The organism is Rhodococcus sp. M8 (genome assembly GCF_015654185.1).
GTDB classification, from domain to species: Bacteria; Actinomycetota; Actinomycetes; order Mycobacteriales; family Mycobacteriaceae; genus Rhodococcus; species Rhodococcus aetherivorans.
In genome coordinates this window covers 1,666,048-1,781,390 of sequence record NZ_CP064065.1, presented here as the reverse complement: position 1 = coordinate 1,781,390, position 115,343 = coordinate 1,666,048, and the positions used below count along the sequence as shown (strand labels likewise).

Sequence of the window (115,343 nt, the reverse complement as noted above, 5' to 3'; positions counted from 1 at the left end):
AGCGATTTCCAGGTCAAGATCCGCGGGTTCCGGGTGGAACTGGGTGAGATCGACGCCGCCCTGACGGCCCGGCCGGACATCGAGTTCGCCGCGACCGTCGGGAAGGTGCTGCCGTCGGGGGAGACGGCACTGGTGTCGTACGTGCTGCCCGCGGCCGGAACCCGGGTGGACGCGCCGGCGGTGCTCGCCGGGTTGGCCGAGACGCTGCCCGGCCACATGGTGCCGGCCCTGGTGATGGTGCTCGACGCGGTGCCGCTGACACCGGTGGGCAAGCTCGATCGGGCGGCGCTGCCCGAACCGGTGTTCGCCGAGCGGGAATACCGGGCGCCGCGCACCCCGGTCGAGGAGACGGTCGCGTCGGTGTTCGCCGAGGTGCTCGGGCGCGAGCGCGTCGGCGTGGACGACTCCTTCCTCGAGCTGGGGGGAAATTCGCTCCTCGCGACCCGGTTGGTGGCGCGCCTGGGTGCGGCCCTGGAGACCCGGGTGCCGGTGCCGGTGGTGTTCGAGGCGCCGACCGTGGCGGCATTGGCGGCGCACCTGGAGTCGGGTGGCGCGGCGGCACACGCTGTTCCGCTGGTGGCGCGGGAGCGCCCGGACCGCGTACCGCTGTCGTTCGCGCAGCAGCGGATGTGGTTCCTCAATCGGTTCGATCCGGCCTCCGCGGCCGACAACATCCCGGTGGCGATCCGGCTGACGGGCCGGCTCGACGTCGACGCCCTGCGAAAGTCGGTGTCCGACATCGCGGTCCGGCACGAGATTCTGCGAACCAGGTATCCCGAAACGGACGGGCGCCCGTACCAGACGGTCGTTCCCGCCGCCGGATACACGCCCGACTGGGCGTCGGAATCGGTGCCCGGAACGGAGCTGGCCGACCGGATCGCCGACGTGGTGGCCACCGGATTCGACGTGACCGCCGAGGTGCCGTTCCGGGTGCGGCTGTTCCGGGTCGCGGACGACGAGCACGTGCTCGTGTTCGTGGCACACCACATCAGCGCCGACGGCTGGTCGATGGCGCCGCTGACGCGCGATCTGATGACCGCGTACGCCGCGCGGGCCGCCGGCCGGGAACCCGGATGGGAGCCGTTGCCGCTGCAGTACGCGGACTTCGCGCTGTGGCAGCGTGAGGTGCTCGGATCGGAGCGGGACGCGGACAGTCCCCTCTCGGCACAGGCGGAGTACTGGCGGCGGGTCCTCGCGGATCTCCCCGCGGAACTGCACCTCCCGACGGATCGGGCCCGCCCGCCGGTGCAGTCCTTCGCCGGCGGCCGGGTCGCGTTCGATATCGATGCCCCGACGCACCGGCGGGCGGGGGAACTGGCACAGCAGTGCGGGTCGACCCTGTTCATGGTCCTGCACACCGCGCTCGCGGTGTTCCTCGCCCGGATGTCGTCGTCGCACGACATCGCCGTGGGTACCGCGGTCGCCGGCCGCGGTGACGCCGCGCTGGACGAGATGGTCGGCATGTTCGTCAACACCTTGGTGCTGCGCACCCGGGTCGATCCCGGTTCCGGGTTCGCGGAGCATCTCGCGCGGGTCCGCGAGAGCGACCTGGAGGCGTTCACCCACGCGGAGATCCCCTTCGAGCGCGTCGTGGAACTGCTCGCTCCGGAGCGTTCGACCGCGCGGCACCCGCTGTTCCAGGTGGCCATCGCCTTCGAGAACCTGCCCCCCGCGGGTCTCGAGCTGCCGGACCTGAGCGTGGCGGCGGTGCCGTTCGATGCGGCCACCGCGAAGTTCGATCTGTCGTTGACGCTGCGTGAACACACGGACCCCGGCGGGGGACCGGCGGGAATGTCGGCGGACTTCGTCTTCGCCAGGGACCTGTTCGACGACGAGACGGTGGCCGGATTCGCGCGACGGTTCGTGCGGCTGCTGGCCGCCGCCGTGGCGGACCCGGCCGTGCCGGTCGGTGACCTGGCGCTCCTTGCCGACGACGAAGCCGCCCGGCTCACCCGTGCCCCGGACGACGCACCGAGCGGTGCCCGCACGCTCGCCGAGATCCTGACGGCGGCGGTCTCCCGGGACCCCGAGGCGCCGGCCGTCCGGTACCAGGACCGCACGATCAGCTACCGCGAACTCGACGAGTCGTCGTCCCGGCTCGCGCGGGAGCTGGCAGCACGCGGCGTCGGCCCCGAGGACGTGGTGGCGCTGGCGTTCCCGCGTTCCTACGAGATGGTGCTCGGCGTGTGGGCGGTCGCGAAGGCCGGCGCCGCGCACCTTCCGGTGGATCCGTCGTATCCGGCGGAGCGGGTCCGGTACATGCTCGCCGACTCCGGTGCGGCGGTGTGCCTGACCACCACCTCGTACGCCCCCGCGCTGCCCGCGTCCCCGCCCCGGCTGGAACTGGACGATCCCGAGGTCGTGCGGGCCGTCGCGACACGATCGGCCGCCCGGATGTCCGACGCCGAGCGGGTACGGCCGCTGTCGCTGCAGCACGCGGCGTACGTCATCTACACGTCGGGGTCGACCGGGCACCCCAAGGGTGTGGTGGTCACCCACGCGGGTCTCGACCCGCTGCTCGGTGCCGCGGTGACGCTGTACGGCGTGACGTCACGGTCGCGGTTCCTGCACGTGTGCTCGCCCAGCTTCGATCCGTCGGTGCTCGAGTGGATGGCCGCGTTCTCCCAGGGCGCGACCCTGGTCGTGGTGCCCTCGACGATCGTCGGCGGACCCGAACTCGCGGAACTGCTTCGGGCCGAACGGGTCAGCCACACCATCGTCACGCCGGCGGTGCTGGGGACGGTCGATCCGTCGGGACTCGACCGTCTCGAGGTCGTGTCCGTCGGCGGGGACGTGACATCGCCGCAACTGCTGGCGCGGTGGGCGCCGGGACGGAGCTACTTCAACGGCTACGGGCCGACGGAGACGACGATCATCTCGTCGTTCGCGCGGCTGCAGCCCGGGCGCCCGGTCACCGTCGGCCGGCCCGTACCGGGGGTGGCCGCCCTGGTGCTGGACTCCCGGCTGCGGCCGGTGCCGTCCGGCGTGGCCGGCGAGTTGTACCTGGCCGGGGCCGCTCTCGCGCGGGGCTACCACCGGCGCAGCGGGTTGTCGGCGGCACGGTTCGTGGCGAACCCGTTCGGAGCGCCGGGCACGCGGATGTACCGGACCGGCGACATGGTCCGATGGCGCAGCACCGGCGCGGTCGCCGAACTGGAGTACCTCGGGCGCAGCGACTTCCAGGTCAAGCTGCGTGGATTCCGGATCGAACTCGGCGAGATCGACGCCGCACTGGAACGGAACCCCTCCGTCGCGCAGGCCACCACGGTGCTGCACACCGATCCGCGCGGCGGGGACAGGCTCGTCGGCTACGTCGTCGGCGCGGCCGCCGCCGTGCCCGACCCGGCGCACCTGCGCCAGTTCCTCGCCGGGGAACTGCCGAACCACATGGTGCCCGGCCACATCGTCGTGCTCGACGCCCTGCCCCTCACTCCCGGTGGCAAGCTGGACAGGCGGGCACTGCCGGTGCCGCTGCCCGAGTCGGCCGAGTACTGCGCCCCCGCCACGTCCGACGAGCAGGCGGTCGCAGACGTGTACGGGGCGGTGCTCGGGGTCGAGCGGGTCGGCCGCGCCGACGACTTCTTCGCGCTCGGCGGCAACTCGCTGCTCGCGATGCAGGTCATCGCGCGGCTCGAGGCCGCCCTCGGCGTCCGGGTCCCGGTGCGGACGTTGTTCGAAGCGCCGACCGTGTCGGCCCTGGCGGCGCGGATGGGGGATCCGGTCGCGGTCCCGTCCCGGATGCCCCTGCGCCCCCGGCCGCGCCCCGAGCGGATTCCGCTGTCGCTCGCGCAGCGGCGGATGTGGTTCTTCAACCGGTTCGACCCGGACTCCGCCGCCTTCAACATCCCGCTCGTGCTGCGATTGACCGGGGCGCTGGATGTGCCGGCGCTGCAGGCCGCCCTGCGCGACCTGCTCGCCCGGCACGAGGCCCTGCGCACCGTCTTCCCCGACTCCGACTCCGGACCGTTCCAGGTGATCGTTCCGCTCGAGGACGTACCGCTCGATCTGGCGGCACAGGACGTGGCCGAGGACGACCTGCACCCGCGGATCGCCGCCCTCGTCTCCCGGGGGTTCGACGTCACCGGTGCGGTACCCGTCCGGGCGGCCCTGTTGCGGCTCACCGACCGGGACCACGTGCTGGTCGTCGTCGTTCACCACATCGCGAGCGACGGCGGATCCCGGGCCCCGATGGCCCGGGATCTGGCCACCGCGTACCTGTCCCGCAGAGCGGGCCGGGCACCGGAGTGGACTCCGCTGCCGGTGCAGTACGCCGACTACGCCCTGTGGCAACAGGACGTGCTGGGCTCCGAGGACGACCCCGAGTCGGTGCTCGCGCGCCAGTTGAACTACTGGACCACGGCGCTGGCGGACCTGCCGGACCTGGTGGAACTGCCCACCGACCGCCCGCGGCCCGCCGTGCAGACCGGGCGCGGCGCGAGCCTCGACTTCACCCTGGACGAGGCGTTGGCCGCCCGGCTCGATCGGCTCGCCCGGGCTCACGGCGTGACGTTCTTCATGCTCGCGCACGCCGCGCTCGCGGTCCTGCTGGCCCGCCTGTCCGGTACCGACGACATTCCCGTCGGGGCACAGGTCGCCGGCCGCGGCGAGGAGGCACTCGACGATCTCGTGGGGATGTTCGGCAACACCCTCGTGCTGCGCACCCGGATCCACCCGGACGCCACCTTCTCCGAGCTTCTCGCCGGCGTGCGGGAGGTCGACCTCGCCGCCTTCGGCAACCCCGACGTTCCGCTCGAACGGCTCGTGGAGATCCTCGATCCCGTCCGGTCCACCGCGCATTCGGCCCTGTTCCAGGTGCTGCTCGTGGTGCACAACTTCACCCGCTCCGAGATCGCATTGCCGGACCTGCACATCGCGCCGGTCGGGACGGCCACGGGCGGCGCCAAACTCGATCTCGAGATCCACCTGACCGAGATGCGCGACGAGCAGGGGCGGCGGGACGGGGTCGCGGGATCCGTCGTCTACGCGTGTGACCTGTTCGACGAGGACACCGTGCGGACGTTCGCCGCGCGACTCGCGTCGATCCTGGAGGCGGCGGCGGACGATCCGGGCGTTCCGGTCGGCGGCATCGACCTGCGCACCGCGGAGGAACGTGCCCGGCTCGACGAGCTGAACCGGACCGCCGCGCCGCTCGGTGACCGGTTGGTGCTGGACGCGTTCACCCGGCAGGCGCGGCGCACCCCCGACGCGACGGCGGTCGTCTTCGAGGACACCGCGCTGACCTACGCGCAGTTCGCCTCTCGGGTGGACCGGCTCGCCCGGCGCCTCGTCGCGTGCGGCGTCGGGCCCGATCGGCTGGTCGGCGTCCACATGAGCCGATCGGTCGAGATGATGGTCGGGATCTATGCGGTTCTCCGGGCCGGTGGCGGGTACGTGCCGCTCGACCCGGAACACCCCGCCGAGCGAACGGCATACGTCCTGGCCACCGCCGAGCCGGTGGTGGTGCTGACCACGACGCGCGATCGGGGCACGCTCCCCGATTCCGTCCCGGCCCTCGTGGTCGACGAATCGGACTTCGCCCCGACGCCGGTCACCGAGTTCGCCGACCACGAGCGCCTGGCGCCGCTGCATCGGGCGAACATCGCCTACGTGATCTACACCTCCGGGTCGACGGGCCGGCCCAAGGGCGTTGCCGTCACCCACGGCGCCGTCGTCAACCAGATGACGTGGATGCGCGAGCGCTACGAATTCGGCATGGGGGACACGGCGCTGCAGAAGACCCCCATCACGTTCGACGCGTCGGTGTGGGAGCTGTTCTTCCCGCTGCAGGTCGGTGCGCGGCTCGTGGTCGCGGCACCGGGAGGCCATCGCGACCCGGAGTACCTGGCCCGCCTGTCGCGGCAGTGGGCCGTCGGCATCCTCGAGTTCGTTCCGGCGATGCTCGCCGTGTTCCTCGCCGATCCCGCACTCGAACTGCCGGCGACGCTGAAGTACCTGTCCGTCGGTGGCGAGGCGCTGCCGGGAGAGCTCGCGGCCCGGTTCGCCGAACGCTCGGATGCGCTGCTGGACAACACGTACGGCCCGACCGAGGCGACCGTCACCGCGACCGTGCTGCGCTGTGCCGGACGTCGCACCGATGCCGGCACCGTGCCGATCGGCCGTCCGATCCGCAACACCACCACGCATGTTCTCGACGAGCGGCTGAACCCGGTGCCGATCGGGGTGCCGGGGGAGCTGTATCTCGGTGGGGTGCAACTTGCCCGCGGTTACCATGCCCGCCCGGATCTGACCGCGCAGCGGTTCGTCGCGCACCCCGGCGGGGCGCGGCTGTACCGCACCGGTGACCGGGTCCGGTGGTTGCCGGACGGTACGCTCGAGTTCCTGGGCCGCAACGACTTCCAGGTGAAGGTGCGCGGTCTGCGGATCGAGCTGGGGGAGATCGAGGCGGCACTGCTGGCGCAGCCGCAGGTGGCGCAGGCCGTCGTGACCGTCCACGACGGGCCCCACGGCGCGCAGATCGCCGCGTACGTCGTGTCCGCGGACGGCGCCGAGGCCGACGCGGACGCCGTTCGCGCGGCAGTGGGGCGCCTGCTGCCGCGGTACATGGTGCCCGACGTGGTGACCGTGCTCGGGGAACTCCCGCTCACCACATCCGGAAAGGTGGATCGCCGGGCCCTGCCGGAACCGGTCCCGGCCGTCCGTGAGTTCCGGGCGCCCACCACCGCGATCGAGAAGACCGTCGCCTCGGTGATCGGTGAAGTGCTCGGCGCGGAGCGGCTCGGTCTCGACGACGACTTCTTCGCGCTCGGCGGGAATTCGCTGATCGCCACGCGTGTGGTCGCCCGGATCGGGTCGGCGCTGCGCGCGTCGGTGCCCGTCCGCGTGATCTTCGAGGCGTCGACGATCGAGTCGCTGTCGGCAGCCGTGGAACGGCACGTCGGGTCCGGCGGCCTGCCCGCCCTGGCGGCCCGGCCGCGTCCGGAGCGGATCCCGCTGTCGCCGGCCCAACAGCGGATGTGGTTCCTCAGCCGGTTCGAGGCGACCGCGGCGGCCTACAACATCCCGATGGCCGTGCGGCTGACCGGACGGCTGGATCCGGCCGCGCTGCAGTCGGCGGTCGCCGACGTGGTCGCCCGGCACGAGGTCCTCCGGACCGTCTACCCCGAGGTCGACGGGGTCCCGGTCCAGCAGATTCTGCCCGCGGGCGCCGGTGTGCCGGCCCTGCGCCCGGCGGACGTCGACGAATCGGAGCTCCAGGCCGCCGTCCGGTCGGCGGCGGCGGTCGGATTCGATGTCACCCGGTCCGTTCCGGTTCTCGTGCGGCTGTTCCGGGTGTCCCCAGCCGAACACGTCCTGCTCGTCGTGGTGCACCATATCGCCGCCGACGGCTATTCCGTGGCGCCGCTCGTGCGGGATCTCGCCCTCGCGTACAGCGCGCGACGGGAGGGCCGCGAACCCGCATGGCGGCCGCTGCCGGTGCAGTATGCGGACTACACGCTGTGGCAGCGGGAGGTGCTGGGCAGCGAAGCCGATCCCGCCTCGCGCGTCTCCCGCCAGCTCGCCTACTGGGCCGACGAACTGGCCGGGCTGCCCGACCAGTTGCCCGTGCCCACGACCCGGCCGCGGCCTCCGGTGCAGTCCTACCGGGGAGACCGGGTTCCCGTCACGATCGACGCGGACCTTCACGGCAGGGTGGCCGCGCTCGCGGCGGCCACGAGGACCACTCCCTTCACGGTCGTGCACACGGCCTTCGCGGTGCTGCTGGCCCGGCTGTCCGGCACCGAGGACGTCGCGGTGGGCACCCCGGTGGCCGGTCGGGGTGAGGCGGCCCTCGACGACCTGATCGGGATGTTCGTGAACACCCTCGTGTTCCGCACGCGGGTCGATCCCGCCGTCTCCTTCGCGTCGCTGCTCGCGCAGGTCCGGGAGCAGGACATCCAGGCCCTGGCCCATGCGGACGTCCCGTTCGAACGACTCGTCGAGGCGCTGGCGCCGGCCCGGTCCATGGCGCGGCATCCGCTGTTCCAGGTGGGGTTGTCGTTCCAGAACCTCGGAGCGGTCGCCTTCGAACTCCCGGACCTGGTGGCGGCTCCGGTCGACGTCGCAGGGGAGATCGCCCAGTTCGACCTGCACCTGATCGTCGGCGACAGTTACGGCGCAGACGGGACGCCCGCGGGTATCGGCGGGCATCTGTCCTACGCCACCGATCTCTTCGACGTACGCGCGGCCGCGTCCATCGCGGACCGGTTCGTTCGGATCCTGGGCGAACTCGTCTCGGTTCCCGACCGGGCGGTCGGCGACGCCGATCTGCTCGGCGCCGACGAGCGGCGGGCGCTGCTCGAGGCGGCGAACGACACCCGGGTCGAGGTTGCGGGCGGCGGCTGCCTCCCCGAGCTGTTCCAGCACCAGGTGCACGAACGCCCGGGGGCGGTCGCGCTCGTCGGGGACGGCGTGCAGCTGACCTTCGGGGAACTCGGCGCTCGCGTCGCCCGGCTGGCCCGCGCGCTGGTGGCGGCCGGCGTCGGGCCGGAGACCCGGGTCGGTCTGATGATGCCCGGCTCCGTGGACCTCGTCGTCGCCATGTACGCGGTGTCCGCCGCCGGGGGCGCCTACGTTCCGCTCGACCCGTCGCTGCCGATCACCAGGCTGGCCCGCATGGTCGAGGCGGCGCGGCCGGCGACGGTCCTCGCGACGGCGGTGTCCACGCGCGTCGCGAGGGAGGTTGTGCCGGAGCCGATCCCGGTGATCGATACCTCGAGCGTGGACCTGTCGCGGTACTCGGCCGCCCCGGTGACCGACGCCGATCGCAGTGCGCCGCTGCGGCCCTCGAACCTCGCCTACATACTGTTCACGTCGGGATCGACCGGGGTGCCCAAGGGCGTGGCGGTGGCCCACGGCGCGGTGGTCAACCAGTTGCGCTGGATGCATGCGGAGTTCGGGTTCGGCCCGGACGAGGTGACGGTGCAGCGGACGGTGGCGACGTTCGACCTGTCGGTGTGGGAGTTCTGGGGCGCCACGACATGTGGCGGCCGGCTGGTGGTGGCGGATCCCGAGGCTCGCCGCGATCCGCTCCGCCTGCTCGCGCTCGTCGAGCGCGAGTTCGTGACGACGCTGTACCTGGTTCCGTCCCTGCTGAGCGCCCTGATCGCGGGTGCAGACCGAGAATTGCCGACCTCGGTGCGGCGGGTGCTCTCGATCGGGAGACGCTACCGGGTGCCGTGGCCGGGGCGTGGCGCCGGTCGAGCCGGGCGGAGCTCGTCAATCTGTACGGACCCACCGAGGCGGCCGTGTCGGTGACGGCGCACCGGGTCACGGGCGCGGACACCGACCAGGTGCCGATCGGGGTGCCCGGGTGGAACACCCGCGTGTACGTACTCGACCGGCGGCTGCGGCCCGTGCCGGTGGGAGTGACCGGTGAGCTCTACCTGGCGGGCCGGCAACTCGCGCGGGGCTACAGCGGCAGCCCCGGGGCGACCGCGGACCGGTTCGTTGCCGACCCCTTCGGGGCCGGGGGCCGTCTGTACCGCACCGGTGATCTGGCCCGGTGGACCCCTGCGGGCGTCCTCGAGCACGTGGGCCGCGGAGACTCCCAGGTCAAGCTGCGCGGTTTCCGGATCGAACTCGGAGACATCGAGGCGGCGCTGCTGCGTCTGCCCGCCGTGGCGGCCGCGGTCGCGACGGTGCACCACGACGCCGCGACCGGCGCTCGGATCGTCGCGTATGTCGTTGCCGCGCAGGGTGAGTCGGACCTCGACCTGGGGACCCTGCGGAGCGCGCTCGCGGACGAGCTGCCGAACTACATGCTGCCGGCCTCGATCATGCGCCTGGACCGGCTCCCCGTCGGAACGACGGGCAAGGTCGATCGCGGCGCGCTGCCCGCGCCGATGCCCGAGCGGGCGTCCTACCGGGCTGCGGCGACGCCCGTCGAGCGTGCGGTTGCGCAGGTGTTCGCGGACGTCCTCGCTGCGGACCGGGTCGGATCCGACGACGACTTCTTCGTCCTCGGCGGATCCTCGCTCGTGGCCGTGGGGGCGACGCGGGAACTCGCGCGCCGGCTCGGCCGTCCGGTGCCGCTCGAGTGGGTGTTCGCCCATCCGACGGTGGGGGACCTTGCGGCCCGGATCGAGCGGTCGGCGGGGGAGAGGCCGCCGGCGAGCGGGTCCGCCGACCCCTCCCTGGACGTGCTGCTGCCGCTGCGCGAGGGCGACGACGGACGCGATCCGGTGTTCTTCGTCCATCCGGTGATCGGCCTCGCCTGGAGCTTCGCCTCGCTCGCCGGCTACGTCGAGCCGGGCCGTGCGGTCTACGGACTGCAGTCCCCGGCGCTGTCCGGGGAGTCGGACCTACCGGATTCGATCGAGTCCTGGGCGGCGCGGTACGTCTCGGAGGTCCGGCGGGTCCATCCGGACGGTCCCTTCCACCTGGTCGGATGGTCCCTCGGCGGGGTGATCGCCCACGAGATGGCGGTCCAGCTCCAGCGAGCCGGACTCGAGGTCGGTTCACTCGTGCTGCTCGACGCCTATCTGCCCGATGCCGTGCGCGGCCCGGTGGATCCGGTCGCGGTGGCTGCGGCGGCCTTCGGTGCGAACCGCGCCGGCGGCGGGGAACCGGCGTACGCCCTCGGTGACATCGGGATGCTCGCCGACGAGATCGATCCCACCCTCGCCTCGTCCGTCCTCACGAGCATCGACTGCTCGTTCGAGGCGCTCGAGCGGCACGTGCCGGCCCGGTACGAGGGACGCATCCTCTTCGTCGGCGCCGCGCCGCAGACCGTGCCGGATCCCGAATCGGGCCGGGACTGGTCACCGTACGTCTCCGGCGGCGTGCACCGGCACGACCTGCCGACCTCGCATTGGGAGATGACCGGGCCGAGTGCGTGCGCTCGTCTCGGGCCGCTGCTGGCGCGCTGGACGTCCGGCGGCTCCTGCCCGGAATGCGACGGCGTGGATCGCTGACCCATGGGTGAGCGGCGGCCGTGTTCGAGCTCACATTCGACATCGAACGTCTGCTGTCCAACAGTTGGATGAAACGTGTGCATTGTCTAGCCTTGGCGGGGTTCGTGGTGCGGTCGGAACGGCCGAACGGCCGGAAGGCGGTGCCGAACGGCCCGGAGGCGGTGCCGAGGTCCTTCGCCTCGCGCCGCCGGAACCTGCAGGCGGCGAGGCGGATCCGGCGCGAGGGCCGGGATCTCCCCGCCGCCGGTCGGGTGCGGCGGTCCGGGCCGTTCGTCCCGTGCGGGGCGACGCTGTGTCGCGCGACGAACGTCGCGCCGGGGCCGCGCCGACGCTCTCGCCGGGCCGGCGACTCCTGTCCGGAATGCCGGTCTACCCGTCGGTAACTTAGTTACCGGACATACGTACAGGTGGCACGGTTTGTTTTCGTGTGGAATGGTGACGAAGTGCTCTAGCGCCGGGAATCGTCGGGGTTCCGGTGCGCGAGGCGCAGTGGAGCGGCGACCGCCGGGGGAGGGCGGGCGTCGCCGTAGTTCTTGACACCCCGGCGGTGAACGGAGCCGGGATGCGCACGCGCGCAACGGCTCCGGAATTCGGAGGGGAGAGCCGATGAAGGTGATCGACCGAACCGTCCGCGGAAATCTCCGCGGTTCGCGCCGCCGGACGCCCACGGCACTGCTGCCGCACCTGCTGTCGGCCGCCGTCGAACGCGATCCCGGCGCGCCGGCGCTCACGTCGGAGGGACGCACCCTCACCTACCGCGATGCCGACGCCGAGTCGTCCCGGCTCGCCCGCCTGCTCATCGCGCGGGGAATCGGCCCCGAGGACCGCGTCGCGGTGCTGCTCACCCGCTCGATCCGGTCCGTTCTCGCCGTCTGGGCGGTCGCCAAGACGGGCGCGGCGTTCGTCCCGGTGGACCCCCGCTACCCGGCCGATCGGGTCCGCTACATGCTGTCGGACTCGAACGCCCGCCTCGCCCTCACGGTGGCCGGGCACCGGCACGTCGTCCCCGAGGGGTTCGACACCGTCGTCCTGGACGGCGCCGAGATCCGGACGGAACTCGACGCCTGCCCGGCCGACCCGCTCGCCTTCGTCGACCGGGTGCGGCCGCTGCGCCCCGACCATCCCGCCTACGTCATCTACACCTCGGGCTCCACGGGGCAGCCGAAGGGCGTCGTGGTCACCCAGGCCGGGCTCGCCGCCTTCTGCGCCGAGCAGGTCGAGCGCTACCACCTCACCCCCGGCGCCCGCACCCTGCACTTCGCGTCCCCCAGCTTCGACGCGTCGGTGCTCGAGCTGCTGCTCGCCGTCGGCGCCGGGGCGACGATGGTCGTCGCCCCGCCCTCCGTGTACGGCGGCGACGAGCTGGCCGAACTGCTGCGCAGCGAGCGGGTCACGCACGCCTTCGTGACCCCGGCGGCCCTCGCCTCGGTGGAGCCCGCCGGCCTGGACGACCTCGGGGTGGTGGTGGTCGGCGGCGAGGCGTGCCCGCCGGACCTGGTGGCGCGCTGGGCGCCCGGCCGCCGGTTCCACAACGGGTACGGCCCCACGGAGACCACGATCATGACGAACATCTCCGGGCCGCTTCGGCCCGGCGAACCCGTCACGATCGGCCGGCCGATTCGCGGAGTCGCCGCCGAGGTCCTCGATTCCCGCCTTCGGCCCGTGCCGGCGGGCACGGCCGGCGAACTGTACCTGACCGGGCCCGGCCTCGCCCGCGGCTATCACGCTCGTCCCGGACTCACGGCCGCGCGCTTCGTCGCCGCGCCCGGTGGCGCCCGGAGGTACCGCACCGGTGACCTGGTGCGGTCCCCGCGCTCGGCCCGCGAGGGCATCTCGTATCTGGGCCGGAACGACTTCCAGGTCAAGGTCCGTGGCTTCCGCGTCGAGCTCGGTGAGATCGATGCGGCGTTCGCCGCGCACTCGACCGTGGACTTCGCCGCCACCGTCGGTCACCGGAGTGGGACGGGGGACACCCGTCTCGTCACCTACGTGCACGCCGCCCCCGGTTCCGCGATCGACGCCGCCGCGCTCACGGCCTTCGTCGCCGAACGGCTTCCGTCGCACATGATTCCGTCGTCGGTGATCGCGCTGGAGGCCATTCCGCTGACGCCGGTGGGCAAGCTCGATCGCGCGGCCCTGCCCGAGCCCGAGATCGCGTCGGCCCCGTACCGGGCGCCGGCCACCGTCGCGGAGGCGGCCGTCGCGGAGGCGTTCGCCGACGTGCTCGGGGTGCCGCGGGTCTCGGTCGACGACGACTTCTTCGACCTGGGCGGCAACTCGCTGCTCGCCACTCGCGTGATCGGCCGAATCAGGGCGGCGCTCGACGTCACCGTCTCCGCCGCCGACCTGTTCGACGCCACCACGGTCGCGTCGCTCGCGGCCCGGGTCGAGGCCGCGCCGGCGGCCGCCCGCGGCCTGCTGCCGCGGCGCCCGCGACCCGACCGGATCCCGCTCTCTCCCGCGCAGCAGCGCATGTGGTTCCTCAACCGCCTCGATCCGGACTCGGCGGTGTTCAACATCCCGCTCGCCGTGCGGCTGTCCGGCAGGCTCGACGTCGACGCGATGCGCGCGGCCGTGCGGGACGTCGTCGCGCGGCACGAGACGCTCCGGACGGTGTACCCCGAGGTCGACGGCGTCGGCGAGCAGCGCATCCTCGCCGTCGGCGACGTTCCGCTCGACCTCGGGCCGGAGGACGCGACCGACTCCGACGCCCCGGCCCGCCTCGCCGGCCTCGCGGGCAGGCGCTTCGACGTCACCGGCGAGGTTCCCGTCCGCGCCCGGCTCTTCCGGATCGCCGACGACGAGCACGTGCTCGCCGTGGTCCTCCACCACATCGCCGGCGACGGCTCGTCGCTGGGGCCGCTCGTCCGGGACCTCGTCACCGCCTACACCGCACGGTCGGCGGGACGGGAACCGTCGTGGGAGCCCCTGCCCGTCCAGTACGCCGACTACACGCTGTGGCAGCTCGACGCCCTCGGCGACGAGGACGATCCCCGGTCCGGGACGGCCCGGCAGCTGGCCTACTGGCGGCGTGCGCTCGCCGGCATCCCCGAGCACCTCGAGCTCGCCACCGACCGGCCGCGCCCCGCGGTCATCGGCCATGCGGGCGAACGGGTCTCGGCGCAGGTCGACGAGGCCACCCGCGACGCGATCGCGGCTCTCGCGCGCGAGCACGGCGTGACCCCGTTCATGGTGCTGCACGCGGTCCTCGCGGTGCTGCTCGCGCGGGTGTCGAACACCCACGACGTGGTTGTCGGCACCCCCGTCGCGGGACGCACGGCCCCCGAACTCGACGGCCTGATCGGCATGTTCGTCAACATGCTCGCCCTGCGGACGGACGTCGACGTCGCCGCGTCGTTCACGACGCTGCTCGAGCAGGTCCGCGACACCGATCTGCAGGCGTTCGCGCACGCCGACGTGCCCTTCGAACGCCTCGTCGAGGTGCTCGACCCGGTCCGGTCCACCGCGCGCCATCCCCTCTTCCAGGTCGGGTTCTCGTACCAGAACTTCGCCCACGACGCCCTCGAGCTGCCGGAACTGCGGATCGCCCCGGTCGAGAGCGATTCGTACGCAGCGCGTTTCGATCTCCACGTCACAGTGGTCGACCACGGTGCGGGCGGCGGCCCGGGCGGTTTCGACGTCGAGTTCGGTTACGCCACCGACCTGTTCGACGCGCCGACGATCCAGCGCATGCTCGACCGGTACCTGCGGATTCTGCGGGCGATCGTCGCCGAACCCGACACCGTCGTCGGCGACATCGATCTGCACGACGCCACGGAACTCGCCGGGATGATGCGGGCATGGGAGGCCGAACAGGCCGACCTCACCGCCGGCCGGACCCTCGTCGACCTGTTCGACGAGCAGGTCGCGGCCACCCCGGACGCACCCGCGCTGGTGTTCCGCGGCGGCACCCTCACCTACCGGGAGTTCGACGCGCGCGTCACCCGGCTCGCCCGCCACCTCGTGGCGCAGGGAGTGGGACCGGAATCCACGGTGGCCCTGTGCATCCGGCGTTCGGTCGACCTCGTGGTGGCGATGTACGCCGTCGCCAAGGCCGGCGGCGCCTACCTGCCGCTGGATCCCGACCACCCCGCGGCCCGCAACGAGTACATCCTCGGCGCCGCGGCCCCGCAGTGCGTGCTGTCGACCACCGCCGACCGGGTCGACGCGCTGGCCGGGCGGACGGTGCTCGACATCGACCGCCTCGACCTGAGCGACGTCGATCCCGCGCCGCTCGATGACGCGGACCGGCGGACACCGCTGCGCGCCGCGAACACCGCCTACGTCATCTACACCTCCGGATCGACCGGACGCCCGAAGGGCGTGGCCGTGCCGCACGAGGCGATCGTCAACCAGATCGCCTGGAAGCGGGCGCACTACGAGCTCGGCCCCGACGACGCGGTACTGCTCAAGACCGCCGCGACCTTCGACCTGTCGGTGTGGGAGTTCTGGTCCGCGCTCACCTGCGGGGCCCGCCTGGTGATCACCGCCCACGACGGGCACCGCGACCCGTCCTACCTCAACGACCTGATCCGCCGGGAGAAGGTCACGACCCTGCACGTGGTGCCGTCGATGCTCGAGGCGCTGCTCGAGGACTCGGCCGGCGAGCTGCCCGACACCCTGCGCCGCGTCCTCGCCATCGGCGAGGTGCTGCCCACCCCGACGGCGGAGCGCGCGCTCGGCGCCTCGAACGCGGACCTGGTGAACCTGTACGGCCCGACGGAGGCGGCCGTCTCGGTGACCGCGCACGCGGTCACCGCACTCGCGCACACGTCGGTGCCGATCGGCGACCCCATCCCCAACACCCAGACGTTCGTCCTCGACGAGCGGATGCACCCCGTGCCGCCGGGCGTGGCCGGCGAACTGTACCTGGCCGGGGTGCAGCTCGCCCGCGGGTACCTGGGCCGACCCGGCCTGACCGCCGAGCGGTTCGTCGCCAATCCGTTCGGCGTGCCCGGCTCACGCCTCTACCGCACCGGGGACGTGGTGCGCTGGCGCGTCGACGGTGACGACCCCGGCCGCGGCACCCTGGAATACCTCGAGCGCGCCGACTTCCAGGTCAAGGTGCACGGGTTCCGGATCGAACTCGGGGAGATCGAGGCCGCGCTGCGCGCCCTTCCGGCGATCCGCGACGCCGCGGTCACCGTCCACGGCGGGGACCGGCTGGTGGCCTTCCTGGTCCCGGCCGCCGGGCCGGTCGACGTCGCCCGGCTGCGCGCCGCGCTGGCCGAGACCCTGCCCTCCTACATGGTGCCCGCCGGCTTCGTCACCCTCGACGCGTTGCCGCTGAACCCGCACGGCAAGCTCGACCGCGCGGCACTCCCCGAGCCGGTGATTGCCCCGCGGAGCCATCGCCCGCCGCGCACTCCGCTCGAGACGGAGGTCGCCGCCGCATACCGGGAGGTCCTCGCGCCGGCCGGGGGAACCGATACCGGGGCGTTCCCGGTCGGCCTCGACGACGACTTCTTCGACCTCGGGGGGAACTCCCTCAGCGCCGTGCGGGTGATCGCCCGGCTGCGCGAGCGCACGAGCCTGCCGGTGTCGCTGCAGTGGCTGTTCCTCACGCCCACCGTCGAAGCCCTCGCCGCCCGGATCGAGGCATCCGCCGGCGATCCCGGTCCGGCCGATCACACCGCAGGGTTCGACGCGGTGCTGCCCCTGCGCCCGGGCGGTTCCGCCGAACCGGTGTTCTGCATCCACCCGGTGATCGGCCTGTCGTGGAGCTTCGCCGGCCTGGCCCGCCACCTCGACCCCGAGCGTCCCCTCTTCGGACTGCAGTCCCCGGCCCTGCGCGACGACGAACCGCTGCCCGAGAGCATCGACGCGTGGGCGGCCGACTATGCGGCCCGGATCCGGCATATCCAGCCGGCCGGTCCGTACCACCTGGTCGGCTGGTCGCTCGGCGGCATCCTCGCCCACGCCGTCGCGGTCCGTCTGCGCGCCGACGGCGACGAGGTCGCCACCCTCGCCCTGCTCGACGCGCATCCGCCCACCGCGCCGACCGGGACCGCCCCCTCCGCGGTCACCGTCGCCGACCTGCTCGGCGCGATCGGAACCGACGTCGGGTCCGACGTCGACCTGGCGGAGTTCACCCCCGCGCGGGCACTGGAGCTGGTCGCCGACCTGCCGGCCCCGTTCGACGCGCTGTCCCTGCCCCGGCTCGAACGCCTCTTCGAGGGCGTGCGCCTGTCCTACCGGCTGCTCGGCGAGCACCGGCCCGCCCGATACGACGGTGATCTGCTGTTCTTCGCCGCGGGGGAGGACGGAACCTCGGCCGCCCGCGCCGCGCAGCAGTGGCGGGCCCACGTCACCGGCACCCTGGCGGTCGAATCGGTCCAGGCCACCCACTGGAAGATGACGTCGCAGGAAGCCCTCGCCCGGATCGGTCCGGTGCTGGACCGCTGGATCGGGGGCGCCCGCTGACCCGTATCCTCCGTCGTCCTCCCGGCGACCGCGGCGGGTGATCCGCGGTCGACCGCCCGGTTTCGGCCGTAACGAAGCGCCCGACGCCCCGATGGTCTAATGGGGCTGGCGCGTGCCACCCTGCACTGTCGTGTGCAGAGGGCAGCGGCTGGGACGATGAGGGATACGCGAGGTGGATGATGCCTGGAGTGCACGCGCAGGACGACCGGCGACGGAGCACGCGGGGATGAGTGTCGACGGTTCGGGGGACCGACGACCGGACGAATCACGCAGCCGCCGGCCGGTCCGGCAGCGGCCCACACGCCGGCGCGGACCCCGCGTCGCCCTTCTGCCCCAGCTCCTGGCCGCCGCGGTCGAACGGGACCCCGGCGCACCCGCCGTGGTGTTCGAGGACCGCACCTTGAGCTACGGCGAGCTCGACTCGGCCTCCTCCCGGCTGGCGCGGCTGCTCATCCGGCGGGGGATCGGCCCGGAGGATGTGGTGGCGGTTGCCGTACCCCGCTCGATCGAGTCGGTGCTGTCGGTGTGGGCCGTCGCCAAGACCGGCGCCGCCTTCGTGCCCGTCGACCCGAACTATCCGGACGACCGCGTCCGGCACATGATCGACGACTCGGGCGCCCGGGCCGGCCTGACCCTCGCGGCCTCGGTGCCCGGCCTGCCCGGCTCCGTGCCCTGGATCGCCCTCGATTCCGCCGAGACCCGCACCACCCTCGCCGAGCAGTCCGCAGCGCCCGTCGCGCTCGACGACCGGGTCCGGACGCTGCGGGCGGAGCATCCCGCCTACGTGATCTACACCTCCGGTTCCACGGGCCGGCCCAAGGGCGTGGTCGTCACCCACACCGGCCTCGAGGGTTTCTGCGCCGAGCAGGTCGAGCGGTACACGCTGACCCCGGACTCGCGGACCCTGCACTTCGCTTCGCCCAGCTTCGACGCCTCCGTCCTCGAGCTGCTGCTCGCCGTCGGCGCGGGCGCCACCATGGTGATCGCCCCACCGTCGGTGTACGGCGGCGAGGACCTCGCCGAACTGCTGCGCAGCCGGCAGGTCACCCACGCCTTCGTCACGCCCGCCGCCCTGGCGTCCGTCGACCCGGCCGGGCTGGACACCCTCGGCGTGGTGATCGTGGGCGGTGAGGCGTGCCCACCCGACCTCGTCGCGCGATGGGCGCCCGGTCGCCGCTTCTTCAACGGGTACGGCCCCACCGAGACCACGATCATGACGAACATCTCGCACGCGCTGCAGCCCGGCGAGCAGGTCACCATCGGCCGGGCCGTCCGCGGGATGACCGCGCACGTGCTGGACGAGCGCCTCAACCCCGTCCCGGCCGGTGTCGTGGGTGAGCTGTATCTAGAAGGGCCCGGCCTCGCCCGCGGCTACCACCGTCGCGCCGCGCTGACGGCCGAGCGGTTCGTCGCCGGGCCCGGCGGCACCCGCCTGTACCGGACCGGTGACCTCGTCCGATCGGGCGAGACCGGCCTGATCTACGCGGGGCGCAACGACTTCCAGGTCAAGATCCGCGGATTCCGCATCGAACTCGGCGAGATCGACGCCGCGCTGGCCGCACACCCCGATGCCGACTTCGCCGTCACGGTGGGACGGCCGACCCCGTCGGGGGAGGCCCGGCTGGTGTCGTACGTTCACCCCGTGCCGGGGGCGGTCGTCGACCCCGACGCGCTGACCGAGTTCGTCGCCCGCCGGCTGCCCGCGCACATGGTGCCGACCGTGATCGTGCCCCTCGACCGGATCCCCCTGACGCCGGTCGGCAAGCTCGACCGGGCGGCCCTGCCCGAACCGGAGCTGCCCGCCCACGAGTACCGCGCGCCCCGCTCCGCCGCGGAACACGCGGTGGCCGAGGTGTTCACGGAGCTGCTCGGCACCGAGCGGGCCGGGCTCGACGACGACTTCTTCGAGCTCGGCGGCAACTCGCTCGTCGCCACCCGCGCGGCCGCCCGCCTCGGGGAGCGGCTCGCCACCCGGGTCCCCGCGCGGCTGCTGTTCGAGGCGTCCACCGTCGAGGGTCTCGCCGCACTCGTCGAACCCTCCGTCGGGGAAGGAGCGCAGCAACCGCTCGTCGCCGGGCCGCGCCCCGACCCGATCCCGCTGTCGCTGGCACAGCAGCGGATGTGGTTCCTCAACCGGTTCGATCCGGCGTCGGCCGCGAACAACATCCCCGTCGCACTGCGCGTCCGCGGGGGGCTCGACGTCGATGCCCTGCGCCGGGCCCTCGCCGACGTCGTGGTCCGGCACGAGGTGCTGCGCACCGTCTATCCCGATCGCGACGGCGTCGGGTCCCAGCTGGTCCTCCCGCCGGAGCAGGCGGCGCACTCCCTCGACCCGGTGCCGACGCCGCCCGACGAGATCCCCGGAGCGGTCGCCCGACTCGCGACGGCCGGCTTCGACGTGACCGCCGAGGTGCCGCTGCGGGTCGCACTGCTGCGGTCGGCCGACGACGAGCACGTCCTCGTCGTGGTCGTCCACCACATCGCCGCCGACGGCGCGTCCATCGCCCCCTTCGTGCGGGACCTGGTCACCGCGTACGTCGCCCGCACCGGCGGCGTGGCCCCCGCGTGGGAACCGCTCGCGGTGCAGTACGCCGACTACGCCCTCTGGCAGCGCGCGGTGCTCGGTGACGAGTCCGACCCCGCGTCGCCGGCCGCGCGGGAGATCGAGTTCTGGCGCGGCGCGCTCGCCGACCTCCCGGATCGGCTCGACCTGCCGACCGACCGGCCCCGCCCGGTGGAGGCGTCGGGCCGCGGCGCCACCGTCGACTTCGAGGTCGATGCCGCCCTGCACGAGGCGGTCGAGGCCACCGCCCAGGCGACCGGCACGTCCGCGTTCATGGTCGTCCACGCCGCGCTGGCGGTGCTGCTGTCGCGCCTGTCGGGCACCGCGGACGTCGCGATCGGCACGCCCGTCGCCGGCCGCGGCGAGCGTGCGCTCGACGACCTCGTCGGCATGTTCGTCAACACCCTCGTGCTGCGCACCCGCATCGAGCCGGCCGCCACGTTCGCCGCACTGCTCGGCCGGGTCAAGGACACCGACCTCGCCGCGTTCGACAACGCGGAGCTGCCGTTCGAGCGGCTCGTGGAGGTGCTCGATCCGGTGCGGTCGACCGGGCACCACCCGCTGTTCCAGGTAGCGCTGTTCTTCCAGAACCTCGACCGTGCCGAGGTGACCCTGCCGGACGTGGAGATCGAGCCCGTCGACCTCGGCGGGGCCATCGCCAAGTTCGATCTGCAGCTGACCGTCTCGCCGCGGGAGGACGCCGGGAAGCCGGCCGGAATGTCGGCGCAGTTCACCTACGCCACAGACCTTTTCGACGAGTCCACGGTGCGGGATTTCGCCGGCCGCCTGATGCGGATGCTCGCGGCGCTCACCGCCGACGCCGGCCGCGTGGTCGGCGACGTCGACCTCCTCGACACCGCCGAGCGCCGCGCCCTCGCCGTCGGCAACGACCGTGCGGTGCATCCGGTCCGAGCGACCGGGCTCCTCGCCGCGTACCGGGACGCCGTCGCCCGCCACCCGGATGCGGTGGCCGTCGTCTTCGGTGACGAGTCGCTGACCTACGCCGAGTTCGACGCGCGCGTCAACCGGCTCGCCCGGCACCTCATCGGTCTCGGGGTCGGACCCGAAACCCTGGTGGCCCTCGCGATCCGGCGATCGATCGAACTCCCGGTCGCGATCTACGCGGTCATCGCGGCCGGCGGCGCCTACGTCCCGCTCGACCCCGACCATCCGGCCGAGCGGATCGGGCACATCTTGGCCACGGCACAGCCGGTGTGCGTCCTGAGCACCCGCGCGGACGCGGCGGACCTGCCCGGCACGGTCGCCCCCGTCCTGGTCGACGACCTCGACCTGCAGTGCTACGCGCCCGACCCGATCCGGGACGGCGAGCCGGCCGGCCCGATCCGCCCGGACACCCCCGCCTACGTGATCTTCACGTCCGGTTCCACGGGACGCCCCAAGGGCGTGTGCGTCTCGCACGAGGCCATCGTCAACCAGCTCGAGTGGATGGCCCACGAGTACGAGATCACCGGCGGCGACGTCTATCTGCAGAAGACCGCCACCACCTTCGACGTGTCGCTGTGGGGCTGGTTCCTGCCCCTGCGCGCCGGCGCCACCCTCGTCGTCGCCACCCACGACGGTCACCGTGACCCCGTGTACGTCGCCGAGACGATTGCCCGGCACGGCGTGACGCTGACCGACTTCGTGCCCTCGATGCTCACCGTGTTCGCCGCCCATGCGCCGGCCGGCACCTGCTCGACGCTGCGGCACGTGTTCGTGATCGGCGAAGCCCTGCCGCCCGAGACCGTCGACGCGTTCCGCCGGGTCTCGGACGCCGCGGTGCACAACCTGTACGGCCCGACCGAGGCGGCAGTCTCGGTGACCTACTGGCCCGCCGGTGACGAGCGGCAGAGCGTGCCCATCGGCGTGCCCGAGTGGAACGTGCGCGTGTACGTTCTCGACGGCCGGCTGCACCCCGTCCCGGTCGGCGTGCCCGGCGAGTTGTACCTTGCCGGAGGGCAACTCGCACGTGGTTACGTGGGCCGCCCGGACCTCACCGCGGATCGCTTCGTCGCCGACCCCGCCGGCGCCCCCGGCGCTCGCATGTACCGCACCGGTGACCTCGTCCGGTGGCGCCGCACCGCCGGCGGCGAGCCCGTCCTCGACTACATCGGCCGCACCGACTTCCAGGTGAAGTTCCGCGGTCAGCGGATCGAGCTGGGGGAGATCGAGACGGCTCTGCTCGCGCAGCCCACGGTCGGTCAGGCCGTGGCGCTCGTCGTGCCCACGGCCACCGGTGAGCAGCTCGTCGGATACGTCGTCCCCGCCCCGGGCGCGGCGGTCGAGAGCGCGCAGCTGCTCGGCGCCGTCAAGGAGATCCTGCCCGCGTACATGGTGCCGTCGGCGCTCGTCGCGCTCGACGCCTTCCCCCTCAACGCGAGCGGCAAGCTGGACCGCAAGGCGTTGCCGGAGCCGGTGTTCGAAACCCGCGGGTTCCGCGGGCCGCGCACGCCTGTCGAGGAGATCGTCGCGGGCATCTTCGCCGACGTGCTCGGCCTCACCCGCGTCGGTCTCGACGACGACTTCTTCACCCTCGGCGGGAACTCGCTCGTCGCGACCCAGGTCGCGGCGCGGCTCGGTGCTGCGCTCGACACCAAGGTGGCCGTCCGCGTGCTGTTCGAGACCCCCGAGGTGGAGGCTCTCGCGGCCCGCCTCGAATCCGAGGTCGGCCGGACCGGGCGCGTCGCCCTGCGCCCCCGGCCGCGACCGGAGGTCGTCCCGCTGTCCCTCGCCCAGCAGCGCATGTGGTTCCTCAACCGCTTCGACCCCGACTCCGCGGTGAACAACCTGCCGCTGGCCATCCGGCTCCGAGGTGACCTCGACGTCGGGGCGCTGCGCGCGGCGGTCGACGACGTGGTGTTCCGGCACGAGTCGCTGCGCACGGTCTACCCGGAGGTCGACGGGGTGGCGCGCCAGGTCGTCCTGCCCACCGCGGATCCGGCCGCCGGACTGGAGCCGACGCCGGTGAGCGAGGCCGACCTCGCGGCCGCGGTCGCCGCCGAGATCGGTGCCGGATTCGACGTGACCACCGGAGTCCCGCTGCGGCTGAGACTGTTCCGGCTGTCCGAACGGGAGCACGTGCTCGTCGTCGTGCTGCACCACATCAGCGGCGACGGATTCTCGATGGGGCCGCTCACACGCGACGTGATGCTCGCCTACGCCGCACGGGCCGCCGGCCGGGAACCCGACTGGGCGCCGCCGGCGATCCAGTACGCGGACTACGCGCTGTGGCAGCGGGAGGTTCTCGGCGCCGAGGACGATCCCCGGTCGGTGCTCGCGCAGCAACTCGGCTACTGGCGCAGAACGCTGTCCGGGATCCCCGACCAGCTCGACCTGCCGGCGGACCGGCCCCGTCCGCCCGTCGCGTCGAACCGCGGTGCCGTCGCCGGCTTCTCCGTGGACGCCGGCACGCACGCGGCGCTGACGGCCCTCGCCCGGGAGCACGGCGTCACGCTGTTCATGGTCGTCCACGCGGCACTGGCCACTGTGCTGGCGCGGCTGTCCGGCACCGAGGACATCGTGATCGGCACGCCCGTCGCCGGGCGGGGCGAGGCCGAACTCGACGACATCATCGGCATGTTCGTCAACACCCTGGTGCTGCGCACCCCGGTCGGCCCCGGCGACACGTTCGCCGCCCTCCTCGCTCGCGTCCGCGAGACCGACCTCGAGGCGTTCGGCCATGCCGACGTGCCGTTCGAGCGCATCGTCGAGGTCCTCGATCCGGAACGGTCCCAGGCGCGGCACCCCCTGTTCCAGATCGCGCTCAGCTTCCAGAACCTGGCGCGCACCCGCCTCGAACTTCCGGGCCTGGCCGTCGAACCGGTCGACTTCGCCTTCGACCAGGCGAAGTTCGATCTGCAGGTGACCGTCTCGGACGTGGTCGCCGAGGACGGTGCGCCGGGCGGGCTGTCCGTGGCGCTGACCTATGCGACCGACCTGTTCGACGCCGGCACCATGGAGGCCTTCGCCCAGCGGTTCACCCGGGTGCTCGCGGCGGTCGCCGCCGATCCGGCCACGGTGGTCGGGGACATCCCGCTGCTGCCGGACGAGGAGCGGGCCGTCGTGCTCGAGGCGTGGAACGCGCCGGGCACCCGCGCCGCCGGCGAGACGCTCGTCGACCGGTTCCAGGCGCAGGCCGGCCGGACCCCCGACGCGGTCGCCGTCACCGCCGGCGACCGCAGCCTGACCTACGGGGAGCTGGCGTCGCGCGTGAACCGCCTCGCCCGTACCCTGATCGACCGCGGAGTACGGCCGGACAGCCTCGTGGCCGTGGCCCTGCCGCGCACCGAGGAACTCGTCGTCGGACTCCTCGCCGTGCTCCAGGCCGGCGGTGCCTACCTGCCGTTGGATCTGACGTATCCGGCGGACCGCCTCGAATTCATGCTCGCGGACGCCGCTCCCGTCTGCGTGCTCGTCTCCGGCACCGATCGGGAGGCGCTGCCGGACACCGCCGTCGAGGTGATCGACGTGTCGGCGCTCGATCTGTCCGCGGTCCCCGGCGCACCGGTCGGCGACGACGAACGACGGGCCTCGCTGCGCGTCGACAACCTCGCGTACGTCATCTACACGTCCGGCTCCACCGGCCGTCCCAAGGGCGTGCAGGTTCCGCACCGGACGGTCCTCGAACTGTTCGAGAACACGTGGCCCGCCTTCGAGTTCGACGAGCGGGACGTGTGGACGATGTTCCACTCCTACGCGTTCGACTTCTCCGTGTGGGAACTGTGGGGACCGCTGCTCTACGGTGGCCGGCTCGTCGTCGTCGACCACTACACCTCGCGCTCGCCCGAGGACTTCCGCGCCCTGCTGGCCAGGGAACGGGTGACGGTGCTCAACCAGACCCCGTCGGCGTTCTACCAGCTCGCCGAGGCGGACCGCGCGGCCGCGGAACACGGCGGCGGCGAGACGGGCCTTCCGGCACTGCGGTACGTGATCTTCGGTGGTGAGGCGCTCGATCTGCGGCGGCTCGCCGGCTGGTACGCCCGGCACGCTGAGGACGCGCCGCGTCTGGTCAACATGTACGGCATCACCGAGACCACCGTGCACGTCTCGCACCTGCCGCTCGCCGCGGCCGACGCGGGACTCGCCGCGAGCGTGATCGGCCGCGGCATCCCCGGGCTGGGCATCTACGTCCTCGACGCGCGCCTGCAGCCCGTTCCGGTCGGCGTGCCGGGGGAGATGTACGTGCGCGGAGCGCAGCTCACCCGCGGCTACCTGGGACGCGCCGACCTCACCTCCGGCCGGTTCGTCGCCGATCCGTTCGGCGCGCCCGGCACCCGCATGTACCGGACGGGCGACATCGCCCGCTGGAACGCGCGAGGACAGCTCGAGTACGCCGGACGCAGCGACTCCCAGGTCCAGTTGCGCGGCTTCCGCATCGAACTCGGCGAGATCGAGGCCGCTCTCACCGGCGTCGCCGGTGTGGCGCAGGCCGTCGCGGTCGTGCGCACCGACGAACGCACCGGCGACCGCCTCGTCGGCTACGTGGTGCCGCGCGCGGGACACGACCTCGAGCCCGCGCCGGTCCTGGACTCGGTGGCCCGGTTCCTCACCGGATACATGGTTCCCGACGCGATCGTGGTGCTCGAGACGCTGCCGCTGACCGCGAACGGCAAGCTCGACCGCAGGGCTCTACCCGCTCCGATATTCAAGGGCGACAAGAGATTCCGTGCTCCCGGCACCCCCACCGAGGTCGCGATCGCCGCGGTCTTCGCGGAGGTCCTGGGCGCGGAGCGGATCGGTGCCGACGACTCGTTCTTCGCGCTCGGCGGCGACAGCATCGTTTCGATCCAGCTGGTGTCGCGGGCGAAGGCCCGCGGTGTGGTCTTCACCCCCCGCGACGTGTTCGAACGCAAGACCGTGGCCGGGCTCGCCGAGGTCGCGCGCGTCGGTGCGGAGGCGGCGGTACCCGCGCTGGCCGAGCTTCCCGGCGGCGGCGTCGGCGACATGCCGTTGACGCCGATCGTCCGGTTCATGGTCGAACGCGGCGGCCGATTCGATCGCTACACCCAGACGATCGCGCTGGAACTGCCGGCCGGCATCGACCGCGACGGCGTCGTGGGAACCCTCACGGCCGTCGTCGACCGCCACGACATGCTCCGGGCGCGCCTGCGCCGCAACGGCTCCGGCGACTGGGAGCTGTCGACCACGCCGCCGGGCAGCGTCGACGTCGACGCGCTCGTCGCCCGCATCGAGGTCGCGCCCGGGACCGACGAACAGGCGCTCGCCGACCTCGCCGCGCGGGCACTCGACGAGGCCGAGTCGCGGTTGCGGCCGGCCGAGGGCGTCGTGCTGCAGTTCGTGTGGCTCGACCCGGGCGCGGCGCGCACCGGGCGGCTCGTCGTCGTCGCGCACCACCTCGTCGTCGACGGCGTCTCCTGGCGCATCCTCGTTCCGGACCTCGTCACGGCGTGGGCGCAGCTGTCGAACGGCGGACGTCCGGAGCTTCAGCCGGTCGGCACGTCGTTCCGGCGCTGGGCGCACGCCCTCGCCGAGACCGCGGTCCCGGCCCGTGCGGCCGAACTCGGGCTGTGGCGCTCGATCGTTGACGGGCCCGATCCGATGCTCGGCGCGCGCCCCTTCGATCCCACCGTCGACCTCGCCTCCACGGTGGATAAGGTGCGGATCCAGGTCGATCCCGCGACGACCGACGCATTGCTGACGACGTTGCCCGCACGGTTCCACGGGGGCGTCAACGACGCACTGCTCGCCGCGCTGGCACTCGCCGTCGCCCGGTGGCGCCGCGACCGGGGCGTCGCCGAGACGTCGGCGCTGGTCCGGCTCGAGGGGCACGGCCGCGAGGAGGAGGTCGTCCCCGGCGCGGACCTCGGCCGCACCGTCGGCTGGTTCACCACCATCTACCCGGTCCGGCTCGACCTGTCCGGGGTGGATCTCGACGACGCGTTCGCCGGGGGCCGCGCCGCGGGCGCCGCGATCAAGGCCGTCAAGGAGCACCTGCGCGCCGTTCCGGACAAGGGCATCGGCTACGGGCTGCTGCGCCATCTCGATCCGGCCGCCGGCGCCGTGCTGCGGGCGCTGCCGTCCGGGCAGATCAGCTTCAACTACCTCGGCCGGATCGACGCCGGCGAGATCCCCGAGGGCGCGGCCGGTCTCGGCTGGCTGCCCGCCGGGGACCTCGGCGACCTGTCGGGTCGCGACGACGCCGACGCGCCCGCGATGGCCACGGTCGACATCAACGCCGTCGTGATCGGCGGCCGGCTCGGCGCGAACTTCGGATACGCGAGCGGTCTGCTCGACCGCGGCGACGTCGAGGAACTCGCGCAGCTGTGGGTGCGCGCCCTGGAGGCGCTCGCCGCCCACGCCGCCCGACCCGACGCGGGCGGTCTGACTCCGTCCGACGTCCCCCTCGTGCACGTCGGCCAGAGCGACCTCGACACGTGGGAGACGCGGTACCCCGCCCTGGTCGACGTGTGGCCGCTCGCCCCGCTGCAGTCCGGTCTGCTCTTCCACGCGATGCTCGCCGACGGCCGGCCCGACGTCTACACCACCCAGGTGCTGATCCACCTCGCGGGCCGGGTCGACGTGGCCCGGCTGCGCCGGGCGGCGGAGGCACTGCTCGAGCGGCATCCCAACCTGCGCACGGCGTTCGTCGCCGGCGAGTCCGGCGAGCCGGTGCAGCTGGTGCTCGACGACGTCTCCCTGCCGTGGCGCGAGGTCGACGCCGTCGGCGCGGACGGCTCCGACCTGGAGGCGATGGTGCGGGCGGACCAGGACGTCCCGTTCGACATGGCCGCCCCGCCACTGATCCGCTTCCTCGTCGTGCGCACCGCCCCGGACGCGTGGACGCTGGCCGTCAGCAGCCACCACATCCTGCTCGACGGGTGGTCGATGCCGCTGCTGCTGAAGGACCTGCTCACCCTCTACGCGACCGACGCCGATGCGGCGATCCTGCCGCGGGTGCCCGCGTATCGCACCTATCTGGAGTGGTTGGCCGCGCGCGACCACGACCGGTCCCGCCGGGCCTGGGCGGACGCGCTGGCCGGCCTCGAGGAGCCGGCCATGCTCGCCGAGGTGCTCGGTGACGGCGAGGCGGGAGCCGTGGGCGGCGCGGAGCACCGCGTCGCGATCGACGCCGACACCACCGCCGCGCTGACCGAGTACGCGAGCCGGCTCGGCGTCACCGTCAACACCGTTCTCCAAGCGGCGTGGGCCGTGCTGGTGGCCCGCTCCACCGGCCGCGACGACGTGGTGTTCGGAACCACCGTCTCCGGCCGGCCCGGCGGGCTCGAGGGTGTCGAGTCGATGGTCGGGTTGTTCATCAACACGATTCCGGTGCGCGTCCGCCTCGACCCGGACATGGCGGTCGACGCGGCGCTGCGTACCCTGCAGGCCGAGCAGGCCGACCTGCTCGACCACCACCACATCGGGCTGGCGGAGATCCAGCAGCTCGCGGGGACCGGCGCGTTGTTCGACACCCTGTTCGTGTACGAGTCCTATCCGATCGACCGGAGCGGCCTCGAGCAGGCCAGCTCGATCGACGGCATGACCGTCGCCGGCGTGAACACCCGGGACGCGACCCACTATCCGCTCACGGTGGTGGCCACGGCCGAGGAGTCGCTGGCCTTCGGGTTCAAGTACCGCCGGGACGCCTTCACGGCCTCCGCCGTGCAGAACCTCGCGCAGCGCTACCTCCGGGTGCTCGGCGGCCTCGTCGCCGGGACGGCCGGCACGACCGGGCAGCTCGAGATCCTGGGCGACGCCGAGCGCGACGATCTCGTCCGACGGACCGGACGCCCGGCGGAACCGGCCGTGCCGCTGGCCGACCTGCTGGCCGCGGCCGCCGCCCGCGACCCGCAGGCCACCGCACTGTCGTACCGGGGTCGCGAGCTGACCTACGCCGACCTCGATGCCCGCTCGTCGCGGCTCGCGCGTCTGCTCATCGCCCGCGGCGTCGGGCCCGAGGACGTCGTGGCCGTGGGGCTGACCCGGTCCTTCGAGTCCGTGATCTCGGTGTGGGCGGTCGCGAAGACCGGTGCCGCGTACGTGCCGGTCGATCCCGGCTACCCGGTCGACCGGGTCGTGCACATGGTCACCGACTCGGGGGCGCGGGCGGGAGTGACCGTCGCCGCCGAACGCACCGGCCTGCCCGACACGATCCCGTGGGTGGTGCTCGACGACGAGGAGGTCGAGTCCGAACTCGCCGTGCTGTCGCCCGCGCCGGTGACGGACCGTGACCGGGCGCGTCCGCTGCATGTGGACAACCCCGCCTACGTCATCTACACCTCCGGCTCCACCGGGCTGCCGAAGGGCGTGGTCGTCACCCACACCGGCCTGGCCAACTTCGCCGCCGAACAGCGCGAGCGTTACGGCCTCGGACCGGCCACCCGGGCGCTGCACTTCGCGTCGCCGAGCTTCGACGCCTCGGTGCTCGAACTGCTGCTCGCGGTCGCGCCCGGGGCCACGCTGGTGATCGCACCGCCCACCGTCTACGGCGGCGCGGACCTGGCGGAACTGCTGCGTCACGAACGCGTCACCCACGCGTTCGTGACGCCCGCGGCACTGGCGTCGGTCGATCCCGCGGGCCTCGACGACCTGCGGACCGTCGTGGTCGGCGGCGAGGCGTGCCCACCGGAGCTCGTCGCGCGATGGGCGCCGGGCCGGGCGTTCCACAACGGGTACGGGCCCACCGAGACCACCGTCATGACCAACATCAGCGATCCGCTGACCCCCGGCGGGCCGCTCACGATCGGCGGGCCGCTCCGGGGCACGCGCTCGCTCGTCCTCGACGACCGGCTCCGGCCCGTGCCGGTCGGGGTGGCCGGCGAGCTGTATCTGTCCGGCGTCCAGCTGGCACGGGGGTACCACGCCCGGCCGGCGCTGACCGCGTCCCGGTTCGTCGCCGATCCGTACGGCACCGGCAGCCGCCTCTACCGCACCGGCGACGTCGTGCGATGGACCGGGGCGGGCGAGATCGAGTACGTGGGCCGGTCGGACTTCCAGGTGAAGGTCCGCGGCTTCCGGATCGAACTCGGGGAGATCGACGCCGTGCTCCGCCGTGATCCGGCGGTCGACTTCGCCGTCACCGTCGGACGGACCTCCGAGGCGGGCGTCGTGCGGTTGGTCTCGTACGTGACGGCGCGGCCGTCGGCGACCGTCGACACCGCCGCGTTGCTGGCCTCGGCGGCGAGGGCGCTGCCGGGACACATGGTGCCGTCGGCGATCGTCGCCCTCGACGAGGTCCCGCTCACGCCGGTGGGCAAGCTCGACCGTGATGCGCTGCCGGAACCGGACACGGCCACGCGGCCGTACCGCGCCCCGGAGACCGATGCGCAGCGGGCCGTCGCGGACATGTTCGCCGAGGTGCTCGGCCTCGACCGGGTCGGGCTCGACGACGACTTCTTCGAACTCGGTGGCAACTCCCTGGTGGCGACGCAGGTCGTCGCGCGCCTGCGGGACGCGCTCGGGGTGGAGGTGCGGGTGCCCTGGTTGCTCGCGGCGCCGACGGTGGAGTCGTTCGCCTCCCGGATCGGCGGCGACGACGCCGGCGGGGACGCGGCGCTCGCCGTGGTCCTGCCGCTGCGCGCCGGCGAGCCCGACGTGACCCCGCTGTTCTGTATCCATCCGATGATCGGCCTGGCCTGGCCCTATGCGCCCCTGGCGGCGCGGCTCGCTCCCGGCCGGCCGGTCTTCGGGCTGCAGACGCCGGCGCTCACGGACCCGGGATTCGTCCCGGCGTCGATCGAGGCGCTCGCGCAGCGATACGCCGACGAGATCGCGCGGGTCCGTCCCGAGGGGCCGTACCGGTTGGCCGGCTGGTCGCTCGGTGGGGTGCTCGCCCACGCGGTGGCGGTGGAGTTGCAGGCCCGCGGCGCCCGGGTCGAGCACCTCGCGATGCTCGACTGCATCCCGCGGATCGACACGGACCGCTTCGGCGCCGAGTTCGCCGAGAACCTCCGCAGTCTCGGAGTGGACGCGGATCCGGACGCGCTGCGCGACGGTTTGCCGGCGGAGGCGGCGAACGCTGTGGCCGCCGCGGTGCCCCGGGAGCTGATCGAACTCGACGCGCCGCGGGTGCAGCGCATCTTCGCCGCGGCGGTGCTCTCCCCGCAGCTGATCAACCGGCACGAACCGGGGCTCTTCGCCGGCGACGTCGACTTCTTCAGCGCGCGGGACGAGCACCCGACGGAGGCAGACGCGGCGGTTCTGTGGGTCCCGTACGTGTCCGGGCGGGTCCGGAATCGGTTCGTGCCCGGAGCGCACGGCGCGATGATGGATCCCCCCGCCCTCGACGTGATCGTGCCGGCGTTGGATCGTGACGCGATCGATGTGACGGATGTGAACGGTGAGGTTTCTGACGGCCGGTACGCAAGGTAACGTTCACGCCCGTGCTGTCGATTCAGTACATGCTGCGCCGCAGGGCGCACCCCGGTTCGCCGGGGCTTGGGGACGCCCGCCCGCCGGGCCTGAGGAGGTTGACGGAATGAGTGTTGTCGAGTCGCGGAGCCGCGCTCGGAGGCTGGGAACAGCCGCGATCTCGGCGGCGGTACTCGCGCTGCCGCTGTTCACGGGCGCCTCGTTCGCCTCGGCCGACCCGGTGGCCGACACCCTGCAGCCCATCACGGCCGTCACGTCCGAGAACGGGTCGTACATCACCAGGATCGAGAACTACGGAGAGCAGCAGCTGCTCGTCTGGGTCTACTCGGCGTCCATGGAGGAGGAGATCCTGCTGGACGTGTGGCGCCCGGCCGACACCAGCAAGCCCGCGCCGACGCTGTACCTGCTCAACGGTGCCGGCGGCGGCGAGGACATGGCCACCTGGCGGGGTCGCACCGATGCGATCGAGTTCTTCAAGGACAAGCACGTCAACGTCGTCTCGCCCGTCGGCGGCATGTTCAGCTACTACACCGACTGGAAGAACCCCGATCCCAAGCTCGGCGTGAACAAGTGGGAGACCTTCCTGACCAAGGAGATCCCGCCGCTGGTCGACGGTGCGCTCGGCACCACCGGCGTCAACGCGATCGCGGGCATCTCCACCTCGGGCACCTCGGTGTTCCAGCTGCCTCTCGCCGCGCCGGGACTGTACCGGGGTGTCGCCGCCTACAGCGGCTGCGCGCAGACCTCCGATCCGATCGGCCAGCAGTTCGTCAAGACCACGGTCGAGACGTGGGGCAGCGGCGACACCGAGAACATGTGGGGACCGACGAACGACCCGACGTGGGCGGAGAAAGATCCCTACGTCAACGCCGAGAAGCTGCGCGGGCTCGAGATGTACATTTCCAACGGCAGCGGTCTGCCCGGTCCGTACGACACGCTGACCGGACCGGAGATCGACGGGGACGCCGGTGTCCTGGCGAACCAGATCGTCGTCGGTGGCGTCATCGAGGCCGCCACCAACTACTGCACCCACAACCTGAAGAACCGGCTCGATACGCTCGGCATCCCCGCCACCTACAACTTCCGCGAGACCGGAACCCACTCGTGGGGCTACTGGCAGGACGACCTGAAGGACTCGTGGCCCGTGCTGCAGCGGGCCCTCGGGGTCTGACACCCGGCGCGGTGAGCATGCGAACGGCCCCTCCCGCCGGGAGGGGCCGTTCGCATGCCGGGGATCTACGGGTGTCAGCCGGCGGGCGGCGCCGTGCAGGGCGCGGGCACGGTCTCGGCGTACTGCGGATCGAGAGCCGACTTCACCAGGTGCAGCGACTCCGGAAGTTCCAGGAGGGCGAGGTGATCGGCCGGGCTGGTCGGGCACACGTCCTCGACCCACACGTTGTGCACGACGCTGTCCGCGCCCGGTTGCAGGAACGCATTCTCCGGAGGCGTGGCCACCGTGTCCTGACGGGTGGCGATCGACGTGTAGTCGATCCCCGGCAGGGTCTCGGTTCCGGAGTTGAGCCGGGCCAGCACGCGCGATCCGATCAGCTGCTGACGACCGGCGATACCGAACACCATCTGCGCGACGCGCTCGGTGGCCCATTCCTGGTTGCCCAGCCCCAGGCGGGCGAACAGGGAATACAGCTGCTGCATCCCGTTGAAGGTGGTGCCGTGGTTGGTCGCCCCCAGCATCACCAGCTTGTCGACCTCGTTGCGGGCCGGGTCCGCCGGGTCCGCGCCGCCCTCGAACCGCAGGTACTGACGGGAGACCGGTCCACCCTGCGAGTGGCCCACGAGATCGACCCGATCGGCCCCGGTGTGAGCGCGCACCGCATCGACGAACTCGCCGAGCTGCTTCGCGGATTCCTCGATGCTCCCGACGCCCCAGATCATGAGGCCGGGGTCGACGAGCGAGCGGATGCCCCCGTAGTTCAGGGCGTAGACGCAGTAGCCGAGGTCGGCGAGCTGCGGAGCCGCCACGGCCCACGAGCTGGTCATGTCCATTCTCGTTCCGTGCACGAGAACCACCGGCCGGGGATGTTCGGGGGAGGGCACGCAGTCGAGGTTGTTCGCCCCTGCGGGGCTCGGCCCCATCGATTCGAGCAGCGCCGGCAACGAGGCGGCGTCGGTGGTGTCCGCGGCGGCCGTGGGCAGCGCCGGCCCGGCGGCGGTCAGGGCGGCGGCCATCACCGCGACGGTGATCCGGCGGGCATACTTCATCGGCATTCCTCCGAGGGGCCGCACTGCGGTGACAGTGCCGTGGCTGCAGCAGCCGTTGTGCGGCCGCGGGTCGGCGGACAGGATAACAGCCGGGGACGGCCGTTCGGGGTCGTTGAGGTCAGCCCTCCTCGGCTGCGCGCCGGTAGCCCCGGATCGCCGGAATCGTAAAGACCGCGATCATGAGGGCCGACCACATCAGCGTCTTGATCAGCGGTTCCGCGAGCGGACCGCCCATCGCCAGGGCCTTCATCGTGTCGATCGCACACGACATGGGCTGGTTCTCCACGACCGGCTGCAGCCACCTCGGATAGGCCATGACCGGCACGAACCCGGAGTTGAAGAACATCAGCAGGGTGCACGCGATCGACACCAGTTCCACGAGGGGCAGCTTGCTCGACATGGTGGCCAGGACCGTCACCATCAGGGCGAACCCGATGCCGAAGAGAACAGGGATGACGAGGATCGCGAGTCCGGCGGCGAGACCCTGGGTGAAGCGGAAGCCCAGGCCGACGCCGGCCGCCAGGATGATGAGGGTCGTGGCGAGCACACGGACGGCCTCGGCGAGCATGCGGCCCAGCAGCCCGGCCGCCCGGTGGATCGGCAGGGTGTAGAAGCGGCCGAGCAGGCCGCTCTGCCGCTCCGTGCGCAGGCCGACGGCGCTGACCACCGACCCGAACATGGCACCGACCAGGATGATCATGGGGACCGTGCCGTAGATCGCGGGCTGTCCGGTGGCGGCGGTGACCGTGTTGCCCAGGACGACCCGGAACATGAGCAGGGTGAGCGCCGGGTAGACCAGCGCCTGGATCATCGTCGCGGGATCGCGCGCCCAGCGCAGCAGCAGCCGCTGGCACTGGATGCGGCTGTGCTCCCACAGGGCGCCCCACGATCGCTCCGGACGAGCGTGCTCGGGCGGCGGGAAGGTGAAGGCGGCGCCGTTGGCGTCGACGGGACGGATATCGGGAGGTCCGTTCATCTGCCGCTCACCCCCGCCTCGTGCTGGCCCACACGGCGAGCGGGGCGAACACCAGCGCGAGACCCGCGCACCAGGCCACGGTGGGGAACAGGACCGACCACGTGACGCCGCCCTCGGCCATGTCCTGCATGGCGAACGAGAACTGCGAGATCGGCTGGTTGCGCACGAACGGCCGGATCCACTCGGGGAAGCCCTCCTCCGGGACGAAGCCGCACGAGAGCATGCCGAGAATCAGCTGCGGCAGCGTCAGGGCCTGCGCGGTGGCCTCGGGGCTCTTCGACAGCGTGCCGATCGCGTCGGCGCCCAGCGACAGGACGAGGCTGATGGCCAGGGCGGTGACGCAGAACAGGACCGCCTGTGCGAATCCCGCCGAGAACCGGAAGCCGATGGCGTAGCCGAACAGGAGCGCCCCCGCCAGGGACACGACGGACCGCAGCATCGCGCTCGACATCCGCGAGATCAGCGGGACCGCGCTGAACACGGGCATGGTCTGCAACCGCGTCGTCAGTCCCGTCATCGCCTCACCCGAGGACAGCTGCGCCGCGGAGATGGCCGTGAACGCCATCGCCTGCAGGACGATGATCGGCATCAGGTACTGCGCGTAGTCGATGCCCTGCAACGACATCACGAACTTCAGCGGCAGGTAGAAGCCCAGGCCGAACACCACCGGGGTGATCGCCGCGACGACGAGTTCGCCGTACCGCGCCATGGTGCGGACCGTGCGCATCGTGAGCGCGCTCCACTGGTTGAGCACCGTCGGGTCGGCCCGGCGGTGCGAGCCCACCCGCTTCTCCGGCAGCGAGATGTTCGCGTCGTGCCGCACCCGCTGGGCGCTGATGCTCTTCGTGTGGACGGTCACGCGGGCTCTCCCGTCGTCGCGGACGTCGTGTCGGCGCCGGCCGAGTGCCCGGTCAGGCTGAGGAACACATCGTCGAGGGAGGGCCGGCGCAGGCCGATGTCAACCAGCTCGATCCGGGTGGGGGCGAGCCGGCGCAGCGCCTCGGCGAGCGTCGCCGGGCCGTGCGGCGCCGGAATCGAGACGCGGTCGTTGCTGCCCGCGGTGGCCAGCTCGGCGCGCACGTCGGGCGGGACGAGGTTGCCGAGGGCGTGCACCACCCACGGCAGCGCGTTCGGGTCGACCGGGACGATTTCGCAGTAGCTGCCTCCCGTGGAGGCCTTGAGCTCGTTGGCCGTCCCCTCCGCCACCACGGTGCCCCGGTCGATGACGATGATGTTGTCGCTGAGCAGGTCGGCCTCCTCGAGGTACTGCGTCGTCAGCAGCACCGTGATGCCCTGCTTCTTGAGCGCACCCACCAGGGACCAGACGCCCTGCCGGCTGCGCGGATCGAGGCCGGTGGTCGGCTCGTCGAGGAAGACGACCTCGGGGCGCACGACGAGCCCGCATGCGATGTCGACGCGCCGGCGCATGCCGCCGGAGTAGTGCCGCACCGCCCGCTTACCGGCGTCCACCAGATCGAATTCGCGGAGCAGCTCGTCGGCGCGCTGGCGCGCGGCCGCGCGGTCGAGGCCCATCAGACGGCCGAACAGGATCAGGTTCTCCCGGCCCGACAGCGTCTCGTCGAGGGCGGCGTACTGGCCGGTCATCATGATCGAGCGGCGCACGGCGGCGGGGTCGCCGACCGCGTCGTGTCCGGCGATCACCGCGCGCCCGCCGGTCGGGCGCAGCAGTGTGGACAGGATCTTCACCGTCGTCGTCTTGCCGGCGCCGTTGGGCCCGAGAATGCCGAGGACCGAGCCTCGTGGGGCGGAGAACGTGATGCCCTTGAGGGCATGGACGTCCCCGAACGACTTGTGCAGGTCGTCGACGAGGACCGCTTCGTCGTGGTATCTCAGCATCACTCTCCGCCGTGGAACTCTCGGTCGGCCGCTTGCGGACCCGTCGACGAGTAGATCCCGCCGTCACGCCGCGATGTTACCGGCCGGTGCCTGCGGCCCCGGTCTTCCGCGAGCGCCGGGCCGTGCGTCCGTCAGCTCCAGACGCCGATCTCGTCGAGGTGCCGGACCAGCCGGCCGGCCCCGTCGGTGAAGTGCCGGCGGGTCTCCCGGCCTGCGGAATCGCCGTCGCCGCGGCGCAGCGCGTCCACGAGGCGCTTGTGCGACGCCACCGCCGCGGCACCCCAGTCGGGGTCGGACGAGTAGAAGTGCACCGGCGTGTAGCGCGTGGCGTTGAGCAGGAACCAGGACAGCTTGCGCGCGCCGGTCGCGCGGTTGAGTGTGCGGTGGAAGGCGAACTCGAGGTCCTCGATCCGCGCCCCGTCCCCGCTGCGCACCGCTTCGGCCAGGCGTTCGTTGAGGTCGGCCAGCTCGGCCACGGTGTCCGGGGTGATCACCGCGGCCGCCCGTCGCGCCAGCTCCTCCGCGATCTGCCCCTGCAGCCAGAACAGGTCGTCGATGTCGCCCCGGCTCAACGGGGCCACGACATAGCCGCGGTGCGGGACGAGCTCCACGAGTCCCTCGCCGCGCAGTGTGAGCAAGGCCTCACGCACCGGGGTGACGCTCACGCCGAGCTCGGCCGCGGTCTCGTCCAGCCGGATGAAGTCGCCGGGCCGGACCCCACCCGACATGATGAGATTGCGGACGTGCACCGCCACGTCGTCGGACAGCTGGGGCCTGCGGCGCAGCGGCCGGGACCCGGGCGACCGGGACTGGGCAGAGGATGTCATTCGGCGCTCCTTCAGTCCCGCGTTCCGGGGCGCGGGTCGCTTCCGTTCGACGGATTATTCCGCACCGGTCGTGCGCCGTGGGGGAGGGGCGCGGGATGCGCGTGCGCTGCGGCCTCCGCTACCCGCCGTTATGGTCGGACCGGTGAGTTTCGAAACGTCACGACGTCGTTTTCTCGGAACCATGGCCGGTGGCCTCGTCGGGCTCGGCCTGATGCACCCTGCGCGCGCGGGCGCCCGGCCGGCGGCCCGGCTGCCCGATCCGGGGACCGTCCCGGTCATCGATCCGGCCCTGCTGAGCGCGGTCGAAGCGGCGAGCCTGCTGCAGTCCGGGCAGTTGCACCCGCGCGAACTCCTCGATGCCTGCCTGCGCCGTAGCCGGGACCACGACGGCGGCGTCGGCGCATGGATCCACCTCTATCCAGACCTCGCCTATGCCGCCGCCGACGCGGCGGCGACCCGGCTCAGCGCCGCCCGGGCGTCGGGCGAGCCCGTCTCGCCGGTGTGCGGGCTGCCGATCGCGCTCAAGGACCTCTTCGCGGTGGGCGGGCTCCCGCTCACCGCGTCGAGCAACGTGCTGCGGGACAACGTGGCCGCCGGGGATTCGGGGGTGTGGCGCCGGCTGCAGGAGGCCGGGGCGGTCCTGCTCGGTCACGTGCACACCGACGAGTTCGCGATCGGCGTGGTCACCCCGCAGGTGGCCAACCCGTGGAACCCGCAGTACTCCCCGGGCGGCTCGTCGGGCGGCAGCGCCGCCGCGGTGGCGGCCCGGTTCGTCCCCCTGTCGGTCGGCAGCGACACCGGCGGCTCGCTGCGGCTGCCGGCCAGCTCGTGCGGCGTCTCGGCGATCAAGCCCACGTACGGGCGGATCACCTCGCACGGGATGATCCCGCTCACCTGGACCCGGGACCACCCCGGCCCCATCGGGCACAGTCTCGCGGACGCCTCGCTGCTGCTGGGTGTCCTCGCCGGCGCGGAGGCGGACGATCCGGTGACGGCCGCCGGTCCTGGCGTGCCCGAGGGCGGCTATCCGCTGGTGCCGCCCGCCGGGACCGCGCCGCTCGCGGGCGTCCGTATCGGCGTGCCGCACGGGGCGACCGACCGGCTTGCCCCGGAGCTGCGGCGCCTGTTCGACGAGTTCCTCGCGACGGCGCGTGCGCTGGGCGCCGAAACCGTACCGGTGTCGATGCCGCACCCACCGGATTCGCTCCTGGCCGGCGACACGGCGGAGATGGGGGCCTACCACCGGCAGTTCGTGGACCGGCTCGGCGACTATCGCATCGATCTCGCACCGCTCGTGAGCGCGGCGGTGGCGTCGCTCGCGCTGCCGGTGGCCGACTACTTCGGGCTCGAGCGCGACCGGCTGCGCTACCAGCACCAGTACAACGCCATGTTCCGGGACCACGATCTCGACGTGATCGCGTTGCCGGGCGCGCTCGACGACGGCTGTCCCCGCGACGCATTCGCGGGCCTCAGCGTGCTGTCCGGGGTGGCCGGCGACGTCCAGTGGGCCAATTACACCGGCGCCCCTGCCGTTTCGTTCCCGGTCGGCCGCTCGGTGGTGACCGGGCTGCCGTTCGGTGTCCAGCTGGGCGCGCTGCCCTGGCAGGAGGCCGCGTTGATCGCGGTGGGGCTGGCCCTGCAGGAGGCGTTGCCGGTGTGGCGCGACGTGCCGCCCGTGGCGCCGGCGCCGCGCGAGCTGCCGGTGGCCACGCCGGCGGCGCCGGGACCGGGTCCCGATCCGACCAACACGCTCGGGGCGGCGGCGCCCGTGCGGACGCCCGCGACGCTGTCGACCGGAGGGTGGTGACGGCCGCGCGGCCGGGGCGAAGTTGAGAATGCCGACCGGGTCCTGCATACTGGTCGGGTTGCCTTGACCGGGTCACGGTTTTCCGCGGCTCGGAACGAGATCGAGTGACAGTCGCGGATCGAGCCTGACGGCCTGGTCGCGGCCACATGCAAGACGGAAGCAGTACCTCCCTGTACCCGTACGGGTGCATCCGGCAGGTCGATCCGTGGTGTCGAGCGTTGGTTCGACGCCGCGGAGCGAGCAGTAGGGCGACACGCCCGACCGCGTGTGCCGGAGAACAATGACAGATGAACAGCGGCATGCGGATCGGGTGCGCCCGGTCACGAAGTGTGAAGAGTGCTGTTCGCCGTCGCCGTTCGGGTGGAACTGTGCAGACGAGGTGGTTCCCGACTCGTTCGGGTACTACGAAACGCGGCAAGAAAAGGACACTAAGCGTGGCGGGACAAAAGATCCGCATCAGGCTCAAGGCCTATGACCATGAGGCGATCGACGCATCTGCGCGCAAGATCGTCGAGACGGTGACCCGCACGGGCGCCCGCGTGGTCGGCCCGGTGCCGTTGCCCACCGAAAAGAACGTGTACTGCGTCATCCGCTCGCCGCACAAGTACAAGGACTCGCGCGAGCACTTCGAGATGCGGACTCACAAGCGGCTGATCGACATCCTCGACCCGACGCCCAAGACTGTCGACGCGCTCATGCGCATCGACCTCCCGGCGAGCGTCGACGTCAACATTCAGTGACTTTCGAGACCAGCGAGCTTGTAGAAGACGCAGCGGAGACAACACATGACTAACCAGATCAAGGGAATCCTGGGCACCAAGCTCGGTATGACCCAGGTCTTCGACGAGAACAACCGGGTCGTTCCGGTCACCGTCGTCAAGGCCGGACCGAACGTGGTCACCCAGATCCGCACCGAGGAGCGCGACGGCTACAGCGCCGTGCAGCTCGCCTACGGTGCGATCGACCCGCGCAAGGTCACCAAGCCGGTCGCCGGCCAGTTCGCCAAGGCGGGTGTCACCCCTCGCCGCCACATCGTCGAGCTTCGCGTCGACGACACCGAGGGCTTCGAGATCGGCCAGGAACTGACCGCCGAGGTCTTCGAGGACGGCGCATTCGTCGACGTCACCGGCACCTCCAAGGGCAAGGGCTTCGCCGGCACCATGAAGCGCCACGGCTTCGCCGGCCAGGGCGCCTCGCACGGTGCGCAGGCTGTGCACCGTCGTCCGGGCTCCATCGGTGGCTGCGCCACCCCGGGCCGCGTGTTCAAGGGAACCCGCATGTCCGGGCGCATGGGTAGCGACCGCATCACGACGCAGAACCTCTCGGTCCACAAGGTGGACGCCGAGAACGGCCTGCTGCTGATCAAGGGTGCGATCCCGGGCCGCAAGGGCGGCGTCGTGATCGTCAAGACCGCAGTGAAGGGTGGTGCACGGGCATGACCAGCACCGAAACCGCAGCCAAGCTGACGCTCGACGTCAAGGCCCCCGGCGGCCAGACCAACGGCACCGTCGATCTCCCCGCCGAGATCTTCGACGCCCCCGCGAACATCGCGCTGCTCCACCAGGTGGTTGTCGCGCAGCTCGCCGCGGCTCGCCAGGGCACGCACGCCACCAAGACCCGCGGCGAGGTCCGCGGCGGTGGCCGGAAGCCGTACCGCCAGAAGGGCACCGGCCGCGCCCGCCAGGGTTCGACCCGGGCGCCGCAGTTCGCCGGCGGTGGCACCGTGCACGGCCCGCAGCCGCGCGACTACAGCCAGCGCACCCCCAAGAAGATGAAGGCCGCCGCCCTCCGCGGTGCCCTCTCCGACCGGGCCCGCAACGAGCGCATCCACGTGATCACCGAGCTCGTGGCCGGACAGACGCCGTCGACCAAGGGCGCGCGCACCTTCCTCGCGGAGCTGACCGATCGCAGGAACCTGCTCCTCGTCGTCGGCCGTGAGGATCTCGCGGCGTGGAAGAGCGTGCAGAACCTGCAGAACGTGCACGCGATCGCTCCGGACCAGCTGAACACCTACGACGTGCTCTACAGCGACGACGTCGTGTTCAGCGTCGAGGCGCTCGACACGTTCATCCACGGGCCGGCCGAGTCCGCCCAGGCAGAGAAGGAGGAGAGCAAGTGAGCACGATCGCGGATCCGCGCGACATCCTGCTGGCTCCGGTCATCTCCGAGAAGTCCTACGGGCTGATGGAGGAAGGCACCTACACCTTCCTGGTGCACCCGGACTCGAACAAGACGCAGATCAAGATTGCCGTCGAGAAGGTCTTCGGCGTCAAGGTGACCAGCGTCAACACCGCCAACCGTCAGGGCAAGCGCAAGCGGACCCGGTTCGGTTACGGCAAGCGCAAGGACACCAAGCGCGCGCTCGTGACCCTGTCGGCCGACAGCAAGCCCATCGAGATCTTCGGAGGGCCGGTCGCGTAGGCGGCCGGGTCTCGAGAGATAGAGGACGAGAAGACTCATGGCAATTCGTAAGTACAAGCCGACAACCCCGGGTCGGCGCGGCGCGAGTGTCTCGGACTTCGCCGAGATCACCCGCTCGACGCCCGAGAAGTCGCTGGTTCGCCCGCTGCACGGCCGCGGTGGTCGCAACGCGCACGGCCGCATCACCACCCGTCACAAGGGTGGCGGACACAAGCGTGCCTACCGCCTGATCGACTTCCGCCGCAACGACAAGGACGGCATCCCGGCCAAGGTCGCTCACATCGAGTACGACCCCAACCGCACCGCCCGCATCGCGCTGCTGCACTACGTGGACGGCGAGAAGCGCTACATCATCGCCCCCAAGGGCCTGGTGCAGGGCGCCCCGGTCGAGTCCGGCCCGCAGGCCGACATCAAGCCCGGCAACAACCTGCCGCTGCGCAACATCCCGACCGGTACCACCATCCACGCGGTGGAACTGCGTCCGGGCGGCGGCGCCAAGATGGCCCGCTCCGCCGGCGCCAGCATCCAGCTGCTCGGTAAGGAAGGCACCTACGCCACCCTGCGTATGCCCTCCGGTGAGATCCGTCGCGTCGACGTGCGCTGCCGCGCCACCGTCGGCGAGGTCGGCAACGCCGAGCAGTCGAACATCAACTGGGGCAAGGCCGGCCGCATGCGCTGGAAGGGCAAGCGCCCGACCGTCCGTGGTGTGGTCATGAACCCGGTCGACCACCCGCACGGCGGTGGTGAGGGCAAGACCTCGGGTGGTCGCCACCCGGTCAGCCCGTGGGGCAAGCCCGAGGGCCGCACCCGCAAGAACAAGGCGTCCGACAAGCTCATCGTCCGTCGTCGCCGTACCGGCAAGAAGCGCTAGTCAAGGAGGGAGTTAGAGAATGCCACGCAGCCTCAAGAAGGGCCCGTTCGTCGACGACCACCTCCTGGCGAAGGTCGATACGCAGAACGAAAAGGGCACCAAGCAGGTCATCAAGACCTGGTCGCGCCGTTCCACCATTCTGCCCGACTTCATCGGTCACACGTTCGCCGTCCACGACGGTCGCAAGCACGTGCCGGTGTTCGTCTCGGAGTCGATGGTCGGCCACAAGCTCGGCGAGTTCGCGCCGACCCGTACGTTCAAGGGCCACATCAAGGACGACCGGAAGAGCAAGCGCCGATGAGCAACGCGAAGAGCTCGGCACAGCTGAGCACCGAAACACCCGCAAACAGCGCTCGGGCTGTTGCGCGCCACGTGCGCGTGACCCCGATGAAGGCGCGCCGCGTCGTCGACATCGTCCGGGGCAAGTCCGTGGACGAGGCTCTGTCGATCCTGAAGTTCGCACCGCAGGCCGCGGCCGAGCCGGTCGCCAAGGTGATCGCGAGCGCCGCCGCGAACGCGCAGAACAACCTCGACCTCGACCCGAGCACGCTTGTCGTCGCGACGGCGTACGTCGACGAGGGCGCGACCCTCAAGCGGTTCCAGCCGCGCGCCCAGGGCCGTGCATTCCGCATCCGCAAGCGGACGAGCCACATCACCGTGATCGTCGAGAGCAAGGCGCCTGCGTCTGCTGGAAACCGTAACCGCCGGAAGGGAGCTCAGTAGTGGGCCAGAAGATCAACCCGCACGGCTTCCGTCTGGGCATCACCACCGACTGGAAGTCGCGCTGGTACGCCGACAAGCAGTACGCGGAGTACGTGAAGGAAGACGTCGCGATCCGCAAGTTCCTGGCCACCGGCCTCGAGCGTGCCGGCATCGCCAAGGTCGAGATCGAGCGCACCCGCGACCGTGTGCGTGTGGACATCCACACCGCGCGTCCGGGCATCGTCATCGGCCGCCGCGGGGCCGAGGCCGATCGCATCCGCGCCGAGCTCGAGAAGCTGACCGGCAAGCAGGTTCAGCTGAACATCCTCGAGGTCAAGAACGCCGAGTCCGAGGCTCAGCTGGTGGCGCAGGGCGTCGCCGAGCAGCTCTCGAACCGCGTCGCGTTCCGTCGCGCCATGCGCAAGGCCATCCAGTCGGCCATGCGCCAGCCCAACGTCAAGGGCATCCGGGTGCAGTGCTCGGGCCGCCTCGGCGGCGCCGAGATGTCCCGCTCGGAGTTCTACCGCGAGGGCCGGGTCCCGCTGCACACGCTGCGCGCGGACATCGACTACGGCCTGTACGAGGCGAAGACCACCTTCGGCCGCATCGGCGTGAAGGTCTGGATCTACAAGGGCGACATCGTCGGTGGCCGTCGTGAGCTGGCCGCTGCGGCCGCCGCCCCGGCCGACCGCCCCCGTCGCGAGCGTCCGAGCCGTCCCCGTCGCTCCGGTGCCTCGGGCACCACCGCGACGAGCACCGACGCCGGCCGCGCCGCCTCCGCCGATGCACCCGCTCCGACCGAGAATCAGGAGGGCTGACGCATGTTGATCCCACGGCGGGTCAAGCACCGCAAGCAGCACCACCCGAGCCGCTCGGGTGCCGCCAAGGGTGGGACCCAGGTGACCTTCGGTGACTACGGCATCCAGGCTCTCGAGCCGGCCTACATCACCAACCGGCAGATCGAGTCCGCTCGTATCGCCATGACCCGGCACATCAAGCGTGGCGGCAAGATCTGGATCAACATCTTCCCGGATCGCCCCCTCACCAAGAAGCCGGCCGAGACCCGCATGGGTTCCGGTAAGGGCTCGCCCGAGTGGTGGGTCGCGAACGTCAAGCCCGGACGGGTGATGTTCGAGATGAGCTACCCGAACGAGGAGATTGCCCGCGAGGCCCTTCGGCGCGCGATGCACAAGCTCCCGTGCAAGTGCAGGATCGTGACGAGGGAGGAGCAGTTCTGATGGCTACCGGAACCCCCGCCACAGAGCTCCGCGAGCTGACCGAGGAAGAGCTGGTCACCAAGCTCCGCGAAGCGAAGGAAGAGCTGTTCAACCTTCGTTTCCAGATGGCCACCGGCCAGCTGGACAACAACCGCCGGCTGCGCGTCGTGCGCAACGAGATCGCTCGCATCTACACGGTGCTGCGTGAGCGCGAGCTCGGCCTGGCCTCCGGCCCGGATGCGGGTGACGCGGCATGAGTGAGGAAAAGGCAGTGACCCAGAAGGAAGAGCGCGCCAGCCGCAAGGTCCGCATCGGCTACGTCGTCTCCGACAAGATGGAGAAGACGATCGTGGTCGAGCTCGAGGACCGGGTGAAGCACCCGCTGTACGGCAAGATCATCCGCCGTACCACCAAGGTGAAGGCGCACGACGAGAACGGCGTGGCCGGCATCGGCGACCGCGTGCAGCTGATGGAGACCCGTCCGCTGTCCGCGACCAAGCGGTGGCGTCTGGTCGAGGTGCTCGAGAAGGCCAAGTAAGGCCTCCTCCACCCCCCGCCGCGGGGGTGACGAAGGGACCCAGTACGATGGTGGGGTTGTCTCGAGCGGCCTGCTTCAGGCAGCGCCGGGACAGCCCCACCTTCGTGGGTACGGACCGTGCACGTCGGGTCGGAAATCCGCCGTGCAGACAGAAAAGGGTGCGCGCACCCGGATCTGTCGAATTCAGCCAGGTCAAGGAGAAGTAAGTGATCCAGCAGGAGTCGCGACTGCGCGTCGCCGACAACACGGGTGCCAAGGAGATTCTCTGCATCCGCGTTCTCGGTGGCTCGTCCCGTCGCTACGCCGGTATCGGTGACATCATCGTCGCCACCGTGAAGGACGCGATCCCCGGTGGCAACGTCAAGCGTGGTGACGTCGTCAAGGCTGTCGTCGTGCGCACCTCCAAGGAGCGCCGCCGGCCGGACGGCTCGTACATCAAGTTCGACGAGAACGCCGCTGTCATCATCAAGGGTGACAACGACCCGCGCGGCACCCGCATCTTCGGCCCCGTCGGCCGTGAGCTGCGCGACAAGCGGTTCATGAAGATCGTCTCGCTCGCTCCGGAGGTGCTGTGATGAAGGTGCACAAGGGCGACACCGTGCTCGTCATCTCGGGCAAGGACAAGGGTGCCAAGGGCAAGGTCATCGCGGCCTACCCGAAGGAGAACCGGGTCCTCGTCGAGGGCGTGAACCGGATCAAGAAGCACACGGCGGTCTCGGCCAACGAGCGCGGCGCCTCCTCCGGGGGCATCGTGACGCAGGAGGCCCCGATCCACGTTTCCAACGTCGCTGTCATCGACTCGGACGGCAACCCCACCCGGGTGGGCTACCGGACCGACGAGGAAACCGGCAAGCGCGTTCGGATTTCCCGGAAGAACGGGAAGGACATCTGACATGACCACCACCGAGAACAAGACCGCACCGCGTCTGAAGACCCGGTACCGCGAGGAGATCCGCGACGCGCTGAACGCGGAGTTCGACTACGCGAACGTCATGCAGATCCCCGGCGTCGTGAAGGTCGTCGTCAACATGGGTGTCGGTGACGCCGCCCGCGACGCGAAGCTGATCAACGGCGCCGTCGCCGACCTGGCCCTGATCACCGGCCAGAAGCCGGAGATCCGCAAGGCCCGCAAGTCGATCGCGCAGTTCAAGCTCCGTGAGGGCATGCCGATCGGTGCGCGCGTCACGCTGCGCGGCGACCGCATGTGGGAGTTCCTGGACCGCCTGGTCTCCATCGCGCTGCCCCGTATCCGGGACTTCCGTGGCCTCAACGGCAATCAGTTCGACGGCAACGGCAACTACACGTTCGGCCTGAACGAGCAGTCGATGTTCCACGAGATCGACGTGGACAAGATCGATCGCCCGCGCGGCATGGACATCACCGTCGTCACGACCGCCACCAACAACGAAGAAGGCCGTGCCCTGCTGAAGCACCTCGGCTTCCCGTTCAAGGAGAACTGAGCCCATGGCTAAGAAGGCACTGGTCAACAAGGCCAACAAGAAGCCGAAGTTCGCGGTGCGCGCCTACACCCGCTGCCAGCGTTGCGGGCGCCCCCACGCGGTGTTCCGCAAGTTCGGTCTCTGCCGCGTCTGCCTCCGTGAGATGGCACACCGCGGTGAGCTTCCCGGAGTTCACAAGAGCTCCTGGTGACGTGAACGGTGGGTGACCGCAGGGTCACCCACCGTCACTACTGTCAGGGGCCGGTCGCATCCGCGTCCGGTCCGCATGAAACCAAGTTCGTCGTAGGCCCACGGCCGGCGCACCGGTGATTCGTCACCACTGCCGGTGTTGCATGGGAACCGCAACGAGAAAGGTGAACAGGTCAGCCATGACCATGACCGACCCCATCGCAGACTTCTTGACGCGTCTGCGCAACGCCAACACGGCGTACCACGACGAGGTGAAGCTTCCCCACTCGAAGATCAAGGCGAACATCGCCGAGATCCTCAAGCGTGAGGGCTACATCGCCGACTTCCGCACCGAGGATGCCGAGGTGGGCAAGACCCTCGTCGTCGACCTCAAGTACGGCCCTTCCCGTGAGCGCAGCCTCGCCGGTGTGCGCCGCGTGTCGAAGCCCGGCCTGCGCGTGTACGCGAAATCCACCAACCTGCCCAAGGTCCTGGGCGGCCTCGGCGTGGCGATCATCTCCACGTCCTCCGGCCTGCTCACCGATCGCCAGGCGGCCAAGCAGGGAGTGGGCGGGGAAGTCCTCGCCTACGTCTGGTAAGGGAGGCCACCACAATGTCGCGTATTGGAAAGCTTCCGGTCACCGTCCCCTCGGGTGTCGAGGTGACCATCGACGGCCAGGACGTCGCAGTGAAGGGCCCCAAGGGCAACCTCTCGCTGACCATCGCCGAGCCGATCACCATCGCCAAGGGTGAGGACGGCGCGCTCAACGTGAGCCGTCCGAACGACGAGCGCCGCAGCCGTGCGCTGCACGGCCTGTCGCGCACCCTCGTGCAGAACCTCATCGACGGTGTCACCCAGGGGTACACCACGAAGATGGAGATCCACGGCGTCGGTTACCGCGTCGCGCTCAAGGGCAAGGACCTCGAGTTCTCGCTCGGCTACAGCCACCCGGTCCCGATCGAGGCCCCCGAGGGCATCACGTTCGCGGTCGAGTCGCCGACGAAGTTCTCGATCTCGGGCATCGACAAGCAGAAGGTCGGCCAGATCGCGGCCAACATCCGCCGGCTGCGCAAGTCCGACCCGTACAAGGGCAAGGGCATCCGCTACGAGGGCGAGCAGGTGCGCCGCAAGGTCGGAAAGACGGGTAAGTGATCATGAGCCAGACCGAGAACCAGAAGGCCAAGCGGATTCCGCTCGGCAAGGACGCGTCCACCCGGCGTCGGCTGTCGAAGCAGCGTCGGCACTTCCGTCTGCGCAAGAAGGTCGCCGGAACCGCCGAGCGTCCCCGTCTCGTCGTGAACCGGTCCTCGCGCCACATCCACGCCCAGCTGGTGGACGACCTGACGGGCACCACCCTGGCGGCGGCCTCGACCGTCGAGCCGGACGTGCGTGCGGTCGAGGGCGACAAGAAGGCGCGCGGCGCCAAGGTCGGTCAGCTGCTCGCCGAGCGTGCCAAGGCTGCCGGCGTGGAGGCCGTGGTCTTTGACCGCGGCGGCCACACCTACAGCGGCCGGATCGCGGCCCTCGCAGACGCGGCTCGCGAAAGCGGGTTGAAGTTCTGATGACCATCTCTTCGAACGGAAGGAACGCCTGATGCCGGGACGTCAGCGGCGTGACGGCGGCAACGGCCCCGCCGGACAGAATGGCCCCAACACCGGGGACCAGCGTGGTGGTCGCGACCGCCGCGATCGTGACTCGCGTGGCGGCGGTGCCGCTGAGAAGTCGAACTACATCGAGCGTGTCGTCTCGATCAACCGTGTGTCGAAGGTCGTCAAGGGCGGCCGTCGCTTCAGCTTCACCGCGCTGGTGATCGTGGGCGACGGCAACGGCCTGGTCGGCGTCGGCTACGGCAAGGCCAAGGAAGTTCCCGCGGCCATCCAGAAGGGTGTCGAGGAAGCGCGCAAGGGCTTCTTCCGCGTCCCGCTCATCGGCTCCACTGTCACCCACCCGGTGCAGGGTGAGGCCGCGGCGGGTGTCGTCATGCTGCGTCCGGCCTCGCCGGGTACCGGTGTGATCGCCGGTGGCGCGGTGCGTGCCGTGCTCGAATGCGCGGGCATCCACGACATCCTGTCGAAGTCGCTCGGTAGCGACAACGCCATCAACGTCGTGCACGCCACCGTGGCCGCCCTCAAGCAGCTGCAGCGCCCCGAGGAAGTCGCGGCTCGCCGCGGTCTGCCCCTCGAGGACGTCGCACCTGCGGGCATGCTGCGCGCCCGGGCACAGGCTGCTGGGAGCGTGAAGTAATGGCAGAGCTGAAGATCACGCAGGTCAAGAGCACCATCGGCGCCAAGTCGAACCAGCGCGACAGCCTGCGCACCCTCGGTCTGCGGAAGATCCGCCAGTCCGTGGTCCGCGAGGACAACGCGCAGAACCGCGGCTTGATCAACGTGGTGCGTCACCTCGTCGTTGTCGAGGAAGTCACTGCTGAGGAGGCCTCCAAGTGACCATCAAGCTGCACCACCTGCGCCCGGCCCCGGGCGCGAAGACGGACAAGACCCGCGTCGGCCGCGGTGAGGGTTCGAAGGGCAAGACCGCCGGTCGCGGTACGAAGGGCACCAAGGCGCGCAAGAACGTCTCGGCGGCCTTCGAGGGTGGCCAGATGCCGCTGCACATGCGGCTGCCGAAGCTCAAGGGCTTCAAGAACGCCTTCCGCACCGAATACCAGGTCGTCAATGTCGGCGACATCGCCCGCCTGTTCCCCGAGGGTGGCCAGGTCGGCGTCGACGAGCTCGTCGCCAAGGGCGCGGTTCGCAAGAACCAGCTCGTGAAGGTCCTCGGCGAGGGCGAGCTCACGGTTGCCGTGCAGGTGACCGCGAACAAGTTCTCCGGTTCCGCCAAGGAGAAGATCGCCGCTGCCGGCGGCACCGCGACCGAACTGGCCTGACCGGTTCGCTCGTGCGTGACGCACAGCTCGAGAACGGCCGCACTGCAGCACGTCCCGCAGTGCGGCCGTTCGGCGTGCGCACCCCACCGCATGCCGCGCGGCGGAGCACATCCGCCGCGCGTGCGAGCCGCCCCGACCCGGCGCCACGGCACCGGTCCGGGGCGCGCTGCTAGAGTTCAAGAGTTGTCGACCGTCGGACCCCGCGCGTCGATCCACAGTCTCCCGTTTCGCCCTGCCAGGAGGATCTTTGCTTTCCGCCTTCGTCTCGGCCCTCAGGACCCCGGACCTGAGGCGGAAGATCCTCGTCGCGCTCGGGTTGGTGGCCCTGTACCGCCTCGGCGCGACGTTGCCGTCTCCGGGCGTCGACTACGGCAATGTGCGCGCCTGCATCGATCAGCTCAGCGGCGGCGACTCCGCCGGGATCTACTCGCTGATCAATCTGTTCTCCGGTGGCGCGCTGCTACAGCTGTCGGTGTTCGCGATCGGCATCATGCCGTTCATCACCGCGAGCATCATCGTCCAGCTGCTGACGGTGGTCATTCCACGATTCGAGGAACTCCGCAAGGAGGGCCAGGCCGGCCAGGCCAAGATGACGCAGTACACGCGGTACCTCGCGGTGGCGCTCGCCGTGCTGCAGTCCACCGGCATCGTCGCCCTCGCGGCCCGCGGTCAGCTGCTGCAGGGCTGTACCGAACCGATCCTGGCCGACGACAGCATCTTCGGCATGGTCGTGATCGTGCTGGTCATGACGGCCGGTGCGGCACTCGTCATGTGGTTCGGTGAGCTCATCACCGAGCGCGGCGTCGGCAACGGCATGTCGATCCTGATCTTCTCCGGCATCGCCTCGCGGCTGCCGGCCGAGGGCCGCACCATCCTCGAGTCCCGCGGTGGCCTGGTCTTCGCCATCGTCCTCGTCGTCGCGCTGGTGGTCATCACCGGCGTGGTGTTCGTCGAGCAGGGCCAGCGCCGGATCCCGGTGCAGTACGCCAAGCGCATGGTGGGCCGGCGCATGTACGGCGGTTCCTCGACCTACCTGCCCCTGAAGGTCAACCAGGCCGGCATCATCCCGGTGATCTTCGCGTCCTCGTTGCTGTACCTGCCGAACCTCATCGCCCAGCTGACCGGAGCCACCTCGGCCACCGACCCGAGCTGGTGGCAGCGGATCATCAACGAATACCTGGTGAATCCGAACAACCCCGTTTACATCGCGATCTACTTCTCGCTGATCGTCTTCTTCGTCTTCTTCTACGTCGCCATCACCTTCAACCCGGAGGAACGGGCCGACGAGATGAAGAAGTACGGCGGATTCATCCCCGGCATCCGGCCGGGACGCCCCACTGCCGAGTACCTCAGCTACGTCCTCAACCGCATCACGGTTCCAGGTTCGCTGTACCTGGGTCTCATCGCGACGCTGCCCAACTTCTTCCTCTCGGGCAGCCAGACCGCCACCAGCATCTTCGGCGGCGCCGCGGTGCTCATTCTCGTCAGTGTCGCGCTGGACACTGTCAAGCAGATCGAAAGTCAACTCATGCAGCGCAACTACGAAGGGTTCCTCAAGTGAGACTTGTACTCCTCGGTCCGCCCGGTGCCGGCAAGGGCACGCAGGCCGCCATCCTGTCGGAGAAGCTCGGCGTCCCCGCAATCTCCACCGGGGATCTGTTCCGGGCCAACATCGGGCAGGGCACCCCGCTCGGCCTCGAAGCCAAGAAGTACATCGACGCCGGGGAGCTCGTGCCCGCCGAGATCACCAACAACATGGTGCGCGCCCGCCTCGCCGAGCCCGACGCCGCCAACGGCTTCCTGCTCGACGGCTTCCCCCGCAGCGTGGAGCAGGCCCGCGAACTCGAGGCCATCCTGAAGGATCTCGACACCCAACTCGACGGGGTCCTGTCCTTCGACATCGACGAGGACGTGGTGGTGGAGCGGATGCTCGCCCGCGGCCGCGCCGACGACACCGAGGACGTCATCCGCAACCGGCTCCGGGTCTACCGCGAGGAGACCGCGCCGCTGCTCGACTACTACGCCGATTCGCTCGTCACGGTCGACGCCGTCGGCGAGGTCGACGAGATCAACGCGCGCGCCCTCGCGGCCCTCGGCAAGTAAGGACGCAGGAGCAAGAAGATGGGTTTCGGGCGCAAGCGCAAGGTGGTTCCGTTCCGCACCGCCGGCGAACTCGATGCGATGGCGGCGGCGGGTGCCGTCGTCGGCGCCGCTCTCGTGGCGGTACGGAAGGCGGCGAAGCCGGGCGTGAGCACCCTGGAACTGGACCAGGTGGCGGAGGCGGTCATCCGCGATGCGGGGGCCGTCCCCTCCTTCCTGGGCTACCACGGGTTCACCGGCTCGATCTGTTCGTCGGTGAACGACCGCGTGGTGCACGGCATCCCCTCGGCGACGGAGATCCTCGCCGAGGGCGATCTCGTGTCGATCGACTGCGGCGCGATTCTCGACGGCTGGCACGGCGACTCGGCGTGGACCTTCGGAGTCGGTGAGCTCTCCGCCGCCGACGCCGACCTCAGCGATGCGACGCGGCTGTCGATGGAGGCGGGGATTGCGGCGATGCTGCCGGACAACCGGCTCACCGACGTCTCGCACGCCATCGAGCTGGGTACCCGCGCCGCGGAGTCGGCGCACGGCCGGAGCTACGGCATCGTCGACGGCTACGGCGGCCACGCCATCGGCCGCGAGATGCACATGGATCCGTTCCTGCCGAACGAGGGCGCGCCCGGCAAGGGCCCCCGTCTCGTGGTGGGATCGGTGCTCGCCATCGAGCCGATGCTGACCCTCGGCACCTACGAGACCGAGGTGCTCGGCGACAAGTGGACCGTCGTCACGACCGACGGCAGCCGCGCCGCGCACTGGGAGCACACCGTCGCGGTGACCGAGGACGGTCCGCGCATCCTGACCCCGCGCCCGGAGTAGCGGCGGTGGCGGCGAGCGAATGTATCGCTCGCCGCCGTGAAGGAGCTGAACGATACATTCGCTCGGGCCGCGGGCTCCGCCGGTTCACGCCTCGAGCAGGAGGGTGACCGGGCCGTCGTTCACCAGGCTCACCTCCATGTGCTCCCCGAAGACGCCGGTCTGCACGTCGGCGCCCAGGCCGCGCAGCGCCGTCGTGAACTCGTCCACCAGGGGTTCGGCCACCGCGCGTGGCGCGGCCGCCGACCACGACGGACGCCGGCTCCTGCGGGTGTCGGCCATGAGCGTGAACTGGCTGACGACGAGGATCGGTGCGGCCAGATCGGACGCGGACTTCTCGTCCTCGAGAATCCGCAACGTCCACACCTTCCGGGCGAGCGTGGCGGCCTTCGCCGCGTCGTCGTCGTGGGTCACGCCGACGAGCACGAGCAGCCCGTGACCGCCGGCCCGGGGCGAGATGCGGGCGACCTCGCGCCCGTCGACCGCGACCGCGGCACCCGTCACCCGCTGAACCAACGCCCGCACGGCTGTCCTCCTCGCATCTCGGCATTTGGCCCCGGTGGGAAAGTTCCCGTAACATAGATCGATGGTGCGCCCTGCGCGCCGGCCCGCGGTTGTCCGCAGGCCGGTCACGTCGAGCGTCACGGTAACGGAAACCGATGCAACCACACGCCGAACAACACGGATCGCGGAGGATATGGCCAAGAAAGACGGAGCCATCGAGGTCGAGGGTCGCGTGATCGAGCCGCTGCCCAATGCGATGTTTCGCATTGAGCTCGAGAACGGTCACAAGGTCCTGGCTCACATCAGCGGCAAGATGCGTCAGCACTACATTCGCATCCTGCCCGAGGACCGGGTTGTCGTGGAGCTCTCGCCCTACGACCTGTCGCGTGGGCGCATCGTCTACCGCTACAAGTAAGAGCTTCCCCGGCCGCACGGTCGGGGAGAACCATGTCTGCGGCATGCCTCGTGCTCTGCCGCAGGCGTACACACAGGAGATCAGACGCACCGTGAAGGTTCAGCCGAGCGTCAAGAAGATCTGCGAGAAGTGCAAGGTGATCCGCCGTAACGGCCGGGTCATGGTGATCTGCGAGAACCTGCGCCACAAGCAGCGCCAGGGCTAGACCACCCGCTCTTCGAAAGATCGGCTTGGCAACAAGCTAGAGAAGACCTTCCAGCACCAGTCGTTCGGTCACGATTCCCGATTCGTCGGGGAGCCGCGCGATACACCCCCGGTTCGGAGGCCGGGGCCCCACTGTGTTTCGGACTACCGGCGTTCCGGCTTCGGCCGGGCCGCGGGACCACACAGTTTCACGACGCAGGGGACGGGCTGGGAGCAGACCTCCGCACACCGAATAGGAATGCCACATGGCACGTCTCGCAGGTGTCGATCTTCCCCGCGAAAAGCGGATGGAGATCGCACTGACCTACATCTACGGCATCGGCCGTACCCGCTCGAAGGAGATCCTCGAGGCCACCGGCGTGAGCCCGGATCTGCGCAGCAAGGACCTCTCCGACGAGGATCTCGCCAAGCTGCGCGAGTTCATCGAGGAGACCTACAAGGTCGAGGGTGACCTCCGCCGCGAGGTCCAGGCGGACATCCGTCGCAAGATCGAGATCGGCTGCTACCAGGGCCTGCGACACCGTCGTGGTCTGCCCGTGCGTGGACAGCGCACCAAGACCAACGCCCGCACCCGCAAGGGTCCGAAGCGCACCGTCGCAGGAAAGAAGAAGTAATGCCTCCCAAGTCACGCAGCACCGGTCCGAAGAAGACCCAGAAGGCGCGCCGCAGGGACAAGAAGAACGTCCCGCACGGTGCCGCTCACATCAAGAGCACCTTCAACAACACGATCGTGTCCATCACGGACCCGAACGGCAACGTCATCTCCTGGGCGTCCTCCGGCCACGTCGGCTTCAAGGGTTCGCGCAAGTCGACCCCGTTCGCCGCGCAGCTCGCCGCCGAGAACGCTGCCCGCAAGGCGCAGGAGCACGGTGTCAAGAAGGTCGACGTCTTCGTGAAGGGCCCGGGCTCGGGCCGCGAGACGGCGATCCGCTCCCTCCAGGCCGCGGGCCTCGAGGTCGGCACCATCTCCGACGTCACCCCCCAGCCGCACAACGGCTGCCGTCCGCCCAAGCGGCGTCGCGTCTAACGGGAAAGGAAGGTTTGAATCATGGCTCGCTATACCGGTCCCGTTACCCGTAAGTCGCGTCGTCTGCGCGTCGACCTCGTCGGAGGCGACCAGGCGTTCGAGCGTCGCCCCTACCCGCCCGGCCAGCACGGCCGCGCGCGGATCAAGGAGAGCGAATACCTGCTCCAGCTGCAGGAGAAGCAGAAGGCCCGCTTCTCCTACGGCGTGATGGAGAAGCAGTTCCGTCGTTACTACGAGGAGGCCGCCGGCCGTCCCGGCAAGACCGGTGAGGTCCTGCTGGTCATCCTCGAGTCGCGTCTGGACAACGTCGTCTACCGCGCCGGTCTCGCCCGGACCCGCCGTCAGGCCCGCCAGCTGGTGAGCCACGGCCACTTCCTGGTGAACGGCAAGAAGGTCGACATCCCGAGCTACCGCGTCTCGCAGTACGACATCATCGACGTCCGCGAGAAGTCGCTGGGCACGCTGCCCTTCCAGGTGGCCCGTGAGACCCAGGGTGACCGCCCGATCCCGGGTTGGCTGCAGGTCGTCGGCCCGCGTCTGCGGGTGCTGGTCCACCAGCTCCCCGAGCGCGCGCAGATCGACATCCCGCTGCAGGAACAGCTGATCGTCGAGTACTACTCGAAGTAAGGCGCTTCGCGCCGTGGTGTCCTTCCGGTCCTCCCGAGGTCCGGGGGGACACCACACCCCGACCAGGGCGTCATATGGCGGACGCCCACAAGGAGGCACTCCATGCTCATCTCGCAGCGACCCACCCTCAGCGAAGAGGTCATCGCCGACGACCGCTCGAAGTTCGTCATCGAACCCCTCGAGCCCGGTTTCGGGTACACCCTCGGCAACTCGCTTCGTCGCACCCTGCTGTCCTCGATTCCGGGCGCGGCCGTCACCAGCATTCGCATCGACGGCGTGCTCCACGAGTTCACCACGGTCCCCGGGGTCAAGGAGGATGTCACCGACATCATCCTGAACCTCAAGGGCCTCGTGGTCAGCTCGGAAGAGGACGAGCCGGTCACCATGTACGTCCGCAAGCAGGGCCCCGGCACCGTGACCGCGGGCGACATCGTGCCCCCGGCCGGTGTCACCGTCCACAACCCGGACCTGCACATCGCCACCCTGAACGACAAGGGCAAGCTGGAGATCGAGCTCGTCGTCGAGCGCGGCCGCGGCTACGTCCCCGCTGTTCAGAACAAGGCATCCGGCGCCGAGATCGGCCGCATCCCGGTCGACTCGATCTATTCGCCGGTGCTCAAGGTGACCTACAAGGTGGAGGCGACCCGCGTCGAGCAGCGCACCGACTTCGATCGGTTGATTCTCGACGTGGAGACCAAGAACTCGATCACCGCGCGGGACGCGCTCGCCTCGGCGGGCAAGACCCTGGTGGAGCTCTTCGGTCTGGCCCGTGAGCTGAACGTCGAAGCAGAAGGCATCGAGATCGGTCCCTCGCCCGCCGAGGCCGACCACATCGCCTCCTTCGGACTCCCCATCGAGGACCTCGACCTGACGGTCCGGTCCTACAACTGCCTCAAGCGCGAGGGTGTGCACACCGTCGGTGAGCTCGTGGCACGCACGGAGTCCGATCTGCTCGACATCCGCAACTTCGGTCAGAAGTCCATCGACGAGGTGAAGGTCAAGCTGCACTCGCTCGGCCTCTCCCTCAAGGACAGCCCCGCGTCCTTCGACCCGAGCACCGTCGCCGGCTACGACGCCGCGACCGGTACCTGGAGCGACACGGACGCCGGTTCCTTCGGCGACGCCGAGGGGAACGAGGACTACGCCGAGACCGAGCAGCTGTAGCAGCTCACGGTCCGTTACTAGGAGATTCATCATGCCCAAGCCCAAGAAGGGTGCCCGCTTCGGCGGGTCGGCCTCGCACCAGAAGGCGCTGATGGCCAACCTGGCCACCGCGCTCTTCGAGCACGGCCGCATCACCACCACCGAGGCCAAGGCCAAGGCCCTGCGGCCCTACGCCGAGAAGCTCGTCACGCACGCGAAGGCCGGCACGCTGGCCAACCGTCGTGAGGTGCTGAAGGTCATCCGCAACAAGGACGTCGTCCACACGCTGTTCGCGGAGATCGGCCCGTTCTACGAGGACCGCAACGGCGGCTACACCCGCATCGTCAAGACGATGCCGCGCAAGGGTGACAACGCTCCCATGGCGATCATCGAGCTCGTCAAGGAGAAGACGGTCACGTCCGAGGCCGACCGCGCCCGGCGCGTCGCCGCCTCGCAGAGCGCGCCGGCCACCGAGGCCCCGGCCGAGGAGAATGTGGTCGAGGCCGTCGAGGCCGACGCCACCGACGCGCAGGTCGAGAACGCGGACGCCGTCGTCGACGCGATCGAGGACGAGAACGCCACCGCGGCCGACGCCAAGGACGCCGACGAGGCCAAGAAGGACTAGTCCACTTGGTTTCGGCATCCGCTGAAGCGAACGAGCCCGTCGCCCCCCACGGGGGCGGCGGGCCCGTTGCTTTCGAGAACCCTTCCGCCGCCGCCGTGGACACCACCCGGCTGCGGCTCGACATCGCCTACGACGGCACCGACTTCTCCGGCTGGGCGCGTCAGCCCGGACGGCGGACGGTGTGCGGGGAGATCGAGGAGAAGCTCGGTGCGATCGTGCGCGCGCCGGTGCAGCTCACCGTCGCCGGCCGCACCGACGCCGGGGTGCACGCCTCCGGTCAGGTCGCGCACGTCGACGTCCCCACCGCCGCGATTCCGGACGACCTCGTCCGCCTGGTGCGCCGTCTCGCCCGGTTCCTGCCCCGCGACGTCCGCATCACCGGCATCTCCGTCGCCCCGCCGCACTTCGACGCCCGCTTCTCGGCGATCCGCCGGCACTACGAGTACCGGCTCACCACCGCCGTGTACGGGGCGGACCCCCTGCGGGCCCGCGACACCGTCGCCTGGCCCAAGCCGGTGGACGTGGACGCGATGCGCGCGGCGTCGACCTCGCTGCTGGGCCTGCACGACTTCGCGGCCTTCTGCAAGCGGCGCGACGGGGCGACGACGGTCCGCGAACTGCAGCGCTTCGACTGGACGGTGTCCGGCGGTCGCGCGGCGGGCGCCGGTCCGGACGTCGGCGTGATCCTCACCGCGCACGTGAGCGCGGACGCGTTCTGCTGGTCGATGGTGCGCAGCCTCGTCGGCGCGGCGCTGGCCGTGGGGGAGGGGCGGCGCAGTGTCGAATGGATGACCGCACTGCTCGACGAACGGGAGCGTGCCGCGGCGGTGGCCGTGGCCCCGGCGCACGGGCTCAGTCTCGTCGGCGTCGACTATCCCGCCGACGACGACCTCGCGGCGCGCAACGCGGCCACCCGCGAGATGCGCGGGCCCATCCGCCCCGGCTGCTGCTGACCTGCGGCCGGGCCGGCCGGTGATATGTTCCGACGAGCACGTCCCCCGGCCGGCCCGGCCGGGGGATCGGCGTGTGAGAGGGAGGCACCCATTGCTCGACTTGCCCGCGATCCGGCGACGGGGTGCGACGGTGGCGGTGGCACTGCTCGCCGCGACGTCGCTGCTGACGGCACCGGCGCTCGCCCAGCCGGCTGCGGATGCGGACCCGGCCGGTGCCTACGTCGATCACGTGGAGGAGCGGACCGCGCGCGACTGGGTGCTGCACGTGTACTCGCCGTCCATGGACCGGGTGATCCCGGTCGAGGTGATCCGGCCCGCGGACACCTCCGCGGCGCGACCGACGTTCTACCTGCTCAACGGCGCCGGTGGGGGTGAGGACGCCGCCAACTGGCGGGACCAGACGGACGTCCGCGAGTTCTTCGACGGCAAGAACGTCAACGTCGTCACTCCCGTGGGCGGCGCCTTCGCGTACTACACGGACTGGATCCGCGACGACCCGAAGCTCGGCCGGCACCGGTGGGCGACGTTCCTGACGTCGGAGTTGCCGCCGGTCGTCGACGCGGTGCTGGGCGCCGACGGCCGCAACGCCGTCGCGGGGATGTCGATGTCGGGCAGCTCGGTGCTGGCCCTCGCCCAGCAGTCGCCGGGGCTGTACGAGGCGGTGGCGTCCTACAGCGGGTGTGCACAGACGAGCAGCGACCCGGGGCGCAGCTACGTGGAGGCCGTCGTCACCCTCGGCGGCGGCGACGTCGAGAACATGTGGGGGCCGATCGGCGGACCGGGGTGGATCGCCAACGATGCGGCGTTGAACGCGGAGAAGTTGCGCGGCACGACGCTGTACATCTCGTCCGGCGGCGGTCTGCCCGGCCCGCACGAGGCGGCGTTGGGCGGGCAGGTGGATCCGGTCGACCTGGTCGTCCTCGGATCCATCGAGGCGGCCACGGCCCAGTGCACCGAGCGGCTGCGGCGGACCTTCGACGAACTCGGGATCGAGGCGACCTTCAGCACGGGCGCGCAGGGCACGCACTCGTGGGGTTACTGGCAGGACGCGCTGCACGAGTCCTGGCCGATCCTCGCGGAGGCGATCGGCGCGTAGCGCGGCCCGGCCACGCGTGACGGAAACAGCAAGGGGCGAGGTCGGATGACCTCGCCCCCTTCGCTACGCGTCGAGGCGTCTCTCAGATCAGCCAGCTGAGGAAGGAGAGCACGTGGTCGATCAGGGAGCCGAGCGAGCCGAGCAGCATGGGAATTACCTCCGATGTCGATGTACAAATCCTGGACGTACGTCCAACAAGATCTAAGTACAGGCTGTCCGCTTTGCCCAGAAAATGTGACGCAGGATACCGAGGGGAACGGCGAGGGATCGGAGGTCAGTCCGCGATCATCCGGAGCAGCGCCGCCACCGCGCGGAACGGCAGCGACAGGAGCCGCAGGAACAGGACGCCGAGCTCGGCGAGTGTCGCCACCGTGTCGGCGGCGTCGGCCGCCCACTCCACCCGGTCCGCGGCTCTGCGGCCCCGCCTACGACGTCTGTCCACCGGCGCACGGTAGCAGGTGGTTCGCGAAATCTGACAGGAGGATGTTTCAGATTCCACGGCAGGAGTTATCCGGGCGGTGTCGGGGTGCGCGAGCCGCCGGGGAGGACGGCCGCGCGCCCCGACACCGCCGGGAGTGCGCGCCCCGGGGCTGCCGGGAGTTCACACCGTCAGCCGGCCAGGTGCCGCGCGATGACCAGCCGCTGGATCTGGTTCGTGCCCTCGAAGATCTGGGTGATCTTCGCGTCCCGCATGAAACGTTCGACGGGGAAGTCGCGGGTGTAGCCGTAGCCGCCGAGCACCTGCACGGCGTCGGTGGTCACCTTCATCGCCGCATCGGTCGCGACGAGCTTGGCGACCGACGCCTGCCGCGAGTAGGGCAGGCCGGCATCCTTGCGGCGCGCGGCGTCGATGTACGTCGCGCGGGCCGAGTCCACCGCGGCAGCCATGTCGGCGAGGACGAACCCGAGTCCCTGGTGGTCGATGATCTTCTTGCCGAACGCCTTGCGCTCCTTGGCGTATGCGGTGGCCTCGTCGAGCGCGGCCTGCGCGAGACCCACCGCGACGGCCGCGATGCCGAGCCGGCCCGAGTCGAGCGCGCTGAACGCGATCGGCAGGCCCTGGCCCTCGGCGCCGATGCGGCGCTCGCCGGGCACGAACGCGTCGTCGTAGTGGGCGGTGGTGGTCGGGATGGCGTGCAGACCCATCTTCTCCTCGGGCTTACCGAAGCTCAGGCCCTCGGTTCCGGCCGGCACGAGGAAGCAGGAGATGCCCTTCGAGCCGGCGTCGGAGGTCCGGGCGAACAGCGTGTAGAAGTCCGCCTTGCCGCCGTTGGTGATCCACGCCTTCGATCCGGAGATCCGGTAGCCGCCGTCCACGGCCGTCGCGCGGCAGGCCAGGGCCGCGGCATCGGACCCGGCCTGCGGCTCGGAGAGGCTGTAGGCGCCGATCGTGTCGCCGCCGAGCATGTCCGGCAGCCACTTGTTCTTCTGCTCGTCGGTGCCGTGGGTGGCCAGCGCGAAGCACGACAGCCCGTGCACGCTCACCGCGACGGCAACCGCCGCCCAGCGGGCGCCGAGCTCCTCGAGCACCTGCAGGTACACCTCGTACGGCTGGTTGCCGCCGCCGAATTCCTCCGGGTACGGCAGGCTCAGCAACCCCGCCGCGCCGAGGGCCGGGAAGACGCCCTCGGGGAACGTCTCGGTGCGCTCGTGTTCGACGACCCGCGGGGCGAGAACCTTGTCCGCGACGTCGCGGGTCAGTTCGATGAGGTCGTAGGCCTCGGGGGTGGGCAGCAGGCGCTCGACAGGCACGGCAGACTCCTCGATCGGAAATAGTACTGAGAACGATACTGCAGTACTGTATGAAGTATGACAAGGGCGGGGATCCGACGCGGCACGGCACGTCAGGCGCAGCTGTTCGACCAGCTCGTCGCCCTGTTCCTCGCCGCGGGCTTCGCCCACTTCACCCTCGACGACATCGCCGCCCGCCTGCACTGCTCGAAGTCGACGCTCTACACCCTCGCCGAGAGCAAGGACCGCCTCGTCCGCGCGGCCACCGTGCACTTCTTCCGTGGCGCCACCGAACGCGTCGAGGCCGAACTCGACGGCCACACCGGCGCCGCCGACCGCATCCGCGCCTACCTCGAAGCCGTCGGCCGGCAACTCGAACCCGCCTCCGCGCAGTTCATGGAGGACATGGCCGCCGCCCCCACCGCCCGCGAGGTCTACGAACGCAACACCCGCCTCGCCGCCGAACGCGTCCGCGACCTCATCGCCGACGGCGTCGCCGCCGGCGAACTGCGCGACGTGCACGCCGCGTTCGTCGCCGACGTCGTCGCCGCTGTCATGGTCCGCATCCAGCAGCGCCACGTCGCCGAGGCCACCGGCCTGCCGGACGCCCAGGCCTACCGCGAACTCGCTGCCCTCCTGACCCACGGCCTCACCGCCTGAGCCGCCTACCATCGGCCCATGGACGCCGAAGCCCCGATTCGTCTCGAGATCGTCGTCGCCAGCGTGCGCGCCGGACGGATCGCCCCCGTCGTCGCCGACTGGTTCGCCGCCACCGCACGGCAGCGCCCCGAGTTCGACGTCGGCGTGCTCGACCTCGCCGACACCCCGCTGCCGCAGGATCTCTCCGGCGGCCCTGAGGCCGAGGCGTTCACCCGGCGGATCGAGGCGGCCGACGCATTCGCCGTCGTCACCTCCGAGTACAACCACGGGTACCCGGCCGCCCTCAAGACCGCCATCGACACCGTCAAACGCGAATGGCGCACCAAGCCGATCGGATTCGTCTCCTACGGCGGGCTCTCCGGCGGGTTGCGCGCCGTCGAGCAACTCCGGCAGGTCGTCGTCGAGGTGCACATGGTCCCGGTCCGCGAATCGGTCAGCTTCCACCGCGTCAAGCACGCCTTCGCCGCCGACGGCACCACCACCGACGGCGCCGCGATCGACGCCGCGCAGCGCATGTTGAACCAGCTCGCCTGGTGGGCGCGGACCGTGCGCGCCGGGCGGGCCGCCCAGCCCTACCCCGGCTGACGGAGCCGGCTCAGCGCGCGGGCGCCGGCTCCGCGGCACGCGGACGGCCGATGTACGCGGCCTCGGCGTCGATGCTCACCAACGACAGCGACAGCCGTCGGCCACCCGACGCCAGCACCACCCGATCGCCGGCCGCTCCGGGCTGCAGGATCGACACGTCCGGGCGCTCGCGCGGCCACCGATCCGGGTGTGCGTGCACATGGATCGCGGTCGTCCCGGCCGGGACCGTCGCCGGCCGCACGCCGTCGTACACGATCGTGTCGAAGCCCCGATCGTCGCCGGCCAACCGCAACCGGTCCGGACCCGCCGCGGCCAGCAGGGGACGCCAGGCCAGGGCGCGATCGGTGTGGATCACCACGCGGGCGCCCGTCGCCACCGCCCGGAACACCACCTGCTGCGCCAGATACAGCTCCCCGGCGACATACACGGTGCGCACCCCCCGGTCGGTCAGGCGGACGGACACGGCCGCACCGGACTCGTCCGCGCCGAGCAGTTGCCCGCATCCCGTCACCGGCAGCGCCAGGGCGTCGACGTCGGCGAGGTGCATGGTGCGCAGCGGGATCAGATCCTCGAGCCCCACCGCGGCCGTCGGGATCGACGCCAGCAACCCGTCCAGTTCGCGGCTCCACAGCCGTCGGGTGCCCGGCATCCGGATCCTCGGCTCGGGCGTGCGGCTCGTGCCGCGCACCGACGCTCCCACCCGCACGGCTCCCGGCTCGGCGCCGGGGCGCAGCCGAACCGCGATCGTCGCCGACGACAGTGACTCGGACCAGACCCGGGTCATGATCGCCCGGTCGAGGTGCCCCGGCTCCACCACCGCGGCGCGACTGTAGCCGCCGGGAAGCCGTACTGCGCCCCGATCCTCCTCGAGCAACGCCGGATCCGCGCACCCGGCGACAGACTCCACCGCCCAGGCGATCTCTCCCGCGCCGAGGATCCTCGCGGTGTGGTGCTGCTCCGCCAACGCGCGCACGACGCGCCGCGCCGCGGCGGTCACCGCGCGCGCCGCGCCCTCCGAGCCGCCGCCACGGCGGGCCACTGCGGCCGGGCAGGCGACGGAGTCGAACCGCAGCGCGAGCCACACGGTGCACGTCGCGGCGGCGGGCAGCGGCCCGATCAGGCGCTCGTACGCCGCACCGGCGGCGGTCTCGTCGCACACCCGGCTGCCGTGCACGATGACGTCGATTCCGTCGAGGCCGACGTCGTGCGTGGCGAGGCACGCGGCGATCGCGGCCAGCGGAAGCCGGCGCAGCGGTTCGGCCCGATCTCGTGTCAGCCGGGTGAGCTCGCCGGCCGTCGGTACCAGCTCGACCACCGCCACGACGGCGGTGCCGTCCCAGCACACCCCGACCGGTCGATCGTCGCCCGCCGCGACGTCGACGATCACCGGGCCGGACCGCAGCGAACGGCGCCGGAACCGCCACCACAGCCGCCCCCATTCGACGGCGTCGAGTCCGTGGACAGGCACCGCCACCGCCAGCGCGGCCAGTACCGCCACGGTCACCGCAGCGGGAAGCGGGGCGCCCGTCGCCGCCGCCGTCGTCGCGCCGATCACCGCCGCGCACTGCGCCCGCACCACCGTCACCACGCAGCGGCGCCGTGGCCGCCGGAAGATCCCATCCTGCACGACGATTCCCCCGTTCCCGCCGAGCGACGGCCCGGCCCCCCGACGTTCCCGGACGGAACTGTACTGTGTTGCGGCGGAGGGGGCGTCGTACGGGGGAGAATCGATGGGAGCGCAGCCGACCACGCGCTGGCAGGTCAACGGCTACCGATTTCTGGTGCGCCGCATGGAACATGCACTGGTGCGGCGAGACGTGCGGATGATTCACGACCCGATGCGGTCGCAGTCGCGTGCCCTGGCGGTGGGCGCCGTCCTCGCCTGTGTCGGGCTCGCCGGCTGTGCCGCGCTCGCTCTGCTCCGCCCGCAGGACAGGATCGGTGACGCGGCGATCGTGGTGGGACGCGATTCCGGCGCGATGCTGGTCGCGATCGACGGCGCCTTCCATCCGGTACTCAACCTGGCCTCCGCCCGTTTGGTGCTCGGGCGGCCCGAGGCCCCCGCCGTCGTCGCCGACGGCGAATTCGAAACCCGGCCCCGGGGACCCCTCGTCGGTATCCCCGGTGCGCCGTCCGCGCTGGCACACGTCGCGGCACCGCTGCCGTGGACGGTGTGCGACACCGGGACGACCGACGGAAGTCGTTCCGTCACAACGACCGTCACCGGGGGAGGGCCGGCCTACGGCGAGCGCGTGCGGCCTCTCGCCGACGACGAGGCCCTGCTCGTCGCGGCCGACGGCAGGCACCATCTGGTCTACCGCGGCTCCCGCGCCGAGGTGGATCTGGCGGACCAGGCGCTCACCCGCGTCCTCGGCATCGATGCCGGCATGGCACGTCCCGTCGGACCGGGCCTGCTCGCCGCGCTCCCGGAGGTGCCGCGGCTCGAGGCCCCGCGGATCCCCGGTGCTGGCGGCGAACCCGGCTATCCGATCGGATCGCTGACCGTCGGTTCGGTGGTCCGCGTCGCGGTGCCCGACGGGAAGAGGTTCTACGTCGTGCTGCGCGACGGCGTGCAGGAGGTGTCCGAGGCGACAGCGCAGATCGTCCACTTCACCGACTCGCAGGGCGCCGCGGAGATCCCGGCCGTCGCGCCGGACGTGCTGCGCGATGCTCCGACCGTGCGGGGTCTCGCGGTGGACACCTTTCCCGCCACCGTGCCCACCGTCGTCGATGCCCGCGACCGTCCCGTCGCCTGCCTGACGTGGACCCCGGGGGTCGGCGCGGCCGAACGGTCGCGGTCCGTCGTCGAGGTGTCGGCGGGTTCCGCGCTGCCGCTGCCCGACGGCGCGGTGCCCGTGTCCCTGGCCCAGGCGGACGGCGCCGGGCCCGAGGCCGACAGCGCCTACCTCGCGCCCGGCCGGGGGGCGTTCGTGCAGACCACCTCCGTCGCGCCGGACAGCGCGCGGCGCGGCGCCCTCTTCTACGTGTCCGACACCGGCGTGCGCTACGGGATCGTCGACGCAGAAGCCGCGACCGCCCTGGGATTCTCCGAACCGGTGCCCGCGCCGTGGCAGATCGTCGAACTGTTCGCGCCGGGTCCTGCACTCGGGCGGGCGGAGGCACTCGTCGCCCACGACGGTGTCGCGCCGGATCACGACCCGGCGCCGGTCGGCGCCGGCCGCTGACGACGGCGCCGCAGCGGCGCGGTCGCCGACGCCGCCACCCCCAGGACCGCGAGCACCACCGCCGCCACGACGACCGCGACGTCCCTGGGCCGGTGATCCGGCGGCGTCCGCGGTATCGGCGCCGCGACGGCCACCGAGGCCGGCGCCTGCGGACGCCGCTCCCTCGGCGGGGCGGTCACCGCCGCGACGGGGTCGATCACGCCGTGGCCCACCCGCGGATTCCAGCCCTCCGCCGGTGCGTGCGCCGTGGCCTCGATCCGCATCGCCACGGCGCGGGCATCGAGGTGCGGAAACCGCGCCCGTACCAGCGCGACGGTCGCGGCCACCAGCGGCGCGGCGAAGCTCGTGCCCGACACCGGCACCGGGCCCTCGGCTCCCCGGTAGGCGTCGACGAGGCCATCGGCGGTGGGATGCAGGGAAACGACCCCGCTGCCGGGCGCGGCGACGTCCACCCACGGCCCCGGCAGGCTGTAGCTCGACGGTGACCCGTCCGGCTCGACCGAGCCGACCGTGAGTACGTAGTCGTCGTACCAGGCCGGCGAGGCCACGGTCGTGACCGCGCGCCACGGATCGTCTCCCGGCCGGAGAGGATCGAGCCCCTGCGGGTTCGACCCCTGGCAGCGGTCCTCCACGTTGCCGGCTGCGGCCACGACGACGGCGTCCTTCACCTCGGTCGCGTACCGCACCGCCGCCCCGAGTTCGGGGTCGTCGATGCCCTCCGCGGCCGGCGCGCAGGCGACCTCGGAGATGTTGATGACGGTGGCGCCGAGGTCCGCGGCGCGGCGCACCGCCATCGCCATCGTGCGCACGTTGCCGTAGCCGGGCGACGTGCGCGCATCGTGGTCGGCGGGATCCGACCGTCGCGCCGAGAAGTGGCGGCTGGACTGGCGCACCGTGAGGATCCGCGCATCCGGGGCGCCACCGGCGAACCCCGACCCGGGGATCGGCTGCGCCGCGACGAGCCCCGCCACCAGGGTCCCGTGGGCGTCGCAGTCCTGCGTCCCGTCGCCCGAGGAGACATAGTCGCCCCCCGGTACCAACCCGGGCAGCCGCGCATTGCGGCCCACTCCGGTGTCGATCACCGCCACGAGCTGCCCCGCCCCGCGACTCAGCGGCCACACGGCCGGAAAGTTCAGCACGCGCTGCGGTTCCGGGATCGAGGCGCTGTCGCCGGCGACGTCGACCGTGGTACACGGCGAACGCTGCCCGGTGTCGTCGACGGGCCCGGGTTCCCCGGGCGGGGGCAGGCGCCCGGCATCGACGGGCGGAGGTTCCGCCGCGGCGGACGGGGCCGTTCCGAAGGACGAGGCCGTCAGCACCAGGGCGACGACAACGAGGCGTGCGCCGCGGGCCACGTCAGAACCCGCGGACGGCGGCGTAGAGCCCGGTGACCCAGCAGGCCAACGGCACGATCGTCGCGATCACCGCGTACTCGACCACTTCGGCGGCGCGGCGCTGCACCGGCGTGAACGATCGTCGCGGCGCGACCACGCCGAACACCAGCGCTGCGGTCGCGACGGCAAGGGCGAGGGCGAACACGACGACGGGCGGCGCGGATCCGCCGACCGCGGCCGCGCCGAGCAGGCCCACCGGCACGGTTGCGCCGCCTGCCACCAGCAACGTCGCCTGGCGCGCATCGGTGTAGGTGCGGCCGCGCAGCATGATCACCGCCGCCGCGGCGACGGCGAGGGCGGTGCCGGGCAAGCGGAGACCGTCGCCGGACAGCGGCGCCGCGGCACACCACGCGCCCGCGACGACGAGAACGGCTCCCGCACCGATCAGCCCGGTGAGGTGGTCGCGTGCCCGCGCGGCGGCCGCCGCCAGCTCGCTGGGATCGGGCAGTGACCGGTCCCCGCCGTCAGGGGAGTCCGGTCCGTCCCTGCCGTCTTCGGTCTGCGGCGCGGGGGTCCCGGTCCCGGGACCGGGCACCGGCGGCAACGGCAGGTCGGCGAATTTCATGGCGAGGCGGGGTGCGAATGTCACCGTCAGCAGGGCCGTGACGACGACACCGGCGCCGACCGCGGAGGCGGAGATCCCGGTCGAGGCGGCGACGAGAAATGCGGCCGCGGCGGTCGCGGCGACGGCGGCGACCGCGGTGAAGGGTGCCCTTCCGACGGCGGTCAGCAGCAGGACCAGGGTCGCCACCGCCCCCGACAGGACCGCCCCGAGCATGGGGTGCGCCGGTCCGAAAGAGCCGGGCACCACGAGAATTCCGGTGGCGAAGGCGGCCGGGACCGCGCAGGCGCACAGGAGCGCCGCGGTGCGGTGGTCGTCGCGGGCCCGCCCGAGCAGGATCCCGGCGAGCAGGAGCAGGGCGGCGAGCGCGGCGCAGCCGGCACCGGCGGCCGCCCGGCCGTCCGGGGAGGCAAGTCGCAGCAGGGCCCCCACCCCGACGACCGTCGCGGACAGGGCGACGACCGCCGCGACCGCGGCCGCCGCACGCGGCGACCAGCGGCCCGCGCCGGCCTCGTCCGCCGTCGCGACGCTGTGGGTCACGTCGTCGAACAGCGGGGGTGGCGCAGGTGCCGACGCGTGCTCGAGCACCAGCAGGTCCCCGTCCCGGACGCCGTGCTCGTGCAGGCTCAGCGCGGCGGCGAGACGCGACGATCCGAGACGGGCCAGCGCCCACGCCTCGGGCTCGACCCGCTCGGAGGAGGCGTCGAAGTCGTTGTGGGACCGGTGGGCGGTGATGAGATCGACGACCCCCGGCACGAGCAGCGCGACAGGGACGTCCGCGGGTAACGCGAGGTCGACCTGTGTGTGCTGGGCCAGCACGGTCACGCGGCAGAGTTCGGGCGCGCCGATCCGCCCCGGTTCGGTGTGCGCAGCCGTCATCGTCCATCCCCCCGTCGTCCCCCGACAGTGCTGCGGTCCGGGCCGGGCTCGCCCGCCCGGTGTCGCCCGGACCTCGCGGAGACGATACGACATCGCTTCGCGCAGGCCGTCTTCGCGCCTGCCTGCGTGCCGATGTCGCAGGGGTGCGTTACCCTTCGTCGACCGTGGGGGGACGGCCGTCGTGAGGACGGCCGGCACGGTGCGGGTCGGGGGTGGGGTGTGAGCACGGTGCGGGTCGGGGGTGGGGTGTGAGCACGGTGCGGGTCGGGGGTGGGGTGTGAGCACGGTGCGGTTCGTGCGCAGGCCGCGGCGCGAGGTGCCACGCGTGCCGGCGGGTGAGGTGAGAATGCAGGCCCCGCCGGAGATTCCGCGTTCGACGCCGGGAAATCTCCTGGCGAAGCTGCTGCCCGTCGTGATGGTCGCCGCGATGATCGGCATGGTGGCGCTGATGTTCGGTTCGGGGATGGCGCGAAGTCCGATGTCGCTCGTCTTCCCGCTCATGATGATCGTCTCGATGGTGGGCATGCTCGCCGGCGGCGGCCGCGGAGGCGGGGCGAAAGCGGCCGAGGCCGACGAGGACCGCAAGGACTACCTGCGGTATCTCGATCAGCTCCGGCGGGAGGTCCACGACACCGCAGACCGGCAGCGGAGGGCCCTGGAGTGGACGCACCCCGACCCGGCCGTGCTGTGGACGCTCGCGGGAACGGTGCGCATGTGGGAACGCGACGGAGCCGACGCCGACTTCTGCCACGTGCGGGTCGGGCTCAGCGGCCAGCGCCTCGCAACCCGGCTGATCGCCCCCGACACGGGTCCCGTCGAGGACCTCGAACCGGTGGCGGCCGTGTCGCTGCGCCGGTTCGTGCGCGCGCACTCGGTCGTACCGGCCCTGCCGACCGCGGTGTCGTTGCGGGGGTTCGCGGCGGTGTCGCTCGGCGGCGATCGCCCCGCGGCCCGTGATCTGGTGCGGGCGATGCTGCTGCAACTGTGCACCTTCCACAGCACGGACGTGCTGCGGATCGCCGTGGTGTGCGGTCCGGACACCGCCCCGGAGTGGGAGTGGGTCAAGTGGCTGCCGCACGCCCAGAACCCCGAGATCGCCGACGGTGCGGGCAGCGCCCGCACCGTGTTCGGCTCGGTCCGGGATCTCGAGACCGCGTTCGCCGACCGCCTGACGGGCCGCGGCCGGTTCGTCCGCAACACCCCACCGGTCGACGGTGTGCCCCAACTGGTGATCGTGATCGACGGTGGCGTACCCGGCTCCGGGTCGGGGATCCTCGACGACGGGCTCGACTCCGTCACGGTCCTGGACCTGTCCGCGTCGATGCCCCGGCTGTCGGCCACCCGCGGGCTCGAACTCGTCGTCGGTGAGGGCCGATTGGGTGCGCGCGCCGGCGAACGCGTGGAGACCTTCGCGGTCCCGGACGGAGCGAGCGTCGCGCAGGCGCAGACGGCGGCGCGGCGCCTGGCACCGTACCGCGCCGCCCAGCGGGTCGCCGAGTCCGGCAACGGGGAGAATCGTTCGGCGCCATGGGAAGACCTGCTCGGTCTCGGTGACGTCGCACAGTTCGATCCGGAGCGGGCGTGGTCGCCGCGGCGGGGCCGCGACCGGCTGCGCGTGCCGATCGGAATCGGAACCGACGGTGCACCGGTCGAACTGGATCTGAAGGAGGCTGCCGAGGGCGGGATGGGGCCGCACGGACTGTGTATCGGCGCCACCGGGTCCGGGAAGTCCGAACTGCTGCGGACCCTGGTGCTCGGTCTGATCGCGACGCATCCCCCCGATGCGCTGAATCTCGTCCTCGTCGACTTCAAGGGCGGCGCAACCTTCCTCGGGCTCGAGTCGGCCGCGCACGTCGCGGCGGTGATCACCAACCTCGCCGACGAACTGGCCATGGTCGACCGGATGAAGGACGCCCTCGAGGGCGAGATGAACCGAAGGCAGGAACTGCTGCGCGCGGCAGGGAACTTCGCGAATGTGGGCGACTACGAGCGCGCCCGGGCCGGCGGTGCCGCGCTGGCTCCGTTGCCGGCGTTGTTCGTCGTCGTGGACGAGTTCTCCGAGCTGCTCACGCAACAACCGGAATTCGCGGAACTCTTCGCCGCGATCGGACGGCTGGGACGATCCCTGCACATGCATCTGCTGCTGGCCAGTCAGCGGATCGACGAGGGCCGGCTGCGCGGACTCGACAGTCACCTCTCCTACCGAATCGGCTTGAAGACCTTCTCGGCCAACGAGTCCCGAAGCGTTCTCGGAGTCCCCGACGCCTACCATCTGCCGCCGTCGCCGGGCACCGGATACCTCAAGTGCGACTCGGCGGAGATCGTGCGGTTCGCGGCCGCCTACGTGTCGGGTCCCTACGAGCCCCGCCGCTCGGGCCGGCCGGTGATCAGGCCGGGCACGGCGACCTCCCGGCCGCGGCTGTTCACCACGGCCGAAGTACCCCTCGCGCACCTCGAACCTGGTCCCGGGCCGGCCGAGCCCGGCGTGGATCCGGTCCCGGCGGAGGAGAGCCGCTCCGTGCTCGATGTCCTGATCGGCCGGGTGCGGGGTCACGGCACCCCCGCGCACGAGGTCTGGCTGCCGCCCCTCGACGCGGCGCCGAGCCTGGACCGACTGGTCCCGCGGTCTCTGCTCACCGGCGACGTGCTGCCGCGGAGCACCCTGCGCACGCCGATCGGCATCGTGGACCGCCCGTTCGAGCAACGGCGGGATCCGCTGCTGGTGGATCTCGCCGGCTCGGCGGGCAACGTGGTCGTCGTCGGAGGGCCGCGCTCCGGCAAGTCGACGGTGCTCCGCAGCCTCGTCCTGTCGATGGCGATGACGCACACTCCCGAGCAGGTCCAGTTCTACTGCCTGGACTTCGGGGGCGGATCCCTCGCCGGGCTCGCGGGCCTTCCGCACGTCGGGTCGGTCGCCAACCGGCTCGACGCCGACCGGGTGCGCCGGACGATCGCCGAACTGACTGCCCTGCTGCGGCGCCGGGAGGGTCGTTTCGGCGCGCTGGGCCTGGAGTCGATGGCCGAACTGCGCCGCCGCCGGGAGGGCGGCGGTCCGGCCGCGGACGTCGATGCCTTCGGCGACGTATTCCTCGTGATCGACGGCTGGCCCAGCATCCGGCAGGATTTCGAGGCGCTGGAGCCGCAGGTCGGCGTGCTGGCGGCGCAGGGGTTGTCCTTCGGCATCCACGTGGTGCTCACCGCACCGCGGTGGGGCGACGTACGGCCGGCGATGCGGGACCATCTCGGGACCCGCCTCGAGCTGCGCCTCGGCGATCCCGCCGATTCCGAGTACGGCCGCAAGAAGGCGGCGGCGGTGCCGGAGGGCCGCCCGGGCCGGGGCATCGACCGCCACGGACTGCACGTGCTGTCCGCGCTGCCGCGTGTGGACGGCAGCTCCGAGGTCGTCGACCTCGCGGCGGGACTGGCCGACGCGGTGGCCGCCGTCGCCGCGGCCGCACCGGGCCGCCCCGCCCCGCCCGTGCGCATGCTTCCCGATCGCGTCGATCGGGCCGGGGTGCTCGCGGCGCTCGCGGACCGATCGGCTGCCGGTGGCGCGCCCGGGGAGCGGCGGTTGTTCGTGCCCGTCGGCATCGACGAAGCCGAACTGGCCCCCGTGGGGATCGACTTCTCCGAGCAGCCTCACCTGCTCGTTTTCGGTGACTCGGGTTGCGGCAAGACGACCGTGCTGCGCGGCATCTGCCGCAGCCTCGTGGAGTCCCACACCGGCGCACAGGCCCGCATCATCGTCGGGGACTATCGGCGCACCCTGCTCGGCGTCGTCGAGGGTGAGCATCTCGGCGGATACGCGCCGTCCGCGGTGACGTTGTCGGCGATGGCCCGCGACCTCGCGGCGGTGTTCGAGCGGCGGATGCCCGGTCCCGACGTCACCCAGCAGCAACTGCGTGAGCGCTCCTGGTGGTCGGGACCCGAGGTGTTCGTCGTCGTCGACGACTACGACCTCGTCTCCGCGGCGAGCCAGTCGCCGCTGACGCCCCTGCTGGAGTATCTGCCCCAGGCCAAGGATGTCGGGCTGCACCTCGTCCTGGCGCGCCGCTCCGGGGGAGCCGGGCGGGCTCTCTTCGAGCCGGTCATCGCGCGGCTGCGGGAATTGTCGGCGGCCGGCCTCGTGATGAGCGGCAATCGAGAGGAGGGAGCGCTCGTGGGCACCGCGCGTCCGCGCCCGATGCCGCCCGGACGGGGCATCCTCGTGCAACGCGACGGGGAGACGCTCGTGCAGACGGCGTGGCTGCCGCCGCAATGAGCGACGTCCACGCGCTGCACCTGCAGGTCGTCCCGGGTCGGGTGTACGCGCGGCGGTCCGATCGGACCGTGACGATTCCCGCATCGGCTCCCGGCCGTGTCCCCACGGACGACGATGCGCCGCTGGCGACCCTGCTCGGGTACGTCGCGGCGACGGCAGGCGCGCCGGCCGGCCTCGACACGGTGGTGGTGGTCCATCCCACCGAGTGGGGCGAACGTCGGCGGGAGGAGTTGCACACGGCCGCCCGGCAGGTCGCGCGAAATGCCGTCCTCCTGACCGCCGCGGTGGCCGCGCGCCGCGCCGCGCCTGTGGGCGACGGCGAGCGATGCGCGGTCGCGGAGGTCGACGGCGCCGGCGTGACAATGGCGGTGCTGAGCGCCCCCGACGGCGGCGACGTCGACCGCATCGCGCGGGACCCCGACCTCGACGAGGGACTGCTCGACTCGCCGGCGGGAGCCGAGCGGCTGGACCGGCTGATGCGAAACGTGTGCGGTTCCGTCGATCCGGATGTCGTCCTCGTGACGGGGATTCCGGGCGAGCCGCCCGGAATTCCGCTGTGCGAGCGGATCGCCGAGCGGCTCGGCCGCGGCATCCGGGTGATACCGGTCGCCGCGTCCGAGGTGCTGGCCGCGGTGCCGGAACCCCCGGCCGTCCCGTCGGGGGACACGGAGCCGCTCCCACAGTGGCTGCACACCGTGCCGGCCTCCCGGTCGACCCGGCCCGTCCGCCGGATCCGTTGGGCCGTCGTGGCCGTCGTGGCCGTCGTGGCCGCGACGGCCGGCTGGGTGTGGACTGCAGGACAGGGCGCGGACCTGCCCGCGGTGGGCGCGGAGGTTCCCGTCGCCGGCGACTCGGCCGATGAGTCCTCGGCGACGAGACAGCCCATGCCGCGCCCACCTTCGGTTCGTCACGAACTCGGGCCCGTCCGGCTGGAACTGCCGGGGGGCTGGAGGGTCCGCGACCCTGTGCCTGCCGGGGCCGAGCGCGTCGAACTCGTCCCCGCCGGCGGGAGGGATCGGCGAATAGTGCTGGTGCACAGTCTTCTTCGTGAAGATATGGACTTGGCCGGCGTGGGGGAGGTGCTGGCCCGGCGCGCGGACGAACGTTCCCCGGTGATCCGTGACCTCGACCCCGACACCACCTTCGCGGACCGCCCGGTGATCGCCTACGTGGAGGCGCCGGACGAATTCTCGCTCGTGCGTTGGTTTGTCGTGGTCGAGTCCGGCATGCAGGTGGCGGTCGGATGCCAATTCCTCGTCGACGAATGGGCGGGAATCAAGAACGAATGCGAGCAGGCCGTCCACACCGTGACGGTGGAGTAGCGGATCGCCCCGATCGCCGAGCAGGGGAACCCGGCGGACAGGCGCTGCGTCCAATCGGATGTAGGCGCGAACCGGCTTCGGCCACGGTGGGCCGGAGGGATACGGGACGCGGGACGACGGAGGAGACAGGCGTGACGCAACCAGGGCAGGGCAGTTCGAATCGGGTGGCGACCGACGTCGCGACCATGGAGACGGCGGCGCGGCAGATCGAGGACTCCCACGGAGAACTCGAGCAACTGCTCGGTGCGCTGCGCACCACCGTGTCGTCGTCGCCGGACGTATGGCAGGGCCGGTCGGGGATGGCGTTCACCGACGTGATGTCGCGATGGGACCGCAGCGCCCTCCAGCTCAACGAGGCACTGGCCGCGATCGTCGCCGGCATCCGTACCAACGGCCGGGCGTACGAGGACACCGTCCAGGCCCAGGCGCAGTCGCTGAACGTCCTCGGCGACAGCCTCCACGGCACCTACTGACGCCGCTGCGGGCGGGCCGGTGCGGAACCGCGCATCGGCCCGTGCGCACAACACGACTCACGACTCGAGGAGAACGAACGAATGAGTGGACCCGATGTGATCCGGCAGGACTTCGGTGGCATCGACGACCTGCACACCCGCGTCGTCGGACTGCAGCGCGGCATGAACGACACGCTCGACCGGATCAGGTCACAGGTCGAGCCGCTGGTGCAGACCTGGGACGGGCAGGCCCGGTCCGAATACCACGTCACCCAGCAGAAGTGGGATCGGGCATCCGCCGAGCTGAATCTGCTGCTCGACCAGATCGCCGTCGCCGTGGCGCGGGGCAACGACGAGATGCGCAGCGTCGAATCCGAGCTGGCACGGAGGTGGCAGGCCTGAGGCGACACGAGTAGCGAGCGACGTCCCGGTGGTGGAGAGGCCGCCGGGACGTCGTGCTGTTTTGACCGTGCACACACCTCCCCGGTATCGTGTGCCGTTGGCGTGTCGTCCGTCGTCGTTGCCTCGTGCGCGGCGAACGTCGCTTCTCGGGTCCCAACTGGCCGCCGGAAGCGATCATCGGCGGCGCGCGGGCCAGCAGCGAAACGATAGACGAGGAAGATCTGTGTCTACGTACACACCGAAGGCCGGCGACGTGACCCGCCAGTGGCACGTCATCGACGCCACCGACGTGGTGCTCGGCCGCCTCGCGGTGCAGGCGGCGAACCTGCTCCGCGGCAAGCACAAGCCCACTTTTGCCCCCCACGTGGACGGTGGCGACTTCGTCGTCATCATCAACGCGGACAAGGTTGCCATCTCCGGCAACAAGAAGCAGGACAAGCTCCTGTACAACCACTCCGGCTACCCGGGCGGCCTCCGGTCCCGCACCGTCGGTGAGGTTCTGGAGAAGAACCCGGACCGTCTGGTGGAGAAGGCCGTCACCGGCATGCTCCCGAAGAACAAGCTCGGTCGCGCGATCGCGAAGAAGCTGAAGGTCTACGCGGGCCCGAACCACCCGCACACCGCGCAGCAGCCGGTGCCGTTCGAAATCAAGCAGGTGGCGCAGTGACCGAGAACGTGAACGAGAACTACAGCGACGAGTACACCGACGCCGAGAACGTCGAGGTCGCCGCGGACGAGTACGTGGCCGAGGAGGCCGCTCCGGCTCCCGCGCCGATCGTGTTCGACCGCCCGGTGCAGACCGTCGGCCGCCGCAAGGAGGCCGTCGTCCGCGTCCGCCTCGTGCCCGGCACCGGCAACTTCGTGCTCAACGGCCGCACCATCGAGGACTACTTCCCGAACAAGGTGCACCAGCAGCTCGTCAAGTCGCCGCTGGTCACGGTCGAGCGCACCGAGCAGTTCGACGTGCATGCCCGCCTGCACGGCGGCGGCCCGTCGGGTCAGGCCGGCGCCCTGCGCCTGGCCATCGCCCGCGCGCTGATCGAGGTCACCGCCGAGGATCGCCCCGCGCTCAAGCGCGCCGGCTTCCTCACGCGTGACCCGCGTGCCACCGAGCGCAAGAAGTACGGCCTGAAGAAGGCCCGTAAGGCACCGCAGTACTCCAAGCGCTGATGTGCCGCCGACGCTGACCTCGTCAGCCTCGGCTCCTGTTCGACCACGAGAGCAGGCGCCGGTAGAGAATTCCCTACCGGACGCCTGCTCTCGTGCATTGACGTACTTTTTGCGACAGCAGGCGGCGCCCGCGGACGGCGGAGACCGCATTTCTCGACGTGGAGGACTTTGCTCGATGGGTCGGATGTTCGGCACCGATGGCGTGCGAGGCTTGGCGAACGCCGAGCTCACGGTCGAACTGGCGGTACGGCTCGCCGGGGCGGCCGCGACCGTGCTGGCAGGCGGTGCCGAGGGCCGGCGCCCCGTCGCGGTGGTGGGCCGCGACCCCCGTGCCAGCGGGGAGATGCTCGAGGCCGCCGTGACCGCGGGCCTGACCGCGGCCGGCGTCGACGTGTTGTCCGTCGGGGTGCTGCCCACCCCGGCTGTCGCGTTCCTGACCGGGGCCTACGACGCCGACCTCGGCGTGATGATCTCCGCGTCGCACAACCCCATGCCGGACAACGGCATCAAGATCTTCGCGGCAGGCGGTCACAAGCTCGACGACGCCGTCGAGGACCGTATCGAGGCCATGCTGCACGGTGAGGGCGGGGTCGCCCGCCCCACCGGCGCGGGCATCGGCCGGGTGCGGACCGCCGACGACGCCGCCGACCGCTACCTCGCCCACCTCGCGACGGCGGTGCGCATGCCGCTGACGGGCCTGACGGTCGTGGTGGACTGCGCCAACGGCGCCGCGTCGCGCGTCGGGCCGGCCGCGTACGCCGCGGCCGGGGCCACGGTCGTCGCGCTGCACGCCGACCCGGACGGGCTCAACATCAACGACGGCTGCGGTTCGACGCATCTCGACGGCCTCCGGGCCGCGGTCGTCGAGCACGGCGCCGACCTCGGTCTCGCGCACGACGGCGACGCCGACCGGTGCCTCGCGGTCGATGCGACGGGCACCGTGGTGGACGGCGACGCGATCATGGCGATCCTCGCCCTCGGGATGCGCGAGGCCGGCGAGCTGCACGCCGACACGCTCGTCGCCACTGTGATGAGCAACCTCGGCCTGCACCTGGCGATGCGCGAGGCCGGGATCACGGTCGTGACCGCCGGCGTCGGCGACCGATACGTGCTCGAGGAGCTGCGCCGCGGCTCGTTCAGCCTCGGCGGCGAACAGTCCGGCCACATCGTGCTGCCGGCCCTGGGAACCACCGGCGACGGGGTGCTCACCGGCCTGCGCCTCATGGAACGGATGGTCGCGACCGCTTCGCCCCTCGCGGAGCTCGCCGCGGTCATGCGCACCCTGCCGCAGGTGCTGGTGAACGTGCCCGTGTCGGACAAGGCCGCGGTGGCCAAGGCTTCTGTCGTCGCGGACGCCGTTGCCGCCGTGGAGCGGGAACTGGGGGAGACCGGGCGGGTGCTGCTGCGTCCGTCGGGCACCGAACAACTGGTCCGGGTGATGGTCGAGGCCGCCGACGACGCGGTGGCCCGCGCTCTCGCCGATCGTCTCGCGGGAGCGGTCGCCTCCGTCTGACGGCACCGATCCGACAGCCTCCATCTGTCGGCCTCCATCTGTCGGCCCTGCCCCGCCGGGGAACCGATCCGCCTCCCGCTGCGTCGAACCACCCGGGGGGACGAGGGAGGGGGCGGCGCGGTGCGTGACGGGGTGGGGCTCGACGGTGCGGCGGTCCGGGTGATCGCCGAGGGCCTGGCGGACTCGGCCGCCGAGATCGACTGGCATGCGCGTGCGTGCCGCGCCGTCGGCTTCGGTCCGGACGCGGCCGGCGACCGCTACCGGTCCGAGGCCGAGGTCGTGCGAGCGCGCTACGACGGGCTGCACCGGGCGGTCGCGGAGTGGTCGGCGGCGACGGCCGCCCGCGCGGAGGCGCTGCGGCGCGCGGCCGGGGGGTACGCGTGGCTGGAGCGGGAGTCCGAGTCGGTCCTGCGGGCCGTCGACCTGCCGCCGACGGGGGCACCGGTGACCGGAGGAGGCCGGTGACCGGGGGCGGGCAGCGGCTCGACCTGGTGCTCGACGGGGGCCGCGTCGGGTTGCGCTTCTTCGCCGAGCATCTTCCCCGCGCCGAGCGCTGCGCCCCCGGCCTGCCGTCCTGTGCGCAGTTGCGGGAACGCTACGACGAGCAGCGCGGCACGGATCCGGCCGTCCTGCTCGCGGACGCCGACGTGTTCGCCCGGCTCGAGGGTGCCCTGGGTGCCGAGGGCGCGCGGCAGCGCTCCTACGTCGACGCCTTGGCGGCGGCCTGGACCGGAGGCGGGGCGGTGGGTGCGGCCGACGCGCTCGACCGTCATGTGGCGGTCGGCGAGGACCTGCAGGCACGGCTCGGCGCCGCACGTCGCGCGCTGACCGACGCGGCGGCCGCGGTGCTCGCGATCGTCGAGGAGAAGTCCCGGGCGGCCGCCGAGTTCGCCGACACGACCGTCGGCGGGCGCACCGTCGAGGAGATCGACGCGATTCTGGCCGGCGCCGCGGGCGGCGACGGCCCGACGACAGCCCAGCTCGCCGCCTGGGATTCGGCGCTGGGCCCGGCCCCCGAACGCGCCGCTGTCACGCAATGGTGCGGGCGGTGGCGCGACGAGGTGTTCCGGCCCGGGGTGGAGACGGCCGTCGAGTCGTTCCTCGACCTGTGCGACGACACCGACCGAGCGGTGCGGGCGGTACTCGCCGAACTCGCCGCGACGCTGGCGCCGCCGGATCCCGGCCCGCGGAGCGTGGCTCCGGTGACCGATCCGTGGTCGCCGTGTGGGGCGGCGACGGACCTGGTGGCCGCGGGGCTGCGGCTGGCGACGGCCGTGGGCGAACTCACAGGCGCGGTCCTCGGTCTGGCCACGACCGTGGTGGAAGAGGTTTCCGAGGCCGTCGAGCCGGCCGGCCCGCCGCAACCGCAGCCGGAGCGTCCGCTGTCGCCGCCGCCGGATCCGGCACACCCGCCGTCGCGCACACCCGCCCCCGAGGCCCCGGCCCCCGCCGCCGCCGGAGGGACGGGAACGGACCCCGACACACCCGGCGCCGGTCCGGGCGACGACACGCCGCCCGCACCGCCCGACGAGCCGCGGCGACCGGACGAACCAGGTGACGGCGGAGCGCTCGGTCCCGCACCGCCCGACGAGCCGCGGCGACCGGACGAACCAGGTGACGGCGGAGCGCTCGGTCCCGCGCCGGCCGGGATGCCCGGCACGCGGGCGGACACCCCCGCGCGGCGGCCCGCGTCGGCGGAACCTGCTGGTGAGAGCGTCGAAGCGGGCCCCGAGGAGGAGCCTGCCGACGGCGTGGTCCTGGCGGAGGCGGGGCCGCTGTGACCGGACGGTTCGAACACATCGTCGCCGAGCACCGGGACGCGGTCGAGCGCCGGCTCGAGAACCTGCGGCGCCTCCGGGAACCCCGTGAACTCGCCGCCGGCGCGACGCGCGGGCCGGCGCCGGCCGTCGAAGAGGAGTTCTACCGCCCGAGCAGCTGGTTGATCTGAGTGCCGAGCTCGCGGTCGATCGCGTCGGGCTCGGTGAGCACCTCCGAGCCGGGAAGCTCGGCCTCGGGGTCGGCGAACGGCGCGTAGGTCTTGTCGCCGGCGAGCCGGTACAGCAGATATCCGGTGAGCAGCGCGCGGGTGACCTTCTGGGTGTTGCGCTGGGCGCCGCCGACGCCGAGGAAGGCGAGCAGGCGGCGGCCCTCGATCATGCCGTCGTCGGTGGCCTTGTGGACGGACCGCATCAGCATCTCGCCGCCCCAGGCCTGGGCGACGGCGACGGCATCGCTGCCCATCGAGCCGAGGTCCTTCTCGGCGGCGAGCACGAGCCCGGGCGCGTGCACACGCGCGGCCAGGACCGAGGCCGGCGGCGACGTCGGGGCCGGGTAGAGCGCGGCGACGGCGGCCACGTCGCGCCGGGACGCCGCAAGTACCGCAGCTCCCGCGCCCATGCCGTGGCCGACCAGGCCGAGACGGTCGGGGTGCACGCTGATCCGTCCGGTGCCCAGGCGCACGCCCACGCAGATGTCGAGGGTGGTGCCGAGGTCGGCGGCCAGGCCCAGGTGCGACGGGATCGGCCCGCGTTCGGTGCTCGGGGCGGCCACGACGATGCCCCACGAGGCGAGGTGCTCGAACAGCGCCGAGTACTTGTCGAGACCGGTCATCCAGCCGTGGCCGAACGCGACGGCGGGCAGGCCGAAGCCCTCGGCGGGGGTGTAGACGATGCCCGGCTGACCTGCGAGAGCGAGGTTGCCGCGCAGCACCGTGTGCGGTCCGCGCTTCGAGAGCCGCTGGGCCAGGGATTTCGGTTTCGCCGCCACGGCGTGAACGTTAGCCGATGATCAGCTTCGAGCGTGCCACCCGCCGGGACGTGGACGAGTTGTTACCGGCGGGTCGCGGACCAGTACCCTGCTAACCATGTGCGGAATCGTGGGGTACGTCGGGCATCGCCCGGCTCTCGATGTCGTGGTGGAGGCACTGCGGCGGATGGAGTACCGGGGCTACGACTCGGCCGGTGTGGCGGTCCTGGACGGTGCGGGCGGCCTGGCCGTCGAGCGCAAGGCGGGCCGGCTGGCCAATCTCGAGGCCGAGCTCGACGAGGTGGGGGTGGAGCACTTCGCCGGCACCACCGGCATGGGGCACACCCGGTGGGCCACGCACGGTCGTCCCACCGACCGCAATGCGCATCCGCACCGGGACGGGTCGGGGAAGGTGGCGGTGGTGCACAACGGCATCATCGAGAACTTCGCGCCGCTGCGGGTGGAGCTCGAGAAGGCCGGGGTGGAGTTCGCCAGCGACACCGACACCGAGGTGGCGGTGCATCTGGTGGCCCGGGCGTATGCGGACGGGCCGACCGCGGGGGACTTCGAGGCCAGTGCGCTGTCGGTGCTGCGCCGGCTCGAGGGGGCCTTCACGCTGGTGTTCACCCATGCCGACCATCCGGACACGATCGTCGCGGCGCGTCGGTCGACGCCGCTGGTCGTCGGGGTCGGCGACGGCGAGACGTTCGTGGCCTCGGACGTGGCCGCGTTCATCGAGCACACCCGGCACGCGGTGGAGCTGGGCCAGGACCAGGTGGTGGTGATCACCGCCGACGGGTATCAGGTGTCCGATTTCGACGGCGGCACCGACGTGGTGACCCGCCCGTTCGAGATCGACTGGGATCTGGCGGCCGCCGAGAAGGGCGGCCACGACTACTTCATGCTCAAGGAGATCGAGGAGCAGCCCGCCGCGGTGGCCGACACGCTGCTCGGGCACTTCGCCGGGGGCCGCATCGTGCTCGACGAGCAGCGGCTGTCGGATCAGGAGCTGCGCGACGTGGACAAGGTGTTCGTCGTCGCGTGTGGCAGCGCCTACCACTCGGGTCTGGTGGCCAAGTACGCGATCGAGCACTGGACGCGGTTGCCGGTGGAGGTCGAGCTCGCCAGCGAGTTCCGGTACCGGGATCCGGTGCTGGACCGGTCGACGCTGGTGGTGGCGATCTCGCAGTCCGGGGAAACCGCCGACACCCTCGAGGCGGTGCGGCACGCGAAGGATCAGAAGGCACGGGTGCTGGCGGTGTGCAACACCAACGGCGCGCAGATCCCCCGGGAGGCCGACGCGGTGCTCTACACTCGGGCCGGCCCGGAGATCGGGGTGGCCTCGACCAAGGCGTTCCTGGCGCAGGTCGCCGCGAACTACCTGGTGGGGTTGGCGCTGGCGCAGGCCCGCGGCACCAAGTACCCGGACGAGGTGGCCCGCGAGTACGCCGATCTGGCCGCGATGCCGCACCTGATCGCGCGGGTGCTCGAGACGGTCGAGCCGGTGCGGCGCCTGGCGCGGGAGCTGGCGGCGTCGTCGACGGTGCTGTTCCTGGGCCGGCACGTGGGGTATCCGGTGGCGCTCGAGGGTGCGCTCAAGCTCAAGGAGCTGGCGTACATGCACGCCGAGGGCTTCGCCGCCGGCGAGCTCAAGCACGGTCCGATCGCGCTGATCGAGGACGGGCTGCCGGTGATCGTGGTGATGCCGTCGCCGAAGGGGCGGGCGGTGCTGCACTCGAAGCTGCTGAGCAACATCCGGGAGATCCAGGCCCGCGGTGCCCGCACCGTGGTGATCGCGGAGGAGGGCGACGAGGCGGTGCGGCCGTTCGCCGACCACCTCATCGAGATCCCCGCCGCGCCGACGTTGCTGCAGCCGCTGCTGTCGACCGTGCCGCTGCAGGTCTTCGCCGCCGAGGTCGCCCAGGCGCGCGGCTACGACGTCGACAAGCCACGCAACCTCGCCAAGTCCGTGACGGTGGAATAGCGACCCCGGCGGGAGGCCCGATGCGCAGCTACTACCCGTGCGAGCAGGTGCGGGCGGCGGAGGCGCCGCTGCTCGCCGCCCTGCCCGAGGGCACGCTGATGCGCCGCGCCGCGTTCGGGCTCGCCCGGGTCGCGGCGGCGGAACTGCGCTCGCGCACCGGCGCCGTCGCCGGTCGTCGCGTGACCCTGCTCGTCGGATCGGGCGACAACGGCGGCGACGCCCTGTGGGCGGGCGCGTTCCTGCGCCGCCGCGGGGTCGCGGTCACGGCGCTGCTCCTCGACCCCGAGCGGGCGCACCGGGCGGGACTGGCGGCGCTGCGCGCCGCCGGCGGGCGCGCCGTACCGGCGGATCCCGACCGGATCGGTGACCCGGACCTCGTGCTCGACGGCGTTGTCGGCATCTCCGGCCGGGGCCCGCTGCGCCCGGCCGCGGCCGCGGTGGTCGAGCAGATCACCGCCCCGATCGTGGCCGTGGACACCCCGAGCGGCGTCGACCCGGACACCGGCGCCGTCGACGGGCCGGCCGTGACCGCGGCCGTGACCGTCACATTCGGCGCCTACAAGCCGGTCCACGCCCTCGCGCCCACCCGGTGCGGGCGGGTCGAGCTCGTCGACATCGGTCTCGAGCTGCCGCCGCCGTGCATGGTGGCGGCCGAGCCCGCCGAGATCGGAGCAATCTGGCCGGTCCCGGGCGCCGACGACGACAAGTACAGCCAGGGCGTCGTGGGCATCGTCGCGGGCAGCGCCCGGTTCCCGGGCGCCGGCGTGCTCTGCGCCGGCGCAGCGGTGGCCGCGACGTCCGGCATGGTCCGCTACGCCGGCAGCGCCGCCCCCGTCGTGCTGGCCCGGTTCCCCGAGGTGGTGGCCGCGCCGTCGTTCGCCGAGGCGGGCCGCGTCCAGGCATGGGTGATCGGGCCGGGCGGCGGCACCGATCACCAGGCGGCCGACACGTTGCGCGACGTGCTGGCCACCGATCTTCCCGTCCTCGTCGACGCCGACGGGCTGACGCTGCTGTCGCGGCAGCCGGACCTGGTCCGCGGCCGGCGGGCTCCGACCCTGCTGACACCGCATGCCGGGGAGTTCGCGCGGCTCACCGGACGCCGGCCCGAGCCGGACCGGGTGGCGGCGGTGCGGGCACTGGCCGCCGACTGGCGGGTGCACGTACTGCTCAAGGGCCGGTCGACGCTGATCGCGAACCCGGACGGGCACGTGTTCGTCAACGAGGCGGGCGGGTCGTGGGCGGCCACCGCCGGCGCGGGCGACGTGCTGTCCGGGATGATCGGGGCACTGATGTCCGCGGGGATGGCCCCGGATCTCGCGGCCGCGGCGGGCGCGCGCGCCCACTCCACCGCCGCGGATCTCGCCGCTTGCGGCGGGCACGATCTCGCCGCTTGCGGCGGGCACGATCTCGCCGCTCGCGGCGGTCGCGATCTCGCCGCTCGCGGCGGTGAACCCGGTTGGGCCGCCCCCACTTCGGCGAGCGCGATCCTGGATCGGGTGCCCGCGGCGGTGCGGAGCCTGCGGGGCATGGCCGAATCGTGATCCCGACACCTGCCACCGTGCTGCGGGCCACTTCGTCCGCAGTGGCAGGATCGAGATTCATGACCACGGCCGAACCCCGACCCCGCAACCACCTCCACCACGACCTGCCGCAGGCCGAGGCGCTGATCGACCTCGACGCCGTGGCCGAGAACGTGCGGCGGCTGCGGGAGTACGCAGGGGAGGCGGCGGTGATGGCCGTGGTCAAGGCCGACGCGTACAACCACGGTGCCGTCCCGGTGGCCCGGGCCGCGCTCGCCGCCGGCGCGCGGGAGCTGGGGGTGACGACCCTGACCGAGGCGCTCGAGCTGCGCCGCGCGGGGATCGACGCGCCCGTGCTGTCGTGGCTGCACACCGTCGACGCCGACTTCGCCCCCGCCATCGCCGCCGGCGTCGAGCTGGGGGTGTCGTCGACGCGGCATCTCGCGTCGATCGTCGCCGCGGCTCGGGAGACGGGTGTGACCGCGGTGCTCACCGCGAAGATCGACACCGGCCTCAACCGCAACGGCGTGGCACGGGACGAGTGGCCGGCGTTCCTGCGGGATCTGGGCCGGGCCCGGGCGGAGGGGGCGATCCGGCTGCGCGGCGCCTTCTCCCATCTCGCACACGCGGACGAACTCGACCACCCCGAGATCGACTGCCAGCGGGACCGGCTGCGCGAGGCCGTCGCCGACCTGAGCCGCCACGGCATGAAGCCCGAGGTGGTGCACCTGTCGAACTCGGCAGCGACCGTTACCCGCCCCGACCTGCGTTTTGACATGGTCAGACCGGGTATAGCGATGTACGGGTTGTCCCCGATCCCCGAGGTCGGGGACTTCGGGTTCCGGCCCGCGATGACGTTGCGAACGAGGGTGGCGCTGGTGAAGAAGGTGACTGCAGGGTCCGGAGTGTCCTACGGGCATCGCTGGGTGGCGCCCGCCGACACCACCGTGGCCCTGCTGCCGATGGGATACGCCGACGGAATCCGGCGTAATCTCAGCGGCCGGTTCGAGGTGCAGCTCGGCGGACGCCGCCGACCGCAGCTCGGCCGCGTGTGCATGGACCAGGTCGTGGTCGATCTCGGACCGGACGGGGACGGAGTAAAAGAAGGCGATACCGCGTTCTTCTTCGGTGACGGTAGCCATGGCGAGCCCGCCGCGCAGGACTGGGCCGACCTACTGGACACCATCAATTACGAGGTGGTCACCGGCGTGGGCGGGCGCACCGTCCGCACCTACGTCGGTGGCGGAGGAGGCGAGCAGCGATGACGCTGTTGGGCAGTTTGGGGCTGTTGGGTGCGAGCCTGGCCACGCTCGGCTCGAACGCGGGGCTGTACGCGGTGCGTACCGCGGGCCTGCCCGCGCACGAGATCTACGGCGAGGAAGATTTCGACGCGATGCTCGCGCTGCCCAAGCGCACTGTGCGTACCGAGGACGGCGTCGACCTCGCCGTCCGGGAGGTGGGTTCGGCCCTGGCGCCGCTGACGATCGTGTTCGTGCACGGGTACTGCCTGCGCATGCAGTCCTGGCATCTGCAGATGCGCCATCTGCAGGAGCGGTGGGGCAAGGACGTGCGGATGGTCTTCTACGACCAGCGCGGCCACGGGGAATCCGCCGTGTCGACGTCGAAGTCCTGCACTATCGCCCAGCTCGGCCGCGATCTGGGCACCGTCATCGACACCGTCGTCCCCACCGGCCCGGTCGTCGTGGTCGGGCACTCGATGGGCGGGATGACGACCATCGCCCTGGCCGCCCAGCGCCCGGAGTTGTTCGACGAACGCATCGTCGGGGTGGGCCTGCTCGCCACCACCGCCGCCGGGCTGACCAAGACCGGCATCGGCCGTAACCTCGAGAACCCGGTGATCGACGCGTTCCGGCATCTGGCCCGCACCGCGCCGGGGTTCGTGCAGTACGCCCGTGGGGCCGCCAAGGCGATCATCGCGCCGATCCTGCGCGCCGCGTCCTACGGGACGGTGGTCAGCCCGAAGCTGGTGGAGTTCTCCGACCGGATGCTGGCGGAAACCTCGGTGCTGACCATCGTGAACTTCCTGCGCACCCTCGAACTGCACGACGAGTCGGCGGCGTTGCCGGTGCTCGGACAGGTGCCCGTGCTGGTGCTGTGCGGGGACGCCGACATGATCATCCCGTTCTCCGGCTCCGAGGAGCTCGCAGCGGCGTTGCCGGACGTCGAGCTCAAGCGGGTCCGCGGGGCCGGGCACCTGGTCCAGCTCGAGTTCCCCGAGGTCGTCGTCGGTGCGCTGGACCGGCTCATCCAGCGCGGGTTCGCCCACGACGCCGGCAGGAGGCGCGCCGCAATTGGGTGACGATCGCTCCACCGGCACACGCACCGAGCAGTATGCCGAGCTGCCCACGGTCGAGGACACCGAGGCGTTGGGCCGCCGCCTGGCACGCGAACTGCACGCGGGTGATCTCGTCGTCCTGGACGGTCCGCTCGGTGCCGGGAAGACCGCCCTGACCCGCGGAATCGCCGCGGGCCTGGGGGTACAGGGCCGGGTCACCTCGCCGACCTTCGTCATCGCGCGCGAGCATCGCCCCGGCGATCGCGCCGGTGGCGAACCCGTGGGGATGATCCACGTCGACGCCTACCGCCTCGGGGACGGTCCGAACGCCCTCGACGAACTCGATGCCCTGGACCTCGACACCGATCTGACCGCCGCCGTGGTCGTCGTGGAATGGGGTGAGGGGCTGGTCGAGACGCTGACCGAGCGGCACCTGCGGGTGCGGCTGCGCCGCGAACCGGACTCGGACGTGCGCACCGCCACCTGGTCCTGGGTGGGGTGACCGCCGCGCTCGGCGGTACTCTGGATACTCGTGCTCGTTCTCGCCGTGGATACCGCCACCCCCGCTGTCACCGCAGGTCTCGTCCGGGTAGACGACGGCGGTGAACCCGGGGGCGTCGACATCGAGACGTTGGCCGTGCGGGTCACGGACAATCCACGCGCCCACGCCGAGGTGCTGACTCCGCAGATCCTCGACTGCCTGTCGTCCACCGGCCACACGCCGGCCGACCTCGACGCCGTCGTCGTCGGTGTCGGCCCCGGCCCGTTCACGGGCCTGCGTGTCGGTATGGCGACCGCCGCGGCCTTCGGCGACGCCCTCGGCGTGCCGGTGCACGGCGTGTGCAGCCTCGACGCGATCGCGGCCGACGTCCACGGCACGGACGGCGACGGTGATCTGCTCGTCGTCACCGACGCCCGTCGCCGCGAGGTGTACTGGGCGCGGTACTCCGGTGGCCACCGCGTCGAGGGGCCGGGCGTGTGCAAGCCGGCGGAGCTGAAGGCGGAGCCGTCGCTGCGGATCGCCGGGTCCCGCCCGCACACCGACCTGTTCGCGCTACCCGCACATCCGGTGGCCACACCGTCGCCGGCGGGCCTGGTCGCCGTCGCCGTCGCGGACCTGCTCGCCGGGGTGGAGCCCGAGCCCCTGATGCCCCTCTACCTGCGCCGGCCCGATGCGGTGGAGACGGCGGACCGGAAGAAGAAATGAGCCCCCACGACCCGCTCCCCCTCGTCGACGCGCTGCAGCCGTCCGACGTCGCACGGTGCGCCGAGCTGGAACGGATCCTGTTCCCCGGCGACGACCCGTGGAGCGCCGGCGCCTTCCGCGCCGAGCTGGCGGCGCCGCAGAACCACTACGTCGCCGCCCGCGACGACGAAGGCCGGCTGATCGGCTACGCCGGTCTCGCCCGTCTCGGCACCGGCATCCATCCGGAGTCCGAGGTCCACACCATCGGTGTGGACCCGCAGCAGCGGCGCCGCGGCGTCGGTGGCGCGCTGCTCGCCGAGCTGTTGCGGGTGGCCGACGCCTGGGGCGGCCCCGTGTTCCTGGAGGTGCGCACCGACAACGACGCGGCGATCGCGCTGTACCGCCGGGAGGGTTTCGAGATCGTCGGGACCAGGAAGCGGTACTACCAGCCGAGCGGCGCCGACGCGTACACCATGTGCCGGCCGGACCGGCGGAAGGAGTCACAGTCGTGATCGTGATGGGCATCGAGAGCTCGTGCGACGAGACGGGCGTCGGCATCGTCCGGTGGGTCGGCGACGGCACCCTCGAACTGCTCGCCGACGAGGTGGCCTCCAGCGTCGACGAACACGCCCGGTTCGGCGGCGTCGTCCCGGAGATCGCGTCCCGCGCACACCTCGAGGCGATCGTCCCGACCATGCGACGGGCGCTCGCCGCGGCCGGGATCGAGAAGCCCGACGCCGTGTGCGTGACGATCGGTCCCGGCCTCGCCGGTGCGCTGCTCGTCGGTGTCGCCGCAGCCAAGGCCTACGCGGCGGCGTGGGACGTGCCGTTCTACGCGATCAACCACCTCGGCGGGCACGTCGCGGTGGACACGATCGAGCACGGGCCGATGCCGCCGTGCGTGGCGCTGCTGGTCTCCGGCGGGCACACGCACCTGCTACACGTCGAGGACCTCGGCCGCAGGCCGATCGTCGAGCTCGGCACCACGGTCGACGACGCGGCCGGGGAGGCCTTCGACAAGGTGGCGCGTTTGCTCGGGCTGGGTTTTCCGGGCGGTCCGGCGCTGGACCGGGCCGCGCAGGACGGCGACCGCACCGCGGTGGCGTTCCCGCGGGGGATGACGGGGCCGCGCGACGCCCGGCACGACTTCTCCTTCTCCGGGCTCAAGACGGCCGTCGCACGGTTCGTCGAGGCGCGCGAGCGGGCCGGCGAGCCCGTCCCGCTCGCGGACGTGGCGGCCGGTTTCCAGGAGTCGGTGGCCGACGTGCTGACGATGAAGGCGGTGCGGGCCGCGCAGGATGTGGGCGTGGACACCCTGGTCCTCGGGGGTGGGGCCACCGCCAATTCCCGCTTGCGGGAACTCGCCGAGGAGCGCTGCGCCGCCGCGGGGATCACGCTGCGGGTGCCGCGGCCGCGGTTGTGCACCGACAACGGGGTGATGATCGCGGCGCTGGGGGCGCACCTGATCGCCGGAGGTGCGCAGCCGTCCGCGCTCACCGTCGGGACCGACCCCGGGCTGCCGGTCGAGATCGCCCAGGTGCCGGCCTGACCGTCCGCTGCGGGGGATCGGGCGGTGCGGCTCAGCCGACCGGCGACGGTTCGATGCGCAACGGGGACGAACTCGTCGTTCCCTCCGCCGGGGCGGCGGTCGAGGAGGTGTCGGTCGTCGTCTCGGCGGGTGCGGACTCGGTCGTCGGCGCGGACGTCGTCGGGCTCGGTGTCGTGCTCTCGGGCGGTGTCGTACCGGGCGGTGTCGGCAGCGGGACGGTCGGCAACGAAACGCTCGGCAGGGTTCCCGGGAACTGCCACGGCCGGTCGGTGCCCGGGGCCTCCGGGGGCGACTCGGGCCGGTCGGTGGTGGTCGACTCCGGCGTGCTGGGCGGCGTGGTCGTCGCCGAGGTGCTCGTCGGGGGTAGCGACCCGGTGGGGTAGGGGTCCGGCGCGGGCGTGCGTGCGTAACCGTTGTCCGGAGCCGTCGTGGTGACAGTGGCGTGAGGATCCTCGGAGGGGATCTGCGTGTGTCCGGTGTCGGGAACCGCCGCCGCAGGCTGGGTGGTGGCCTGGTCGCTGGTGCCGGCAGGGGAGACGGGCGTGTCGTCGGACGCGATCCGGTCGGTCGCGTAGCCGGCGACGAGCGCACCGACGACCAGCGCCCCGGCGAGTGCGCCGGAGACCTTGCCCCCGGGGGTGCTCGGCGTCGGCGCCGAGGCGCCCACCGGCGGATACGACGCGAGGCGTGACGACGCGGCGAGCAGCGCGGCACCGTGGGCCGCTGCCGTGGCCGGTTCCGGCACCGTCACGGCGGTCCCCGCGAACGCCGAGGTCACGGCTCCGGCGAGAGCCGGCATGGCCGCGGCGCCGCCGACGAGGGCGAGCATCTGCGGCCGCGGCTCGGTGCCGCCGCAGATCCGTCGCGTGAACGCCGCGGCGGCGTCGGCGAGATCGGCCACCATCTCGTCGAGTTCGGCGCGGGTCAGGGGCACCGCGGGGCCGGCGTCACCGAGTTCGACCCTGGTGGCCGACGCGGAGCCGAGGGCCTCGAGGGCGCCCTGGCAGCGCACCGTCAACAGGGCGGTGTCGATCGGAATGCGGCCGCGGGTGCGGCCGATCTGGCGGCGCACGTGGTCGTAGACGCGGCCGCGGACGGCGTCGCCCCCGACGTCCCCGGTCCGGGCCGAGCGCAGCACCGATCCGGACCGTCGGTCGAGAACGGAGACGGTGAATCCCGATGCCCCGAGGTCGGCGACGGCGAGGGTGTCGGCGGTGTCGACGAGGCCGGTGCCGTGCAGGTAGGCGAAGACGGCGGTCGTCTCCGGAACCAGGTGGACGATGTGGCCGTCGCGCACCGCCGCGGAGCGGATCGCCTCCGCGTGCTCGGGCGTGCGGTAGGCCACCGCCACGGCGTCGGGGACGGCGTGGCCGTCGATCTGGGTGCTCATGAGGGAGAGGGCATCGATGACGAGGTCGCCTAGATCCCCGGCTGCGTCGGGATCGGCGGCGAGAAATCGGTACTCGGTGGTGCGATCCCCGGACCCCTCGACGACGAGGGCTGAGCCCACTCCGGAAGCGCCGGTGGAAATCCCCAGCGACGTGCGCATAGTTCCCCTCCCGTGCGTGACCGGCGGACAGTGACGCGGACGAGGCCGCAATGTCACCGAATGGTCACGCGTTCGGTCTCCGTTATCCGAACGTAACAGACGGGTGGCCGCGAGCGCTCGTCGAAAACCGGCGATCCCCGTCCGTCCGGCCGCGCCGCAGGCCCGGCTACCCCGCCCGTGGACCGGCCGCCGGACGTCGGTGGCGGAGGCGGGCCGAGTCCGGCAGCGCCGCTGTTGTGCCAGCTCGGAGGCGTTCTTCCGGCTCGCAGGGCGAGCACAGTGGCGGGAGAGTGGGCTGTGAAGGGACCGCTGCCCGGCGGGGTGGCCGACCGGGCATCTCCCGGATACGAATGGTCACGATTAGGTCTCCTCGGTTGCGGACGGGCCCGGCTCATGGGCGGACGGGGGGCCGGCCTCCGGCCATCGTTGCCGGGCGGGCGCGGTCGACCGGAGGGCCGCCCGGGGCCGAGGGGCCTTCGATGGCAGCATGGGGCGCCCGGGGCGACACGGGGACATTCAGCACCCGCTGCCCTTGAGCGCTGGCACTCGCGTGTATAGAGTGCTAGTCGACGCCGAGCGAGTTCCGGCACCCGCGACGACGGGACTGCGCGCGGAGTCACCGTGGTGACTGAACAAACCCTGTCCGAGGACGACAAGAGGCCTCGGACCATCGAACCCCTGAAAGTGGAGGGCTCATCGTGGCGAGCGTGAACATCAAGCCGCTCGAGGACAAGATCCTCGTCCAGGCCAACGAGGCCGAGACGACGACTGCCTCCGGCCTGGTCATCCCGGACACGGCGAAGGAGAAGCCCCAGGAGGGCACCGTCGTCGCCGTCGGCCCCGGCCGCTGGGACGACGAGGGTGAGAAGCGCATCCCCCTCGATGTCAAGGAAGGCGACGTCGTCATCTACAGCAAGTACGGCGGAACCGAGATCAAGTACGCCGGCCAGGAGTACCTGATCCTGTCGGCTCGCGACGTGCTGGCCGTCGTCGCCAAGTAAGCCGCACGCATTCCGCCCCGGAGTTCCGTCTCGGACCCGGGGCGGAATCCGTTCCGGATCCTTCGTTCCAGGAGTAGTCGGAGAACATGTCCAAGCAAATCGAGTTCAACGAGACCGCGCGGCGGGCACTCGAGCGTGGCGTCGATCAGCTCGCCGACGCCGTCAAGGTCACCCTCGGCCCGCGTGGGCGGCACGTGGTGCTCGCCAAGGCGTTCGGCGGTCCGACCGTCACCAACGACGGTGTCAGCATCGCCCGGGAGATCGAGCTGGAGGACCCGTTCGAGAACCTCGGCGCCCAGCTGGTCAAGAGCGTTGCCACCAAGACCAACGATGTCGCCGGTGACGGCACCACCACCGCCACGGTGCTCGCTCAGGCCATCATCAAGGCCGGCCTGAAGAACGTCGCGGCCGGCGCCAACCCCATCGCGCTCGGCAGCGGCATCGCCCAGGCCGCCGAGAAGGTGTCGGAGGCGCTCCTCGCCGCCGCCACCCCGGTCGAGGGCAAGGAAGCCATCGCCCAGGTCGCCACCGTCTCCTCGCGCGACGAGGAGATCGGCACCATGGTCGGCGAGGCCCTGAGCACCGTCGGCAAGGACGGCGTCGTCACTGTCGAGGAGTCCTCGACGCTGCAGACCGAGCTTGTCGTCACCGAGGGCGTCCAGTTCGACAAGGGTTTCCTCTCGCCGTACTTCATCACCGACATCGACGCACAGCAGGCGGTGCTCGAGGATGCCGTCATCCTGATCTACCGCGACAAGATCGGCTCCCTGCCCGACTTCCTGCCGCTGCTCGAGAAGATCGCCGAGAACGGCAAGCCGGTCCTGATCATCGCCGAGGACGTCGAGGGCGAGGTGCTGTCCACCCTGGTGGTCAACTCCATCCGCAAGACCCTCAAGGCCGTCGCGGTCAAGGCGCCGTTCTTCGGTGACCGCCGCAAGGCGTTCCTCGACGATCTCGCCGTCGTCACCGCCGGCACCGTCATCAACGCCGACATCGGGTTGACCCTGAAGGATGCCGGTCTCGACCTGCTCGGTTCGGCCCGACGCGTGGTGGTCACCAAGGACAGCACCACCATCGTGGACGGTGCCGGCACGCAGGAGGACATCCAGAACCGCGTCGCGCAGCTGCGCCGCGAGATCGAGGCCACCGATTCCGACTGGGATCGCGAGAAGCTCGAGGAGCGGCTCGCCAAGCTCTCCGGCGGCATCGCGGTGATCAAGGTCGGCGCTGCCACCGAGACCGACCTCAAGGAGCGCAAGTTCCGTGTCGAGGACGCCGTCAACGCGGCCAAGGCAGCGGTCGAGGAGGGCATCGTGCCCGGCGGCGGTTCGGCGCTGGTGCAGGCCGCCCGTGAGCTGGACGCGCTCGAGAACTCGCTCTCGGGCGACGAGGCCACCGGTGTCGCCGTGCTGCGCGCGGCCCTCACGGCCCCGCTGTACTGGATCGCCAGCAACGCCGGCCTCGACGGGGCGGTCGTGGTGAACAAGGTCGGCGAGGCTCCGGCCGGATCCGGCTTCAACGCAGCCACCCTCACCTACGGCGACCTGATCGCCGACGGTGTCGTGGACCCGGTGAAGGTGACCCGGTCCGCGGTCGTCAACGCCTCCTCGGTGGCACGGATGGTGCTGACCACCGAGAGCGCGGTCGTCGAGAAGCCGGAGGAGGAGGCCGAGGCCAATCACGGCCACGGCCACGCGCACTAGGGATCCGAACGCCCGGGCCGGCCGCGCGTAACGGTGGCCCGGGTGGCACGAAGCCCCGCACGGAACTTCCCGTGCGGGGCTTCGTCGTCCCGGGGGTCGCGGCCGGTCAGACCGCGACCCTCCGTCGTCGGTGCCGCGCGTACATCTCCCGCTCCGTCTCGGACATGCCGCCCCAGATGCCGTACGGCTCGGACACGGCCAGAGCGTGTTCCCGGCACTGCACGATCACCGGGCACTGCCGGCACATCTCCTTGGCCCGGCTCTCGCGCTGCGCCCTGGCCCGGCCACGCTCCCCGTCCGGGTGGAAGAACATCGAGGAGTCCACCCCACGGCACAGTCCGTGCATCTGCCAATCCCAGACGTCCGCGTTGGGTCCGGGCAAGTGGTTCGGTGCAGGCATGGGGCACTCCTTTGCAGCGTGCTCGCCTGGGGCGAGCGGACCGTGGGCGGAAGGTCTTTCCCCCCAAAGCAATTATTCAGGCTTCGTAACCGTAAAGGGGCCGCCGAAATGGAGTCAACAGTTTCGCGGAGTGGCAATTTCCATATCCCGATCCGCGAGAATTAACCACCGAAATATTTACATCGGGGTCGATTCGTGATTGTGTCTTGATGTTGTGCGCCTCGACCGCTCGAGGCTCCGTCCGGTGCCCGGAACAGCCCGGATCAGGGACTATATGCCCTGCCGTCGGCGCGGAAGGGCGCCCGTCCGGGCCGCGGGGGCAAGAATGCCGGGGTCGGCGGGCCCGGCGTGCGCGGGTTTGCGTACAGGCGCCATGTCCGCAATTAACAGGCCGTAAACCCAATGTTCAACCGGATGCAGCACAAGTGTCGTGCGGAGTAATTCATGCGCCCCCGGTGCATATTTCCCGGAATGCGGACCACCTCCGCGTCGGGAGGGGGAGATGCGGTGCGATCATGAGCGCGTGCCCGACATCGCCCTTCCGTCCGACGCGTCCGCACTCGCCTCGGCGGCATTCGGCGCCCGGCCCGGCCTGTTCCCCCTGCCCCTCACCGGCGATCCCGTCGCGTCGTGGCACCGGGCCGTCGCGCTGGGCGGGCAGGGCCGCTACAGCGCGGCCCGGGCGGAACTGACCCGGCTCCGCCGCGCCACGGGCCCCGGCGGAGCGCTCGCGTCCCTCGCGACGAGCACCGAGGCGTCGCTGTTGCGTCAGCTCGGCCGGCATCGTGAGGCATCCGTCCTCGACGGCCGGGCGCTCGCCGGCGCGCCGGCGGACTGCCCGTGGGCCGTCGAGGCTCACTGCGACGCCCTCACGGGCCTGGCGGCGGACGCGCTCGGGTGCGGCCGGCTCCGGCTCGCCGCCCGGCTGCTGGACCGCTGCGCCGCACGTCTCGACGAAGCGGGGGGCGTCCACCCCGAGGCGTTCCGGCGCCAGCGCGTGCGCCTGCACTGGGTCACCGCCGAGACCGCGCTCGCCTCCGGGGACTTCGCCACCGCCCGCCGTCATTCCGCTGCCGCAGCGGCAGGTGCCGAGCGCAGCGGTTCGGTCCGGCACCTGATCAAGTCCGACCTGTTGCAGGCCGCCTCGTGGACCGGCGAGTCCGATCCGACCCCCGCCCGCGACCTGTGCCTGGACGTGCTCGATCGCAGCACCGCGCACGGTCTGGTCCCGCTCCGCTGGGCTGCTTCGATGCTGTGGGACGGACTGGGGGGCGGTGATGCGGCCCGGCGCGTGCGCGACGAGTCGGCCGCCCTCATCGTCCGGCGCGGCGGGAGATTCGCAACGATCCGGGCCTAGAAGTCATCCGTGCGTCCGTTCCGTCCGGTCGTGTCGTTAGTCTGGGGGTGTTCCACTGCGAGTGGAAGCACACCCGGCCGGGGGGTCGTGTCACTTTGTAACGCCAGGACTTGCGCAATCGATGACTGTCATGGGTGAGGAGTTGGACTCCGCTGTCGCTGCGGCTGCGCAGGGGGATCGGACGGCTCTCGCTCAGGTTCTGAGGACCATCCGGCCCTTGGTCGTCCGGTACTGCCGGGCGCGGGTCGGATCCGCGGAGCGTGGCCAGCTCTCCGCGGACGACGTAGCGCAGGAGGTGTGCCTGGCCGTGATGACGGCGTTGCCGCGGTATCAGGACCAGGGACGCCCCTTCATGGCATTCGTGTACGGGATCGCGGCACACAAGGTCGCCGACGCGCACCGCAGCGCCGCCCGCAACCGGGCGGACCCGGTCGCGGAGGTACCCGAGTCGATGTCGCTGGACGACAGTCCGGAGGAGCAGGCACTCAACTCGGAGACGAGCCGGCAGATGAAGAAGCTGCTGGGCACGCTTCCGGAGAAGCAGCGGGAGATCTTGATCCTGCGGCTCGTGATGGGCATGTCCGCGGAAGAAACGGCAGCAGCGGTGGGAAGTACGGCAGGGGCCATTCGAGTGGCGCAGCACCGTGCCATCGCCCGACTGAAGAAGGAAGTGACGAGAGCAGGTGAGAGAAATGGGTAGGAAGCACGGCGCGGATGACGATTTCTTCGCCGATCTCGCCGACGACGGCACCCCCGTGGACATTGCGGCAGTGCGCCGTGACGATGCCCTCATCGACGCGATCTCCGGGGACGGACCGGTGCCCACCGAGACGACCGAGGAATACGAGCTGGCCACGCTCCTCGCGGGCTGGCGTGCCGAGATCCTCGCCGACCCTCTTCCTTCCGAACCGGACCTGGACGAGATCGTCGCCGCGGTCAACCGAGAGATCGGTGCCCGCGACGCGCTCGCCGAGCGCCGGTCCCGGTCCCGCACCCAGCTTCGCCTGATCCGTCCCATCGCCGGTGCCGCCGCCCTGATCGCCATCGCCGTGGGCGGCGCGACCGCCGTCTCCTACCAGGCCGAACCCGGCGACCCGCTGTGGAGCGTCAAGCAGGTCGTCTTCAGCGAGCAGGCAGAGTCGACGGTCGCCCGGATCGACACCGCCTCGACACTGCAGGAGGCCGAGCAGCGGCTCGCCGTCGGCGACACCGAAGGCGCCCAGGAACTGCTCCAGTCGGCACAGGAGCGTTCCGGGTCGGTCACCGACGCCGGCCAGCGGGACCAGCTGGGCGACTGGATGCAGCGGCTCACCACCGAGCTGAGCCAGCTCCTTCCGCCGCCGCCCCCACCCGTGCTGCCCATCCCCCCGGCCCAGTCGGCGCCGGTGGTTCCCGCGCCGGTGCCGACCACTGCGACCACCCCGTCGACGGTGGATCCCACGATCGCCGGCACGACGCCCGGGACGGGAACCGTGCCGCCGACGTCCACCGAGGAGCCCAGCGTCGATCTCCTGCCGCCGCCGACGTCGTCGCAGCCGGTGCCCACCCAGGAACCGCTGCCGGTCACGACAGAGCCGACAACCGGACCGACGAGCGCTCCGGTGACGACGGAGCCGACCACCGTGCCGACGGCCTCGCCGACGACGACCGCGTCGGCCTCGGCGCCGGCGCCGTCGAGTTCACTCGAACAGCAGTCGATCAGCCAGACGATCACCGTCGTTCCCCCGCCTTCCACGGTCGTTCCCCCGCCTTCGCCGTAGGCACGACGGGAAGGGCCCGCCAGGACATTCGTCCCGGCGGGCCCTTCCCGTCGTGCGGAGGCTTCTTCTAGGAGTCGAGGCCGTACGGGTCGACCGGCAGCGCCTCGTTCATCGAGGCGTCCGCGTAGCCGCGGCAGTAGTCCCACGTCACGTAGGCGTCGGGGGAGGGATCGTAGGCCGGCTCGTGCGGCCGGACCGTACCGTCGACGAGCAGCTGCAGCAGGTTCGCCCGCAGCATGTCCCAGTCGTGGTAGTGGTCCTGGTGGCAGTCCTCGCAGCACACCACCAGGCCGCGGATGCCGCGCGGCGACAGCAGCGCTTCGTAGACCGCGAGGTCGGCGAGATCCTCCTCGACGGCCAGCCGTTCGGCAGGGTCGAGTGGCTGACCCGGCTCGATCGCGTCCAGTGCGGCGGACGGATCGTCGGGATCTCCAGCGAATGGGTCCGGTGGCAGACCGGGAGGCAACTGATCACGCACGACTCCACGGTACGCAGTCCGACGGGGTCTGCGCCAGCCGTCACACCGTGGACTTCCCGCGGGGCTTCGTGTACGCGGGCGGATCCACGCGTTACGCAGTCCGACGGGGTCTGCGCCAGCCGTCACACCGTGGACTTCCCGCGGGGCTTCGTGTACGCGGGCGGATCCACGCGTGCGGATGCGCGTGTGTGCCTGTTCCGGTAAACCGATACGATAGTCCACGAGCAGGGCATCGTTGCTCGGAGCGTCCGGGGAATGTGCGCACCGCTCACGCCATTGTCTTTCACGACATTGTGTTCCGTAATCACCGTTGCCGGGCCGGGGCCCACCCGCCCGCACCGTATCGACGCGTCATGGAGGGTCCGAACCGCATGAGTAGTACCGGAGGGCACGTGCATACCGGCGGTGACGACCCCAACAAGGTCGCCATGCTGGGTCTGACCTTCGACGACGTGCTGCTGCTTCCGGCCGCGTCGGACGTGATCCCGAGCCAGGTGGACACGTCGAGCCAGCTGACCCGGGACATCCGCCTCCGCGTTCCGCTGGTCAGTTCCGCGATGGACACCGTCACCGAGTCGCGCATGGCCATCGCCATGGCCCGCGTCGGCGGCATGGGCGTCCTGCACCGCAATCTCTCCGCCGAGGCGCAGGCCGCGCAGGTCGAGACCGTCAAGAGGTCCGAGGCCGGCATGGTCACCGATCCGGTCACCTGCAAGCCGACCGCCACGCTCGCCGAGGTCGACGCCATGTGCGCGCGCTTCCGCATCTCGGGGCTGCCCGTCACCGACGACGACGGCCAGCTCGTCGGCATCATCACCAACCGGGACATGCGCTTCGAGGTCGACCAGAACCGCCCGGTCTCGGAGGTCATGACCAAGGCGCCGCTGGTGACCGCGCAGGAGGGGGTCACCGCCGAGGCCGCCCTCGGGCTGCTGCGCCGCCACAAGATCGAGAAGCTGCCGATCGTCGACGGACAGGGCCGCCTGACCGGCCTGATCACCGTCAAGGACTTCGTCAAGACCGAGCAGCACCCCAACGCCACCAAGGACCGTGACGGTCGCCTGCTCGTCGGCGCCGCGGTCGGCGTGGGCGACGACGCGTGGACCCGTGGCATGACCTTGGCCGACGCCGGGGTGGACGTGCTCGTGGTCGACAGCGCCCACGGTCACTCGGCGGGTGTGCTCGGCATGATCGCCAAGCTCAAGGCCGAGGTCGGCGACCGAGTCCAGATCATCGGCGGCAACGTCGCGACCCGGGCGGGCGCCGCGGCGCTCATCGAGGCCGGCGTGGACGCCGTGAAGGTGGGCGTCGGACCCGGCTCCATCTGCACCACCCGCGTCATCGCGGGTGTCGGCGCCCCGCAGATCACCGCCATCCTCGAGGCCGTCGCGGTCGCCAAGCCCGCGGGCGTCCCGGTCATCGCCGACGGCGGCCTGCAGTTCTCCGGCGACGTCGCCAAGGCTCTCGCCGCCGGCGCCTCCACGGCCATGCTCGGCTCCCTGCTGGCCGGCACCGCCGAGTCGCCCGGCGAGTTGATCCTCGTCAACGGCAAGCAGTTCAAGAGCTACCGCGGAATGGGTTCGCTCGGCGCGATGCAGAGCCGGGGCGCGGCCAAGTCGTACTCGAAGGACCGCTACTTCCAGGACGACGTGCTCTCCGAGGACAAGCTGGTGCCCGAGGGCATCGAGGGCCGCGTGCCGTTCCGCGGTCCGCTGCAGCAGGTGACCCACCAGCTGATCGGTGGTCTGCGCGCCGCGATGGGCTACGCCGGGGCCGCCAGCATCGAACAGCTGCAGGAGGCACAGTTCGTGCAGATCACGGCGGCGGGTCTCAAGGAGAGCCACCCGCACGACATCACGATCACGGCCGAAGCACCGAACTACGTGGTTCGCTAGAGCACCGAGTCCGCGATCGGGCCCCCGCCGGAGTGTCCGGCGGGGGCATCTACCTGAGAAGAAAGGGACGCGCGTGCGCGACCTGGTTGAAATCGGCATGGGGCGGACCGCCCGACGCACCTACGAGCTGGACGACATCAACATCGTGCCGTCCCGCCGGACGCGCTCCTCGAAGGAGGTGTCGACGGCCTGGCAGCTCGACGCGTACCGATTCGACATCCCGCTGCTCGCCCATCCCACCGACGCGCTGGTCTCGCCGTCCTTCGCGGTGCAGCTGGGCAGGGCCGGCGGTCTCGGCGTCATCAACGGTGAGGGCCTGTGGGGCCGGCACGCCGACGTCGACGCCGAGATCGAGAGGCTCGTCGGCATCGCCGAGTCCGACGCGGACCCGGCTGCGGCGATCGCCCACCTGCAGAAGCTCCACGCGGCCCCGCTGCAGCCCGACCTGCTGGCCGCCGCCGTCGCACAGGTGCGCGACGCGGGCGTGACCGCGGCCGTGCGGGTCAGCCCGCAGAACGCGCGGGCGCTGACCCCGCACCTGGTGAAGGCGGGCATCGACCTGTTGGTCATCCACGGGACCATCATCTCCGCGGAGCACGTCGCGCACGGCGAGAGCGAGCCGCTGAACCTCAAGACGTTCATTTCCGAGCTGGACGTGCCCGTCGTCGCGGGCGGTGTGAGCGACCACCGCACCGCGCTGCACCTGATGCGCACGGGCGCGGCGGGCGTCATCGTCGGCTACGGCTCGACGGCCGGGGCCACCACCACGAGCGAGGTGCTGGGCATCGGCGTGCCCATGGCGACCGCGATCGCCGATGCCGCCGCCGCCCGTCGCGACTACCTGGACGAAACCGGTGGCCGGTACGTGCACGTCATCGCCGACGGCGACATCGAGACCTCGGGCGATCTGGCCAAGGCCATCGCCTGCGGTGCCGACGCCGCCGTGCTCGGGGCCCCGCTCGCGGTCTCGGCCGAGGCGCCGGGCCGCGGCTGGTACTGGCCGTCGGCGAGTGCGCACCCGTCCGTGCCGCGGGGCGCGCTGCTGCAGGTCGCCTACGACGAGCGCCCGGGCCTGGACCGGGTGCTCGCCGGTCCGTCCGACGACCCGTTCGGCTCGCTGAACCTGGTCGGCGGCCTGCGCCGCGCGATGGCGAAGTCGGGCTACTCGGATCTCAAGGAGTTCCAGAAGGTGGGCCTGACCGTCCGCGCGTAGCCGTCCCCCTCTTCCGCTGTGGCCGAATGTCACATCGCGTCGATCCGATCGACGTGATGTGACATTCGGCCACAGCCGTTTTCGGCGCCCACCTGCGGTTTCTAGAACTCGAGGTTACAGTTAGGGCACCCTTGTGGCAGTGGTCACAGCGAGTCTGTGCATACTGGTGAGTAACAACCAGCGTCATGGAGGTGTTTCGGTGGGTGAGCAGCGCGCGACGGACTACGACGTCCTCATCGTCGGATCGGGGTTCGGCGGAAGTGTGACGGCCCTGCGGCTCGTGGAGAAGGGGTACAAGGTCGGCATCCTCGAAGCCGGCCGGCGCTTCGCCGACGCGGACTTCGCCAAGACCAGCTGGGATCTCAAGCGCTTCCTGTGGGCGCCCAAGCTGGGGTGCTTCGGCATCCAGCGGATCCATCTGCTGCACGACGTCCTCATCCTCGCCGGCGCCGGCGTCGGCGGCGGATCCCTCAACTACGCCAACACCCTCTACAAGCCGCCTGCCCCGTTCTTCCAGGACAGCCAGTGGGCGCACATCACCGACTGGAACGACGAGCTCAGCCCGTTCTACGACCAGGCCCGTCGCATGCTCGGCGTGGTGCAGAACCCCCACATGACCCCCGCCGACGAGATCGTCAAGTCCGTCGCCGAGGACATGGGCGTCGGGGACACCTTCATCCAGACCCCGGTGGGCGTGTTCTTCGGTGAGCCCGGCCGCACCGTCGCCGACCCGTACTTCGGTGGTGTCGGCCCCGACCGCACGGGCTGCATCGAATGCGGCGAGTGCATGACCGGTTGCCGGCACGGTGCCAAGAACACACTGCTGAAGAACTACCTCGGGCTCGCCGAGCGCGCCGGCGCCGAGATCGTCCCCCTCACCACGGTCACCGGCCTGCGCCGGGCCGCCGACGGCACATGGGACGTCGACACCGAGCGCACCGGCGCATGGAAGCGGAAGAACCGTCGCACCTACACCGCCGGGCACGTGGTGCTGGCCGCCGGCACCTGGGGCACCCAGCACCTGCTGCACCACCTCAAGGACACCGGCGGCCTGCCGCAGCTGTCCGACCGGCTCGGGCACCTGACCCGCACCAACTCCGAATCGATCGTCGGTGCCGGCAAGATGCGCGTCGATCCGGAACTCGACCTCACCCGCGGGGTGGCGATCACCTCGTCGTTCCATCCCACCGCGGACACCCACATCGAACCCGTCCGCTACGGCAAGGGCTCCAACGCGATGGGTCTGCTGCAGACCCTGATGACCGACGGCGGCGGCCGTGTCCCGCGGTGGCTGAAGTTCCTCGGCCAGGCCGCGCGGAACCCGGTCCAGATGGGGAGGATGCTCAGCGTCAAGGACTGGAGCGAGCGCACCATCATCGCCCTGGTCATGCAGAACCTGGACAACTCGATCGTCACCTACACCAAGAAGGGCCTGCTCGGCCGCCGTAAGGTCACCAGCCGGCAGGGCCACGGGCACCCCAACCCGACGTGGATTCCCGTCGGCAACGAGGCCACCCGCCGCATCGCCGAGAAGATCGACGGCGTCCCCGGCGGCACCTGGGGGGAGATCTTCAACATCCCGCTCACCGCGCACTTCCTCGGCGGCTGCGTGATCGGGACCGACCCTGAGCACGGCGTCATCGACCCGTACCACCGCGTGTACGGATATCCGACGCTGAGCGTCGTCGACGGAGCCGCGGTCTCGGCGAATCTCGGGGTCAACCCGTCGCTGACGATCGCCGCGCAGGCCGAGCGCGCGGCGGCGCTGTGGCCGAACAAGGGGGAGCAGGACCTGCGCCCCGCCCAGGGCGAGGGCTACCGCCGGCTGGACCCGATCGCCCCGAAGAAGCCGGTGGTGCCCGCGGGCGCTCCGGGCGCGTTGTCGCTGCCGATCGTCGAGGTCCGCAGCGGCTCCACCTCCGGCGTCGCCTGACCCGAACCGCCGTTCGTTGGGCGAGGACCGGGCCTCTAGACTGTTCGGGTGTCGCAAACCCAGCAGTCCAGGCCGGTCCTCGTCGTCGACTTCGGAGCCCAGTACGCGCAGCTGATCGCCCGCCGCGTCCGCGAAGCGAAGGTCTACTCCGAGGTCGTGCCGCACACCACGACGGTGGAGGAGATCGCGGCCCGTGAGCCGCTCGCCGTGGTGCTCTCCGGCGGCCCCTCCAGCGTCTACGCCGACGGGGCGCCGCAACTCGACCCGAAGCTGTTCGATCTGGACGTCCCGGTGTTCGGCATCTGCTACGGCTTCCAGGCCATGGCCCAGGCGCTCGGCGGCACCGTCGCGCACACCGGCAACCGCGAGTACGGGCGCACCGAGATGTCCGTCACCGGCGGTGTCCTGCACGACGGCCTGCCCGCGACGCAGCCGGTGTGGATGAGCCACGGCGACGGGGTCACCGCCGCGCCGGCCGGCTTCGAAGTGACCGCCAGCAGCGCCGGCGCCCCCGTCGCCGCGTTCGAGGACCGCGCGCGCCGTCTCGCCGGCGTGCAGTACCACCCCGAGGTGCTGCATTCCCCGCACGGCCAGCAGGTGCTCAGCCGGTTCCTGCACGACATCGCCGGTATCCCCGCCGCCTGGACGGCCGCGAACATCGCCGAGGCCCTGATCGAGCAGATCCGCGAGCAGGTCGGTGACGGCCGTGCCATCTGCGGCCTGTCCGGCGGGGTGGATTCCGCGGTGGCCGCGGCCCTGGTGCAGCGCGCCATCGGCGACCGCCTGACCTGCGTGTTCGTCGACCACGGCCTGATGCGTGAGGGCGAGCGGCAGCAGGTCGAGAAGGACTTCGTCGCCGCGACGGGGGCCCGGCTCGTCACGGTGGACGCCGCCGAGACCTTCCTGCGGGAATTGGCCGGCGTGACGGATCCGGAGACCAAGCGCAAGATCATCGGGCGCGAGTTCATCCGCAGCTTCGAGGGCGCCGTGTCGGAGGTGCTCGGCGAGAACGCCGCCCACGGCGAGACCGTCGAGTTCCTGGTCCAAGGCACCCTGTACCCGGACGTCGTCGAGTCCGGCGGCGGCACCGGCACCGCCAACATCAAGAGCCACCACAACGTCGGTGGTCTCCCCGAGGATCTGCAGTTCGCGCTGGTCGAGCCGCTGCGCCTGCTGTTCAAGGACGAGGTGCGGGCGGTGGGCCGCGAACTCGGCCTGCCCGAGGAGATCGTCGGCCGCCAGCCCTTCCCCGGACCGGGCCTGGGCATCCGCATCATCGGTGAGGTCACAGGCGAACGCCTCGCGATCCTGCGCCGCGCCGACTCCATCGCCCGCGAGGAACTCACGGCGGCCGGTCTCGACGGACAGATCTGGCAGTGCCCGGTGGTGCTGCTCGCCGACGTGCGCAGCGTGGGCGTGCAGGGCGACGGCCGCACCTACGGCCACCCGATCGTGCTGCGCCCGGTCTCCAGCGAGGACGCGATGACCGCGGACTGGACCCGGCTGCCGTACGAGACCCTCGAGCGGATCTCCACCCGCATCACCAACGAGGTCCCCGACGTCAACCGCGTCGTCCTCGACGTCACGAGCAAGCCGCCGGGCACCATCGAGTGGGAGTGAGACGCGGCTGCGCCCTTCGGATCCGATCCGAAGGGCGCAGTGCGTTCCGGGGTGTCAGCGCTTCTTCTTGCCTGGCGCGAACACCAGGGCCGCGCCGACGACGACGGCGAGCGCGACGAGCAGCCAGCGGAATTCGACGTTCGCGAGCGGCTCGAGGGAGAACGGCCCGATCAGCGCCCACCCGCTGACCGCCAGCGCCGCAATCGCGGACAGCAGCATCAGGATCGACGGGCCCCGCCGGCGGGTGCCGGTCGTGGGGTCGGTGGGGTCGGTGTCGACGTCAGCCACGGCGCACCTCCGAGTTGCCGAATGCGGTGTCGAGGTTCAGGGTCAGGACCGGTCCGCCGACGCCGTCGTCGCCGCCGTCGAGGCCCTGCATCGTGCACGGGTTCGAGGCCCGCTCGGTGCAGACGACGTCGACGTCGAGGTTCTTCGGCAGCATGATCTCGGTGGCACCGAAGCGGGTCTCGACGGTGACGGTCTCGTCCTCGGTGAGTTCGAGCCCGCGCAGGTCCAGTTGCAGGGCACCCATCTGCACCGAGTACGCCGGCTGCAGTTCCGCGGCGGTGCGGGGCGAGTACAGCTGTTCCCCCCACGACGAGGTGTCGATCGGCCCGACGAGCGAGGCCAGCACCACGAACCCGAGCAACGGGCCCGTCACCACCAGCAGTCCGTAGCCGCGGTGCAGGAACGCCCCGAACAGCAGGCCGAGTCCGATCACCGCGAGCGCGATCGCGCCGATCCGCGCCGGTGTGAGCCAGGCGACCTCACCCGCGGAGGCCACCGCGCCGGCGGCCGCCGCGGCGAGCACCGCCAGGCCCAGCACCGTCGTGGTGAGCCGTGAGCGGGGCTGTTTCGCCGGCACGACCGACGGCGCGGGCGCCGGCTCGGGCAGGTCCCAGGCGAACGGTGCGACGCCGAGCGGATCCCAGGACGGCGGCGTCGGGCGCTGCAACAACGGATCCTGCGGGGGCTCCGGGTTCGCCTCGGCGGACTCCGCGCCGGCGGCCCGGGGCGAGTCCGGTTCCGGCTTCGTCCAGAAGTTCGGATCCGCCGGCGCGGGCCCGGTGGCGGCGGTGTGCTGCGCGAAGGGCGCCTGCTGGTACTGGCTCTGCTGGAACGGGGCCTGGAAGGGGTTCTGTGGGAACAGCTGCGGCGCCCCGGGCAGCGCCGGGGGTTCGGGCCGGCGCTGGTACAGCAGCCACAGGCCGCCGAGCATCAGCACCATGCTCACGAACCCGGAACCGCCGACCCCGGGGCCCATCGGGCCGAAGGCGCTGGCCGCGACCGCCAGCACCACCAGGAGCACCACGGCCTTGGTGCTCGATTCGGAGCTGTGCCCCCGGCCGACGAGGGACTCGGCGGGGGAGACCTGATCGCCGTAGCGCGGCAGCAGCAGCCAGCACGCCAGATACAGCACCAGGCCGGCGCCGCCGAAGAACGTGGACACCACGAACGCCACGCGGATCAGCACCGGATCCACGTCGTACCGCACGCCGATGCCCGCGCACACCCCGGCGACATGGCCCTGCCGTGGCAGCCGGACCGGACGGGTGCGCCACATGTCCGAGAGCTGCTCGGGGAAGCTTCGCGTGTTCATGCTGCACATCCTTCTCGACCGCCGCCCCGCCGCACATCAGGGACCGACCCTGAATTCTGCGGCTGCGCGCGGCCGCCGGCTCAGGGTTCGTCCCGGATGCCCGGGGCGGGGTGCGCGTGCCAGTATCGAAGGTATGCAGCCGGTTCCCTACCCGCACCTGCCCACCCCCCGCCTCGAGCGCCGGGTCGGCGGCCGGGTCGTGGGCGGCGTGGCCGGTGGTCTCGCCGACCACCTCGGGGTCGACGTGCTCAAGGTGCGGGTGGCGTTCACGGTCCTGGCGGCGCTCGCCGGCCTCGGCATCGTCGCCTACGGGTTGCTGTGGGCGCTCACGCCGCAGGGCTCGGACACCGAACCGCCGTCGCCCACCGAGCGGCGCCGGGCGCTGGGCCTGGCGGTCATCGGACTGGGCCTGGCCGTAGGGCTTTCGTGGCTGCTCAACGGCGGTGTGGGCTCAGTGATCGCGCCTGTCGTCGTGGTGGCGGTGGGCGCCGCGCTGGTCTGGCGCGAGTTCGACGCCGAGGGACCGCGTTCGGTGCTGGGCCTGCCCGCCCGCCCGACGGTGCTGACCTGGGCGCGGGTGGTCGGCGGCGCCTCGCTCATCGTGCTCGGGCTCGGTGTCGTGATCCTCGCCCAGGTCGACGTGGCGGCCCTGCGCTCGTCGGTGCTGGCGGTGCTGGTGACGCTGGTCGGGGCCGGCCTGCTGTCGGTGCCGCTGTGGGTGCGGATGTGGCGCGCGCTCGAGGAGGAACGCGCCGCCCGCGTCCGCAACGAGGAACGCGAGGAGATCGCGTCGCACCTGCACGATTCGGTGCTGCAGACGCTCGCCCTGATTCAGAAGCAGGCCGACAACTCGCAGGAGGTGCTGCGCCTGGCGCGCAGCCAGGAACGCGAGCTGCGCCGCTGGCTGTTCGGCGGCGGCGAGACCCCGCACACCAGCCTGGCCGAGGCGCTGCGCACCATCGCCGGCGAGGTGGAGGACCAGTACGGGGTCTCGGTGGCGCCGGTGATCGTCGGCGACGTGGTGCCCGGCGACGACGAGGACCTGACCGCCGAGTCGTTCACCGCGCTGCTGGGCGCCACCCGGGAGGCACTGGTCAACGCGGCCAAGCACGCGCGGGTGGACAGCGTGGACCTGTTCGTCGAGGTCGAACCCGAACAGGTGAGCGTCTTCGTCCGGGACCGTGGCGTCGGCTTCGACGAATCCGCGGTGCCGGAGGACCGGCAGGGCCTGGCCCGTTCGATCCGGGGTCGCGTGGAGCGTCGCGGCGGCCGGGTCGGTGTGCGCTCGAACCCGGGCAAGGGCACGGAGATCCGCATCCACATGCCCCGTGCCGGTGCCGGACCGGAGCGGACGACGACCCTAGAGTGGGAGGGCACCGACGCCCATCCAGAGGAGCAGCCCACTTGACGTCACTCGACGCCTCCCGCCGTTTCCGTGTGTTCCTGGTCGACGACCATGCCGTGTTCCGGTCGGGGGTGCGCGCCGAACTCGGCCGGGAGAGCGACATGGAGGTCGTCGGCGAGGCCGGCACCGTCGCGGAAGCGGTCGCGGGAATCGATGCCACCCGCCCCGACGTGGTCCTGCTCGACGTCCACATGCCCGACGGGGGCGGGGTGGCGGTGCTCGGGCGGATCACCGAGGGCCCGGTGTGTCTGGCGCTGAGCGTTTCCGACGCCGCCGAGGACGTCATCGCGGTGATCCGGGCCGGCGCCCGCGGCTACGTCACCAAGACCATCTCGGGGGCCGAACTGGCCGACGCGGTGCGCCGCGTCGCCGGCGGGGACGCGGTGTTCAGCCCGCGCCTGGCCGGGTTCGTCCTGGACTCGTTCACCGGCCGCTCGAGCGTCCCCGAGCCGCCGCTCGACCCCGAACTCGATTCGCTCACCCCCCGGGAGCTCGAGGTGCTGCGCCTGCTGGCGCGCGGCTACACCTACCGCGAGATCGCCGAGGAACTGGTGATCTCGGTCAAGACCGTCGAGACGCACGCGTCGAACGTGCTGCGCAAGACCCAGCAGTCCAACCGCAATGCGCTCACCCGGTGGGCGCACCGGCGGCGGATCGACTGACCGGAGTTCCGTGCGTGGGCAGCCGCTCGGTCGATCCGGCCACGAGAGCTGCCGCGGTCATCGCCCCGGCGACGGCGGTCATGGTCGGGTCGCGGTCACGGGTGTTCTTCTCGGCGGACGGGCATGGCCAGGGTGGTCAGGTCGCCGGCGGCAGCGGAACGGATCACGACGGGCCGGTCGTAGGAGGCGATGTCCAGCAGCACCTCCGGGCCGACGGCAGTGTCGAGGGCGGCTCCCAGCCCGTCCCGGTCGAAGGAGAGATCCAGGTCGGCGCCGGTGACGTCGGCGGGCAGCACGCGGTCGTGCCCCCGGTGGCCGACGGTGAGTGCCGCCGCCCGCACGCGCAGGTCGATCGTGCCGGCCGCGGCGTCGCGCACGGCCCCGGCCAGGGCGTCGCGGTGCACGATCACCCGCGTGACCGGTGGGTCGAGGGCGGCGAGCATGCTGCCGTAGTCGGGGAAGGTGCCCCCGACGGCCGGGCAGCGGTGCCGCTCGCCGTCCGCGCCGGTGAGGGTGAGCGCGCCCGAGTCGTCGTCGAGGGCCAGGCCGACGTTCTCGTGTTCCCGCAGCCACGCGGCGGTCCCGCGGAGCGCGGAGCCGTCGGCGACGGTGCGGAACGGGTTCCCGGTGCGGGCCGCGGCCGTCACCGAGCCGGTGGTCAGCCGGTAACGGTTCGTCGCCGTCAGGACCACCGCCCCGGCGTCGACCTCAACGAAAATGCCTGTCAGACAAGGGATTTCCGAATCCGTGGCGACGGACGGAAGGACGCGTTCGACGGTGTCGGCGAGGAGCCGGCCCGGCACGACGACCGTCGGCGGCGCCACGAGGCGGGCCTTGACGGCGGAGGCCAGCCGGGTCGCGCGCTCGGCCCGGCGATGCAGCTCGGCGACGTGTTCGTCGAGCAGCGCGGCACCGGACTCGGCATCGCCGTCGAGGATCCGGCCGACGTCGTCGAGCGGGACGTCGAGTTCGCGGAGCTGACGGATCGTCACCGCTCGCTCGCGCTGGTCGACCGTGTAGTACCGGTAGCCGGTGACGGGATCGACCACGGCGGGCACGAGCAGCCGGCAGTCGCCGTAGAACCGCAGTGCTCCCGGGGTGAGCCCGCTGAGCCGGGCCATGGTGCCGATCGTGATCAGGTCTGGGAAGGTGGTCACGGCCCCATCATCGAGCTTCGGCCGACCCGAAGGTCAAGCTCAGCTCACGACGACCGCGATGATCAGGGCCACGATCAGCGCGAGAACGAGCACGGCCACCATGACCGCCATCGCCATCGGTGCGAACGCCACGATCTTCTCCTGCGTGGTGCGCGGCGGGGGACCGGTGGGCCGCAGCCGGTGCAGCAGCTCCGCAGGGCGGGGCACGCCCCGCGGTGACATCGAGCGGGGCACGCCCCGCGGTGACATCGAGCGGGGCAGGCCCCGCGGTGACATCGAGCGGGGCGCGCTGTGGGGAGCTGCGGGCAACCCGGTGAGGGTGCCCCCGGTGCCCGCGGTGCGCCGGGAACCGACGAGGGTCGTGGCGCGCCGCGCCCACACGGGGACGGTGCCGTCGGCGGACAGGATCGGCCGGCCGCGGAGCAGTGCCGGATCGGCGTCGGGCCCGAAGGCGACCGCGGCGAGACGGTCCCGGGCCTGCTCCATCGTCGGGCGGCGGGCGGGGTCCGGTTCCAGCATCGCGAGGAGGACGTCGGTCAGCGGGCCCGTCCGGGTCGGCGGGATGATCTCGGCGCGGGCGACGCGGTGCAGCAGGGCGATCGAGTCGGGGTCGATGCCGAACGGTGGCTGGCCCTCGATTGCGGTGTAGAGGGTCGCGCCGAGGGAGAAGACGTCGCTGGCCTCGGTGGGATCGCTGCCGCGGGCGACCTCGGGTGCGAAGAAGGCGGGGGTACCGGTGATCACACCGGAACGGTCGTGGTCGCCTTTGGCGCGGGCGATGCCGAAGTCGCTGATCTTCACGGTGCCCAGCTCGCGGCCGCGCTCGGCGACGAGGATGTTGCCCGGCTTGATGTCGCGGTGCACGATCCCGGCGGCGTGGGCGGCGGCGAGCGCGTCGGCGATGTGTGTGCCGATCTGCGCCACCTCGAGCGGCGGCAGGGTGTCGGCGATGTTCATCACCTGGGCGAGGCTGCGGGAGGGCAGATGCTCCATGACGAGCCACGGCTCGCCGGAGTGGAGGGCGACGTCGTACATGGAGATGGCGTGCTCGTGGGTGAGGCGGGCGGCGATCCGGCCCTCGCGCAGCGTACGGCGGCGGATCTCCTCGGCGGCCTCCGTGGGCAGGCCCACGGTCGAGGTGACCTGCTTGACGGCCACGTCCCGGTCGAGCAGGGTGTCGTGCGCGAGCCAGACCGCGCCCATACCACCGCCGCCGAGCTTGGAGACGAGTCGATAACGTCCGGCCACCAGCTGATCCGGGCCGACGACGCTTGCCGCTCGCTCCTGTTCCGCCACCTTGACGAGGGTAGTGGATGCCGCGGTGGGCCATCGCTTGACGGGCGCCCCGCCGTCGGGTCTACTGAACCTGTTCGAATACGTGTTCGAACAATCGCGTCTTCCCCGCGGTTTGTCGGTGGGCCGTGCTATACGCGGCCGGCGCAGGGCGAGGGGAGTTCGTGTGGGTGAGGTGGCCGAGTTTCCGGTCGAGGGCGGGTCGCAGGCTCCGGCGGGGCTCCCCCGGCAGGAACGGCTCGAGGCGTTGCGGCGGCAGATCGCCGCGATTCCTGTGAGGGGGGAGAGTGCTCGTCCCCGCCCCGCCGAGCCCGCGACGTCCCCGGTGCCGGTCGACCGGCTGCTTCCGGTACCCGAGCCGCTCGCACGGCTGCTCCCGGACGGTGGCCTGGTCCGCGGATCCGTCGTAAGTTTCTCCGGGGCAATGTCTTTGCTGATCGGTGTGCTGGCCTCGGCCACCGCCGCCGGTGGGCACGCCGCCGTCGTCGGGCATCGCCGCCTCGGCCTGCTCGCCGCCGCCGAGATGGGGGCCGAACTGAGCCGGATCGCGCTGATCCCCGAGCCCGGACCGGATCCGGTGGAGGTGGCCGCCGTCCTGCTCGACGGCATGGACCTCGTCGTCCTCGGCCTCGGGGGCGCCGTGGTGCCGCCGGCGCGGACCCGGGCGGTGGTTGCGCGGGCCCGCAGCAAGGGCGCGGCCCTGATGGTCACCGACGGCCGGTGGGACGGAGCGCACGTGCGGCTCGAGGCCGCGGTGCACGGCTACCGGGGACTGTCGGCCTCGGCTCGGGGCAGGCTGTGCGGCACCGGGCTTTCCGTGCGCGCGCAGGGCCGTGCCTTCCAGCCCCGTGTGGCGCGAATAGACTTGTGTGCCGGTCGAACCGGAGTGGAGTGGCGCCCCGGAGAACCGGCGCGGGTGGGGAGTGTGCCCCGCCCGGCGGAGGTGGCGCGGTGAGCGAATCCGGCTGCCCGGCCCGGGTGGTGGCCCTGTGGTGTCCGGACTGGCCGGCGATCGCCGCCGCCGCGGCTGCCGACCTGCCGCCCACGGCGCCGGTGGCGGTGATCTCGGCCAACCGCGTGGCGGCCTGTTCCGCACCGGCCCGGGCCGCCGGCGTGCGACGGGGCCTGCGGCGACGGGAGGCTCAGGCTCGGTGTCCGGATTTGTATGTCGCCCAGGATGATCCGGGCCGCGATGCGCGGTTGTTCGAGCCGGTGGTGGCGGCGATCGACGCGGCGGCGCCCGGCGTGGAGGTGCTGCGCCCCGGTCTGGTGGTGCTCGCTGCACGCGGCGTCGTGCGCTGGTTCGGTTCCGAGGAGGCGGCGGCCGAGCGGTTGGTCGACGAGGTGGCCGCCACCGGCGTCGAATGCCAGGTCGGCATCGCCGACGAGCTGTTCACCGCGGTGCTCGCCGCCCGCCACGCCCGCCTCGTCCCGCCCGGAGAGGACGAGGAATTCCTTGCACCCCTGAATATTTCGGAGATCTGCGTGGAGCCGTCCCTGACCGCGCCGGACCGCGTCGACCTGGTGGACCTGCTGAAACGGCTCGGTCTGCGCACGATCGGGGCGTTCGCCGCGCTGTCGCCGACCGACGTCGCCTCCCGCTTCGGTGCGGACGCCGTCGCCGCGCACCGCAGCGCACGGGCACGGCCGCAGCGCCCGCCGTCCGGTCGTGCCCTGCCGCCCGATCTGGTGGTGGAGCGCCCCTGCGATCCGCCGCTCGAACGGGTCGACTCGGCCGCTTTCGCCGGCCGGGCGCTCGCCGCGCTGCTGCACACCCGGCTGGCCGCGGCGGGGGTGGCCTGCACCCGGCTGCTGGTGGCCGCCCGCACCGGCAACGGTGAGGAGCTGGCCCGGACGTGGCGCTGCGCCGAACCGCTGACCCCGGACGGCACCGCCGACCGGGTGCGCTGGCAGCTCGACGGCTGGCTCACCGGGCACAGCGCGACCCGCCCCACCGCCGGGATCGTGCTGCTGCGGCTCGAACCGGTGGAGGTGGTGGCGGCGGGGGCGCTGCAGCTGGGCCTGTGGGGCGGGGCCGGCGACGAGGACGAACGGGCCCGGCGCGCCCTGGTGCGGGTGCAGGGACTGCTCGGTGGCGAAGCCGTGCTGGTGGGGGTGCTCAGCGGCGGACGTGGCCCGCTGGAACGGGTGACCCTCGTGCCGCTGGGGGAGGAGCGGGTGCCGGCGACGGATCCGTCGGCGCCGTGGCCGGGTCGGCTGCCCCCGCCCGCCCCGGCGGTGGTGCTCACCACCCTGCCCCCGATCGCGCTCGAGGACGCGTCGGGCACCCCGGTGACGGTGACCGAGCGCGGTCTGCTCAGCGGCGATCCCACCCGGCTGAGCTGGGGCAGCCGCAGCTGGCGGGTGCACGCCTGGGCCGGGCCGTGGCCGGTGGACGAGTACTGGTGGGACCCGGCCGCGGCGCGGGCGGCGGCGCGGCTGCAGGTGCGGCTCGAGGAGTCCCGGGCCCTGCTGGTGATCCACGTCGACGACCGCTGGCATGTGGAGGGCGTCTACGAGTGAGTACCCTCGGTTGACGTGGAGACCAGTGTGCTGACGGCCGCGCCGAACGGTGTGGCGATCGCCTACCGGGATTCGGCTCCCAGGACGGGCCACCACCCGGTGCCGGTGATGCTGGTGCACGGGATGGGCGGCGACGGACGCACGTGGGACCGGTTCGCCCGGTCCCTGCTCGCGGCCGGCCGGCGGGTCGTCGCGGTGGACCTGCGCGGCCACGGGCGCAGCGCCCGCGCCGCGTCCTACCGCTTCGACGAGTTCGGCGCCGACGTGCTCGGGCTCTGTGAACACCTGGGCCTCGAGACGGTCGACCTCGTCGGGCATTCCCTCGGCGGGCACACCGGATCCCTCGTCGCGCAGCAGCGCCCGGGCCTGGTGCGGCGCCTGGTGCTCGAGGAGGCGCCGCTGCCGCTGCGCCCGGGCGATCCGCCGCAGGTGCTCGGCGGGCGCCTGCCGTCGCCGGCCGAGCTGTGGCACGCCTCGACGAGCCTGCTGCGCAATCCGCGCGCGACGTTCGCCTTCGACCGCTCCATGACCGGCTCGGCGCTCACCCAGTTCCGCGCGCCGAATCCGCGGTGGTGGGAACATCTTCCGCGGATCACCGCACCGACGATGATCCTGCGGGGCGGGCCGGGCAGCATGGTCGATCCGGCCCGGCTCGAGGCCGCTGTGGACGTCCTAGGCGACGTCGCGGTCCACGACTTCACCTGCGGCCACAGCATCCACCGCGATCGGCACCGCGAGTTCGAGGCCGCCGTGCTGCCCTTCCTCACCTGAGCACTCGTTCCGCCACGACAGAGCTTCCGGACAGCGACAACCGTCGAGACGGTTGTCGCTGTCCGGAACCTGTTGCCGGTGTACCGACGCTATTCCAGCCAGATGCGGCGATCGAAGCCGCCGCACTCGGCGCGCTTGGCGGTGGCCGCGGCAGCCACCTCCTCGGCGGCGATCCCGAACGCGGCGAGCAGGGACGTGAACACCTCGTGCACGTCGGCGAGTTCGCCGAGCCGCTCGTCGCCGTTGTGCGCCTCCCGCAGCTCGTGTGCTTCCTCGACCAGCTTGTCGAGCAGGGCGCTGCGGTACTCGTCCCGATCGAGTACACGGGTGTGCGCCACCCGGCCGTCGGCCTCGATGATGTCGGGAATCCGGTCGCGGACCAGCTTGCCCATCATGATTCCTCCCGCTGCGCTACCGTGGCGGGGTGGACGGTACCGGACCACCCACGGACGCCCTCGCGCTCGGTCAGCGCGTCGTCGCCGTCCTCGAGACCGGTGCCCGGACCGCCACTTACAAGCTTGCGACCCTTTCGGCACTTGTCGGCTTCTGCGTCGAACATCTGCCGGCGGACCCGGCTGCGGCACTCGACGTGCCGATCGACGCCCTGGCCGAGCGGGTGATCGACCTGTACTGGCCCCAGGTCCGTCCGTTCGACGGGCACCGGTTGCGCCAGTCCTCGCAGCCGAAGGCTCGGATCCTGACGGCGGTGGAGGTGCTGCGCGGTGCGGCGAACGCCGGCGGGGTGGTCGGCCTGTCCATCGCGAGGCTGCGGATGCCCGACTTGTACCGCGAGGCTGTCGCGGAGGTCGCGCTCACACTGGCGCAGCAACCGCTGTACCGGCTGCAGCGGCTACCGGGCGGACGTGGCGAACCGTTCCTCTACGACGACTCCTGGTTGCACTCCGGAATCACCCGAGCGGCGATTGCCCGGCACGGTGGCGTAATCCGCCTGTTTCCGGGGGTCGCGGCGGCGCTGGCCCGCCTGTCCGGTCTGCTCACCCCGACACTGGAGATCCTGTGGGTTCAGGACGTGCGCCGCTACAACGCCTTTCTCGACGAGGACGTTCCCGACATCGCGGGGCACCTGTTCGGCCGCGACCGCGTCTCGCTCGCGAAGCCGCGCGTGGCGCTGCGCGAGGCCTTCGGAACGCAGTGTTTCTATTGTGCGACAAGCCTTTCCGATGGAAATCCGGTGGACCACGTGCTACCGTGGTCCCGGGTGCCTCTCGACGGGCTGGCCAATCTCGTACTCGCCTGCGGAGGTTGCAACACCGACAAGCGGGATTCGCTGCCCGCGTTGGCGCACACCGAGCGGGCGTTGAGCCGAGATCGCACCGTCCTCGAGCAGCTCGCCGCCGACATCGGTTGGCCGACTCAGTACGACCGCACTCTTGCCGCCGCGCGCGGCCTGTACCGCAGCTCACCCCCGGGCACGCCGACGTGGCAGGGCCGTTCGCGGACCGGAACGTGGGACACGGTATTTCCGCCCGGCTGGGTGGTCTCGACGGTGCCGGAAACCGGGTTCACATGAACACGACCGGTCGTCTACGATTCGACGCCATGCGGTTGGCAGAGGCACTCGCCGAGCGAGGCGAGCTGAAACGGCGGATCGAGCAGCTCGGCACCCGGATCGTGGCCAACGCCCGGTACCAGGAGGGTGAGGAGCCCGCCGAGAATGCCGGCGAGCTCCTCGACCAACTCACCGACGCCATCGATCGGCATGCGCTGCTGATCGCTCGGATCAACAAGACGAACACCGCCACCCGCGTCGGCGACCGCACGCTCACCGACGCGCTGGCCGAACGGGACGCCTTGCAGGCCCGGCACCGTGCGCTGACCGCGGCCGCGGACGCGGCCTCGGGCAGCAGGGACCGATACGGGCGACAACTCCGGTCCGAACTGGCATACGTCTCGGCGCTGTCGGTCCGGGACCTGCGGCGCACCACCGACGACCTGGCCCGCCGGATCCGGCAGGTGGACATGGAGATCCAGCGCGTGAACTGGGAGGTTGATCTGATCGACGAGTGATCGTGGGCAGCGGGTACCCGAATCGGAAGCGAACACACGCCGTGGGTCGCGGTGAATCGACCTTTTTGTATCCTCAGGCGCGCGGAGGGCAGCGCCGCGGGTTCGACTCCCGCACACAGGGCAGCCCTGCACGACGCACGAGGGCACGGTGCACGCCGGCACAGTTCATCACCACGTGCTGATCCGGATCGGGGAGGGCGGGAACGGGGCACCCACGAGCCGTCGGCCCGACAGGGCGCTCGCGCTGCGGCGCAGCCGCTAGGATCGCCGCATGACATGGACCGCGTCCGACCGTCGACTGTTGGCCGCCGCCGCGGTATTCGTGGTGTCGCAGGCGAACATCGCCCGCGTGCTCGGCCCCGCCGCGCCGGCGGTGGGACGGATCCAGACCGCCTTCTCCGCGGCGACATACCGCAACGTTCTCGACGGACTCGACGCGGACACCGCCCCGCGGTATCGCCGGCACTACTACTGGGATCTGGTGCATCCCTTGATCTTTGCCATCGCACTGCAGGCCGGTGCGCGATCGCTCGCCGAGCACCGGCCCGTGCCCGCGCACACCCGCCGGGTCCTCGCCGTCGCTCCGGCGGTGGCCGCGGCGGCGGACTACGTCGAGAACGCCGCGGGCCTGTACCTGCTCGACCACCGTGACCGCATCACCGACACCACCGTCCGGGTGGCGACGACGGTCAGCACCGTCAAGTGGGTGCTCGCGCTCGGCTCTCTCGCCTACCTGTCCCAGGGCTTCCTGGGCCTGTGGACGCGGGCGGGCCTGCGCCGGCTGGGGAGATGATCATGGCCGACGAGCTGCCCGTCGAGTACTTCCCGGACCGGGAGTCCTTCGCCGCCTGGCTGCGTGAGCACCACACGGACTCGCCCGGCATCTGGGTCAAGCTCGCCAAGAAGGGAT

The 115,343-nt window shown here is 71.7% G+C and carries 97 protein-coding genes and 1 pseudogene (2 of these 98 only partly in view); 78 read left to right on the top strand and 20 right to left on the bottom strand.

Features of this window, described 5'->3' with window-relative positions; all coding sequences use genetic code 11:
- From ISO16_RS08030 to ISO16_RS08015, 5 genes and pseudogenes are all read left to right on the top strand, one after another.
- Positions 1-9,755, top strand: a pseudogene (locus ISO16_RS08030) (AMP-binding protein); its annotated part reaches 1,434 nt to the left of the window's first position; the annotation flags it as partial.
- A gap of 3 nt (positions 9,756-9,758) precedes the next feature.
- Positions 9,759-10,913 carry a thioesterase domain-containing protein gene (locus tag ISO16_RS28635; RefSeq protein ID WP_442800825.1) on the top strand — a complete coding sequence of 385 codons (1,155 nt, stop codon included), beginning with the start codon at positions 9,759-9,761 and terminating at the stop codon, positions 10,911-10,913.
- 612 nt (positions 10,914-11,525) lie between these two features.
- Positions 11,526-17,336, top strand: a complete 5,811-nt coding sequence (locus ISO16_RS08025) for an amino acid adenylation domain-containing protein (RefSeq protein ID WP_442800824.1) — start codon at positions 11,526-11,528, stop codon at positions 17,334-17,336.
- Between the two features lie 226 nt (positions 17,337-17,562).
- Entirely contained in the window at positions 17,563-31,230 is a 13,668-nt protein-coding gene (locus tag ISO16_RS08020; protein WP_072635678.1) for a non-ribosomal peptide synthetase, read from the top strand.
- A gap of 106 nt (positions 31,231-31,336) precedes the next feature.
- On the top strand, positions 31,337-32,401 hold the full coding sequence (locus ISO16_RS08015) for an alpha/beta hydrolase (protein WP_442800814.1): 1,065 nt from the start codon (positions 31,337-31,339) through the stop codon (positions 32,399-32,401).
- Positions 32,402-32,475: 74 nt separating this feature from the next.
- On the opposite strand, the gene ISO16_RS08010 is transcribed toward ISO16_RS08015, so the two are convergent.
- From ISO16_RS08010 to ISO16_RS07990, 5 genes are all read right to left on the bottom strand, one after another.
- On the bottom strand, positions 32,476-33,450 hold the full coding sequence (locus tag ISO16_RS08010) for a lipase family alpha/beta hydrolase (RefSeq protein ID WP_072635677.1): 975 nt from the start codon (positions 33,448-33,450) through the stop codon (positions 32,476-32,478).
- Positions 33,451-33,568: 118 nt separating this feature from the next.
- The gene (locus ISO16_RS08005; RefSeq protein WP_006947142.1) at positions 33,569-34,426 is read right to left on the bottom strand and encodes an ABC transporter permease; all 858 of its coding nucleotides are present in this window, start codon (positions 34,424-34,426) and stop codon (positions 33,569-33,571) included.
- A 7-nt stretch (positions 34,427-34,433) separates the two neighbouring features.
- A complete protein-coding gene (locus ISO16_RS08000) occupies positions 34,434-35,285 on the bottom strand; it encodes an ABC transporter permease (protein ID WP_050035539.1) in 852 nt (283 codons plus the stop codon).
- Positions 35,282-36,283, bottom strand: coding sequence for an ATP-binding cassette domain-containing protein (locus ISO16_RS07995; RefSeq protein ID WP_072635676.1), 1,002 nt, complete (start codon positions 36,281-36,283; stop codon positions 35,282-35,284). The genes ISO16_RS08000 and ISO16_RS07995 overlap by 4 nt, the downstream gene beginning before the upstream one ends.
- Positions 36,284-36,414: 131 nt before the next feature.
- Positions 36,415-37,110 carry a GntR family transcriptional regulator gene (locus ISO16_RS07990; RefSeq protein WP_006947145.1) on the bottom strand — a complete coding sequence of 232 codons (696 nt, stop codon included), beginning with the start codon at positions 37,108-37,110 and terminating at the stop codon, positions 36,415-36,417.
- Positions 37,111-37,240: 130 nt separating this feature from the next.
- On the opposite strand from ISO16_RS07990, the gene ISO16_RS07985 reads away from it, so the two are divergent.
- From ISO16_RS07985 to map, 25 genes are all read left to right on the top strand, one after another.
- Positions 37,241-38,917: an amidase gene (locus tag ISO16_RS07985; RefSeq protein WP_442800813.1), complete on the top strand. Its 1,677-nt coding sequence runs from the start codon at positions 37,241-37,243 to the stop codon at positions 38,915-38,917.
- 434 nt (positions 38,918-39,351) lie between these two features.
- Positions 39,352-39,657: a 30S ribosomal protein S10 gene (gene rpsJ, locus ISO16_RS07980; RefSeq protein ID WP_003938093.1), complete on the top strand. Its 306-nt coding sequence runs from the start codon at positions 39,352-39,354 to the stop codon at positions 39,655-39,657.
- A gap of 45 nt (positions 39,658-39,702) precedes the next feature.
- Complete coding sequence (rplC, locus tag ISO16_RS07975; protein ID WP_006947147.1) at positions 39,703-40,356, top strand: 50S ribosomal protein L3; 654 nt, start codon at positions 39,703-39,705, stop codon at positions 40,354-40,356.
- Positions 40,353-41,036 carry a 50S ribosomal protein L4 gene (gene rplD / locus ISO16_RS07970; protein WP_072635675.1) on the top strand — a complete coding sequence of 228 codons (684 nt, stop codon included), beginning with the start codon at positions 40,353-40,355 and terminating at the stop codon, positions 41,034-41,036. Before rplC ends, rplD begins: the two co-directional genes overlap by 4 nt.
- Complete coding sequence (gene rplW / locus ISO16_RS07965) at positions 41,033-41,338, top strand: 50S ribosomal protein L23 (protein WP_003938090.1); 306 nt, start codon at positions 41,033-41,035, stop codon at positions 41,336-41,338. The genes rplD and rplW overlap by 4 nt, the downstream gene beginning before the upstream one ends.
- Positions 41,339-41,375: 37 nt before the next feature.
- Complete coding sequence (rplB, locus tag ISO16_RS07960; RefSeq protein WP_003938089.1) at positions 41,376-42,209, top strand: 50S ribosomal protein L2; 834 nt, start codon at positions 41,376-41,378, stop codon at positions 42,207-42,209.
- Positions 42,210-42,228: 19 nt separating this feature from the next.
- Positions 42,229-42,510 (top strand): 30S ribosomal protein S19, encoded by a 282-nt coding sequence (rpsS, locus tag ISO16_RS07955; RefSeq protein WP_003938088.1) that lies wholly within the window; start codon positions 42,229-42,231, stop codon positions 42,508-42,510.
- Complete coding sequence (gene rplV / locus ISO16_RS07950) at positions 42,507-42,932, top strand: 50S ribosomal protein L22 (RefSeq protein WP_037201025.1); 426 nt, start codon at positions 42,507-42,509, stop codon at positions 42,930-42,932. Before rpsS ends, rplV begins: the two co-directional genes overlap by 4 nt.
- Positions 42,932-43,729: a 30S ribosomal protein S3 gene (gene rpsC / locus ISO16_RS07945; RefSeq protein ID WP_003938086.1), complete on the top strand. Its 798-nt coding sequence runs from the start codon at positions 42,932-42,934 to the stop codon at positions 43,727-43,729. Before rplV ends, rpsC begins: the two co-directional genes overlap by 1 nt.
- A gap of 3 nt (positions 43,730-43,732) precedes the next feature.
- The gene (gene rplP / locus ISO16_RS07940; RefSeq protein WP_006947154.1) at positions 43,733-44,149 is read left to right on the top strand and encodes a 50S ribosomal protein L16; all 417 of its coding nucleotides are present in this window, start codon (positions 43,733-43,735) and stop codon (positions 44,147-44,149) included.
- Positions 44,149-44,385, top strand: coding sequence for a 50S ribosomal protein L29 (rpmC, locus tag ISO16_RS07935; protein ID WP_003938084.1), 237 nt, complete (start codon positions 44,149-44,151; stop codon positions 44,383-44,385). The genes rplP and rpmC overlap by 1 nt, the downstream gene beginning before the upstream one ends.
- A complete protein-coding gene (gene rpsQ / locus ISO16_RS07930; RefSeq protein ID WP_026137932.1) occupies positions 44,382-44,666 on the top strand; it encodes a 30S ribosomal protein S17 in 285 nt (94 codons plus the stop codon). Before rpmC ends, rpsQ begins: the two co-directional genes overlap by 4 nt.
- A 206-nt stretch (positions 44,667-44,872) precedes the next feature.
- Positions 44,873-45,241, top strand: a complete 369-nt coding sequence (gene rplN / locus ISO16_RS07925; protein ID WP_006947156.1) for a 50S ribosomal protein L14 — start codon at positions 44,873-44,875, stop codon at positions 45,239-45,241.
- Complete coding sequence (gene rplX / locus ISO16_RS07920) at positions 45,241-45,558, top strand: 50S ribosomal protein L24 (RefSeq protein WP_006947157.1); 318 nt, start codon at positions 45,241-45,243, stop codon at positions 45,556-45,558. The genes rplN and rplX overlap by 1 nt, the downstream gene beginning before the upstream one ends.
- A 1-nt stretch (position 45,559) precedes the next feature.
- Positions 45,560-46,126 carry a 50S ribosomal protein L5 gene (gene rplE / locus ISO16_RS07915; RefSeq protein WP_006947158.1) on the top strand — a complete coding sequence of 189 codons (567 nt, stop codon included), beginning with the start codon at positions 45,560-45,562 and terminating at the stop codon, positions 46,124-46,126.
- Between the two features lie 4 nt (positions 46,127-46,130).
- The gene (locus ISO16_RS07910) at positions 46,131-46,316 is read left to right on the top strand and encodes a type Z 30S ribosomal protein S14 (RefSeq protein WP_006947159.1); all 186 of its coding nucleotides are present in this window, start codon (positions 46,131-46,133) and stop codon (positions 46,314-46,316) included.
- Between the two features lie 178 nt (positions 46,317-46,494).
- The gene (rpsH, locus tag ISO16_RS07905; protein ID WP_017681442.1) at positions 46,495-46,893 is read left to right on the top strand and encodes a 30S ribosomal protein S8; all 399 of its coding nucleotides are present in this window, start codon (positions 46,495-46,497) and stop codon (positions 46,891-46,893) included.
- A gap of 14 nt (positions 46,894-46,907) precedes the next feature.
- Complete coding sequence (gene rplF / locus ISO16_RS07900; RefSeq protein WP_006947161.1) at positions 46,908-47,447, top strand: 50S ribosomal protein L6; 540 nt, start codon at positions 46,908-46,910, stop codon at positions 47,445-47,447.
- 2 nt (positions 47,448-47,449) lie between these two features.
- Complete coding sequence (gene rplR, locus ISO16_RS07895; protein ID WP_029544906.1) at positions 47,450-47,857, top strand: 50S ribosomal protein L18; 408 nt, start codon at positions 47,450-47,452, stop codon at positions 47,855-47,857.
- A 31-nt stretch (positions 47,858-47,888) separates the two neighbouring features.
- Positions 47,889-48,539, top strand: coding sequence for a 30S ribosomal protein S5 (gene rpsE / locus ISO16_RS07890; protein ID WP_006947163.1), 651 nt, complete (start codon positions 47,889-47,891; stop codon positions 48,537-48,539).
- Positions 48,539-48,739, top strand: coding sequence for a 50S ribosomal protein L30 (gene rpmD, locus ISO16_RS07885; protein WP_006947165.1), 201 nt, complete (start codon positions 48,539-48,541; stop codon positions 48,737-48,739). The genes rpsE and rpmD overlap by 1 nt, the downstream gene beginning before the upstream one ends.
- On the top strand, positions 48,736-49,179 hold the full coding sequence (gene rplO, locus ISO16_RS07880; RefSeq protein ID WP_006947166.1) for a 50S ribosomal protein L15: 444 nt from the start codon (positions 48,736-48,738) through the stop codon (positions 49,177-49,179). Before rpmD ends, rplO begins: the two co-directional genes overlap by 4 nt.
- Positions 49,180-49,426: 247 nt before the next feature.
- Positions 49,427-50,740, top strand: a complete 1,314-nt coding sequence (gene secY, locus ISO16_RS07875) for a preprotein translocase subunit SecY (RefSeq protein ID WP_006947167.1) — start codon at positions 49,427-49,429, stop codon at positions 50,738-50,740.
- Positions 50,737-51,282: an adenylate kinase gene (locus ISO16_RS07870; RefSeq protein WP_006947168.1), complete on the top strand. Its 546-nt coding sequence runs from the start codon at positions 50,737-50,739 to the stop codon at positions 51,280-51,282. Before secY ends, ISO16_RS07870 begins: the two co-directional genes overlap by 4 nt.
- Before the next feature lie 18 nt (positions 51,283-51,300).
- Entirely contained in the window at positions 51,301-52,098 is a 798-nt protein-coding gene (gene map / locus ISO16_RS07865; RefSeq protein WP_006947169.1) for a type I methionyl aminopeptidase, read from the top strand.
- Between the two features lie 84 nt (positions 52,099-52,182).
- Here the strand turns inward: map and dtd are convergent, their stop codons facing one another.
- Positions 52,183-52,620 (bottom strand): D-aminoacyl-tRNA deacylase, encoded by a 438-nt coding sequence (gene dtd / locus ISO16_RS07860; RefSeq protein ID WP_006947171.1) that lies wholly within the window; start codon positions 52,618-52,620, stop codon positions 52,183-52,185.
- Between the two features lie 172 nt (positions 52,621-52,792).
- On the opposite strand from dtd, the gene infA reads away from it, so the two are divergent.
- From infA to ISO16_RS07815, 9 genes are all read left to right on the top strand, one after another.
- Entirely contained in the window at positions 52,793-53,014 is a 222-nt protein-coding gene (gene infA / locus ISO16_RS07855; protein ID WP_003886926.1) for a translation initiation factor IF-1, read from the top strand.
- Between the two features lie 91 nt (positions 53,015-53,105).
- Positions 53,106-53,219: a 50S ribosomal protein L36 gene (gene rpmJ, locus ISO16_RS07850; RefSeq protein ID WP_003938068.1), complete on the top strand. Its 114-nt coding sequence runs from the start codon at positions 53,106-53,108 to the stop codon at positions 53,217-53,219.
- 244 nt (positions 53,220-53,463) lie between these two features.
- Entirely contained in the window at positions 53,464-53,832 is a 369-nt protein-coding gene (rpsM, locus tag ISO16_RS07845) for a 30S ribosomal protein S13 (protein WP_003938067.1), read from the top strand.
- Positions 53,832-54,245: a 30S ribosomal protein S11 gene (gene rpsK, locus ISO16_RS07840; RefSeq protein ID WP_003938066.1), complete on the top strand. Its 414-nt coding sequence runs from the start codon at positions 53,832-53,834 to the stop codon at positions 54,243-54,245. Before rpsM ends, rpsK begins: the two co-directional genes overlap by 1 nt.
- 21 nt (positions 54,246-54,266) lie before the next feature.
- Positions 54,267-54,872 carry a 30S ribosomal protein S4 gene (gene rpsD / locus ISO16_RS07835; protein ID WP_006947173.1) on the top strand — a complete coding sequence of 202 codons (606 nt, stop codon included), beginning with the start codon at positions 54,267-54,269 and terminating at the stop codon, positions 54,870-54,872.
- Between the two features lie 102 nt (positions 54,873-54,974).
- Positions 54,975-56,036, top strand: coding sequence for a DNA-directed RNA polymerase subunit alpha (locus ISO16_RS07830; protein ID WP_006947180.1), 1,062 nt, complete (start codon positions 54,975-54,977; stop codon positions 56,034-56,036).
- 31 nt (positions 56,037-56,067) lie between these two features.
- The gene (rplQ, locus tag ISO16_RS07825; RefSeq protein WP_029544902.1) at positions 56,068-56,640 is read left to right on the top strand and encodes a 50S ribosomal protein L17; all 573 of its coding nucleotides are present in this window, start codon (positions 56,068-56,070) and stop codon (positions 56,638-56,640) included.
- A gap of 5 nt (positions 56,641-56,645) precedes the next feature.
- Entirely contained in the window at positions 56,646-57,593 is a 948-nt protein-coding gene (truA, locus tag ISO16_RS07820; RefSeq protein ID WP_072635674.1) for a tRNA pseudouridine(38-40) synthase TruA, read from the top strand.
- 91 nt (positions 57,594-57,684) lie between these two features.
- Positions 57,685-58,689 carry an alpha/beta hydrolase gene (locus tag ISO16_RS07815; RefSeq protein ID WP_006947192.1) on the top strand — a complete coding sequence of 335 codons (1,005 nt, stop codon included), beginning with the start codon at positions 57,685-57,687 and terminating at the stop codon, positions 58,687-58,689.
- 274 nt (positions 58,690-58,963) lie between these two features.
- On the opposite strand, the gene ISO16_RS07810 is transcribed toward ISO16_RS07815, so the two are convergent.
- The gene (locus ISO16_RS07810) at positions 58,964-59,131 is read right to left on the bottom strand and encodes a hypothetical protein (protein WP_170914094.1); all 168 of its coding nucleotides are present in this window, start codon (positions 59,129-59,131) and stop codon (positions 58,964-58,966) included.
- Positions 59,132-59,298: 167 nt separating this feature from the next.
- A complete protein-coding gene (locus ISO16_RS07805; RefSeq protein ID WP_006947196.1) occupies positions 59,299-60,441 on the bottom strand; it encodes an acyl-CoA dehydrogenase family protein in 1,143 nt (380 codons plus the stop codon).
- A 57-nt stretch (positions 60,442-60,498) separates the two neighbouring features.
- Between ISO16_RS07805 and ISO16_RS07800 the strand changes: the two genes are divergently transcribed.
- Together ISO16_RS07800 and ISO16_RS07795 are read left to right on the top strand one after the other, a co-directional pair.
- On the top strand, positions 60,499-61,080 hold the full coding sequence (locus ISO16_RS07800; protein WP_006947198.1) for a TetR/AcrR family transcriptional regulator: 582 nt from the start codon (positions 60,499-60,501) through the stop codon (positions 61,078-61,080).
- Between the two features lie 18 nt (positions 61,081-61,098).
- The gene (locus ISO16_RS07795; protein ID WP_029544898.1) at positions 61,099-61,665 is read left to right on the top strand and encodes an NADPH-dependent FMN reductase; all 567 of its coding nucleotides are present in this window, start codon (positions 61,099-61,101) and stop codon (positions 61,663-61,665) included.
- 10 nt (positions 61,666-61,675) lie between these two features.
- On the opposite strand, the gene eccE is transcribed toward ISO16_RS07795, so the two are convergent.
- The gene (eccE, locus tag ISO16_RS07790; RefSeq protein WP_230304497.1) at positions 61,676-63,292 is read right to left on the bottom strand and encodes a type VII secretion protein EccE; all 1,617 of its coding nucleotides are present in this window, start codon (positions 63,290-63,292) and stop codon (positions 61,676-61,678) included.
- Between the two features lie 103 nt (positions 63,293-63,395).
- Here eccE and eccB point away from each other — a divergent pair, with 103 nt between their 5' ends.
- Entirely contained in the window at positions 63,396-64,850 is a 1,455-nt protein-coding gene (gene eccB, locus ISO16_RS07785; protein WP_072635673.1) for a type VII secretion protein EccB, read from the top strand.
- Here eccB and mycP read toward each other — a convergent pair.
- Together mycP and eccD are read right to left on the bottom strand one after the other, a co-directional pair.
- A complete protein-coding gene (mycP, locus tag ISO16_RS07780; protein WP_072635672.1) occupies positions 64,817-66,205 on the bottom strand; it encodes a type VII secretion-associated serine protease mycosin in 1,389 nt (462 codons plus the stop codon). The two genes, eccB and mycP, sit on opposite strands and share 34 nt — an antisense overlap.
- A 1-nt stretch (position 66,206) precedes the next feature.
- The gene (gene eccD / locus ISO16_RS07775) at positions 66,207-67,685 is read right to left on the bottom strand and encodes a type VII secretion integral membrane protein EccD (RefSeq protein WP_072635671.1); all 1,479 of its coding nucleotides are present in this window, start codon (positions 67,683-67,685) and stop codon (positions 66,207-66,209) included.
- A gap of 277 nt (positions 67,686-67,962) precedes the next feature.
- Between eccD and eccCa the strand changes: the two genes are divergently transcribed.
- From eccCa to ISO16_RS07725, 10 genes are all read left to right on the top strand, one after another.
- Entirely contained in the window at positions 67,963-71,946 is a 3,984-nt protein-coding gene (eccCa, locus tag ISO16_RS07770) for a type VII secretion protein EccCa (protein ID WP_072635670.1), read from the top strand.
- A complete protein-coding gene (locus ISO16_RS07765) occupies positions 71,928-73,268 on the top strand; it encodes a type VII secretion-associated protein (RefSeq protein WP_230304496.1) in 1,341 nt (446 codons plus the stop codon). The genes eccCa and ISO16_RS07765 overlap by 19 nt, the downstream gene beginning before the upstream one ends.
- Positions 73,269-73,399: 131 nt before the next feature.
- Positions 73,400-73,741 carry a WXG100 family type VII secretion target gene (locus ISO16_RS07760; protein WP_230304495.1) on the top strand — a complete coding sequence of 114 codons (342 nt, stop codon included), beginning with the start codon at positions 73,400-73,402 and terminating at the stop codon, positions 73,739-73,741.
- An 81-nt stretch (positions 73,742-73,822) separates the two neighbouring features.
- Positions 73,823-74,122 (top strand): WXG100 family type VII secretion target, encoded by a 300-nt coding sequence (locus ISO16_RS07755; protein WP_006934921.1) that lies wholly within the window; start codon positions 73,823-73,825, stop codon positions 74,120-74,122.
- Positions 74,123-74,345: 223 nt separating this feature from the next.
- The gene (rplM, locus tag ISO16_RS07750; protein ID WP_006934922.1) at positions 74,346-74,789 is read left to right on the top strand and encodes a 50S ribosomal protein L13; all 444 of its coding nucleotides are present in this window, start codon (positions 74,346-74,348) and stop codon (positions 74,787-74,789) included.
- Positions 74,786-75,292 carry a 30S ribosomal protein S9 gene (gene rpsI / locus ISO16_RS07745; RefSeq protein WP_006934923.1) on the top strand — a complete coding sequence of 169 codons (507 nt, stop codon included), beginning with the start codon at positions 74,786-74,788 and terminating at the stop codon, positions 75,290-75,292. Before rplM ends, rpsI begins: the two co-directional genes overlap by 4 nt.
- Positions 75,293-75,467: 175 nt before the next feature.
- A complete protein-coding gene (gene glmM / locus ISO16_RS07740) occupies positions 75,468-76,805 on the top strand; it encodes a phosphoglucosamine mutase (RefSeq protein ID WP_072635668.1) in 1,338 nt (445 codons plus the stop codon).
- Between the two features lie 120 nt (positions 76,806-76,925).
- Positions 76,926-77,270, top strand: coding sequence for a hypothetical protein (locus tag ISO16_RS07735; RefSeq protein ID WP_230304494.1), 345 nt, complete (start codon positions 76,926-76,928; stop codon positions 77,268-77,270).
- Positions 77,267-78,586, top strand: coding sequence for a hypothetical protein (locus ISO16_RS07730; RefSeq protein WP_075288610.1), 1,320 nt, complete (start codon positions 77,267-77,269; stop codon positions 78,584-78,586). Before ISO16_RS07735 ends, ISO16_RS07730 begins: the two co-directional genes overlap by 4 nt.
- Positions 78,583-78,753 (top strand): hypothetical protein, encoded by a 171-nt coding sequence (locus ISO16_RS07725; RefSeq protein ID WP_006934931.1) that lies wholly within the window; start codon positions 78,583-78,585, stop codon positions 78,751-78,753. Before ISO16_RS07730 ends, ISO16_RS07725 begins: the two co-directional genes overlap by 4 nt.
- On the opposite strand, the gene ISO16_RS07720 is transcribed toward ISO16_RS07725, so the two are convergent.
- Positions 78,726-79,571, bottom strand: a complete 846-nt coding sequence (locus ISO16_RS07720) for a dienelactone hydrolase family protein (RefSeq protein ID WP_029544807.1) — start codon at positions 79,569-79,571, stop codon at positions 78,726-78,728. The genes ISO16_RS07725 and ISO16_RS07720 overlap by 28 nt on opposite strands.
- 97 nt (positions 79,572-79,668) lie before the next feature.
- Here ISO16_RS07720 and glmS point away from each other — a divergent pair, with 97 nt between their 5' ends.
- The 8 genes from glmS to tsaD are packed head-to-tail and all read left to right on the top strand — an operon-like array spanning position 79,669 to position 88,085.
- Complete coding sequence (gene glmS, locus ISO16_RS07715) at positions 79,669-81,534, top strand: glutamine--fructose-6-phosphate transaminase (isomerizing) (protein WP_029544805.1); 1,866 nt, start codon at positions 79,669-79,671, stop codon at positions 81,532-81,534.
- 20 nt (positions 81,535-81,554) lie between these two features.
- The gene (locus ISO16_RS07710) at positions 81,555-83,075 is read left to right on the top strand and encodes an NAD(P)H-hydrate dehydratase (RefSeq protein WP_072635665.1); all 1,521 of its coding nucleotides are present in this window, start codon (positions 81,555-81,557) and stop codon (positions 83,073-83,075) included.
- Between the two features lie 59 nt (positions 83,076-83,134).
- Positions 83,135-84,319, top strand: a complete 1,185-nt coding sequence (gene alr / locus ISO16_RS07705; protein ID WP_029544801.1) for an alanine racemase — start codon at positions 83,135-83,137, stop codon at positions 84,317-84,319.
- A complete protein-coding gene (locus ISO16_RS07700; RefSeq protein ID WP_029544798.1) occupies positions 84,316-85,374 on the top strand; it encodes an alpha/beta fold hydrolase in 1,059 nt (352 codons plus the stop codon). The genes alr and ISO16_RS07700 overlap by 4 nt, the downstream gene beginning before the upstream one ends.
- Positions 85,367-85,852 carry a tRNA (adenosine(37)-N6)-threonylcarbamoyltransferase complex ATPase subunit type 1 TsaE gene (gene tsaE, locus ISO16_RS07695; protein ID WP_006940019.1) on the top strand — a complete coding sequence of 162 codons (486 nt, stop codon included), beginning with the start codon at positions 85,367-85,369 and terminating at the stop codon, positions 85,850-85,852. Before ISO16_RS07700 ends, tsaE begins: the two co-directional genes overlap by 8 nt.
- 30 nt (positions 85,853-85,882) lie before the next feature.
- Entirely contained in the window at positions 85,883-86,557 is a 675-nt protein-coding gene (gene tsaB / locus ISO16_RS07690) for a tRNA (adenosine(37)-N6)-threonylcarbamoyltransferase complex dimerization subunit type 1 TsaB (protein WP_072635664.1), read from the top strand.
- A complete protein-coding gene (gene rimI, locus ISO16_RS07685) occupies positions 86,554-87,048 on the top strand; it encodes a ribosomal protein S18-alanine N-acetyltransferase (RefSeq protein ID WP_072635663.1) in 495 nt (164 codons plus the stop codon). The genes tsaB and rimI overlap by 4 nt, the downstream gene beginning before the upstream one ends.
- A complete protein-coding gene (gene tsaD, locus ISO16_RS07680; protein ID WP_072635662.1) occupies positions 87,045-88,085 on the top strand; it encodes a tRNA (adenosine(37)-N6)-threonylcarbamoyltransferase complex transferase subunit TsaD in 1,041 nt (346 codons plus the stop codon). The genes rimI and tsaD overlap by 4 nt, the downstream gene beginning before the upstream one ends.
- 31 nt (positions 88,086-88,116) lie before the next feature.
- Here the strand turns inward: tsaD and ISO16_RS07675 are convergent, their stop codons facing one another.
- A complete protein-coding gene (locus ISO16_RS07675) occupies positions 88,117-89,634 on the bottom strand; it encodes an Hsp70 family protein (protein WP_230304493.1) in 1,518 nt (505 codons plus the stop codon).
- Positions 89,635-90,332: 698 nt separating this feature from the next.
- Between ISO16_RS07675 and groES the strand changes: the two genes are divergently transcribed.
- Positions 90,333-90,635 (top strand): co-chaperone GroES, encoded by a 303-nt coding sequence (gene groES / locus ISO16_RS07670; protein ID WP_003938034.1) that lies wholly within the window; start codon positions 90,333-90,335, stop codon positions 90,633-90,635.
- Between the two features lie 86 nt (positions 90,636-90,721).
- Positions 90,722-92,338, top strand: a complete 1,617-nt coding sequence (gene groL / locus ISO16_RS07665; protein ID WP_072635660.1) for a chaperonin GroEL — start codon at positions 90,722-90,724, stop codon at positions 92,336-92,338.
- Positions 92,339-92,444: 106 nt separating this feature from the next.
- Here groL and ISO16_RS07660 read toward each other — a convergent pair whose 3' ends face one another.
- On the bottom strand, positions 92,445-92,738 hold the full coding sequence (locus tag ISO16_RS07660) for a WhiB family transcriptional regulator (RefSeq protein WP_029544792.1): 294 nt from the start codon (positions 92,736-92,738) through the stop codon (positions 92,445-92,447).
- A 523-nt stretch (positions 92,739-93,261) separates the two neighbouring features.
- On the opposite strand from ISO16_RS07660, the gene ISO16_RS07655 reads away from it, so the two are divergent.
- From ISO16_RS07655 to ISO16_RS07645, 3 genes are all read left to right on the top strand, one after another.
- Positions 93,262-94,095 carry a hypothetical protein gene (locus ISO16_RS07655; protein ID WP_072635684.1) on the top strand — a complete coding sequence of 278 codons (834 nt, stop codon included), beginning with the start codon at positions 93,262-93,264 and terminating at the stop codon, positions 94,093-94,095.
- A gap of 121 nt (positions 94,096-94,216) precedes the next feature.
- Positions 94,217-94,795: a sigma-70 family RNA polymerase sigma factor gene (locus ISO16_RS07650; RefSeq protein WP_072635659.1), complete on the top strand. Its 579-nt coding sequence runs from the start codon at positions 94,217-94,219 to the stop codon at positions 94,793-94,795.
- Positions 94,788-95,855, top strand: a complete 1,068-nt coding sequence (locus ISO16_RS07645) for an anti-sigma-D factor RsdA (protein ID WP_044476137.1) — start codon at positions 94,788-94,790, stop codon at positions 95,853-95,855. Before ISO16_RS07650 ends, ISO16_RS07645 begins: the two co-directional genes overlap by 8 nt.
- Positions 95,856-95,922: 67 nt before the next feature.
- On the opposite strand, the gene ISO16_RS07640 is transcribed toward ISO16_RS07645, so the two are convergent.
- Positions 95,923-96,333 (bottom strand): DUF5319 domain-containing protein, encoded by a 411-nt coding sequence (locus tag ISO16_RS07640; RefSeq protein ID WP_006934975.1) that lies wholly within the window; start codon positions 96,331-96,333, stop codon positions 95,923-95,925.
- A 371-nt stretch (positions 96,334-96,704) separates the two neighbouring features.
- Here ISO16_RS07640 and guaB point away from each other — a divergent pair, with 371 nt between their 5' ends.
- The 4 genes from guaB (at position 96,705) to guaA (ending at position 102,994) form a co-directional block, all read left to right on the top strand.
- Positions 96,705-98,228 (top strand): IMP dehydrogenase, encoded by a 1,524-nt coding sequence (gene guaB / locus ISO16_RS07635; RefSeq protein WP_029544783.1) that lies wholly within the window; start codon positions 96,705-96,707, stop codon positions 98,226-98,228.
- Positions 98,229-98,301: 73 nt separating this feature from the next.
- Positions 98,302-99,441, top strand: a complete 1,140-nt coding sequence (locus tag ISO16_RS07630; protein ID WP_050035516.1) for a GuaB3 family IMP dehydrogenase-related protein — start codon at positions 98,302-98,304, stop codon at positions 99,439-99,441.
- A gap of 199 nt (positions 99,442-99,640) precedes the next feature.
- The gene (locus tag ISO16_RS07625; RefSeq protein WP_029544781.1) at positions 99,641-101,374 is read left to right on the top strand and encodes an FAD-dependent oxidoreductase; all 1,734 of its coding nucleotides are present in this window, start codon (positions 99,641-99,643) and stop codon (positions 101,372-101,374) included.
- 48 nt (positions 101,375-101,422) lie between these two features.
- Positions 101,423-102,994 (top strand): glutamine-hydrolyzing GMP synthase, encoded by a 1,572-nt coding sequence (guaA, locus tag ISO16_RS07620; RefSeq protein WP_006934964.1) that lies wholly within the window; start codon positions 101,423-101,425, stop codon positions 102,992-102,994.
- A gap of 54 nt (positions 102,995-103,048) precedes the next feature.
- Here guaA and ISO16_RS07615 read toward each other — a convergent pair whose 3' ends face one another.
- The gene (locus ISO16_RS07615) at positions 103,049-103,282 is read right to left on the bottom strand and encodes a hypothetical protein (RefSeq protein ID WP_072635658.1); all 234 of its coding nucleotides are present in this window, start codon (positions 103,280-103,282) and stop codon (positions 103,049-103,051) included.
- Positions 103,275-104,594, bottom strand: a complete 1,320-nt coding sequence (locus ISO16_RS07610) for a PspC domain-containing protein (protein ID WP_072635657.1) — start codon at positions 104,592-104,594, stop codon at positions 103,275-103,277. Before ISO16_RS07610 ends, ISO16_RS07615 begins: the two co-directional genes overlap by 8 nt.
- Before the next feature lie 133 nt (positions 104,595-104,727).
- Here ISO16_RS07610 and ISO16_RS07605 point away from each other — a divergent pair, with 133 nt between their 5' ends.
- Both ISO16_RS07605 and ISO16_RS07600 read left to right on the top strand, forming a co-directional pair.
- Positions 104,728-106,002, top strand: a complete 1,275-nt coding sequence (locus ISO16_RS07605; protein ID WP_006934957.1) for an ATP-binding protein — start codon at positions 104,728-104,730, stop codon at positions 106,000-106,002.
- On the top strand, positions 105,999-106,661 hold the full coding sequence (locus ISO16_RS07600; protein WP_006934956.1) for a response regulator: 663 nt from the start codon (positions 105,999-106,001) through the stop codon (positions 106,659-106,661). The genes ISO16_RS07605 and ISO16_RS07600 overlap by 4 nt, the downstream gene beginning before the upstream one ends.
- A 95-nt stretch (positions 106,662-106,756) precedes the next feature.
- Here the strand turns inward: ISO16_RS07600 and ISO16_RS07595 are convergent, their stop codons facing one another.
- The gene (locus tag ISO16_RS07595; protein ID WP_072635656.1) at positions 106,757-107,818 is read right to left on the bottom strand and encodes a DNA polymerase III subunit beta family protein; all 1,062 of its coding nucleotides are present in this window, start codon (positions 107,816-107,818) and stop codon (positions 106,757-106,759) included.
- A 39-nt stretch (positions 107,819-107,857) separates the two neighbouring features.
- A complete protein-coding gene (locus tag ISO16_RS07590; RefSeq protein ID WP_072635655.1) occupies positions 107,858-109,114 on the bottom strand; it encodes a serine/threonine-protein kinase in 1,257 nt (418 codons plus the stop codon).
- A 163-nt stretch (positions 109,115-109,277) separates the two neighbouring features.
- Here ISO16_RS07590 and ISO16_RS07585 point away from each other — a divergent pair, with 163 nt between their 5' ends.
- Genes ISO16_RS07585 through ISO16_RS07575 form a run of 3 tightly spaced genes read left to right on the top strand, consistent with a single transcriptional unit; the run spans position 109,278 to position 112,405 of the window.
- Positions 109,278-110,066: a hypothetical protein gene (locus tag ISO16_RS07585; RefSeq protein WP_072635654.1), complete on the top strand. Its 789-nt coding sequence runs from the start codon at positions 109,278-109,280 to the stop codon at positions 110,064-110,066.
- Positions 110,063-111,634: a DNA polymerase Y family protein gene (locus ISO16_RS07580; protein ID WP_065922359.1), complete on the top strand. Its 1,572-nt coding sequence runs from the start codon at positions 110,063-110,065 to the stop codon at positions 111,632-111,634. The genes ISO16_RS07585 and ISO16_RS07580 overlap by 4 nt, the downstream gene beginning before the upstream one ends.
- A 15-nt stretch (positions 111,635-111,649) precedes the next feature.
- Positions 111,650-112,405, top strand: a complete 756-nt coding sequence (locus ISO16_RS07575; protein ID WP_043802560.1) for an alpha/beta fold hydrolase — start codon at positions 111,650-111,652, stop codon at positions 112,403-112,405.
- A gap of 89 nt (positions 112,406-112,494) precedes the next feature.
- Here ISO16_RS07575 and ISO16_RS07570 read toward each other — a convergent pair whose 3' ends face one another.
- Positions 112,495-112,797: a nucleoside triphosphate pyrophosphohydrolase gene (locus tag ISO16_RS07570; protein ID WP_072635653.1), complete on the bottom strand. Its 303-nt coding sequence runs from the start codon at positions 112,795-112,797 to the stop codon at positions 112,495-112,497.
- Between the two features lie 32 nt (positions 112,798-112,829).
- Here ISO16_RS07570 and ISO16_RS07565 point away from each other — a divergent pair, with 32 nt between their 5' ends.
- The 4 genes from ISO16_RS07565 to ISO16_RS07550 all read left to right on the top strand — a co-directional run.
- Positions 112,830-113,936 carry an HNH endonuclease gene (locus ISO16_RS07565; RefSeq protein WP_006945810.1) on the top strand — a complete coding sequence of 369 codons (1,107 nt, stop codon included), beginning with the start codon at positions 112,830-112,832 and terminating at the stop codon, positions 113,934-113,936.
- Between the two features lie 29 nt (positions 113,937-113,965).
- Positions 113,966-114,433 carry a DIP1984 family protein gene (locus tag ISO16_RS07560; RefSeq protein WP_029544765.1) on the top strand — a complete coding sequence of 156 codons (468 nt, stop codon included), beginning with the start codon at positions 113,966-113,968 and terminating at the stop codon, positions 114,431-114,433.
- Positions 114,434-114,704: 271 nt separating this feature from the next.
- Complete coding sequence (locus tag ISO16_RS07555) at positions 114,705-115,226, top strand: hypothetical protein (protein ID WP_050035511.1); 522 nt, start codon at positions 114,705-114,707, stop codon at positions 115,224-115,226.
- A 2-nt stretch (positions 115,227-115,228) separates the two neighbouring features.
- Positions 115,229-115,343: the 5' end (the start) of a YdeI/OmpD-associated family protein gene (locus ISO16_RS07550; protein WP_006945818.1), read on the top strand. The gene runs 461 nt beyond the window's last position; 115 of the gene's 576 nt are visible here — the first part of the coding sequence; the start codon lies at positions 115,229-115,231; the stop codon falls past the right edge of the window.

Excerpts from the sequence above, each read along its gene's own strand:
- ISO16_RS08020 (WP_072635678.1), top strand. The coding sequence starts at position 17,563 with ATGAGTGTCGACGGTTCGGGGGACCGACGACCGGACGAATCACGCAGC.
- rpsH (WP_017681442.1), top strand. The coding sequence starts at position 46,495 with ATGACCATGACCGACCCCATCGCAGACTTCTTGACGCGTCTGCGCAAC.
- groL (WP_072635660.1), top strand. The coding sequence starts at position 90,722 with ATGTCCAAGCAAATCGAGTTCAACGAGACCGCGCGGCGGGCACTCGAG.
- ISO16_RS07990 (WP_006947145.1), bottom strand. The coding sequence starts at position 37,110 with ATGACATCCTCTGCCCAGTCCCGGTCGCCCGGGTCCCGGCCGCTGCGC.
- rplB (WP_003938089.1), top strand. The coding sequence starts at position 41,376 with ATGGCAATTCGTAAGTACAAGCCGACAACCCCGGGTCGGCGCGGCGCG.
- ISO16_RS08005 (WP_006947142.1), bottom strand. The coding sequence starts at position 34,426 with ATGAACGGACCTCCCGATATCCGTCCCGTCGACGCCAACGGCGCCGCC.
- rplC (WP_006947147.1), top strand. The coding sequence starts at position 39,703 with ATGACTAACCAGATCAAGGGAATCCTGGGCACCAAGCTCGGTATGACC.
- rplX (WP_006947157.1), top strand. The coding sequence starts at position 45,241 with ATGAAGGTGCACAAGGGCGACACCGTGCTCGTCATCTCGGGCAAGGAC.
- ISO16_RS28635 (WP_442800825.1), top strand. The coding sequence starts at position 9,759 with ATGCTGCCGGCCTCGATCATGCGCCTGGACCGGCTCCCCGTCGGAACG.
- ISO16_RS08010 (WP_072635677.1), bottom strand. The coding sequence starts at position 33,450 with ATGAAGTATGCCCGCCGGATCACCGTCGCGGTGATGGCCGCCGCCCTG.
- ISO16_RS07610 (WP_072635657.1), bottom strand. The coding sequence starts at position 104,594 with ATGAACACGCGAAGCTTCCCCGAGCAGCTCTCGGACATGTGGCGCACC.
- ISO16_RS07830 (WP_006947180.1), top strand. The coding sequence starts at position 54,975 with ATGCTCATCTCGCAGCGACCCACCCTCAGCGAAGAGGTCATCGCCGAC.
- ISO16_RS07660 (WP_029544792.1), bottom strand. The coding sequence starts at position 92,738 with ATGCCTGCACCGAACCACTTGCCCGGACCCAACGCGGACGTCTGGGAT.
- ISO16_RS07605 (WP_006934957.1), top strand. The coding sequence starts at position 104,728 with ATGCAGCCGGTTCCCTACCCGCACCTGCCCACCCCCCGCCTCGAGCGC.
- ISO16_RS07755 (WP_006934921.1), top strand. The coding sequence starts at position 73,823 with ATGAGTGGACCCGATGTGATCCGGCAGGACTTCGGTGGCATCGACGAC.
- ISO16_RS07700 (WP_029544798.1), top strand. The coding sequence starts at position 84,316 with ATGACGCTGTTGGGCAGTTTGGGGCTGTTGGGTGCGAGCCTGGCCACG.
- rplP (WP_006947154.1), top strand. The coding sequence starts at position 43,733 with ATGTTGATCCCACGGCGGGTCAAGCACCGCAAGCAGCACCACCCGAGC.
- ISO16_RS07560 (WP_029544765.1), top strand. The coding sequence starts at position 113,966 with ATGCGGTTGGCAGAGGCACTCGCCGAGCGAGGCGAGCTGAAACGGCGG.
- map (WP_006947169.1), top strand. The coding sequence starts at position 51,301 with ATGGGTTTCGGGCGCAAGCGCAAGGTGGTTCCGTTCCGCACCGCCGGC.
- rpmD (WP_006947165.1), top strand. The coding sequence starts at position 48,539 with ATGGCAGAGCTGAAGATCACGCAGGTCAAGAGCACCATCGGCGCCAAG.
- ISO16_RS07570 (WP_072635653.1), bottom strand. The coding sequence starts at position 112,797 with ATGGGCAAGCTGGTCCGCGACCGGATTCCCGACATCATCGAGGCCGAC.
- rplD (WP_072635675.1), top strand. The coding sequence starts at position 40,353 with ATGACCAGCACCGAAACCGCAGCCAAGCTGACGCTCGACGTCAAGGCC.
- rplE (WP_006947158.1), top strand. The coding sequence starts at position 45,560 with ATGACCACCACCGAGAACAAGACCGCACCGCGTCTGAAGACCCGGTAC.
- rpmC (WP_003938084.1), top strand. The coding sequence starts at position 44,149 with ATGGCTACCGGAACCCCCGCCACAGAGCTCCGCGAGCTGACCGAGGAA.
- alr (WP_029544801.1), top strand. The coding sequence starts at position 83,135 with ATGACCACGGCCGAACCCCGACCCCGCAACCACCTCCACCACGACCTG.
- ISO16_RS07910 (WP_006947159.1), top strand. The coding sequence starts at position 46,131 with ATGGCTAAGAAGGCACTGGTCAACAAGGCCAACAAGAAGCCGAAGTTC.
- rimI (WP_072635663.1), top strand. The coding sequence starts at position 86,554 with ATGAGCCCCCACGACCCGCTCCCCCTCGTCGACGCGCTGCAGCCGTCC.
- ISO16_RS07645 (WP_044476137.1), top strand. The coding sequence starts at position 94,788 with ATGGGTAGGAAGCACGGCGCGGATGACGATTTCTTCGCCGATCTCGCC.
- ISO16_RS08015 (WP_442800814.1), top strand. The coding sequence starts at position 31,337 with ATGAGTGTTGTCGAGTCGCGGAGCCGCGCTCGGAGGCTGGGAACAGCC.
- rplV (WP_037201025.1), top strand. The coding sequence starts at position 42,507 with ATGAGCAACGCGAAGAGCTCGGCACAGCTGAGCACCGAAACACCCGCA.
- rplR (WP_029544906.1), top strand. The coding sequence starts at position 47,450 with ATGAGCCAGACCGAGAACCAGAAGGCCAAGCGGATTCCGCTCGGCAAG.
- rpsE (WP_006947163.1), top strand. The coding sequence starts at position 47,889 with ATGCCGGGACGTCAGCGGCGTGACGGCGGCAACGGCCCCGCCGGACAG.
- ISO16_RS07995 (WP_072635676.1), bottom strand. The coding sequence starts at position 36,283 with ATGCTGAGATACCACGACGAAGCGGTCCTCGTCGACGACCTGCACAAG.
- ISO16_RS07675 (WP_230304493.1), bottom strand. The coding sequence starts at position 89,634 with ATGCGCACGTCGCTGGGGATTTCCACCGGCGCTTCCGGAGTGGGCTCA.
- ISO16_RS07985 (WP_442800813.1), top strand. The coding sequence starts at position 37,241 with ATGGTCGGACCGGTGAGTTTCGAAACGTCACGACGTCGTTTTCTCGGA.
- rpsS (WP_003938088.1), top strand. The coding sequence starts at position 42,229 with ATGCCACGCAGCCTCAAGAAGGGCCCGTTCGTCGACGACCACCTCCTG.
- rplF (WP_006947161.1), top strand. The coding sequence starts at position 46,908 with ATGTCGCGTATTGGAAAGCTTCCGGTCACCGTCCCCTCGGGTGTCGAG.
- ISO16_RS07710 (WP_072635665.1), top strand. The coding sequence starts at position 81,555 with ATGCGCAGCTACTACCCGTGCGAGCAGGTGCGGGCGGCGGAGGCGCCG.
- rplQ (WP_029544902.1), top strand. The coding sequence starts at position 56,068 with ATGCCCAAGCCCAAGAAGGGTGCCCGCTTCGGCGGGTCGGCCTCGCAC.
- glmM (WP_072635668.1), top strand. The coding sequence starts at position 75,468 with ATGGGTCGGATGTTCGGCACCGATGGCGTGCGAGGCTTGGCGAACGCC.
- infA (WP_003886926.1), top strand. The coding sequence starts at position 52,793 with ATGGCCAAGAAAGACGGAGCCATCGAGGTCGAGGGTCGCGTGATCGAG.
- ISO16_RS07795 (WP_029544898.1), top strand. The coding sequence starts at position 61,099 with ATGGACGCCGAAGCCCCGATTCGTCTCGAGATCGTCGTCGCCAGCGTG.
- rpsQ (WP_026137932.1), top strand. The coding sequence starts at position 44,382 with ATGAGTGAGGAAAAGGCAGTGACCCAGAAGGAAGAGCGCGCCAGCCGC.
- rpsD (WP_006947173.1), top strand. The coding sequence starts at position 54,267 with ATGGCTCGCTATACCGGTCCCGTTACCCGTAAGTCGCGTCGTCTGCGC.
- ISO16_RS07650 (WP_072635659.1), top strand. The coding sequence starts at position 94,217 with ATGACTGTCATGGGTGAGGAGTTGGACTCCGCTGTCGCTGCGGCTGCG.
- rpsK (WP_003938066.1), top strand. The coding sequence starts at position 53,832 with ATGCCTCCCAAGTCACGCAGCACCGGTCCGAAGAAGACCCAGAAGGCG.
- eccB (WP_072635673.1), top strand. The coding sequence starts at position 63,396 with ATGGGAGCGCAGCCGACCACGCGCTGGCAGGTCAACGGCTACCGATTT.
- rpsM (WP_003938067.1), top strand. The coding sequence starts at position 53,464 with ATGGCACGTCTCGCAGGTGTCGATCTTCCCCGCGAAAAGCGGATGGAG.
- ISO16_RS07555 (WP_050035511.1), top strand. The coding sequence starts at position 114,705 with ATGACATGGACCGCGTCCGACCGTCGACTGTTGGCCGCCGCCGCGGTA.
- ISO16_RS07800 (WP_006947198.1), top strand. The coding sequence starts at position 60,499 with ATGACAAGGGCGGGGATCCGACGCGGCACGGCACGTCAGGCGCAGCTG.
- eccD (WP_072635671.1), bottom strand. The coding sequence starts at position 67,685 with ATGACGGCTGCGCACACCGAACCGGGGCGGATCGGCGCGCCCGAACTC.
- guaB (WP_029544783.1), top strand. The coding sequence starts at position 96,705 with ATGAGTAGTACCGGAGGGCACGTGCATACCGGCGGTGACGACCCCAAC.
- glmS (WP_029544805.1), top strand. The coding sequence starts at position 79,669 with ATGTGCGGAATCGTGGGGTACGTCGGGCATCGCCCGGCTCTCGATGTC.